A 115343-nucleotide genomic window follows, 5' to 3' on the forward strand; every position below is an offset into this window, starting at 1 on the left:
AAAGTCTGCTTATTTGATTGAGGGCTGGCACTTGTTTGAAGAAGCTGTTCAAGCAGGAGTGACGATTGAAAAGGTCTTTGCCCTAGAAAGTTACCGAGATCAGCTAGCGGCTTTTCCTCAAACTATCTGGGTTTCAGAGGAGATTTTGCGGGACTTGGCAGATACGCAAACTCCTCAAGGGATTGTTGCAGTGATTCAAAAAGAAGAAGAGGGGCTGCCTGATTTTCGTCAGGGCAAGTATCTATTTTTAGAGGATGTTCAAGATCCTGGTAATGTGGGCACCATGATTCGGACGGCGGATGCGGCAGGTTTTACAGGGGTTATTATTTCAGATAAGTCAGCGGATATCTACAGTTTCAAGACCCTGCGTTCCATGCAAGGAAGTCATTTTCATTTGCCTATCTATCGTATGCCTCTTACCAGCTTTGTAGAAGAGGCAAAGAAGAGCGATTTGCCCATTCTGGCAACGACCTTATCGAGAGAGTCAAAGGATTATCGTGAGCTTTCTTCACTAGAGAACTTTGCTTTAGTCATGGGAAATGAAGGACAGGGGATTAGTTCTGTTATGGCTGAGAGTGCTGATCAGCTGGTTCATATAGGCATGAAAGGCCGAGCAGAAAGTCTCAACGTGGCAGTTGCAGCAGGAATTTTGATGTTTTATTTCAGCTAATTTATAAAATCTTTGTTATAATCAAGACATATTTATAGAAAAAGGAGAATCAGAATGAATCAAACGATTATTCAAGAACGTTCAGGTCTCAATCAATTTTACGCTAAGGTTTATGCCTTTGTGGGACTTGGGATTGGTCTATCAGCTCTCGTGTCAGCTTTGATGTTGACAGTCTTTCAGTCCCAATTGGTCTACTTTTTAATGCATGGCCGTCTCTGGTTGATGATTGCAACTTTTGCAGAACTTGCTCTAGTCTTTGTTGCAAGTAGCATGGCTGCAAAAAATAGCCCAGCAGCTCTCCCAGTATTTTTAGTTTATTCTGTTTTAAATGGATTTACGCTTAGTTTTGTCGTAGCCTTCTATACACCTGGGACCGTCTTATCAGCCTTTGTATCCAGTGCCCTTCTCTTCTTTGTCATGGCGGCAATCGGAATTTTCACTAAGAAAGATTTGAGTGGAATGGGCCGAGCTTTGATGGCGGCGCTTGTTGGTCTCATTATTGCCATGGTTGTAAATCTATTTTTAGCCAATAGTTTCTTTGACTACATGATTAGTATTGCCATGGTCTTGGTTTTCTCAGGTTTGATTGCTTGGGACAACCAAAAGATTCGCTATGTTTATGAGCAGTCACGAGGACAAGTCGCGACAGGCTGGGTCATCTCGATGGCGCTCAGCATCTATCTAGACTTTATCAACCTCTTCCTTAGCATTTTACGAATCTTTGGTCGAAACGATTAATGAATGACAGAGTCAGTGTTCAAAAGAGCACTGACTTTTTCTTATTTACTCTTTTCTTTTCTTGGAAATAGGTGTATAATGCTTTTAACTAATTTTTGAGGAGCTGTTTATGAAGAAAAGTTTTATTCATCAACAAGAAGAAATTTCCTTTGTCAAAAACACTTTTACCCAGTATTTGAAAGATAAGTTAGAAGTTGTTGAAGTTCAAGGTCCTATCTTGAGCAAGGTCGGGGATGGGATGCAGGACAACCTGTCAGGTGTCGAAAATCCAGTATCTGTCAAGGTTTTGCAGATTCCAGATGAAACCTATGAAGTCGTTCACTCACTTGCCAAATGGAAACGCCACACCTTGGCTCGTTTTGGTTTCGGTGAAGGTGAGGGTCTGTTTGTTCACATGAAGGCCCTTCGTCCAGACGAAGATTCGCTCGACGCGACCCACTCAGTTTATGTGGACCAGTGGGACTGGGAGAAGGTTATCCCAAATGGTCAACGCAATATCGCCTATCTCAAAGAAACCGTTGAGAAGATTTACAAGGCTATTCGTCTAACAGAGCTAGCCGTAGAAGCCCGCTATGATATCGAATCCATCTTGCCAAAACAAATCACCTTTATCCATACAGAAGAGTTGGTGGAACGCTATCCAGACTTAACACCGAAAGAGCGTGAAAATGCGATCTGTAAAGAGTTTGGTGCAGTCTTCTTGATTGGTATTGGTGGCGAGTTGCCTGACGGAAAACCTCATGACGGCCGCGCACCTGACTATGATGACTGGACAACAGAGTCTGAAAATGGCTACAAGGGGTTGAATGGCGATATTCTCGTTTGGAACGAATCTCTTGGTTGTGCCTTTGAACTTTCATCAATGGGGATTCGGGTAGATGAGGATACCCTTCGTCGCCAAGTGGCTCTTACAGGAGACGAAGATCGTCTTGAGCTGGAATGGCATAAAGCCTTGCTTAACGGCCTTTTCCCACTGACAATCGGTGGGGGTATCGGACAGTCTCGGATGGCCATGTTCCTTCTTCGTAAGAAACACATCGGAGAGGTTCAGACCAGTGTCTGGCCTCAAGAAGTCCGCGATACGTACGAAAATATTTTGTAGAGAATCGAACCGCAAGGTTCGGTTTTCTTTCTCTTTTTGCCTATAATTTGGTATAATAAACGGTATGAAAATCGTATCAGGAATCTACGGAGGGCGTCCCCTCAAGACGCTAGAAGGCAAGACGACGAGGCCGACATCAGATAAGGTGCGTGGAGCTATCTTTAACATGATAGGTCCCTATTTTGAGGGCGGTCGTGTCTTGGATCTCTATGCTGGCAGTGGTGGTTTATCCATTGAGGCAGTCTCGCGTGGGATGTCCCATGCTGTCTTAGTGGAACGGGATCGAAAGGCACAAGCTATCGTCGCTGCAAATATCCAAATGACCAAGGAAGTTTCCAAATTTCAGCTCTTAAAGATGGAGGCTGAACGGGCCTTGGAGCAAGTGAATGGTCCCTTTGACCTGGTTTTTTTAGACCCTCCCTATGCCAAGGAACAAATCGTTGCAGATATCGAAAAAATGGCAGAAAGAAACCTTTTCTCCGAAGAGGTCATGGTTGTCTGTGAAACCGATAAGTCTGTAGAACTTCCAGAAGAAATCGCCTGCTTAGGCATCTGGAAGGAAAAAATATATGGGATTAGTAAGGTGACAGTCTATGTCAGATAAAATTGGATTATTTACAGGTTCATTTGATCCGATGACAAATGGACATCTGGATATCATTGAACGTGCCAGCAAACTTTTTGATAAGCTCTATGTCGGGGTGTTCTACAATCCCCACAAACAAGGTTTTCTCCCTGTTGAAAACCGCAAACGGGCAGTCGAAAAAGCGGTGGCGCATTTAGATAATGTAGAGGTGCTGGCTTCTCATGACCAACTAGTTATCGATGTTGCAAGAAGACTGGGTGCTAAGACCCTTGTCCGTGGCTTGCGGAATGCCACCGACTTGCAATACGAGTCTAGTTTTGATTACTACAATCATCAACTGGCTCCAGAAATCGAAACCATTTACCTATATAGCCGCCCAGAGCATCTTTATATTAGCTCTTCGGCCGTGAGAGAACTTCTGAAGTTTGGTCAGGAGATTCAGCAATATGTCCCAAACAGTGTTGTGGAGGAATTAGAACATGAAGAAAAAAACTAGATGGCCCTTATATGTCATCCTAGCACTAGTATTGACTTTTTTAGCCTTTGTAGTACCTTTACCTTACTACATAGAAGTTCCGGGTGGAGCGGAGGATATCCGTCGCGTTTTGAAAGTCAATGAAACAGAAGACACAGAAGCAGGAGCTTACCAGTTTGTGACAGTTGGGATTCGACACGCAACCCTATCGCATCTTGTCTATGCTTGGTTAACACCTTTCACAGATATTAGAAGCGCCAAGGAGACTACGGGTGGCTCTACTGATGCAGAGTTTATGCGGATCAATCAGTTCTACATGCAAACTTCTCAAAACATGGCCAAGTATCAAGGATTGAAGACCGCTGGTAAGGATATTGAACTCAAGTATCTGGGAGTTTATGTCTTGACCGTGACGGACAATTCAACTTTTAAGGGCATTCTGAACATTGCAGACACCGTGACGGCTGTTAATGACAAAACATTTGACAGTTCAAAAGACTTGGTCGACTATGTCAATTCTCAACAATTAGGGGATACGGTCAAGGTAACCTATGAAGAAGACGGAAAAGTCAAGTCTGCTGAAGGTAAAATTATCACTCTCGAAAACGGGAAAAACGGGATTGGGATTGGTCTGATTGACCGTACGGAAGTGACCAGTGATGTTCCGATTCGTTTTTCAACAGCTGGTATCGGCGGGCCAAGCGCCGGTCTCATGTTTAGCCTAGCTATTTACACCCAGATAGCAGATCCAGGTCTTCGTAATGGCCGCATCGTTGCGGGAACGGGAACTATTGATCGCGATGGAAATGTTGGCGACATCGGTGGAATTGACAAAAAAGTAGTTGCAGCCTCTCGTCAGGGAGCCAACATCTTTTTTGCTCCTGACAATCCAGTCACCGAGGAAGCAAAAAAAGCAGATCCCAATGCGAAAAGCAACTATGAAACAGCCCTAGAAGCTGCCAAAACGATCAAGACAGAGATGAAAATCGTTCCGGTTAAGACCTTGCAGGATGCGATTGATTACCTTAAAAACAATCCCTAATTCGTAGAAAAATCGAAAACTAGCGCGTAAGCGGATAAGATGGTATAATAGTCAAATGGTTCAATTATTATTCACTCTAAGTAGTCATATACTCTTTATTTATTTGAGTTTTTACCTTTTGAAGGATCTTGTGAGATGGGAAAAGGTTTTAAAAGTGACCGCTACTAACACAAAAAAAGTTCGTTTGTTGGTAGGCTTCTTTAGTATTGTGATGGGCTATATCTTGAGTTCATTCTTTATCAGTTTATACCAACTGTGGCAAGAAGCACTTAGAGGACTATTATAAAATCAAAAGTAAAGGAAACAACTATGGAAAAAATTGTGGTTCAAGGCGGAGATAATCGTCTGGTCGGGAGTGTGACCATCGAGGGAGCAAAGAATGCAGTCTTGCCCTTGTTGGCAGCGACTATTCTAGCAAGCAAGGGTAAGACAGTCTTGCAGAACGTCCCAATCTTGTCAGATGTTTTCACCATGAATCAAGTGGTTCGAGGTCTGAATGCCAAGGTGGACTTTGATGAGGAAGCTCATGTTGTCGAGGTTGATGCGACTGGTGATATAACGGAGGAAGCTCCATACAAGTATGTCAGCAAGATGCGTGCATCGATCGTTGTCTTGGGCCCAATCCTTGCTCGTGTAGGACATGCCAAAGTTTCTATGCCAGGGGGATGTACCATCGGGAGTCGTCCCATCGACCTCCACCTCAAAGGTTTGGAAGCTATGGGGGCAAAGATTACCCAGACAGCTGGTTACATCGAAGCCAAGGCAGAACGCCTGCATGGCGCTCATATCTACATGGACTTCCCAAGTGTTGGCGCAACACAAAACCTCATGATGGCGGCAACTCTAGCTGATGGGGTGACGGTCATTGAAAATGCTGCGCGTGAGCCGGAAATTGTTGACCTCGCTATCCTTCTTAATGAAATGGGAGCCAAGGTCAAGGGAGCTGGTACCGAAACCATCACAGTGACTGGTGTTGAGGAACTCCATGGAACAACTCATAATGTGGTACAGGACCGTATCGAAGCCGGAACCTTTATGGTAGCGGCAGCTATGACCGGTGGCGATGTTCTCGTTCGTGATGCCGTCTGGGAACACAATCGCCCCTTGATTTCAAAACTACTTGAAATGGGTGTTGAAGTGACAGAGGAATCAGAAGGCATCCGTGTTCGTTCTCAACTTGAAAATCTCAAGGCTGTTCATGTAAAAACCTTACCGCACCCAGGATTTCCAACAGATATGCAGGCACAATTTACAGCCCTGATGACAGTCGCAAAAGGGGAATCCACCATGGTGGAAACGGTGTTTGAGAATCGCTTCCAACACTTGGAGGAAATGCGCCGTATGGGCTTGCATTCAGAGATTATCCGTGACACAGCTCGTATTGTTGGGGGACAGGCTTTACAGGGGGCAGAAGTTCTATCAACGGATCTTCGCGCTAGTGCTGCTTTGATTTTGACAGGTCTGGTGGCGCAAGGAGAAACAGTTGTCGGTAAGTTAGTCCACCTTGATAGAGGTTACTACCGTTTCCATGAGAAATTGGCTCAGCTAGGAGCGAAGATTCAGCGAATCGAGGCAAATGATGAAGAAGAATAAAAACTTACGCTATGTACTCCGTCGTTTACTGTTGATTTTTATCGTACTATTGCTAGGCTTCCTGGCTTTAGGAATCGGCTTGATGGTTGGTTATGGCATCCTAGGAAAGGGACAGGATCCATGGGCAATCTTGTCTCCAGCAAAGTGGCAGGAATTGATTAGCAAATTTACAGGAAATTAGACTGGGAGACCAGTCTTTTTCTAAAGAATAAGGAGAAAAATGGACAAAAAAACAAGACAAGCTCTGATAGGGTTACTTCTATTCTTACTCTTGGCTGCTGGAAGCTACTACATCAAGCAGATGCAGTCAGCACCAAATAGCCCTAGAACCAAGATTAGTCAGAAAAAACAAGCTTCAGAAGCTCCCAGTCAGGAGCTGGCTGAAAGTGTCTTAACTGAGTCAATCAAAAACCAAATCAAGGGTAATCTTGAGTGGAATGGAGCAGGGGCCTTCATTGTCAATGGCAATAAAACCAATCTAGATGCCAAGGTTTCTAGCAAACCCTATGCGGATAATAAGACAAAGACAGTGGGAAAAGAAACAGTCCCGACTGTTGCCAATGCCATCTTATCCAAAGCGACTCGGCAGTATAAGAATCGTGAAGAGACTGGAAATGGATCAACCTCTTGGACGCCACCAGGATGGCATCAGGTCAAGAATCTAAAGGGAGCCTACACACATGCAGTTGATAGAGGACACCTGCTGGGCTATGCCTTGATAGGTGGATTGGATGGTTTTGATGCCTCTACCAGCAATCCCAAGAACATTGCAGTTCAGACAGCTTGGGCAAACCAAGCACAGGCTGAGGATTCGACAGGCCAGAACTACTATGAGAGTCTAGTCAGAAAAGCCTTGGACCAAAATAAGAGGGTCCGTTATCGCGTGACACTCCACTATGCGACAAATGAGGATCTAGTTCCATCCGCTTCACAAATTGAAGCCAAATCTTCAGATGGCGAATTGGAGTTCAATGTCCTAATCCCCAATGTTCAAAAGGGAATCCAGCTTGACTATCGAACAGGTCAAGTGACAGTGACGGATTAGAAACAATGGATACTATATAAAACAGCTCCTTTGTCTCCTAGAGGCAGGGGAGTTGTTCTTTAAATGAAAAATAATGTGAATCCTGATCGATTTTATGATATAATGGAACACAAGATACTATTTTAGGAGAAGGACTATGGAAGACCCGAGCAGTCAGAATTTGTTGCTACAGTTTGTATTGTTATTTATCTTGACCCTGTTAAATGCTTTTTTCTCAGCCACTGAAATGGCGATGGTGTCACTAAACCGTTCCCGAGTGGAGCAAAAGGCAGAAGAGGGAGACAAACGTTACATTCGTTTGTTAAAGGTACTTGAAAATCCTAACCACTTTTTATCAACCATTCAAGTCGGTATCACCTTAATCACGATCTTATCAGGGGCAAAATTGGCAGATACACTTGGACAAGTAATTGCCTCTTGGATGGGGAATGGAGAAACAGCTTATGCCATTGCAAGTTTCCTCTCTTTGGCATTCTTGACCTACATCTCTATTGTTTTTGGTGAACTCTATCCTAAACGGGTTGCCCTTAATCTAAAAGATGCCTTAGCCATTCGCTCTGTTCCGATTATCATTGGGCTTGGGAAGATTGTCAGTCCCTTTGTCTGGTTGTTATCTGCTTCAACCAATCTCTTGAGTCGTTTAACGCCAATGACCTTTGATGATGCGGATGAAAAAATGACTCGAGATGAAATTGAGTACATGTTGACCAAAAGTGAGGAAACTTTGGATGCAGACGAAATCGAGATGTTACAAGGGATCTTCTCTTTAGATGAGCTGATGGCGAGAGAAGTCATGGTTCCTCGGACAGATGCCTTTATGGTGGATATTCAGGATGATAGTCAAACCATTATCCAAAGTATTCTAAAGCAAAATTTCTCACGTATCCCTGTTTATGATGGGGATAAGGACAATGTGATTGGTTTGATTCATACCAAGCGTTTGCTAAACGCTGCCTATGCAGATGGCTTTGAAAATATTGTCTGGAAGAAGATCTTACAAGATCCACTCTTTGTTCCTGAAACTATTTTTGTGGATGACTTGCTAAAAGAATTGCGAAATACCCAAAGACAAATGGCCATTTTGCTCGATGAATATGGTGGTATGGCTGGACTGGTCACACTGGAAGACCTGCTGGAGGAGATTGTCGGAGAAATTGACGATGAGACAGACCGAGCAGAAATCGAAGTCCATCAAATCGGTGAGGACACCTATATTGTACAGGGAACCATGAATCTTAACGACTTCAATAACTACTTTGGTGTCGAACTAGAAAGCGATGATGTGGATACCATCGCCGGTTATTATTTGACGGGTGTTGGTACGATTCCAACAACTGAAAAAATCAGTTATGAACTGGTCAGTCAAAACAAGCAAATCGTCCTGACCAACGATAAGGTGAAAAATGGACGTGTTACCAAGGTAAAAGTTCAAATCACAGAACTAGAACTTGAAGAAGAAACAGAATAAAGCAGTGACTTGAGTCACTGCTTTTTGTAAATCTAGATGGTAGGTTCAGTTATACCCCATTTATTAGGAATAATAAAAAAGCCCGGTTTTACGAGCTTTTCATTTGGTTAATTCCTGTTAATTCAGGTACTGAAAGGCGGTAGACGGATTTGAACCGACGATCAAGCTTTTGCAGAGCCGTGCCTTACCACTTGGCTATACCGCCTCAACGTTTATTATTATACCTTGAAAATCATTTCCCGTCAATAGTTTCTTATTCTAAAATCCAATTTAAGAAAACAGATGATGATTGAGGAAGTGAGAAAAATCTTGTAAAAATCCCGTTCTAAAGAGGGTCAGACTAGAAAATATTTCTTGCAGAAACAAACAAAGAATGTAGAAATTTTGACAAATAGAAGTTTTTTGAGGAAATGCGCCTAAATATTCTGAAAATTCGTTTACTTTTTAAAAAATATATGTTATAATTTCCAATAAGCCTAAATTTTTCAAGAGGAGTTAAAAACATGAAAAAAAGTAGAGTATTTGTTGCAGCAGGAGTTGCTTTATTAGCGGCAGGAGTACTAGCTGCTTGTGGTTCTTCAAAATCATCTGATTCAACAGCGCCAAAAAATTATGGCTATGTTTATTCAGCTGACCCAGAAACGTTGGATTACCTCATTTCAGGGAAACAAAGTACTAAGATTGCCACTTCAAATGGTATCGATGGTCTCTTCACAAACGACAAGTATGGGAATCTAGTCCCTGCAGTTGCAGAAGACTGGTCCGTTTCAAAAGACGGTTTGACTTATACCTACAAGATTCGTAAAGGTGTTAAATGGATGACATCAGATGGTGAAGAGTATGCTGAAGTAACAGCCAAAGACTTTGTAAATGGCTTGAAACACGCAGCTGATAAAAAATCAGAAGCAATTTACCTAGCAGAAAATTCTGTTAAAGGATTGTCTGATTATTTAGCAGGTAATACAAAAGACTTTTCTTCAGTAGGTGTGAAAGCAGTTGATGATTATACTCTTGAGTATACTTTGAACCAACCAGAACCATACTGGAACTCTAAGATGGCCTACGCAATCTTCTGGCCATTGAACGAAGAATTTGAAAAATCAAAAGGATCTGACTTTGCTAAAGCGACTGACCCTACATCATTGCTTTACAATGGTCCGTTCTTACTGAAAGGTTTGACTGCTAAGTCTTCTATTGAGTTCGCTAAGAATGAAAATTACTGGGACAAAGATAATGTTCACATTGATAAAGTAACCCTTGCTTACTATGATGGTTCAGACCAAGAGTCAATTGAACGTAACTTTACAAGTGGAGCTTATAGCTATGCCCGTCTTTATCCAACAAGTTCAAACTACTCTAAAGTAGAAGAAACCTACAAGGAAAATATCTTCTACACCCCATCAGGACCTGGTATTGGTGGTTTGGGTGTGAATATTGACCGCCAAGGTTACAAATACACTTCTAAGACAACTGACGAAGAGAAGACTTCTACTAAGAAAGCCCTTCTTAACAAGGACTTCCGTCAAGCCTTGAACTTTGCCTTTGACCGTACGTCTTATTCAGCTCAAGTAAATGGTAAAGAAGGTGCTCCTCGTGCCGTTCGTAACCTCTTTGTAAAACCTGACTTTGTCTCTGCAGGTGAAAAAACTTTTGGTGACTTGGTAACTGAAAAGATGGCTGCTTACGGTGATGAGTGGAAGAATGTAAACTTTGCGGATGGTCAAGATGGACTCTTCAACGCCGATAAAGCTAAAGCTGAATTTGCCAAAGCCAAAACAGCATTGGAAGCAGAAGGTGTAAAATTCCCTATCCATTTGGATGTTCCAGTAGACCAAACAGCTAAAAACTATATCGCACGTATTCAATCCTTCAAACAATCCGTTGAAACAGTGCTTGGAGAGGGCAATGTAGTCATCGATATCCAACAAGTTTCTAAAGATGAGTTTAATAATATTACCTACTATGCGGCGAATGCAGCAGCAGAAGACTGGGATCTCTCAGGTGCCGTTGGATGGAACCCTGACTATGAAGATCCATCAACTTACCTTGATATCTTGAAGACAACGAATGCTGAACAAACAAAAACATACATGGGTTACGAAGGTGCAGATAATGCTGCAGCAGCTCAAGTTGGTTTGAAAGAATACGATAAGCTAGTTGATGAAGCTGCTAAAGAAACCAACGACTTGAATGTTCGTTATGAAAAATACGCGGCTGCTCAAGCTTGGTTGACAGATAGCTCACTCATCTTGCCAGCTATGTCATCAACTGGTGCTGCACCATTCATTTCTCGTGTTGTACCATTCACAGCATCATACAGCCAATCTGGAGATAAGGGCTCAGACGTATACTTCAAGTATATTCAGTTACAAGACAAGGTTGTAACAAAAGCTGACTATGAACAAGCTCGTGAAAAATGGCTCAAAGAGAAAAAAGAATCAAACGAAAAAGTTCAAAAAGAATTGGCTAATCACGTTAAATAAATAACTCTCAAGAGAACTTTCTCTCCATGAGGAGAAGGTTCTTTTGGGATTTTAAAAGGAAACGATATGAAGAAATATATTTTTATGCGTGTATTACGTTCATTGTTGTCCATTTTCTTGGTGACAACCTTGACCTACACAATTATCTATACGATGGTTCCTCGAAAATTGATTTTCAAGCAGGATACCAACTATAACAAGATTGCAACGACGCCGGACAAGCGGGATAATTATGAAAATACCGTTTATGAACGGATGGGCTATATCGAGTACTACGATACCAAAGAGTTGCAAGAAAGAGCGAGCACAATGGACTCATCTGTAACAGTGGATGCCAATGATACCAATAAGGCAATCTACGAAAAATACATCAACCAACTAGGAAATGGTTGGACACTTGGTGTGTTCTCAGAAAGTGGTCAATTCTATGCTACGCGTGAAATTCCAATTTTTGAACGTGTTTTCAAATTCTATTCCAACTTGATTGATATTGATCATCCAAACAAGATTCAAGATCCTGAAAATCCAAACTTGCAACGTTATCTTCGTTTTGAAAATGACCCTGCTATCGGTTGGTCATTGGTTGGTTCAGGTACAAAACACAAATACCTTTTGTATTTCAACAATCAATTCCCATTTGTACACCAAAACTTTGTGAACATTAACTTGGGGGACTCTTACCCAACTTATGCAAACACACCAGTGCTTCAAGTTATCACACAAGGTCAGGGACAAACTAAGACATCAGAAGTTCAATTCCCTACAGGTAAAAAGACTTCGTCTGTAGATATTTACTCTCGTACCTACAAATCTCCAAGTCAAGCAGATGCGCGTGAAGTAGCCAACTATGGTAAAGATGATCCATATACAGCTACAGAAAGCAATTATCAATACCCATCAATGATCGCAAGCTCAGCGGTTGCTGGTTTGATTGGTTTGATTATTTCGTATGCGATTGCGATTCCACTTGGATCTGCTATGGCTCGCCACAAGAATACTTGGATTGATAGCTTCTCGACAGGTGCTCTAACCTTCTTGCTTGCCCTTCCAACGATTGCCTTGGTTTACATCGTGCGTTTGATTGGATCATCAATTGGTCTGCCTGACTCATTCCCTATCTTGGGGGCTGGAGATTGGCGTTCTTATGTCTTACCAGCAGTTATTCTAGGTTTGTTGGGTGCGCCAAGTACAGCTATCTGGATTCGTCGTTACATGATCGACTTGCAATCTCAGGACTTCGTTCGTTTTGCTCGTGCAAAAGGTTTGTCTGAAAAAGAAATTTCAAATAAACACATCTTTAAAAATGCCATGGTTCCTTTGGTTTCAGGTATTCCTGGTGCCGTAATCGGGGTTATCGGTGGTGCAACATTGACAGAAACAGTCTTCGCTTTCCCAGGTATGGGTAAAATGTTGATTGACTCTGTTAAGGCATCAAACAACTCAATGGTAGTTGGTCTTGTCTTCATCTTCACGTGTATTTCTATCTTCTCACTCTTTGTAGGAGATATCTGGATGACCATGCTTGACCCACGTATTAAATTGACAGAGAAAGGAGGCAAATAATGTCAACAATTGATAAAGAAAAATTTCAGTTCGTAAAACGTGACGATTTTGCCTCTGAAACAATTGATGCTCCTGCCTATTCATACTGGGGTTCTGTATTTAGACAATTTCTAAAGAAAAAATCAACCGTCTTTATGCTAGGAATTTTGGTTGCCATTATCTTGATGAGCTTTATTTACCCAATGTTCTCCGATTTTGATTTCAACGATGTAAGTAAGGTCAATGACTTTAGTGCTCGTTTTATCAAGCCCAATGCTGAACATTGGTTTGGTACAGATAGCAATGGTAAATCCTTGTTTGATGGGGTTTGGTTTGGTGCGCGTAATTCAATTCTTATCTCTGTAATTGCCACTTTTATCAACCTTGTAATTGGGGTTATTGTTGGTGGAATCTGGGGAATTTCAAAATCTGTAGACCGTGTCATGATGGAAGTTTATAACATTATTTCAAACATTCCATCTCTCTTGATTGTCATTGTCTTGACTTACTCAATCGGTGCTGGTTTTTGGAATCTGATTTTTGCCATGAGTGTGACAACTTGGATTGGGATTGCTTATATGATTCGTATCCAAATCATGCGTTACCGTGACTTGGAATACAACCTTGCTTCTCAAACACTTGGAACGCCAACCTTTAAAATCATCGTTAAAAACATCATGCCACAATTGGTATCTGTTATTGTTTCTACAATGACCTTGATGTTGCCAAGCTTCATCTCTTATGAAGCCTTCCTTTCCTTCTTTGGATTGGGATTGCCTGTAACAGTGCCAAGTTTGGGACGTTTGATCTCAGATTACTCACAAAACGTTACGACCAACGCTTACTTATTCTGGATTCCGTTGACAACCTTGATCTTGGTATCCCTATCTCTTTTCGTTGTTGGTCAAAACCTAGCGGATGCTAGTGATCCACGTACACATAGATAGGAGTAGACATGATAAAAGGAAAAGATGTAATTTTGACTGCTCGTGATATTGTCGTGGAATTTGACGTTCGTGACAAAGTTCTGACGGCTATCCGAGGAGTTTCTCTAGACTTGATTGAAGGAGAAGTTCTGGCCTTGGTAGGTGAGTCCGGTTCTGGTAAATCTGTTTTAACAAAAACCTTTACAGGGATGTTAGAAGACAATGGACGTATTGCCCAAGGAAGCATCGACTATCGTGGACAAGACTTGACCGCTCTAACTTCTAACAAGGAATGGGAGAAGATTCGTGGTGCTAAAATTGCGACTATCTTCCAAGACCCTATGACAAGTTTGGACCCAATCAATACAATCGGTAGCCAAATCACTGAAGTTATCATTAAACACCAAGGGAAAACAGCTAAGGAAGCCAAAGAGATGGCAATCGACTATATGAACAAGGTCGGAATCCCAGATGCTGAAAAACGTTTTGAAGAGTATCCTTTCCAATATTCTGGAGGGATGCGCCAACGTATCGTTATTGCGATTGCCCTTGCCTGTCGTCCAGATATCTTGATCTGTGACGAGCCAACAACGGCCCTTGACGTTACCATTCAAGCGCAAATCATTGATTTGCTTAAAACCTTGCAAAATGAGTACCACTTTACCATTATCTTTATCACCCATGACCTTGGTGTGGTAGCAAGTATTGCCGATAAGGTAGCGGTTATGTATGCTGGTGAAATTGTAGAATACGGAACTGTTGAGGAAGTCTTCTACGATCCACGTCATCCATATACTTGGAGTCTCTTGTCTAGCTTGCCTCAGCTTGCTGATGATAAAGGGGAATTGTACTCTATCCCAGGAACACCACCGTCTCTTTATACTGAGTTGAAAGGTGATGCCTTTGCCCTTCGGTCAGATTATGCGATGCAAATTGACTTTGAACAGAAAGCACCTCAGTTTTCAGTCACTGATACCCACTGGGCTAAGACTTGGTTGCTTCATGAGAATGCTCCTAAAGTTGAAAAACCTGGAGTCATTGCAGATTTGCATGACAAGATTCGTGATAAAATGGGCTTTGCTCATCTAGAAGACTAGGAGGAAGGAAATGTCTGAAAAATTAGTAGAAATTAAAGATTTAGAAATTTCCTTCGGTGAAGGAAGTAAGAAGTTTGTTGCGGTTAAAAACGCCAACTTCTTTATCAACAAGGGAGAAACCTTCTCTCTTGTTGGTGAGTCTGGTAGCGGGAAAACAACGATTGGTCGTGCCATTATTGGTCTAAATAATACTAGTAAAGGTGAGATCATCTTTGATGGTCATAAGATTAATGGGAAAAAATCTCATAAGGAATCATCAGACTTGATCCGTCGCATCCAGATGATTTTCCAGGACCCTGCAGCGAGCTTGAATGAGCGTGCAACAGTTGACTATATCATCTCTGAAGGTCTTTACAACTACCACTTGTTCAAAGACGAAGAAGATAGAAAAGAAAAAGTTCAAAAGATGATTCATGAAGTTGGACTTTTGAAAGAACACTTGACCCGTTATCCACACGAGTTTTCTGGTGGTCAACGCCAGCGTATCGGGATTGCCCGTGCCCTTGTGATGGAACCTGATTTCGTTATTGCGGATGAGCCAATTTCAGCCTTGGACGTATCAGTGCGTGCGCAAGTCTTGAACTTGCTCAAGAAGTTCCAAAAAGAGTTGGGCTTGACTTATCTCTTCATCGCGCATGACTTGTCAGTTGTTCGCTTTATCTCAGATCGTATCGCGGTTATCTATAAGGGAGTTATCGTCGAAGTGGCGGAGACAGAGGAGTTGTTTAACAATCCTGTCCACCCATACACTCAAGCGCTTCTATCTGCTGTACCGATTCCAGATCCAATCCTGGAACGCAAGAAGGTCTTGAAAGTTTACGATCCTGACCAACATGACTATGAGACAGATAAGCCATCTATGGTAGAAATTCGTCCAGGTCACTATGTTTGGGCCAATCAAGCAGAACTTGCTCGTTACAAGAAATCTCTTAAAGAATAAACAAATTAGGAGAGGACCGAAAGGTCTTCTCATTTTTTATAGAAAAATTTCCCCTTCTACTAGCTTGTAAAAGGGGAATTGTATTATCATTAGCGTTTAGACCAAGTGCGTTTCATAAAGAGTAGCAAAATTGGGTAAATCTCTAAGCGACCTGCAATCATTGCAAAGGAGAGGAGGATTTTAGAGATGGGACTAAAGATGGAAAAACTCGAGGTTGTACCTAGAATAGGTCCGATATTGTTAAAACAGCTGAAGACCGCACTGGTCACGACTAGAAAATCATTGCTATCAAGACTGACGATAAAGATGAGAGAGAGAATAATCATCATATAGATAGCAAAATATTTAAGAATCTTGTGCTGGGTATCCTTATCAATCACAGTTTTATTGACGTGTAGAGTCAAAACACGGTGAGGGGATAAAGTGGACAAAATCTGATTTTTTGCGATTTTAGAGAGGATAAGTCCTCTGATCACCTTAAGACCACCTGCAGTTGAGCCAGCTGATCCACCGATTCCCATGAGGAAGAGGAGGATAAATTGGGAGAAGAGGGGCCAGTTGGTAATATCTCCGTAACCAAAACCTGTTGTCGTGATGATATTGGAAACTTGGAAGAAGGCCATTTCAACACTTTTAGAGACCCCTTGGTAGAGGTGGAGTGTATTAAGAGTAATCAAGCCTGTAGAAACTAGGACAATGATGATATATGCTCGTAGTTCTTCATCTCCAAAGAAAGCCTTAACCCGACGGAGCATGAGGTAGTAGTAGAGATTGAAGTTAACCCCAAACACCAACACTCCGATACTAACTAGATAGGTGATGAGTGAGCTACCGTAGTGGGCAATTCCGTCGTTATAGACGGTAAAGCCCCCAGTTCCTGCTGTACCCATAGCGATGACAAAACTATCATAGAGAGGCATGCCTGCTAGATAGTAGATAACCACAAAAAGGGAGAAGAGAGCCAGATAAAGTAGATAGAGAATCTGGGCAGTGTTTTTTAGCTTGGATACGACCTTGCCAAAGACGGGTCCAGGGACCTCAGCCTTCATCACCTCCAAGTGACTATTCTTGGCATTGTCCATAATGGCAAGTGCAAAGACGAGTACCCCCATCCCTCCGATCAAGTGGGTGAAACTTCGCCAGAAGAGGAGGGAACGAGTGAGGACGGAAACATCATTCAGGATAGTTGCTCCTGTAGTCGTAAATCCGGAACTGATTTCAAAGAAGGCATCGATGACGCTGGGGATTTGTCCTGAAAAGACAAAGGGGAGGCCACCAAAGAAAGACCATAGAATCCAACAGAGAGCAACAATTAAGACCCCTTCCTTGGCATAAATCCGCTGATTTTTCGGTTTCCGTAAAACGCCTAGGCCACCGAGAAGGACTAAAATTCCAATCGTAGAAAAGAGAGCGATAAATACTTGACTGGATTCTTGGTAATAGATCGCTACACTAACAGGAACTAGGAGAAGAACAGCCTCAATCAAGAGAAGCTTTGAGAGGAGGTAACGAATCATACTTTTATTCATTTTTTACCTCTCAATCAAATCATAAATTTTGGTGATATTTGGCAATAAGGTCGTCACGAGTAACTTGTCTCCCACCTCAAGCATATCCTCTCCAGTAGGGAAGATTGTTTTTCCTTTTCGGATAATGGCTGCGATGAGAACCCCTTTTTTCAATTTCAACTGTGATAGAGGTTTGGCAGTCATTTTATTAGCTTCCTTGATTTGGAATTGGAGAGTTTCAATTTGACCGTTTGCGAGATGGTGCATGGCTTGAAGGTCTGAATACTGAGCGTTTACTCGACCACGGATAAAGTGCATAATGGTATCCACTGCGATGCTTTTTGGTGTGATGATACTCGAAAAATCAGGCGCGTGGATAATCTCTAAAAGGCTTGTTCGGTTGACCTTGGTGATATTCTTATGGACACCAACTCGGTCAAGAAACATTGAGGTGATGATATTTTCCTCATCAACCCCAGTCAAGGTTGCGACTGCATCATAGTGGGGAGCACTTTCTTCCAGCAAAATGTCTTTTGTAGTTCCATCTCCTTGGACAATATAGAGATTGGGAAACTTTTCACTGAAGAAACGAGCTCTTTCAGGATTGATCTCGATGACCTTGGTATCAATGCGACTGTCTTTTAAAATGCCGAGTAGATAATAAGCAATCTTTCCAGCTCCGACGATAAGCAAGCTTTTCACTGCACGAGATTTAAAATAGTTATGGAAAAGCATCATATCTACACGATTTCCCGTAACAAAAATCCTATCCTTGTCTTGGATAGTAACATCACCACTTGGAATCATCAGTTGATGATCTCTCTCCATAGCACAGACGATAACATTACCAAATTTTTTACGGAAATCTGAGATTGGCATTTGACAAAGACCGCTAGAATCCTTGACAACAAACTCCATGAGACTGACCCGGCCTCCAGCAAATCGTTCGACAGAGAGGGCATTAGGGAAATCAATGATATTTGAGATCGCACGCGCTGCCAGGAGTTCTGGGTTAACGATAAGTGAGAATCCAAGAATATTTTTCTCTTTAAAATAGGCATTAGAGTATTCAGGATTTCGTACCCGAACGATGGTTTCTTTAGCGCCCATTTTTTTAGCAAGTACCGCTGAAATCATATTCACTTCATCGTGTTCGGTTAGGGCGATAAAGATATCGCACTCTTGAACACCGGCTTGCTCCAAGATGGCGAAGTCAGCACCATTTCCAAGGAGACCTATGATATCATAGCGACTGACAATGTGATTGAGGACAGCCTCATCTTGTTCGATGAGGACAACGTCATGGTTTTCTGCAACCAGTGAACGACAGAGGGCGAAACCAACTTTCCCTCCACCAACAAGGACAATTTTCATATAAAAAACCTACTTTTTCATGATGTAACTATCATACCCTTTTTTAGCAAAAAATGCACTTGCTAAGCCGATTTTTAGGGGAAGAAAGGCCTTTTTCAAGTTTTTGAAGCTACATTTGTTTAACTTCTATGACAATGTCTCTGATTTGAAGTGATTTGGCTCTTTTACTATACCTTTTCAGAAAGGGAATGACCAAACATGAAAATATCATCAAAAAAAGTAAAAAAATCAAGTCGTTTCTATTGACAATGATTCTGAAAGTGTTATACTAAGAAAGTAGTTTCGCTGATTTACTTCAAACCTGTTGTGAGGTAAGTTAACGATGCCTTAACCACGCTGTTTGCTGAGCTTGACTCCGGGCAGTGTGGCTATTTTTTTGCAATGATAAAAGGAAACCCGTAATGACAAATCACATTGTATTATTTGAACCTCAGATTCCACAAAATACAGGTAACATTGCGCGTACTTGCGCTGCGACCAATTCTCCCCTTCACATCATCAAACCGATGGGATTTCCGATTGATGATCGCAAGATGAAGCGGGCTGGTTTGGACTACTGGGATAAGTTAGAGATTTATTTTTATGACAGTTTGGAAGATTTCATGTTTCGAATGAAGGGCAAAATCTATCTGATTTCAAAATTTGCGGAAAAGGTCTATTCTGAAGCAGATTTATCGACGGATGAGGACCATTATTTTCTCTTTGGACGTGAAGACAAGGGTTTGCCTGAGGACTTTATGAGAGAACATCCTGAGAAAGCACTCCGTATTCCTATGAATGATGAACATGTCCGCAGTCTCAATGTGTCTAATACCGTCTGCATGATTGTTTATGAAGCACTCCGTCAGCAAAATTTTGCAGGTCTTGAGCTTGTTCACACCTATGAAGCAGATAAATTGAAATAATCAAAATGCTTGCACTTGCAAGCGTTTTTTGTTATGATAAAGGGGTCTTCAGGGCTGGGTGAGATTCCCGACCGGCGGTAAATTTGACTAGCTATTTTAGCTTTCTCGTCGTTGTCTTGTCTCGATATACTTTAAGTATTATCTTCGACTGCGACGCCTAGATAAATCTAAAATATCTTGGCCAAATAAGTCCGCGAGCGCAAGCTGATGTGGTGCGATTCCACAACCGACAGTATAGTCTGGATGGGAGAAGACGAAAGAATAGCTTTGTCTGTTCTGATGAGTTTATAGATAAATTGCAACCGCTTGCTCAAAAGAGTGAGGGGGAACTTTTGGGATATAAAAAGTGAGAATAGATAGAGGGATCCTTTCCAACTTCTTCTGATTTTATAGAAAATTGGAGGAACCTGTTATGACAAACACACGTCGACTTTCGACCATTGCGATTTTATCAGCCATTTCATTTGTGCTGATGTACTTTGACTTTCCGCTCTTGCCAGCGGCGACCTTCCTCAAGATCGAGTTTAGTATCTTGCCAGTCCTTGTGGGCTTGGCGGTGATGGATTTGCCTGCTGCTCTAGGGATTCTCTTGCTGCGATCACTCTTGAAGTTGCTTCTCAATAGCCAGGGAGTGAATACTTACATTGGGTTGCCAATGAATATTGTAGCCTTGGGAGTTTTTGTTATCGCTTTTGGTTTGATTTGGAAAAAGGAACGCAGCACCCTTCGTTTCCTACTAGCATCTCTAGCGGGAACGGTCGGCTTGACTGCGGCTATGTTGATTCTCAACTATGTCTATGCTGTTCCTTTGTACGCGCAGTTTGCCAACTTTGATATTGGAAAAATTTTGGGACTTTCCAACTACCTAATGACCATGGTTTTACCTTTTAACTTGATTGAGGGTATCATCTTTGCCGTTTCATTCTGGTTGTTGTACGTCCTCTTGAAACCAACCTTAAAACATTATGAGAGATAAGCAAACATTTTTAATGAAGGGCAGTTTTGCCCTTTTACTTTTCGTCCTTCTTGGCTATATGGTCAAGTTTTACCCTGAAATGCTGGTCGGTTTTGACCAACCGCTTCAGACTACTATTCGTGGGGACTTGCCAGATTATTTGACAGTTTTGTTCCGAGCCCTCACACGCCTGATCGATATCCCAGTGATTATCACCTGGGTTGCCATTGCAGCCGTTATCTTTTATCGTAAGCAGTGGAAGATAGAAAGCTACTTCATGGCGGGCAATCTAGCCTTAGCCGGTCTTTTGATTGTGACCTTTAAAAATATTTACCAGCGCCCACGACCAGCTATCTTACACTTGGTAGAGGAGAAGGGATTTTCCTTCCCAAGCGGGCATTCTCTGGCAGTGACGCTGATGGTAGGGACTTTGATTGTCATTCTCAGTCAACGGATTAAAGATCCGGTTTGGAGAAAAATTGTGCAAATCGTCCTTGGGGTCTACCTAGTCAGTGTGCTGCTATCTCGGGTCTATCTGGGAGTTCACTATCCATCAGATGTTCTTGCCAGTTTCTGTGTGGGCTTGGGAGTCTTGTTTATCGAATTTCCTTTCTATGACAAGCTTCGCTTCCAATGGCGATTTAAAGGCAAGCAGAAGTGAGCATCAAATTCCTTTGAGGAAAAAGAAATGAAAGTCAATATAACAGATCTCCATCCGACTCAACTATACTTATCAGAAAAGAAGTTACAAGATATCCAGATGCTTTATCAGTCGGTAGAAATAATCAATGTTGCTCCAATCAGTGTTCTTGCATTCGGAGACTGCTTGTTGATTACAGACGGGCATCACAGGGCTTATCAGGCTTTATTGGCAGGTAGGGATACGATTTCTGCTGAGTGGGATAGAGATGGTGGCGATGAACTGTATTATCTCTATGCGCAAGCTTGTGAGGAAAGAAAGATTTACTCTGTTCTGGATTTAAAAAATCATATCGTATCTCAAGATGAGTATGAAGCAAAATGGTATAACTGGTGTGATGGTTTTAATCAAGCAGCAACTCTTTTATTGAAAAGGAAAGCAGGTGAAACAGATCCTACAAATAGGTAATGCATTGTGTCTTGTTCCTTTTTATATTGAAATTAGTCTAATCTAACTTGTTTTTTAACTAAAAATCTGATAAACTAAGTAGTAATTGAATAGAAATCCGCAAGACTAGTAACTCAAGGGAAGTATATCAGGGAGGAGAGCCGTGACTGCAAGCTCTCTATATGAAAGCTGGGTGAATTCACTTGCGCATGGATTTAGAAATGAAGGTCTGACTTGTCAGATGAAAACGGATGGTACCGCGTGTCAACGCTCCGAGTGGAGTTTTTGGCATGTGGTTTTCTTTTTATCTACGAGAGACTGATGGAGGAATTATGTCAACTATTGAAGAACAATTAAAAGCGCTTCGCGAAGAAACGCTGGCTAGCTTGAAGCAGATTACTGCTGAAAATGAAAAAGAGATGCAAGATTTGCGTGTCTCTGTCCTTGGTAAAAAAGGGTCGCTTACGGAAATCCTCAAAGGGATGAAAGATGTCTCTGCTGAGATGCGTCCAATCATCGGGAAACATGTTAATGAAGCGCGTGATGTCTTGACAGCGGCCTTTGAAGAAACAGCTAAGCTCTTGGAAGAAAAGAAAGTTGCAGCTCAACTAGCAAGCGAGAGCATTGATGTGACACTTCCAGGTCGCCCAGTTGCGACTGGTCACCGTCACGTTTTGACACAAACCAGTGAAGAAATCGAAGATATTTTCATTGGGATGGGTTACCAAGTCGTGGATGGTTTTGAAGTGGAGCAAGACTACTATAACTTCGAGCGTATGAACCTTCCAAAAGACCATCCAGCACGTGATATGCAGGACACTTTCTACATCACAGAAGAAATCTTACTCCGTACTCACACGTCTCCAGTTCAGGCCCGTGCGATGGATGCTCATGATTTTTCAAAAGGTCCTTTGAAGATGATCTCACCAGGACGTGTGTTCCGTCGTGATACGGACGATGCAACCCATAGTCACCAATTCCACCAAATCGAAGGATTGGTTGTTGGGAAAAACATCTCTATGGCAGACCTTCAAGGAACGCTTCAGTTGATCGTCCAAAAAATGTTTGGTGAAGAGCGTCAGATCCGTTTGCGTCCATCTTATTTCCCATTCACAGAGCCATCTGTTGAGGTGGATGTTTCTTGCTTCAAGTGTGGTGGAGAAGGATGTAACGTATGTAAGAAAACAGGTTGGATCGAGATTATGGGTGCCGGTATGGTTCACCCACGTGTCCTTGAAATGAGTGGAATCGATGCGACTGTTTACTCTGGATTTGCCTTTGGTCTTGGACAAGAACGTGTCGCTATGCTCCGTTACGGAATTAACGATATCCGTGGATTCTACCAAGGAGATGTCCGCTTCTCAGAACAGTTTAAATAAGATTGAAACCTGAAACACAGTCCTATACAGTCCTAGTCATTTTCTCTCGATGAGAATAGTAAGGACTGACTCGAAGAAAAAGAAAGGAATTGAAAAGGTCTTACTTGGTGGGATCTTACAATCAGAATTATGCTTGTATCTTATAAATGGTTAAAAGAATTGGTGGACATTGATATGCCATCACAAGAGTTGGCTGAGAAAATGTCAACTACAGGGATCGAGGTCGAAGGTGTCGAATCACCGGCTGCTGGTCTCTCAAAAATTGTCGTCGGTGAGGTTTTGTCTTGCGAAGATGTGCCAGAAACACACTTGCATGTCTGTCAGGTTAACGTTGGCGAAGAAGAAGCCCGTCAGATTGTTTGTGGTGCCCCAAATGTACGTGCTGGGATTAAGGTCATGGTGGCTCTTCCAGGAGCTCGTATTGCTGACAATTACAAGATTAAAAAAGGGAAAATCCGTGGCTTGGAGTCACTTGGAATGATTTGTTCCCTTGGTGAATTGGGAATTTCTGACTCGGTTGTACCGAAGGAATTCGCAGATGGTATTCAAATCTTGCCAGAAGATGCAGTACCAGGTGAGGAAGTCTTCTCATATCTAGACTTGGATGACGAAATCATCGAACTTTCTATCACGCCAAACCGTGCAGACGCTCTTTCTATGCGTGGAGTAGCGCACGAAGTAGCAGCCATCTATGACAAGGCCGTTAACTTTAAAGCATTTACCTTAACAGAAACAAATGAAGTTGCAGCAGACGCTCTTTCTGTAGGGATTGAAACAGACAAGGCACCATACTATGCAGCCCGTATCTTGGACAATGTGACCATCGCACCAAGTCCGCAATGGTTGCAAAACCTTCTTATGAACGAAGGGATTCGTCCGATTAACAATGTCGTAGACGTAACCAACTACATCTTGCTTTACTTTGGTCAACCGATGCATGCCTTTGACTTGGATACCTTTGAAGGGACTGAAATCCGTGTGCGTGAAGCGCGTGCTGGTGAAAAATTGGTGACCTTGGATGGTGAAGAGCGTGACTTGGAAACAAATGACTTAGTCATCACTGTCGCAGACAAGCCAGTAGCCCTTGCAGGTGTTATGGGTGGTCAAGCAACAGAAATCTCTGAAAATTCTAGTCGTGTTGTCCTTGAAGCTGCTGTCTTCAATGGCAAATCCATCCGCAAGACTAGTGGTCGCCTTAACCTACGCTCTGAATCCTCTTCTCGCTTTGAAAAAGGCATCAATGTGGCAACTGTTAACGAAGCCCTTGATGCGGCAGCTAGCCTGATTGCGGAACTTGCAGGTGCGACTGTGCGTAAGGGTATCGTTTCGGCAGGCCAGCTTGATACTTCTGATGTGGAAGTTTCTTCTACTCTTGCAGACGTTAACCGCGTCCTTGGTACGGAGCTTTCCTATGCTGATGTGGAAGATGTCTTCCGTCGTCTTGGCTTTGGCCTTTCTGGAAATGCAGATAGCTTTACAGTCAGCGTACCTCGTCGTCGTTGGGATATCACCATCGAAGCGGACCTCTTTGAAGAAATCGCTCGTATCTATGGTTATGATCGCTTGCCAACTAGTCTTCCAAAAGACGACGGTACAGCTGGTGAATTGACTGCGACACAAAAATTGCGCCGTCAAGTTCGTACGATCGCTGAAGGAGCTGGTTTGACAGAAATCATCACCTACGCTCTGACAACTCCTGAAAAAGCAGTTGAGTTTACAGCTCAACCAAGTAACCTTACAGAACTCATGTGGCCAATGACAGTGGACCGTTCTGTCCTCCGTCAAAATATGGTCTCAGGTATCCTTGATACGGTGGCCTATAACGTGGCTCGTAAGAACAAAAACTTGGCTCTTTACGAGATTGGAAAAGTCTTTGAACAAACAGGCAATCCAAAAGAAGAATTACCAAACGAAATCAACAGTTTTGCCTTTGCCTTGACAGGCTTGGTTGCAGAAAAAGATTTCCAAACGGCAGCAGTTCCAGTTGATTTCTTCTATGCTAAGGGAATCCTTGAAGCGCTCTTTGATCGTTTGGGACTTGAAGTGACTTATACAGCAACAGCTGAGATTGCAAGTCTCCACCCAGGACGTACGGCCGTGATTTCACTCGGCGACCAAGTTCTTGGTTTCCTTGGCCAAGTGCATCCGGTCACTGCCAAGGCTTACGATATTCCAGAAACGTATGTAGCGGAGCTCAACCTTTCAGCCATTGAAGCAGCGCTTCAGCCAGCTGCTCCATTTGTGGAAATCACCAAATTCCCAGCAGTCAGCCGTGACGTGGCTCTACTCCTCAAGGCAGAAGTCTCTCACCAAGAAGTTGTAGACGCTATCCAAGCTGCAGGCGTGAAACGTTTGACAGATATCAAACTCTTTGACGTCTTCTCAGGCGAAAAACTGGGAGTTGGCATGAAGTCAATGGCCTATAGCTTGACCTTCCAAAATCCAGAAGATAGCTTGACAGACGAAGAAGTCGCACGCTATATGGAAAAAATCCAAGCATCACTCGAAGAAAAAGTGAATGCAGAAGTACGTTAACTCATCAATCCATCCTTCGGGGTGGATTTTTAGTTTCAAAAGGACAGTTCAGAAGAGAAAAGCGATAGTTGAGGAGGAAGCCATCTCAGAAAGTCTTTAATGAGTTATACTAAAGATATCACTGAAGCACTTAAAATTTATTAGAGAAAGGATACTTTTGCCACTTATAATCCGATAAAATGGACATAAATCGTTGTAAAGGCTATCAAAAAGGAGTATAATAAGTGCAACATATCTCGGAGGTGGAAAATGTTAGAAGTAAGAAATCTAGAGAAAAGTTTCGGTCCCAAGCAAGTCTTGTTTGGTGTCGATTTTCAGGCAAGTCCAGGAAGGATTCTAGGCTTGGTCGGGAAGAATGGTGCTGGGAAAACAACGATTTTCCACAGTATGTTGAAATTTTTAGAGTATCAAGGAGAGATCAGTCTGGATGGGAAGGAGATTCGTCAGGAAACCTACGCTCGGATTGGCTATCTGCCTGAGGAACGCAGCCTCATGCCCAAGTTGACAGTCCTTGAGCAAGTTCGCTATTTGGCGACTCTAAAGGGCATGGATGCTAAGGAAGTCAAGGAAAAACTCCCTCAATGGATGGAGAAATTGGAAGTGAAGGGCAAATTGACCGACAAAATCAAGAGTCTCTCAAAAGGGAATCAGCAGAAAATTCAGCTGATTATCACCCTAATCCATGAGCCAGACTTGATTATTTTGGATGAGCCTTTTAGTGGTCTGGATCCAGTCAATACCGAGTTGCTCAAGCAGGTCATCTTAAAAGAAAAAGAGCGTGGTGCAACCATTATCTTTTCTGACCATGTCATGACCAACGTTGAGGAACTTTGCGATGATATTCTCATGATTCGTGATGGGCGTGTGGTCTTGCATGGACCAGTTCAGGATGTTCGCAATCAATACGGGAAAACACGTCTCTTTGTTTCAAGTGAACGAAGCAAGGAAGAACTGGAAAAACTTCCTCACGTCAAACAGGTGAGCTTGACCAAGCAAGGAAGTTGGAAATTGATCCTCGATGACGAGAGCGCTGGAAGGGAACTCTTCCCAATCCTCACTCAAGGTCAATATATTGCGACCTTTGACCAACAAGCTCCAACAATCGATGAAATCTTTAAACTAGAATCAGGGGTGGAAGTATGAGAAATATGTGGGTTGTAATGAAGGAAACCTATCTTCGACATGTCAAGTCGTGGAGTTTCTTCTTTATGGTGATTTCGCCGTTCCTCTTTTTAGCCTTATCTGTAGGAATCGGCTATCTCCAAGGGTCTTCTATGGCCAAGAATAGCAAGATAGCAGTAGTAACAACTGTGCCATCTGTGGAAGAAGGGCTCAAGGGTACCAATGGTATCAACTTTGATTATAAGGATGAAGCCAGTGCTCAAGCTGCTATCAAGGATGAGAAAATCAAGGGTTATCTAACCATTGACCAAGAGGACAGCGTCCTCAAGGCCGTCTATCACGGTGAAACTTCTCTTGAAACAGGCATCAAGCTAGCAGTAACCAATAAACTCAATGAGCTTCAATACCAACTCAATCGCTCGGCGGCTAATTTGTCTCAAGAACAGGAAAAACGTCTGAGTCAAACTGTTGATTTTACTGAGAAGATTGATGAATCTAAGGAAAACAAAAAAATTGTTCAAACCATTGCAGCCGCAGGGCTTGGTTTCTTCCTTTATATGATTTTGATTACTTATGCTAGTGTCACTGCTCAGGAAGTGGCTAGCGAGAAAGGAACCAAAATCATGGAGGTGGTCTTCTCTAGTATCCGAGCTAGTCATTATTTCTACGCTCGCATGCTGGCTCTGCTTCTTGTGATTTTGACTCATATTGGCATTTACGTCGTGGGTGGACTGGCTGCTATTCTGCTCTTTAAAGACATCCCTATCTTGGCACAATCTGGAATTTTAAATCATCTAGGAGAGGCCTTCTCGCTCAATACCTTATTGTTTGTCTTGGTTAGTCTCTTTATGTACGTTGTTTTAGCAGCCTTCCTAGGATCTATGGTTTCTCGCCCTGAGGATTCAGGAAAAGCCTTGTCGCCATTGATGATCTTGATTATAGCAGGATTTGTCGGTGTGACCTCTCTAGGTGCTGCTGGGGACAATTTAGTTCTGAAAATTGGGTCTTATATTCCTTTCATCTCGACCTTCTTTATGCCGTTTAGAGCTATAAATGGGTATGCAAGTGGTCTAGAAGCTTGGATTTCGCTTGCCATAACGGTTGTCTTTGCAGTCACTGCAACTGCCTTTATCGGACGCATGTATGCTAGTCTAGTCCTACAAACGGATGATTTGGGAATCTGGAAAACCTTTAAACGTGCCTTAGCTTATAAATAGGAGAGCCTCGCAAAAGCGAGGTTTTTCTAGATGTTAAACACTGAAATCGGCAAAAATATTTTTCATATCTATTGACTTTTAGTAGTAAAATTTGGTATGATAGTAGACGGTATTGTTTACCCCATTTGTAAGGCCCCGGAACCTTTCAAATACCCCGCGGACCGGAACATCCGCCCTGTAAACAAAAACGATATTCATATAGGAGAAATCATGAACAAAACTACATTCATGGCTAAACCAGGCCAAGTAGAACGCAAATGGTACGTTGTTGACGCAACTGATGTACCTCTTGGACGCCTTTCAGCAGTTGTTGCTAGCGTACTTCGCGGAAAAAACAAACCAACATTCACACCACACACTGATACAGGTGACTTCGTAATCGTTATCAATGCTGAAAAAGTTAAATTGACTGGTAAAAAAGCAACTGATAAGATCTACTACACTCACTCAAACCACCCAGGTGGATTGAAACAAATCTCTGCTGGTGAACTTCGTTCTAAAAATGCAGTACGTTTGATCGAAAAATCAGTTAAAGGTATGCTTCCACACAATACTCTTGGTCGCGCTCAAGGTATGAAATTGAAAGTATTCGTTGGAGCTGAGCACACTCACGCTGCACAACAACCAGAAGTTCTTGATATTTCAGGACTTATCTAAGGAAAGGAACAATAAAGTATGTCACAAGCACAATATGCAGGTACTGGACGTCGTAAAAACGCTGTTGCACGCGTTCGCCTTGTTCCAGGAACTGGTAAAATCACTGTTAACAAAAAAGATGTTGAAGAGTACATCCCACACGCTGACCTTCGTCTTGTTATCAACCAACCATTCGCAGTTACTTCAACTGTAGGTTCATACGACGTTTTCGTTAACGTTGTAGGTGGTGGATACGCTGGTCAATCAGGAGCTATCCGTCACGGTATCGCTCGTGCCCTTCTTCAAGTAGACCCAGACTTCCGTGATTCATTGAAACGCGCAGGACTTCTTACACGTGACTCACGTAAAGTTGAACGTAAGAAGCCAGGTCTTAAGAAAGCTCGTAAAGCATCACAATTTAGTAAACGTTAATTCGGAAGAATTACTATACTTACAGAGAGCACCTTTCGAGGTGTTCTTTTTTTATACTTTCTTACTAAATTGGTGCAATTGACACAGTTGTTGCGACTTTAGTCGCTTACAAATGTGGCTGCGATCTGACAAAGTCAGTTGCCTCAAAACGTTAATCAACACGATACTATCAACGTTTCAAAGCACTCGCAGATTTGCCTTATGGGTGCTTTTTCGTGTTTTTTGAAATAGCTCTTCATATCGTTATTGAAATCCTTTAAATCATTAGGAATCTTAATAAGAACAGACAGATTACGATTTCCTGAATTTATTTTTAGTGGATTTTTTGCAAAAAATATTTTCCTTAATGTACTTTTATGTATTGCTTCAAAAGTTGGAAATAATCATTGAAAGTTCTAATTCTGTACTGAACAGCATTAAATCCTTTTTCATTTGATTTTAAATAGTTAGAAAATATGATAAAATAAAATGAGAATATTTTTAAAGTGTTACCCGACTTTATTCGAAGGATCATACTATCCCTTCTTATTTGATGAATTCGTGGTATGCTTTCGCTTGTTTTAATGCAGAATGTTTTAGAAGGAGGCTACTCAGTATGTCATTATGGGACGCGTTGTTTGGAACAGACACAGAAAAGAAAAGGGAACAATATAAAGCATTGTATAACGACTTGAACAGTCAATTAAAAAGCTTTGAGGAAAAATTAAAAGAGATGGAAGGAAAAGTTGATAGCTATAATAACTCTCGACCTTCAATGAGTACAAGTTTTATTCCAGAGGATGTTTTTAGTGATAGCGAAGGTCGAGTAAAAGGAAAAGTTGATACTGTACGAACTAATCAGTCTAGTGATGCAAAAAGCTTATCGAGTGCTGTTGATGCAGCCTATGAACGATATAAATACTATGACCGATTAGCTGAGGAAGAGCGTAAAGAGCGAGAAGCTGAAGCAAGACGTCAAGCTGAGGAACGTAAAAATAGAAATAAAAGACGGAGGTAAGATTTATGGCGGACTTAAAAATCAAATATAAGGATTTGGAGACAGCTATTAAGCTTTCAAAGGAGATCAATCAAGAATTGACGAACTCTTATCAAACGGTTACCCGATTAAAAACTTATCTCCAATCTGCCAAGTGGTCAGGAAAAACTAAGGTAGCTTTTGAATCCTATTTAGACATTATCCATAAATACCATAAGGATCTAAGGTCTATCATGCAAGAACATGAAAAAGCAGTCTCTGGTCTGAAAAAATCAATTGATAATTACAATAACTCATCAGAAGTTGCATCAATAAAGGGGTTGTAAATATGTCACATAAAGAAACGTTTTCTATTCATGAACTCCATTATCTGATCGGTGCCTTTGATGGGGAATTGATGCCCGGGTTGCCCACGCTAGATGATATTGTCACTGCTTCTGAACTCATATGGACGATAGCCAAAGAAGATCTTGAGAAAAAAGGTTTGGTGAATGAGGATGGTTCACTAACAAAAGCAGGGTTTGTCATAGTTGAGACTCTAAGAGAATATTGCTTGGGTAGATCTTTGGTCATTCTAAATAATTTCTATTTCATGCAATGCCGAGACAGTAACTTTTCTATCCTAATCGTGGATACTGGTCAGGGATATCAACTTGTCAAGATTAGTCCTATGAGTCGCTTATTGCTGCTGCAAGACAAGCTCCCATTGGTGACAAGGATTCCTCTGGAAGATGAGGTTGATTTTCTAACTGAAAGAAAGCAACTAACTCCTGATATCGAAACGGCTTTAGCATCAGATCAAGCACTGATGGTACAGCATTATCCTTTGGAACAAATGTGCGAGACCAGACACGCAGCATTATTAACAGCTTCGTATCTATTCGTTGAAGAAGAGGGCCAACTATTGGGATTTGATGTGAATCAAGAAGAGTTATACCGCTTTAGCCAATACTATTTCCTTGAGAGATTGTATAGCTGGCTTGCCATTCCGTTTAGGGAGGAGGATTTTGAAAATGGTAGTGACTGAAACGACTGTAATGGGTGGTGGTGGATCTAACGAAATCACCATGAATCCTGATGAAATGCATACAATCATGTCTTACATCACCAATATTGAAATTTCATTTCAAAATAACTTAGCTCCCAAATTAAAGAGCCTATCTGAAACGAAATATTATGAGGGTGGAGAAGCTTCAAAAGCAATGGACCACTATGCTGATATGCTTAATAAAGTGAATGAAGTCGGAGACCTATACCGACGTGCTAATAGTGAGATTTTAATCATGATGGATCAAATGATCGAACAAGATACCAAGCTTAGAGATGATTTTATAAATGGTCTTGTTGCTGATCCCGCTCTCGTACAAAACTTAAAAACTCTGGGAATCATTCCGCGAGGTGACCAATGACCAAAGACGTAGAACTTCATTCATCGACCTGGAAGACGATGAAACAAGCCATAACGGGCATCACTGAAAATGCCACAGTCTCTAGCAGTGGCTATGGAAATTACACAAATGCTCAAGCAGGGAGCTATAGTACTGGAACAACTTCGACCGGATTTGCCAAACGGGTGGAGGATCTGGTCAAGATTTCTGCGGGTGGAGGATCTGGTCAAGATTTCTGAGAAGGTCCAGAGCTTACTATCTGAAAAATAAATGGAGGGAATAGACTTCTGCATTGATTAGTATGATTTTTCGTTTCATACGTATTGAGTAGGACGTTGATTTTTTGATACTTTATATCATCAAACTAATTATTGCTAAAATATTATTTTTTTAAATTATTTGATGTAATACTTGCGTTAGCATTTGAATAATGTTAAAATAAGATAAAAAAAAGAACATAGGAGTAAGAATATGTCAGACCAAATTCGTGTATCCACAGAAACCCTTCAATCACGTGCGCGTGAATATGGAAAAGCTGCTAATGATATCAGAGTTATCTTGAACAATCTTCAACGCCTACAAGACACTCTTCGTACAGAGTGGGAAGGTGCTGCCTTCCAAGGTTTCGAGAGACAATTCCTTGAATTGAAACCGAAGGTTGTAAATTTTGCGGATTTGATGCAACAAATCAATACACAACTTGATAAGACTGCTGAAGCAATGAAACAAAATGACCAAGCTTTATCTAAGAACTTTGGCATTCAAAATAGTTAAGGATAAAGTTGAGGATTTCTCCTCAACTTTTTTACTACATTTATTTAAGGAGATCATGTGAACAAGAAAGTTTTATTTAGCTTAGGGATAGCACTGTTATTAGTTACAATGATAGTATCCTTCTTTGCAGTTGTAAAACCAACACCTATCAGCCGAACGAACTCAGATTCCTCGGTGCAACAAGCCCCTATTAAAGTGGCTGTTGTTAACGAAGATACAGGTAAGGTATATAATGGACAACCGATTAACATTGCGAATACATTAGTAAACTCGTTCATAGCTAAAAATAATTACAAAGTAGAAGTCGTTTCTCGGTCAATCGCTGAAAACGGTCTAAAAAATGAGACTTATCAGTTGATGATAATCTTGCCAAGTAAATTTTCAGAAGAAGCTTTAGCGATCGAATCAACTTCACCTGTTCAGGCGAAGTTTCAATATCAAATTCAATCAAGTGATCAACTGACTGTTAAACAGGCTGAACAAGCAGTAGTAGCTTTCAAAGAGCTTTTTAATAAGGACTTGATTAATATTTATTTCACTAGTATTATTGGGAATTTGAAAACAGCACAAGGCCAAGTTGCTGATGTGGTTACAAATGAACATGAGTCACTAACGTCCTTTAATAATAAGTTAGTGGATCCTCTTGCTCAATATAGTCAACAGTTTAATGGTTTAGGTTCATCACCGAATAATCTTTTATCATCGTATTTGTCATTTAACAAGACCCTGTTAAATACAAATGATGCCTTTAAATCAATTGATTCTGTCAATAAGACATATGAGGGACCAATAAAAGAAATAGATGAGCAACAAAAAAAATGGGATAATTCCTTGGGAAAAAGAGAAAAGTCTTTGGCCAACTATGATACAGAATTTTCTAAATTATCAGTTAAGGAACAATTAACTCGATTAACTGCTATAAACACTCAAGTTACTGAGAAGTTATCAGAGCCAGCTATTTGGAAAGAAACCACTAATACGGCTTCTTCCTATAATCAAGATATCACAAAACTTCTTGAAAGCTTGAAGAAGAATAACAAGGAAATTGATGATACCTTATCAAATTATGATAAAAAGATTAGAGAAGCAGTAGAGTCTTCCTTGGCTAAAAACTCCTCAGCGGTAGATGGAGCAAATAAAACTCTTGGAAGTTATATCCAGTCGTTAAATGCTAGTATGGAAAATCAAATTACTAGTAAATGGCCAGGTGTATACTACGATGATGCAGCTATAAATAATCTTTCTTTGTCAGATACTGATAAACAACATTTGAAAAATATAAGTGCTTTTATACAGTGGTATAGTAAGAAGGCAGGGAAAGATTTGCCAACTTTGCAAGCTACAACACTTGAAAATGAAGAATTTTCTCAGTTAAAGAATGATATTAAATCTAAGAGCACAACAAAACGTGAGCTAAAATTGCCTTCGTTTGAAGGAAAAATTTCAAAATTAACCTTAACAGTACCAAATGGATACTATCTTAAAGAATCAAACTATGGATTTTCTGATCTTGGAGGAGATAGCTATCAGGTATCCATCCCTAGTGAAGCATCTCCAGGTATGACTATTTCATACACACTAGGAATCAAGAATGAAAATGATATCAGTGTCTTGTCGCCTGTCTTTGTTAAGTATCAATTAGATACGACAGAAGATGTAAAAGTTATAAAGGAAGATGCCCCTGATCTAGAAAAAGGGAGAACAGAGAATGATACGCCTGTTAGTCCAGCTACTTCTGTAACGTCAAGCTCCTCTACGTCTGATGGGAAGAAACCAACAGAAATTGTTACAGTCACCAAGACCATTACGATTACAAAGATAAATCAAACAGAAAAGAAAGTTTTGAATCGTCATTATGAGATGCAAGACATTATTTCTAACTGGGAGTACAATCCTACCAAGCTAACTCAAGCGGTTTATAAAGATGTTGAGGCGTATCTACAGTTATCAGGACTAGTTACTGCGTATTACGGCTTAGATTTATCTAAAAATACGTACACAGACACTACGTTTGTTCCGGCAGAAGGTTCTCTTGCTGCCTTAGCAAATAATGATGACCTCAAGACTATTGTGACCAATCTAATCAAAGCGACCACAGTAGAAGCTCTAAAATCAGATTTGAAGATTTCGGATAAAAAATTGACGGATATTCAGTCTCGATTGGCTAATGCTGAGAAATTGACAACTAATATTGAACAGCTGAGAGAAACAACCAAAGATTTAATGACCCAGTTAAGTCAGTTAATTGAACAAACCAAATTAGTGGATAAAACGATTGAAAGTAAACCTAGCTTTGTTGAAACAGAAAAAGTAGATAATACTAATATGGTTACAGTTAGTATGGATATGAACAGGGACCTAGGTACACTGATGTCAGCTAGTAAAACCTTGATGGACAATACAAAAGCAAACCAAGCTGTTTCTGAGACAATTGAAGCTACTATGACTCAGTTGACAAATGATGTTAATACATTGGAAAAAGATGGAAAATCATTAACTGAACGCGTTTCTGAGTTGAAGAAAATCATGTCTAGTGAATATGGTTCAAATGAAGAATTCCTTAAAAACTTTTCTACTGTTTTGAGCAATACTAAAACAGGTAACACCAAAAATGAAGCTGTCTATGAATATTTGTCGAATCCTGTTGATGCTTCGAAAATTGGGAATGTCGTATCAGCTGCGACCAATTCACCGTCACAGACTAATCGTCAAGACGAAAGATCAGGACTTCTTATTATCTTAGTCAGCTATCTTGTTAGCTTGGTTGTTGCTTATCTTTTCCAACATGCAGATAAAGAAGAATTGCAAAGATTAATCAGTTTGAAGGATCGTTTGTCATGGAGAAATTCTTCTGGACCAATGTTCTTCCTAAGCGTGATTTCAGTAGCAGCAGGTTCTATAATTGCGATTGTTTCTGGAGTTAAACTTTCTTTCTCTGTAAGTCAGTTGAGTTGGTTTGTAGTACTTCTTGTCTTGGTAAGTCTAATGATGACATATGGTCTGAATATCCTTATGGATAAACTAAAAAGTCTTGGATTTTTGATAAGTATAAGTCTACTACTGCTTTATATCATTTCAGCAACTCAATTGTTTGATGAATATTATGTGAATTCGGCTCCGATTTTAACAGCTCTTTCTCCATTGACATATCTTGAAAGTGCAGTGAAATTATTCATTAATCAGCAAAATGGAGTTGTTCAGTCAGTAATGGTAATTGTTGTTCTCACAATTGCTTTGGGACTTGGAAATACTTTCTTGTATCGTCAAGTTAAGGATAGCAAGTAATATGAAAAAAACCATTGTCTTTATCTTTCTATTGTTTTTAATTTTTACAAGAGGAAGTGTTGTCTTTGCAAATGATGGATCTTTGCAAATAGATACATCTTTAGATAAAAATACCAAGAAAACGGAGATTCAGTACTTTGAACAGGAGAGTAATTTGACAAAGTTATTTCATCCTGAGACCTATAAATTAGTTGATACAACTAAAAAATTGGATAACGAAAAGTATCAATTAGTTAAAACAAACTTATTTATCACTAAAGTGGAAACGGAGAATATCGTTAATGAGTATCAGTCTGCTTTATTTACCAGTCAGATTCAAATCAATCACAGTGATAAAAAGACTGTTTCACTTAAAAACGTAAAGTCTCCTGTTTCTTGGACCGCAATTTTATTGTTTATACTAGGGATGATTGTCACAATTTACTCGCTCTTTTATAAAAAGTTACATCCAGCTAAACAATAAAATCGATAGAAAAATACATAGAGGGAGATACAAATGTATCTCCCTTTTTATAAACAAAAAGTTCTTCAATATTCATGTTCTGCGTGATATAATAGGCATAACACAATAGATTTAGGAGGGTTCTATGGAAGAGTACATTAATATTAGTCTGGATTGTTCGCCTTTTTTATCTAAAATATTAGATTTAAGAGTTCCTACTGAGTTAACGATTAAAGAATTACTACAAATCGTCTCAGATACTTATGGTATAGGGGTTAAGGTAATGAATCCAAGTGTAAGAAATCAACAGTCTGGAGAAATTCTTGCTAGTACGAGCAGTCTAGCATTAGTGAAAGACGGAGTTTTATTAAAATTGGAAAGAATATAGTAAGGGAGTCAGGTATGGACGTTCAAAAAATGGAATTAGTAGTTGGAGATATCAAGGGAAATCGAGAAATAGCTTATGCTCTATTAACAGCAACACAACCTTATTTTGTGAATCAAAATGTCATTGAGGAAGAAGGTAAATTAACGATTGAAAGTCTTTTGACAGATGAATATTATTCTTGGGATAAGCTGACTACGATGATTGATGAAGAAAAGTTACGTCATCTGATCAATGTTGGTCAATTATTTAACTTGCTGAAGGATTCAATTTATACTTATGAGTTATCACCTAGTAATCTAGTATTTTCACGAAATGGGAATCCCCTATTCATTTTTCGTGGTGTTAAAGGGCAAGTGCCTCCCTATGATGCATTAAACCTAGAAGCGTTTACAGTTAACTTTAAAGCCATGATAGTATCTCTACTAGATAAAAAGGTAAGTTATGAAAAATTAGTGGAGGGGCAGTCGCCATTCTATAAGGGAAAACTGTTTTGTGAGACCATCATGAAGGCTGAAGATTTGGATGCAATCTTAGCCTTACTACTAGAAAAATACCTAGAAGAACAGGAACAAAATAAAGAAAAATTTTCACGTGTTCCTAACAAACTTGTTTCGCGATTGAAGTGGACTACTATTATTGCATCACTTATTGGAGTGCTGTCAATTGTTGGAGTGCTTTACTTTGCATTGTTCGCTATGCCTAATCAACAAATGATTTCGGATTTACGTTTGGCTTTTGTACACCAAGATTATTCATCGGTTGTATCTACTGTTAAAAATACAGACTCTAAATCACTTAGTCAAGATGATGCTTATATGGTAGCTTTTTCGGTCATTAAAACAGAACCTTTAACTGAAGCGCAAAAGACAGAACTATCCAAAATATCAACTCAATCAAGTACAGACTATCTTCGTTACTGGGTCTTAATTGGCCAGTCGAAAATTGATGAAGCTATAGATATTGCGAGTTACTTAGATGATCCACAATTATTAATGTACGGTCTGACTAAAAAGGTTGATGAAGTTCAGAGAAATCCTAACCTCACATCAGAACAACGTACGGAGCAACTAAATAATTATAAGAGTAAATTGGAAGAGTTGAAGAAAAACTACCTAACACCTGAGACGAACAAGTCGAATACGACTTCGACATCAACTTCAGCTTCAACTTCAACTTCAACTTCAGCAGAGTCAAGATAGGAGTGGTCTATGAATTATTTATTTTTTGAAGGCAATGTTTATCCACTCTATGCAGGAAAAACCTATCAAATGGGGTCTTTTGTAGATTCTAATATCTATCTTCCTATTTTTGAGAATGTGGTGCTGGAAGTCAAGGAAAATGAAGTTGAACTACTCGGGGAGACTTATTCTTATGGGTATCATTTGGTTTCTATAGCTGAAAGTATAAATGTTTCCTTATTGATTATTGAAAATACAGAGCATTACCTTCTTCCTGAGAAAATACTTTATTTATCAGATAAGAAAGAAGCGTCTATTCGCTTAGTTGATTTTCCTATAGAAATCATTTTGACCTTTGATGGGACAAATAAGACGATTTACAGTGTTAGTCCATTTTACATTAACGGTGAAAGAAAAACAGGAAAGCAAAACATTCAAGATATGGATCAAATTGTTTTTGAACAAGGTCTAGGTTTATCCGTTCAAAAACAAATCTTATCGATTCATTCACTATTTTCTATTGAGACAAGCTTACTGCCTTTTTCTGAAGTAATGGTCGAAGACCGTTCAAAAGAATTTCATCGCTCTCCACGGATTATTCTAAGAGAACCTGAGGATAAAGTAACGATTGCTTCGGCACCAACAGATGATGAAGGTCACAAACAATCGTTACTGAGATTGATTATTACCCCTTTGGCGATGATTGTCTTTACGATACTGACCGTTTACTTTACACGTAGTGGTGGAATGATGTTTATGATGATGGGGATGTCTGTCATTACTATTGGGACTTCCATTCATACTTATTTTTCTGATAAAAAATCACATAAGGAACTTCAAGAACAGAAAATTGTTGATTATATGGAATATTTGGAAACCAAATATTCTCAGTTAGCTGACTTACGTGACGAACAAGTTGAGGCTCTGGTTTATCATTTTCCTGATACAGTTCGTATTTTGGAAATGGTAGAAAAAATAGATCGACGAATTTATGAGAAAACGCTCTATCACTTCGATTTCTTGTCTTATCGCTTAGGATTGGGGGAAGTTAATTCTAGTTTCTCTATTGAGTATTCAGATTCTGAGTTGACAAAATACAATGCGGCTGCTAATCAAAAAATTCAAGAACTACTTTCTTACTATCGTGTGACTAAACAGGTACCAATTACTCATACATTAACAAATCCTATGGGTTATATCGGAACACGACAAATAGTGATTGAACAAGTTCAACAGATGATGATGCAATTAGCGACTTTCCAAAGTTATCATGATTTACAGTTTATTCCAATTTTTCGAGAGGAAGAGTTGGAGTTGTGGGATTGGAGTCGTTGGTTACCTCATACGAAAATTAAAGCACTAAATAGCCGTGGTTTTGTTTACAATCAACGTACTCGAGATCAACTATTGACGTCACTCTATCAAATTATTAAAGACAGAAAATTAGATAGTGAGCAGGACAAAGGAAAGGAAAAGCAATATAGCCCTCATTATATTCTCTTTATTACAGATTTAAGTTTGATGTTGGATCACAACATTATGGAGTACATCAATGAAGATTTATCCCATTTAGGGATTCATTACGTTTTCGTAGAAGAAGTACTTGAAAGTTTACCAGAACACGTTAAGACAGTTGTTGACTATCGAGGAGATAAAAAAGGTACCGTATTACTTCAGGATGGCAATTATACAAATAAAGAGATCACGCCTCTTCCTCCTGTAAGTTTATCGGAAAAGGAAAATTTTGCGAGAAATCTCGCGGGTATTCATCATGTTCAGACTTTGCGTAATTCGATTCCGAATAGCATTACCTTCTTGGAGATGTATGGAGTCAATAAGGTAGAGGAACTGGATCTTTTAAAACGATGGCAGGACAATGAGACTTTCCAAACAATGGCTGTTCCTCTAGGAGTTCGAGGTAGGGACGATATTCTTTATCTAAACATTCATGAGAAGGCTCATGGACCTCACGGATTGATTGCTGGTACTACGGGATCAGGGAAGTCTGAGCTTATTCAGTCCTACATTCTATCTTTAGCTGTGAACTACCATCCGTATGAGGTTGCTTTCCTCTTGATTGACTATAAAGGTGGAGGGATGGCCAATCTCTTTGCAGATCTCCCTCACGTCGTTGGTACGATTACAAACTTGGATGGCAACCAGGCAAATCGGGCTCTGGTATCTATCAAGGCTGAACTGAAGAAACGTCAGCGTATCTTTGCAGAAAATGACGTTAATCATATCAACCAGTACATGAAACTCTTCAAAGAAGGGAAGGTTAAAGAACCATTACCACATCTATTAATCATTAGTGATGAGTTTGCAGAGTTGAAGGCGAATCAACCTGATTTCATGGATGAATTGGTCTCTACAGCTCGTATTGGTCGTTCATTGGGAGTTAAATTAATTTTAGCAACCCAAAAACCTAGTGGGGTGGTTAATGATCAAATTTGGTCGAACTCGAAGTTTAAAATAGCTCTTAAAGTACAGGATGTTGCGGATTCTAGAGAAGTAATCAAAACACCTGATGCTGCAGAAATCACCCAGACAGGTAGAGCCTATCTTCAAGTCGGAAACAATGAAATCTATGAGCTATTCCAAAGCGCGTGGTCGGGTGCGGATTATAATCCAGAAGGACGAAACCATGTTCAAAAAAATACAACTGTGTATGAGATTACAAGTAATGGTCAATACAATGCCATTAATAAAGATTTGAGTGGTTTAGTCAATCGAAAAGAAGCAAAGGCTGTTCCAACAGAATTGGACGCCATTGTAGAAAAAGCTCGTGAAGTCTTTGACGGTCTTCATATTCATCAGGTGGCCAGTCCTTGGTTGCCACCACTCGAAGAAAAGATATATGCTAAAGATACACAATCGACTAACTTCAAGGATTATTGGGGACGTTCAGAGGCCTTACAACCTATTTTAGTTGGGTATCAAGATATTCCTGAAAGACAGGAACAATCTCCACTTTATTTCAATATGGAACAAAGAGGCCATATTCTATTAGTTTCTAGTCCAGGATTCGGGAAGTCCACTTTTCTACAGAACTTTGCGATGGACGTGATTCGTAAGCACACACCAGAACAAGTCCATTTCTACCTCTATGACTTTGGTACTAGTGGCTTGATCTCTATTTCTGATTTTCCTCATGTTGCAGATTATTTCACCTTGGATGAAACTGAGAAAATCATGAAATCTCTTCGATTCTTGAATAGAGAGATTAAAACTCGGAAACGGGCTCTTTCGCGAGCAAGAGCGACAAACCTAACGCAGTACAATCAGTTGTCAGATGAGAGTTTTCCAACTATTTTCATCGAGATAGATGGTTTTGATAGTGTGATGGATGCCCCATTTGTAGATGCCTTTTATGATACTTTAAATGTCATCGCTCGAGATGGTGCTTCTCTAGGAATCTATCTAGTCGTGACACTTTCTCGTCTCAATGCGATGCGATTACAGTTGCAATCCAACTTTAAGACTAAGATTTCGCTCTTCTTATTTGATAACAGTGACTTGTCAGGTGTAGTAGGACGTTCAAACATTCCACTCGATGAAATCAAAGGCCGTGCGATAGCTAAATTTGATGATATCGTCCAATTCCAAGTGATGTTGCCATACAGTAGTGAATACTATACGGACTACATAAAAGAAGTTCGTGCAGAACAAGAAGCCATGGCTGTGGCATACGATGGACCGCTTCCTGCAGGTATCCCAATGTTGCCAGAAAAGGTAACCAAAGAAGGATTGTCAGAAATCTTAGAAAGCAGCCAAGACTTTATCTTGGGACTCGAAAGAGAGGCTGTTGTTCCAGCATCCTTTAGTTTCGAGCGACCTATTCTTATAGCCTCAGACAGCCCTGCTTTTGTAACGAATTACTATAAATTATTAGAGTATCATTTGGAACGTATGTCAGGTAAGTATAATACGCTTATCTTAGATCCTAGTCAGCGTATCAGCAACCAACTTTTTGATGGTATCCAACGTTTCGATACTTCTTTAGAAGTCGATAATGTAATGAAGACGATATTAGAAGACTTTAAGAAACGAGTGGCTACACCAAGTCAGGACTATCCTAAATGGTTAATTCTGATCCCTGATATTGCGGCGACAGCTATGGCAGCAGGGATGAACGAAGTAGACTTCAAAGAACTTCTTACGGAAGGTTCTCGCTATGGCGTGACTTTAGTATTTGCTGGTGCTTATCAGGATCTAGTAACCAATCAATACGATAATTTTGTCAAACTAGTTAATCAGTTAGTAGAACAAGTCTTCCTTGGTGTACGCATTAGCGATCAAGATCATACTCGCTATCCTTATATCATGAATGAACCGGCACTGAAGCCTAACCAAGGATACATTCTTTACCCAGATCGTTATGAATTTGTTCAATTATTAGAAATTTAGAAAGGGATACGATGAAAGAAACGACTATGTTGCCACTCGGCAGTATCATTATATTAAAAGGAAATACAAAGAAGATGATGATCATTGCACGGGTCATCGCAGCGCCTGTCAAAGGGAATATCTATCGCTTTGACTACGGGGCTTGCCTCTATCCTGAAGGGCTAGTAGGCGATAGCCTTATCTACTTCAATGATGAAGATATTTTTAAGGTTGTTCAAGAGGGCTATAGTGATGAGGATAATGACCTCATGTTGGAAAATATTGCTGCGGTTATAGACCAGACAGAGATTCCTAAAGGAAATGTAGCCGAATTGAATGACGTAAATGGATTGGGAGGTTAAGAGATGGGAGAAGTTGATTATATGCAAATCGATTCTCTGCAAAGACAGGTGAATGCCCACTCTGCCAGCATCTCCTCTGCCCAATCACGGATTACGACTATCGATGAACAGTTGGAACGCCTTCGTACGGCCAAGAAGTCTGTAGGGGAAATTCAAAAAAAGGTTCGTGACACTAAAAAAAAGATTATTAAGAAAAACTATCAACCTACTTGGAAAGGCAAACAAAAAGATGCCTTTACCAAGCAGTGGGAAACTTTCTCTAGTGACTACACGAGTTTCCAAACAGAGATGAATACATTCTACCAAGCCATCTGTGATGAAATCACTAGGTTGGAAAACCAAAAGAATGAAGAAAACGGCATTATTGGCTGGTGTCAGAGTCAGATGAATAATCTGGGAAATATCATCGAGAAGCTACTACATACGAAGGAGGGGTAAGGTCATGTATGGAACGATTCAATTATCGCAGAGATTGAATTACGTATTCCCGATGAGTTCTTAAAAGCTAAGGGTTGGTTGTAAAACCTGTTTAAACTATGACTTTACAAGGAAATCAGTATTTTCTTTTATGAGAATAAATGAAGCAAGAGTTTACCGATAAACCATTGGTAAACTCTTACTGTACAAGGACGGTTACTACCCGATTGATAGTCACCTGGGGTCTGCGACTCCCTTGATTGTTGGAGTTGGCTTAACCTGAGGGATATCAAGTATGAAGTGGTGAAGGATATTACTAAAGAGAATATCAGGAGAGCATTTAAAGAGGCTTCCCATAATACTCAAATTGATATTATGAATACTTTGACTGAGTATAATTTAAACCTTGATGATATTGTGGATATTCGCCAAGGACAAATTGCTAAAATGTTCGGTCAAGGTGGAGGTACACAAATACAATTTGGTATAAGTGTTGTTTGGTACGAAAAAATGGGACTCATAAAGGAGGTTGTTAAGTAATGGTTAGCTTAGAAAAAGAGCGATTGGAACTTTTATCAGATATTCACAAATTGGGATATGAAAGTTTGAGATATTCCATTTTCAACGATCATGGACCAAGGGAATGGGAAACAAGAATAGAATATAATCCTGAATTAGAAGTATATGAAGTATATTCGACAATGGACAGAGCAAGTACGAATGGTAAAGATTCATACCAAACCTTTCAAGAAGCACGGATTCGTTTCATAGAAATTCTTAAAAACGTTGTTTTCATAAATAGATATTATGTTGACGAAGGTATAGGTGCAGAATATTCCTCTCCATTATGGGATAAAATCGAGGCTGACATTGAGAATATAAAATGTATAGTTGAACAAGAAATTAAAAAACGCCATTTTTAGAGCTTACATTATGTATTATTTGATGAAAATAAAAATCTTCCCTGGGCATTTCACTTATTCTATAGAGATGGTAAATTTATGATTAATGGTCGAGATGATAGATCATATGTGATGGGGAATACGATAGAGTTTACTAGTTTTGAAGATGCAAAAATAGCTTTTTTGGAAAGATTAGAACATTTTGTAAAATCTAATCAATTCAAAGTGAAGATAGGGAAAAAAACATATTATCCTTCTCCCCTCTGGGATGATACCACAGAATAACAAATAGTTCCTTCCTAAAAAAGGAAATGAAGGGTATTCAACCTTCTTCCCTGACCATATGAGCCCTCAGGAGGTTGTGGATTCTATTAATGAGGCATATTCAAATATGGAATTGATAGAAGGTAGTCGTTATTCAGGAACAAGTCGAAATGGAATAGACATTGAAATAATTTTAAATTCTGAGGGGAAAATTATTACTGCTTATCCACAAAAAATAGAATAAATTTAAAGGTGCTTATAAATGAAACGAAACTATATTGTAAAAGTAACTAAAAATAGTCGGAAATTTTTGCTAGTAGAATTCGATAGCTCTAGTTGTCAATCTCTGTCAAACTTTTTAAATTCTGAGGTTCATAATTTTTATCTGGATGTTCGAGAAGCTTTGGAGAGTGTAATTTCTGGGAATATGGAAGAATATGCTTTTGATGGTAATATGTTAGGGATTGAAATTGGAAAAGAAATAACAGAAGTTTACTTCCAATTTGAGGAAGAAATATTAGGTGAACCATGTTTTATTTCAACTGATGAACTGTATAAATTAGTTATTGAGTGGAAAGAAATGGAAGATAAAATGTACAGGGGGGAAGATATTTTTCCGCTTACCCTAGAGGATTGAAGATGTATTAGAAAGCTTCTATCAGAGATACGCTTATGGGAAATGACAAGCTGTATCATCAGGTTGGAAAGAATAATAATAGATTAAAGATTGGAATATATATAAGAAAATCTGATGGAAAAATTATTACAGCTGATTCAACTGTTTCAGAGTAGAAAGGTTTGTAGATGTTAAGAAGAGAATATAAATTATATAAAAGTGTTGAGAACAGAAATGCACTTACGGTATTGTATGATAGAGAAGATTATGATATTATAACAACCTTTATGATTACAGAAGTCACGGATTTTTATCTGTATGTCAGAGAAGCTTTGGAGAGTGTAATTTTTGGGAATATGGAAGAATATGCTTTTGCTGGTAATTTGTTAGGGATTGAAATTGGAAAAGAAATAACAGAAGTATACTTCCAATTTGAGGAAGAAATATTAGGTGAACCATGCTTTATTCCTACAAATGAGCTTTATAAATTGGTTTTAGAGTGGAAAGAAATGCAAGAAAAAATGCACAGAGGGGAAGATATTTTTCCGCTGATGGTAGAGGATTAAGATGTATTAGAGGGCTCCTATCAGAGATATGCTTTTAGGTAGAGCTGATGGAAGTATATATAAACATGGATTTTTGAATGGCAAATACAAAGAATCTGTTATATTGCCTGGAACTCGAATAAACAGAATTGGTTCTAAAATTGAAATAGGAATAATTAAATGCTAATAAAATTAAAAAACAAAATTGAATCCGAAGTTTCAAAAATTGGAAACATAAAATTAGGTGAATTTGGAATTCATTTTTCTGAACAACCTCCCTACTTTCCAGAGGGAATTTCTATAATAGAGGTTAGAAATGGAAGATATAATCTAGTTTTTACCGAGAGAGGAAAAATAACATCCGAGATTTCTGAATTAGATGATGATGAGGTGACTTATCAAATTTTAAAGATAATCATTAAGAATATTTCCTCGCAAAAGATTGATGAAAAGGATGTAGATTTAATTGACAAATTGATTAAAAATAATGAATTTGAGAAAGTTAGTCAATTAGTTGAGAAAGTACAAGAAAATAGATATCAATACGAAAAGGAATTATTTGAGAAAATCAGTCCGCTATACGCTTTATGGTTTGAAAAAGAGCATTAATGATTCGTATAAATCCGTTGTTGTTTCAGTTCAAAACACAAGAATTCCAAGCGGAAATGAAGAAGCTGCTTTTGAAGGATTTTGGAAACCAGGAGGACAAACTTTCCCAGGAAATATGCCAGAAGTAGTCATGGACGAAGTGCCGTGGGGAGAATTTATAATTAGAAAATTAGGAGGCAATTAAAATGAGTTTAACTAAAATAACATGGGAAGAGTTTGATACCTTTGAAAAGGTTGAATCACCAAAAGGATATGATTTTCGAACACATGAAGGGAAATACTATACTTTTGGAGAGTTTGGAGTAGCTTCCATTCGTCGTATCTTTGAGATTAATCCTTCTGATTTTAACGAATATTTATTAGGTAGGAGGACGGCACGTGAAATTGATTTTAAAGCGGAGAATGATTGCTGGCCTCTAACGGAAGAAGAAAAGAAAGCTAGTGAGAAACGATTTATATTAAAAGGCTTAACTCCTTTAATAGCTAGTTCTAAGAGTTGGGAATTATTTACTCAGGAAGAGCTTGAAAGATTAATTCCGCTTGCTGAACAGAAATGGATTGACTGGAGAGGCAAACTTCCAGATGATTATGTATCACCATTGAAATAGCTTGTAAGGAGCTTGTTTATTCACTTTTAGTTGTAGGCAAGTTTCTGTTACAATGCAGCATTTACAACACTTCATGGTTCACACCATGGGGTGTTTTTTGTTTTTCTCATCTTCTCACGGCATTGCCCATGTGGTATAATGGGACAAGGATTGTTCCTCGTTTCAGACGAGTTTATGGATTTCAGGATAAGTTAGCAGGTGAGAAGAGTATTTCTGTCAGCCTCCTATACACCTGTTAACAGCTATCCACGATAAAAGGAGATTGTAGATTGGTTTTATTAGTATTAGGGATTTTGGTTTTGCTCATTCTAATTTTTAAAAGGAAACAGAAAACTGCTAAAAAATCTGAAGGAAACGCCAAGAAAAGAAATTGGCTATTAATAGGTTGCTTATCCATAGCGATTCCAATGGTAATCTTCACAGTGTTCAGTCCGATTTTTTCTCTAATGGATATGTGGGGGCTATTTGCCCATGCAAGTCGAACTGAGATTGAGCAAGCTGTGCATCGTTCTTATCAAAATTACGGTCTTACAGGACAGTTTGAGTTAGAAAAATACGAGAAAAACTATACAAGTGTGGGAGGATTTATAATCCATGGTACCTATAGTGAAAATATAGCTGGAAAAACCTATCAGGTTAAAACTCGATTTAAATACTATACTCGCTTTTCGAAAAGTGAAACATATGGAAAGACAGATGCAGAGGTCGATTACAAAAATGGTAAAAAAATTTATGATGTTTTCCCAGAATTAGCCTATTTAGGGATTGAAGTTAGTCCAGGAACCAGTGAATTTTTAAAAACACTGGACAGTTCAATCAAAGATCCTAAACTGCCTGATTTGAAGTATCAAGGTATTGATTTTGAATTTAATAACCAATCTGATAATATCTATCTTTATAATGAAATATTAGAGGAAAATCAAAGCAAGGGCCAAGCTCTGCAAGGAATGTATCCAATGGATGCTCAATATCTTTTCCAAAAAGAGATTTTTATACCAACATTTGAATTTCAGTATTTCGTTCCAAAAGAAAAAAGAGATCTCTTGTATGATGACTATCTAAAAGAGCTTGAAGCGCTCATGAAGGAATTTTTTGCCAACCAACCCCTACCACGAGGTCTTTATGCTGTCAAAATTGCTAAATATAAAGAGGATAAACTTGTCAATGATAGTGGTGTATACTATGTGAGGATTGAAAATCGTCAAGTTGTAAAGCTGTTGCAAAAATTAGAGTAGGAGTCGCTAGGGCTAGGTCAGTCTAACAATATTTTTACTAAGAAGAGAAGGGGAGATTTGTTAGCTTATCCAAGATTTTAGCTGGTATCAATATGCGAAAATTTGAGTGTGGATAATGATGGGAGAGGATTTGAAATGATCAGTTTAGAGTTGCTGTCTGAAGCAAATAGTCTAGATGTCTATTCTTTTGAAAAAGAAAATCGGGAGTATTTTGAGCGGAATTTACCTCCTAGACCAGCTAACTATTTTGATTTAGAAGGTTTTAAAGAAATCACGAGGGAATTGTTAACAGAACAAACCAATCGGGCTGTCTACATGCATCTTATTAGAGATTCGCAAGGTGTTATGGTCGGAAGAATCAATTTAAGTGTCTTAGATGGTGATCGGAAAACAGCAGAACTTGGGTATAGAATTGGGGAAAATGTTAGCAATTTAGGCTATGCCAGCGAAGCGGTTAAACTTGTTTTAGACAAAGCCTTTACTACTTATGGTTTTAATAGAATCATTGCAGGAACGGCAAGAGATAATCTAGCTTCTCAGAGAGTGCTTTTAAAAAATGGTTTTATCTTTAGTAAAATGATAGAAAATGACTTACAAATTCATAATGAGTGGGTTCATACAGCAGTATTTGAGATAAGGAGACCATAATATCATCAATTCCGGTCTATTAACAAGGTTAATGGAGTTATAATCTGTCCAGACATTCAAGAATATTTTCTTGGATGTTTTTTGATTTATTCTACTTTAAAAAATTTTATCTGAAAAATTTGATTATAGAACAAACGTTGAGGAGAAGTATCTATTTTTATAATCTTCTTTACAAAAGATTTCTTATAAAGTTTAATTTTAGTTTTTTAACTTGTAAAGATAACAAATTGTTTTGAAGTGATTCTTAAAATAATGTGAGATTAATAGTTCTAAAATGACTTGATTATCGGGATGAGAGTTGGTTTCAATTAATAAGGTTATCTCTAGTTAAAAATGGAGTAGATTAAATTGTTCTATTTAAAGAGTCTAGGAGTTATTTGTGTTTTTTAAGTTGTAATCTTCCTCAAATCTAGCTAGTATAGTTCAAGAAAAAATATCAATATTAGTATATTGAGAGGTATTATGCATCAAAAATATGCCATAAATTAAAATTTTAGAACAGATTGTATAATAAGAATGTATTAAAGAGAAAAAATAAAATTTAAAATGAGGACTACTTCCTTAGTAAGTGTTAAGGTGTGTGATCTAGAGTTGACGAGTTATTTAGGAAATTATATAATGATGTTAACTACTTGATCCCACATATTAATTTTATTTAAATGTGTATATATAAGGAGGATAAATGGCAAGTTCAAATGTTGATCAGAACAGGAATGCAACATCTAGTTGGAGCGGTTATATCCATCAAGGGAAAGTTGGTTTTTTAGTTGCGCTAAGACAATTACGATGGTGCATTGAAAATGAAATAGAAAATTTTGAAGATTATGCTATAAGATATGAGAATGCTGAGGATTTTGATATTGTTGATAAAGGGAGGAGTGTAATATCAAGGCATCAAGTGAAAGCGTATATTAATGGAAATGAAAGAGAAGATTACTCAGATTTATTTAATATACAAAAGAGGAAGTTTGAAGATGAAAAAGAAAAAATAGACACAAAGGGATTTCAGATTCATGAATTTGATGGTAAAGGAAATGCAGTACGAGTGATGGTTCCTTGTGACGCCAGGTTTTTACATGTGATTGTAGACGTGCCAGATTTTAGACTATCAAAGGATGATTATTTAAAAAAATATTCTGGGCGAACAAAATATACAGATAATGATTCTTGTGTCAAACTTTATGAGTATAATCAATCTGAAAAACTGTTTTATTGTCCACTTTCTCAGGATGATAAAAATGATACAATTAGAGATTATTGTAAAGCTGAAATTAAAGAAATTTTAAAGATAGAAAAAAATCCTTTAGAAGAGAATAGTTCTCATCTTGAACAAGTATATCATAGATATATTGGATCGTTATTGGATCATAGTATCGGAAAAGCACACAGTGAATCTGGTTTTCCAGAAATATCCTTTGGAGAGATAATTGCTATTATTAAAAATGCATTCCCTAAAGATAAAATATTTGAATTAAAAAATAAGTTAATTTATAGCTGGGAGCAGTATCACCAAGGTTATGCAGATGATATATGTGAAGATGATTTCATTCAAATGGATAAGATAATAAAAAAATTACTATCTATGTCTAAAGATGAATTTTATAAGTTTGTAAAGATGATTTTACCTGATAAAACATCAGACGAAAATATTCTGGAGTTATTTCCTATTCCTTCTTTAGAAAATATATTTTATCTGTTACTAGAAAAAACTAGAAATTTTTCATTTGAAGGTTATAATTATTTAGATAGTAATAATAAAAGTTACAGAGTTTCTTTGATAGATATTCAGGATAGACCTGGGATAATTGCAAAAAAAATTCAAGAAATAATTGATAATTCAGAGTTTTTAAAAGCAACTTTCAATCATGATTTTTTGATTAATAGATCAATAAATGATATTTCTATTGATTCGAGGATTGATGAATTATCAGATGTACCTGAGAATATTCGATATAAAGAAGAATGGGATACTGGTATAAAAAATAGTATTTTTAATGTTAATATGGAGTTTATTAAAATTGATACAGCTCTTGAAAAAGAGTTAAGAATTTCAGAGGAGTAGTATGAAAAACATCATTGTAAATTTGTTAAAACATAATCATTTTGATTGTGTAGACACAGATTTTAATTTATATACTAATCAATTAAAATCTGAGTATTTTATAGTTAGTCAATATAGTCAAGAAGAGCTGCATAATTTTTTTGATGATGATAAGACTTCACAAGTAATAAAAGAGTTTGAAAGATTATCTTTGAAATCAGAACACGAGAATATTAAGAAAAATACCTCTCTGTTTATTTTAGTAGAAGTTGATAATTTAAAAGAAGCATTTGAAGATGAAAAATTCCAACGCTCAATATTGTTAATTGAAGAGGACTATTACTATTTTAGAAAGTTCATTTTATTATATACTCAAGATGGGTTGTCGGATTTACGAGATAAAGAGACTAATGAAACGCTCTATACTTACTTAGATTCTAATATTGATGCTTTTGAAGAGGATATGTTTTTTAGCGAGTCGTATTTTATGGCGATGGAAATTGGAGTAAAACTACCATTTTTTACACTCCCTAAAAGAAATGATATTTATCAAAGTATAGAAAATCAGTATCAGGATGATAATGATGAATTAGATAATAGATTATTGGATTTTTATACTAAGGTCACTGATGAGATTCTATTAGAATCACTAAAAGATATTTCTACCGATGATGAAAATATTTCTGATTTACTACAAATAGGAGAATTATTACCATGAAAATCAAAAAAATTTTAATAAAGAACTTTAAAAATATAAAGGGAACTCGAATTATTGATTTTCAAGAGAATGTAACTTTGTTTGTTGGACCAAATGGATTTGGAAAAACTACAATTTTTGATGCACTTGAGTTATCATTAACTGGGAGAATCCGTCGAATTGAAGAGTCCGATTATAGCGATGGTAGAAGTAGTTTTAGCACTCCTTATTTTCAAAATAATCCTGAGGAAGATACATTCATTGAGCTAATGTTAATAAATGATGAAGGTAGTTCTCTGATAGTATCTAGTCTCTATAAGAGTAGTTTGAATACTGAGGGAAGCAATGTCCCAAAGTTTTCATTTTTTAAATTTAAAAGAACAGTTCGAGTTGGACTAGGAATTTCATTTCAACCTATTGAAGATTTTGATGGTTTGAGTGAGGACGATATACAAAAGGTCATTAGTCAGTTTTTAGGATATGAATCAGAAAATTACAGCTTAGGTGATACTTTTGATTTATTTCATTACATTCAACAGGATGAAACTGCTTATTATTTGAAGCAAAAGGAGAAAGATAGAAAGGAACAACTGAATTTTCTATTAAATATTGGGAACTATGTTAATAGAAAAAACCGATTAGCTGAACTAAGAAAAACGTTACTGTCTAGTAAAACCGAGCTGGAAAAGAAAAAAAACGTGTTAAAAAATCTTCCTATAGGAAGTGAGGTTGCTTATAATGAGTTACCCCTTAGAGCAGATACTGACTTTACTTTTAACAATAAATTGATTGTTTTTGATGACGAATTATCAAATGAAAGTTTAAATATATATCTATCAGAAATTGATAAGTTACAAGAATTTCGAAATTCATTTTCTCCAAAGGATTACTTCCTCAGAAAACAAAGTGAGCAGTTTGAGCGAGAGATTCTGGATGATAAAGACTTTATTTTCTACTTAATAGTTAGAGAAATTTTTAAAAATCAGAATAATATAGAGTATATTGAACAAAACCATACTATAATTTCAAATGATAAAAATTATTCCTATTTTTTACTTAAAAATTATATCGGACAACTAGAGTCATTGGAAAATGACAGTAGAATGTTTAAACGTGGAAAAATTCTAGAGGATCTACTTGATGTCGAAATTGATAAACTTAATATAGAGACAATTAAGAATTCTTTAAATGATTTTCCAGATTGGGAATTTGGTCAAGTATGGCTTGAAACGTTTGATTCCAAGTTAACAAATTACAAGATTAAAAAAGAGCAACTGGATAATGGTACAAATTCGATTAACAAGTTACTCGAGATAAGAAGCCGTCTAAAAGAACATAGTGATGAAAAAAAATCAGAATGTGTGTTTTGTGGTTATGATTGGATTGAAAGCGAGAATTTACTGGTAGCCTATGAAGAAACAACGAATCAACTGCGTAAAAATTTGACTAATTTTGAAATGGAAGTTTCAAATTTAGTTGAAGAATTAAATCAATTAAAAATGGAGTTGCAAAATCAGATTCAAATTGAGCAAGAGAAACTCTTTGTTCTTCCTGAAGATTTTTTGGCGCTGATACGCTCTATAGGTAAGTATAATTTTCCTGAGTCTTTTAGCAACTTAGTTGCAATGAACTCAGAGATGACGCCTATGTTAGTTGATAAGAATGCTTCGCTACAAAAGTTTGAGATTTTGAAAAAAGAGTTAATAAGTTCATTGCAAGAAAAACTGTTGATTCCAAATGAAGTCTATGATAATTTCCTTAGAGTTGTAAATAAGAGAGTAGATTTTGAAAAACTTTTAGAAAAATATTCTATTCTAGCTAGAGAATCAATAAGGGAATTTGGAATTTCTTTTGGACACTTACCCATTTCCTTGCATAAATTTGAAGAGAACAAAGATGGGTTATTAGTATTCTTAGAGGAGGCTAGATCACAAATAGTATTTGATAATTCTAAAAGTTTAGATTTACAAAATATGTTTGATAAGTACTTTGCATCTAATGAGAAAACTTTTGAGAACTGTACTATAGAAAGTATCAATCAAAAACGAGAGTATATTATTAACCAGTTTGAATTACAAAGTTTAACAATGTCTAACCAAATTGAGAAACGTCTTCAAATAATTGAACAAACGATTACCTATCTTCAGGATCGTGTTAGGAAATTAAATGATAATATAAAATCTTACCAAGAACAGATGATTCGAAAGTTGAAGCTTCCCTTCTATATGTATACTGCTAAAATTTTACAAAATTACCAACAAGGAATGGGAGTTCTACTAACTACTCAAAATAATTCTAATATCAGGTTTATAGCAAATAGCAATAGTGAGCAGGATGTGATGTATCAATTGAGTTCTGGACAAATAGCTGTTATTTCATTTGCCTTCACTTTGGCACTAAATACTACATTTAAGATTTCCAAAGAGTTCAAATTTTTATCAATTGATGATCCGATTCAAGATATGGATTCTATGAATGTATATGCTTTAATTGATTTAATAAGACATTCATTATCAGACTATCAAATTATTATGTCCACACATAATGATGGTAGTGCTATGTTTATAAAATATAAATTTGAACTATTTTCAGATTCTGAAATATCAAATGTAGGGCTAAAAAATATAAAGAACATATTATTGGAGGGTTATGAAGTATAAATAAAATACGTGGTAAGAAGAATTGATATAGTTTGATTCTATTCTTTGATAAAAAAAGTAAAAAAACAGTGGATAATGCTATAAAGTTATTATAAAACTATTTTAAATGAATTGTTTCCAACAAGGTCTTAAGAAAGCTCGTAAAGCATCATAATTTAGTAAACGTTAATTCGAGAGAATTACTATACTTACAGAGAGCACCTTTCGAGGTGTTCTTTTTTTGTTCAGAATCTCCAGGTATGTCTGTTAAAATTTGATTTTCCCAGTGGACAATCGTCCACTTTTTTTATATAATAAAACTAAACCGGATTGGTTGAGCTTTAGAAATGTAAGCTCAACCGTCGATTTGTTTTTCTAAGAGAGATATTCTCAATAAAACATCACACTAGGGGGTGAATCATGTACCAACCAGAAAAACTCAAGGCTCGGAGAAAAGAGTTAAAATTGACACAGAAGGAAATTGCAGAGGAATTAGGGATTAGTTTTCAGGCTTACTCGGCTTGGGAACGTGGAATTAAGGAACCATCCAAGGAGAAGGTTGCCCAGCTAGAGAAGATTTTAAAAGTTGCAAAAGGCTATTTTACTCAGATCGAGATTGTCCGTCTCTACAATAGCCTCTCCAAGCAAGGGAAGGACAAGGTTGTGCTCTATGCTCGCAACCTGGCTCAAGAAGAACAAACACAGAAGGTGACGACCATGCCAGAGCGCCTCTACGAGTACCGTGTCTATGAACGCATGTCAGCAGGGATTGGGGCTTCGGTCTACGGTGACCAGAATTTTGATACGGTCTACTTTAACGAGGAGTTGGCCCATGATTTTGCATCTTGGGTATCTGGGGACTCTATGGAACCTAAATATCAAAATGGTTCAGTGGCTCTGATTCGGGAAACAGGATTTGACTATGATGGGGCAGTTTATGCAGTAGTCTGCAACAACCAGACCTATATCAAACGGGTCTATCGGGAGGAAGATGGTTTGCGTCTGGTTTCTATAAATCCTAAATACAAGGACATTTTCATCTCCTATGAGGAAGATCCTCGGATTGTAGGGATTATCGTTGGGAACTTTGTGCCGATGGAGGGTTAGCCTATGGGCTACTTTGATTATTCCAGAGAGCCCAAAAGTGACATTGCCTTTGTCGATATGAAATCTTTTTATGCCAGTGTTGAGTGTGTGAAAAGAGGCTTGCATCCGCTGAAGACCTCGCTTTGTGTCATGAGTCGCGCGGATAATTCAACTGGTCTTATCCTAGCCTCCTCTCCCATGTTTAAGAAGATTTTTGGCAAGTCCAATGTTGGCCGGGCCTATGATCTGCCTTTTGATTTCAAAACGCGCAAATTTTCCTATTACAATGCTCAAAAGCAAGGCTTGCCGACTGACTCAAACTATGTTCGCTACATCGAAGATTGGGCTCAAGTGACTTTGATTGTGCCACCTAGGATGGATGAGTACATCGCGGTCAATATGGAAATCCAGCGAATCTTCCAAAATTATGGCAGTCCAGATGATATTTATCCCTACTCTATCGATGAGGGCTTTATCGATCTGACTAGTTCGCTCAACTATTTCATCCCAGACAAGAGTCTCTCTCGCAAAGACAAGCTGGATCTGCTTTCTGCTCGCATCCAGAGGGATATTTGGAGGCAGACAGGGATCTACTCTACAGTGGGTATGTCCAATGCCAATCCCTTACTGGCCAAGTTGGCTCTGGATAATGAGGCCAAACACACCCCGACCATGAGGGCCAACTGGTCTTACCAGGATGTGGAAGAGAAGGTCTGGGCTATTCCCAAGATGACGGATTTTTGGGGGATTGGCAGGCGGATGGAGAAACGCTTGCATGCTCTGGGGATTTTTTCCATCAGAGAATTGGCCACCAGTAATCCAGACCAGCTACAGAAGGCTCTGGGTCAGGCTGGCCTGCGTTTGTGGTTTCATGCTAACGGGATTGATGAGAGCAATGTTCACAGGCCCTATAAAGCCAAGTCCAAAGGGTTGGGGAATTCTCAAATCTTGCCGAGAGACTACGTAAAGCTACGGGATATCGAAATTATTCTCCGAGAAATGGCGGAGCAGGTGGCTATTAGACTGAGAAGGGCGGGCAAGAAAACAACCCTTGTCTCTCTCTATGTTGGTTTCTCTAAGCAGGAGGTTAGGCCGTCTATTCACACACAAATGAAGGTCGAACCGACTAATAATACTGCTGTTTTAACAGACCACGTTTTGAAGCTATTTCATAATAAATACACTTCTGGAGCGGTCAGAAGTGTCGGAGTCAACTATTCAGGATTTGTGGACGAGTCCTTTGGCCTGATCTCCCTCTTTGATGATGTTGACAAGTTAGAAAAAGAAGAAAGGCTCCAGACAGCCATTGACTCCATTCGGGAACAATTTGGTTTTACCTCCCTCTTAAAGGCCAATGCACTGGAAGAAGCCTCTAGGAGTCTTGCCAGAAGCAAGCTGATTGGGGGGCATTCTGCTGGAGGATTAGATGGACTAAAATGATTGATCGTTCTTATTTACCCTTTCCATCTGCGCGTGACTATCAAGATCCAGGGATGCAGAAGTGGATGGGCTTTTTCCTCTCAGAGCATACTAGTTCACTCGGTGAAGAAAGAAATCGAGTTGCTTTTTCGACGAGTTTGAATTCCGTTGAGAAGCTACTCTTGCTTTCGCAGCTTTATGTTGGGCAACTGAAGGGATGCTTTGTGGTCAAGGAAAGAAGGCATAAAACCACGATCATTGGTGAGGTAAGCGAATTATCACCTCAAACTCTATCTATTAGGACCAATGAGGGCTATAGGCTGGTAGAGGTAGCAGATGTTCTCGAAATTCGACTGTGGGAGGAGGGAGTGTATGACTAGAAAAGACTTGTATGAAAACAAACTGCAGATGGATTATTTTTCAGAAGCCTATATTCGTTTTGAAGAGGATTTTCAAAAATACTCTGCTATGAATGTGCCTTTGACTTTTTTGATCGATGACATCCTACGCACCATGGCGATGAATCAGAAAAACTACTTTGTCTTAAACAAGGAAAACGCCAAGGATGGGCGGGAGCATCGCTTTTATTTTAGGGTGGTGACGGAAAAAGAGTGTCCCAGAAATCGAACCTATGCATACGCTGGACTCAAAAATAGTAGTCAGTGACTAGGTGTAGAAGAGGGAAGTTTGATTTAGGAAAGATGGCTTGTGAACGTCAGAAGATCTCATGGTATTGGAATTCGAAACACCATCTTTTATCTGTGGAGTTCTTGCAGAACTTATGATGGTAGTTCGGATGAGATAAGACAAGGGGCACTCTCTTTTTAGATGAGCGTTTATTTGAAAACGTGGTTGGATTTGAGAATAGCTATCTTCAATGATCATCTTACTTTATAGAGTCATACCAAAACATCCATGTATATTTGTGGATGTTTTTTAATTTTACAGATAGAAAAAGAGAAGACCAAATGGTCTTCTCAACGGGGGAACTGAATCATTAGAAAGAATCAATCAAAGAGGGTTATTAGTCTTTGAAATTCTTTTGGAAGATGAGGAGAGACAAGATAGAAGTAATGGCTGCCAAGAAGAGGAAGGCACTTGCTTCTTGTTCCCCAGTTGCAGGGAGTCGTCTTTCCTTGTCTTCTTTGATTGTAGCTGTAACAGGAGCTTTTTCATCTTTTGATGATGAATTATTTGTTACGACTGGAGCAGGTTTTTCAGTCTCTCTTGGGGAAACATACTCAGGAAGAGTCACAACCGGTGGCGCCTCTGTTCCAACTGAGCTTTGTTTGCTACCTACCTCAATCACTCGATCTTGAGCTGGAGTTGCTTCTGTTTGGAGAACCTTGCGATTGTCACCGTCCACTTCAACATACTCGACTAAGAGACCGTCTTTCCCTTCTGATAGAACTTGCTCTTTTCCTTTGTCTAATTGTGGGTTTTCGCGACGAATCGTCTTGAACGGTACGACCTTATTGACGATTTCTAAGCTTGGAAGTGTAAAGACAAGGTCTTTAACCCCTTCCTCAGGACTTGAAGAAGTAATTGGTTTCTCAGGTTGCGCTGGAGTTTCCGGTTGAGCAGGTTTTTCAGGCTGAGCCGGTTTTTCAGGCTGAGCCGGTTTTTCAGGCTGAGCTGGCTTTTCAGGCTGAGCCGGAGTTTCCGGTTGAGTTGGTTTTGGATCCAAGCTCAGCGACTTTTTTCTCGATAGCTTTTGTCAAGCTGTCCATAGCCTTATCATACTCAATTTCCGGTTGTTTTGGCTCAGCTGGTTGATCAGGTTTAGAAGGTTCTTCAGGCTGTTCCGGTTGCTCTGGACTAGGTTCCTCTTGGCCTTTTTGATAGTTCTCATCCTTGGATAGGATATCTTGTAGGGCACTGACTGTCAACATGACATCCTGAACATCCACTGCATCAGCACTGAGTTGGTTTCTCAATTTTTCTAGATTTGCTTGGAAAGCTTGGCGTGCAGTAGCCGTATTCTTCAAGCCTGCTGGATCAAAGTTGGACAGATCGTCTTTCCATTTTGAGATAGACTGGATGATATCTGCCTTGCTGTAGAGTTCGCTACCTTCGCCACGAGTGATAAATTGGTCTACCTGAATACCAATATTTTGAGACAAATCGTTTCGATCAGGATCGAGTTGAAGGGTGACTGCGTGCAAGTTTTCGTCCAGACCTTTTAAGCTAACCAGAGTTTGATTGCCTTGGCGTTGGGCTGCACGACCGCTAAAGTATTTCTTACCGTCAATAGTTGAAGCATTTCCCATGCCATCTTGGTAAGGAACTTCTTTGCCATCTAGGAAGACTTTGTAGATACCATGATTTGGATCAACATAGCCCTTGATATCAAGTCCAGTACCGTAGAAGTAGGCTGTGACAGTTGTCTTTTTCTTTTGCTCGTCAGTTAAGCGTCCAAAAGATGCCCAAGACTCCGTTTTTTGGTACTTGTCTGCCGAATTGGTTTCATGGTGCCAGCCAGGACTATAATCCAACTGACTAGCTTGATCATCATAACTTGTTTGGTCCTTGATCAGCAATTCAGCTTTCATCACTTGGATGGTTGCATCTGTAGCAAAACCGAGCAGGGCACCATCAGTGACAGAAGTGAGCTTGGCTTTGAAGTCAAAGACAGAGTCGGCTTGTTCTGTAAAGTCAATCGTTGGGATGGTAACAGTCTTTTCTGTTTCTCCGTCTTTAAAGGTCACATCTTGAGTTGTATCTTGGTAAACTTTACCGTGAACCCCAGTTCCAGGTTCTGTGATGAAGCGAACAGTAGCAGCCCCCTTGCTTCCACCAACACGTTTAATCTTAACAGTGACTGGTTTTCCTTTTTCGACTTCGTAGTTAGTAGACTCGAGTTCAAACATTCCCTTGCTATCATTGTTTAGGGTGTAGATCCCTTCTGTAGCAATTGGTTCGCCTGTTTTGTTCACGAGGGTAATAGTGTGTTGGCCAGGTGCTAAATCGCCTGTCTCAAAGACTTTTTGGCTACGTTTACGGCTAGCGTTCTTAGTTTGCACATCGGCAACCTTTTGACCATCAACGTAGACGGACATTTCTCCATGACCTGGGTCGACTGTAGATACGACATAGGCCTTGGTTCCTGTGAAGGTATAGCTGACTTTGGCATCTTTTTGATTGGTCCACATAGAAGTGCCACGAACACCTTCAGATTCATTGTACCAAGTTGTTCCGGCTGTATCTGCCGTTGTGTTTGAGTGGTATTCAAGTCCAAGAGGGTAGCCATCAGTCTTTTCAATGCTGCTTGGTGTCTTGTAGACTGAGAAGTTGGTTAAGATTGGGGTTGCTTGAGCACCGGTGATGGTTACACGGATTTTTTGTGCTTCAACAGGCTTGCCTTGAACCAAGCGACGGTAACCAACGGTCGAACCTTCGCCGTATGTCACCCAACGTCCGTTGATTTCGACTTCAATCTTGAAACCTGAGATACGTTGACCTTTGGCGATGTCTTCCTTGAGTTCAACGACGTCAAAGCGTCTCTTTTGCCCCAAATCGACTGTAAAGCTACCGGTTGTGGCATCATTTGAGAGGGCCCAGCTGGTGTCATCTTTACCGTCTGTGAGGTGGCTTTCTTTGTAGAGGTGGTTTTGACGAGTAGAACTTGCTGTTACAGTTGCACCTTTGGCAAAGTCAGTCGCATACATTTGGTCTAGGGTTGCCTTGAACTCTTTCAAGCGAGCCACATCAGCATCTGCGAATTTTCCTTCTTTATTTGGTGGAATATTGAGAAGGAGTGGCGTTCCACGACCAACAGACTTGAAGTAGATGTCCATCAACTCTTTGAGTGATTTCGGTTGTTGATTGTCATGATAGAACCAGCCTGAACGGATCGAAACATCAGCTTCCCCTACAGAGTACATATCACCATCAGGGTCACCATGGTTGAGGTATTCGTTTTTCACATCGTCTGTGATGTTGGCTCTTTTAACTTTATGCCAAACAGGGTCACCTGCGATACCTCGTTCATTTCCGATCCAGCGAACGCTCGTTGGCTGAGCAGAGAAGATAGCGATATCTCCTTCGGCTTCTTTGATGTATTTGAACCATTCATCGAAGGTATAGGTTACTTTTTGGGCACCGCTACCACGTGCACCGTCCATCCAAACCTCGATAAATTTCCCTTTGTTACCGTATTTCGGATTACCAAGGATTTCTTTCAGCTGGTTGAGATAGTATTGGTTGTATTCTTTTTCGGTTGCAACATGGTATTTAGGATGGTTGGCATCCCATGGTGATAGGTAAACCCCCATATTCATGTCATACTTGCTAGCAGACTTGGAAACTTCTTCGAGAAGGTCACCCTTTCCATCTTTCCATGGACTAGCAGCTACGGTATGGTTGGTGTACTTAGATGGGTAAGCAACGAATCCGTCGTGGTGTTTAACAACCATAATAGTTCGTTTGAAGCCCGTTTCCTTCAGAGTGCGAATCCACTGGTCAGTATCCAAGTTGGTTGGATTGAAGTATCGAGGGTCTTCTTTCCCATTTCCCCATTCAGAATTGGTATAGGTGTTCATTCCGTAGTGGATGAAGGCAGCCAATTCTTCCTTGTGGTAATCGAGTTGAGCCTTGCTTGGAAGAGGTCCATGATTGCCAATTTCGGTTTCTTTATCTTCTGGATGAGCCACTGGTGGAGTCGGTGTCGTTGGATTAGCTGTATCAGCGACTGGCTCGTATTCAAAGACGACCTCATTCACACCTTTGTGCTGGATGGTTGCTTCCAGGCTAGTCTTGACTGGACGGTAGCCAGCAATGTCTTTTGCATGGAAGGTGTTGACAAAGGAAACCTCATATTCTTGGCCTTCATTGTTATCAACTGTTGCCTCAGCTAGTTCAGTACTTGTTCCCTTTTGACGGTAGTAAACTTTAAAAGAGCCTTTGTTGGCTTTATAGACAACCTTGATGATACGAGTACCGGCAGGCGCTTTGCTGACAACATTGTGATCTTCAGCCCAAGTATCTTTTAGCTGTTTATTAACTGCTACGCCATCAATGGATACAATTTCGTATTTGTCTTTATTCTTCTGGTAGAAGTCCGTTTTCTCGATTTCTTTTTTGAAATTATAGTCAAATGGCGAATCAACAGCTGTCTGTTCGATAAAGGTGTCATTATCTTTGACAGGATTTCCTTCTTCGTCTTCGTGTTGGATAACCACACGGCCGTATTCAACTCCCTTGGTCAAGGTAGCAATCCCATCTTGGTTGAAGGAATATTCGTTGCTTCCGATAACAGCTTTCTCATTTCGAAGCATACGCCCCTCATCGGTAAAGTAGTAACGATTTCCATTATCTCCTTGGTACCACCCTTTCACACCATATTTAGCAATCATGTCCTTCACCCATTTCAGTTGTTCAGGTGAAAGGACGAGTCCGCCACCAAAGCGATCCTTTTCAGCCACACCATTGTCAACGGTTCCGTGTTGGTGGACCCCCAGAACTTTTCCTTGGCTATCCACAATGCCACCACCAGACAAACCAGATACAGAAGTGGTTTGGTAGGTGATACCGGTCGTTCCCTTATCATCATAGGACTCAACAGATCGGATGGTCCCGTCAGCCTTGTAAAGTTGGCCAGCTAGGATAGGCTGTTTCAGTTCTTTTGAGCTTGAGTCAGTTGGGTAGCCAATCGTACTGATAGCTTCTCCCGGCTGATGCGTCTTGTGCTCCGCTAAAGGCGCAAAGGTTGCTGCTTTGTTTGGACTAGCAATCGGAAGAGGAATAGGAGCTTCTACAAGAGCAAGGTCGTTCTTATAGCCTTTTCCAAACTCTTTCTTATTCCAGAAATGGATATCCTTTTCTCTAAATAAAACCGTAGTTCCAGAAGACGGAAGTGAATTTTTCTTTTCGCTGTTTGAACCAACGTTATAGTAGAACTGGGCAGATTTTCCACCACGAATGTGACCTTCGCCAGTTTCTTTATTGGCCTCTAGGAAGTTATGAGCAACGGTAAGAATCAAATTAGGTGCAACAAAGATACCAGATCCGGAAACGAGGTAGCGTTGCTCCCCTGCATTGTAAGTGCTGTAAACCATAGTAGCAGCAGTAGCAGGTTGTCCCTCGTAGTTGATATGTTTGAGGTCTTGTCCACCGTTAATGATGGCACGGTTTCCGTTCTCAGTTTCTTTTGGAGCTTCTTCCTTGTCCTTTAGAATGCTCTTAGTTTCTACTTTTGGACTAGCTTTCTGATCAACGATAGTAGTCGTATCGAGTTCTTTGACAGGTGTGTCTGGATAGGCACGGTCCTGAATATCTTCAGGGAGCAAGTCAGCACTGTTGGTATCTGCAACAGGTGTTTCTTGTTTTTCAGCTTCTACACGGTCTTCTTCTTTGACTGGTTCAGCCTTGGTCTCTTCTATATCTGCGACTTGTTTCATTTGCTGATCTAAATTGGATGTTGTGGCAGGAGATGTTTCGTCTGCACGCACGGTTCCAGAAGCAAAAAATGCCAGTCCGACGATAACAGATGCCACACCTACAGTCAACTTCCGAATGCTAAAAGTTTGCCCTTTTTCAAAAAGGTATCGATTCATAATATACTCCTAGTTTTTAGAAAGGCAGTCAGCTACTGCCCAAGCCCAAGTCTGACTTGGTTACAACTTGATTTAATGAAAAACTCTCTGATAATTTGTAAGCCACCTTACCTCCTGTTTATAAAGCGCTTTCATTTTAAGATAAAAAATTTAAAAGGTCATTTCTCCCTTAAAATGACTGAAAACTTTTAATATAACAAATATACTAAATTAATGAAAGAATTGCAATAGCAAAAGGCAAAAAAATAAATATAAATTAAAGAAAATCAGTTACTTTTTAAAGAAAAAACGCATCCTTTCATGACTCAAACTAAATGAAAGGATACGTTTTAAAAAGAAATTAGAGTATTTTTTGGAGAGAATCTTGGATGGTTTGGGGGTCTGTTTTAGAAGAGAAGCGCTCAAGGACCTGCCCATCTCGACCAATGAGAAACTTAGCAAAATTCCATTCGATTCGTTTTCCTAGCGGGCCAGACTTCTGGTCTTTTAGCCAAACATAAAGAGGATCTGCCTCCTTGCCGTTGACCTTGATCTTGGCAAAGCGAGGGAAAGTGGTCTGATAGTGTAGGCTACAGAAACTATTGATTTCTTCTGCGCTGCCGGGTGCTTGTCCCATGAACTGATTGCAAGGGAAATCTAATATTTCGAAGCCCTGATCTTGATAGCGTTCATAGAGTTCTTGAAGTCCCTGGTACTGGGGCGTTAACCCACATCCAGTAGCAGTGTTGACAATCAAGAGAACCTTGCCACGATAGCCCTCTAGGGGAGTTGTTTGGTTATTTTGGTTTAAAACGGAAAAATCATATACACTGGTCATTTTTCTATATTCTCCTTATGCATTCCTGATTCAGAGTGTTTCATCTCGTGTTCCGATAAAAAGGCGTAGGTCATGGTTCCAAAGATGGCACCAATACCCAATCCCAACACTAGTAAAGGGAGCATTTTATCGAACTGGGAGAGATTGTCCCAAAAGGTATCGAGGGGAAGATGCTGAACAAAGAGTTTGTGAAAGATTAGTAAGAGGAAGAGACCAAGCTGAATGCTGATGAATACACCCCAACTACGAAGGTTGATTTGACTTTTGCTGTAGCTTTTGTGATGGATTTCGGACGGGTCATCCTTGTCCAAATGCAAGTTGCGAACTGCTAGTCTAGCCCTAGATGAGAGGACGAAGATAAGTCCAAAATAGAGGTAGGGCATGGCATCTCGAACCAACTCTATGAAGCGTCCAAATAGGAGATAGAACAAGAAGAGTAGGAGGGAGGAGTAAACGATTTGGATCAAGGCACGGGCACAAGCCTTGTAAATCATCTCTTGACGGCATTCATCAAAAGGCCCTTGTATGTGAAAGAATAGTTTGAGTAAGCGAGTGGTGAAATCTTCTTTTTTCATGGGAGTAACCTTCTAAATGAGCGATTTTTGATTGACTTCTTTAAAGAGTTGATAGAGAGTATAGAAGTAAACCAAACTAAAAATGATACAGATTATTAGAAATACCAGGTATCTCCAATCCATAGGATTTGTTAAAAGTTGTGGAAAGGATACGAGGATAAAACAGAGAGATGCGTTTAGAAGACGTATTTTTTTTGATTGGATTTTCTGGGATCTCTGTCCCTTGTTCAATACAGGAAGGAATAAAAGAAAGATAATCAAGAAAGGATGCTCAATATGTCCAGAAAGTAGGAAAAAGGTAACAAAGATACTGATAAAAACATGACTGATCAGTAGTCTAGCTAGTGATTTCATAAGACACCTCCTAGTCGTCTTCTTGGTCTTTCTTGGCTTTTCGAATGCGAAGAGAGACGATAATTTGTATGGTAAATCCGAAGAAGAGGGTAGCTAGGATAGTTGATACAAAATGCCCTGTATTTAAAAGAGAACCAAGATAATCCTTGCTATCATCGGTTAGGACATTCAGAAGCGGTATTCCAAAGAACATGCCCATGCCATAGATCAGACCGGCCTTTAGACCAGGAAAATGTAGCTGTTTACTTTCTTTTTGACTCAGCATTTCGGGGTCAATAGCTGTGATGCCTGTTTTTTTGGTTTGGGAGACCACATAGAGGGCAGCCATCATCGAAATGCCAAACACCACGAGAGGATAGCCGATAGCGACAATTTGTGGGTATTTATAAGCAAGGATAAAGGGGATGAGGTTGCCAAATATCATGAGATAAAAGAGAACGATAAAGACCTGATTCCCGATACGATCGGCCTCGCGCCGTTTGTGTTCGTCAAGGGGACCAGAAATACCGTATGTGCGTTTGATGAGTTTTTCAGTGAGAGTTTCTTTTTTCATTTGTTTGCTCCTTTTTTAAAAATCGTCTTCCCAAAAGAGGCTATTGAGGTCAGTTTGGAGGCTGCGGGCGAGGTTGAGACAGAGTTCCAGGGTTGGATTGTACTTGTCGTTTTCAATCATGTTGATGGTCTGTCTCGAGACACCGATATCTTTGGCGAGCTCGAGCTGGGAAATGCCCAGTTCCTTGCGGAATTCTTTCACACGATTCATAGGGTCTCCTTTTTGATATGTCGTATATATTTGACTATATTATATTCTTTCGGGGATGAGATGTCAAGTATATATGACATATTTTTGAGAATTTTTTTCGAAGAAACTTAGCCTTGTCTGACAAGTGCAAGCTGGTCAGATTTGTGGTAAAATAGATAAGATATGACAAAAGAATTTCATCATGTAACGGTCTTGCTTCATGAAACGATTGATATGCTGGACGTAAAACCTGACGGTATCTACGTTGATGCGACTTTGGGCGGAGCAGGCCATAGCGAATATTTATTAAGTAAATTGAGCGAAAAAGGGCATCTCTATGCCTTTGACCAGGACCAGAATGCCATTGACAATGCGCAAAAACGGTTGGCACCCTATATCGAAAAGGGGATGGTAACCTTTATCAAGGATAACTTCCGTCATTTGCAGGCACGTTTGCAGGAGGCTGGTGTCCAGGAAATTGATGGAATTTGTTATGACTTGGGAGTGTCCAGTCCTCAGCTAGATCAGCGTGAGCGTGGCTTTTCTTATAAAAAGGATGCGCCACTGGATATGCGGATGAATCAGGAAGCTAGTCTGACGGCCTATGAGGTGGTCAATCATTATGACTATCATGACTTGGTTCGGATCTTTTTCAAGTATGGTGAGGATAAGTTTTCTAAACAGATTGCCCGCAAGATTGAGCAAGCGCGTGAGGTGAAACCGATTGAGACAACGACAGAGTTGGCAGAGATTATCAAGTCGGCCAAGCCTGCCAAGGAGCTCAAGAAAAAGGGGCACCCTGCCAAGCAGATTTTCCAGGCTATCCGGATCGAGGTCAATGATGAGCTGGGCGCTGCAGATGAATCTATCCAGCAGGCCATGGACATGCTGGCTTTGGATGGTAGAATCTCGGTCATTACCTTCCATTCGCTGGAAGATCGTTTGACCAAGCAATTATTCAAAGAAGCTTCAACAGTGGAAGTTCCCAAAGGCTTGCCCTTCATTCCAGATGACCTTAAGCCCAAGATGGAATTGGTATCCCGCAAACCAATCTTGCCAAGTGCCGAAGAGCTAGAAGCCAACAATCGTTCGCATTCAGCCAAGTTGCGCGTGGCTAGAAAAATTCACAAGTAAGAGGAAAAACATGGCAGAAAGAATCGAAAAAACAAGTCAGTTATTGCAAACGAAGTTTAAAGGTTTTTCACGTGTGGAAAAGGCCTTCTATGTTTCGATTGCTGCAACAATGATTATCCTGGCAATTAGCGTTGTGTTTATGCAAACCAAGCTATTACAAGTTCAGAATGAATTGACCAAGGTCAATGCTCAAATCGAAGAAAAGAAAACCGAGCTAGACGATGCCAAGCAAGAGGTCAATGAATTGATTCGTTCAGAACGTTTGAAAGAGATTGCAAACTCCAAGGATTTGCAGCTGAATAACGAAAATATCCGAGCAGCGGAGTAAGAAATGAAACAGTGGAAAGAAAAAATCATCCGTTATGCCGTTCGTAACCGTAAATCTCCAGAAGAAAATCGCCGAAGAGTAGGGAAAAGCCTGAGTTTATTGGCTGTCATACTCTTCGCGGTCTTTTTGGTCAACTTTGCGGTCATTATCGGAACGGGTAAAAAATTTGGTAAGGACTTGGTTCAAGAAGCCAACAAGGTCCATCAAACAACCAAGACGATTCCTGCAAAACGGGGAACCATCTACGATCGTAATGGAACGCCTATTGCAGAAGATGCGACTTCGTATAATATCTATGCCGTTATTGACAAGACCTACAAGTCAGCAACAGGCAAAATTCTCTATGTAGAGGATTCTCAATTTAATAAGGTAGCTGAGATTTTCCATAAATACCTAGATATGGAAGAGTCTTATGTCAAAGAACAGCTTTCTCAACCAGATCTAAAACAGGTATCCTTTGGTACCAAGGGAAATGGGATCACCTATGCCAATATGATGGCTATTAAAAATGACCTAAAAACTGCTGGCGTTGAGGGGATTGACTTTACAACTAGCCCTAACCGCAGTTATCCCAATGGACAGTTTGCTTCTTCCTTTATCGGTTTAGCGCAACTCCATGAAAATGAGGATGGCACCAAACGTTTGATTGGGACATCTGGATTGGAGAGTTCTTTAAATAACATTCTGGCGGGTACAGATGGGATCATCACCTATGAGAAAGATCGTCTGGGAAATATTGTTCCGGGTACAGATCAAGCTTCTCAACAAACGGTAGATGGAAAGGATGTGTACACAACCCTTTCTAGTCCCTTGCAATCCTTTATGGAAACCCAGATGGATGCCTTTCAGGAAAAGGTAAAAGGCAAGTATATGACGGCTACCTTGGTCAGCGCTAAAACAGGGGAAATCCTGGCTACGACCCAACGGCCTACCTTTAATGCAGATACCAAGGATGGCATCACAAAAGACTTTGTCTGGCGTGATATCCTCTATCAAAGTAACTATGAGCCAGGATCGACCATGAAGGTAATGATGTTGGCCTCAGCTATTGATAACAATACCTTCCCTGGTGGCGAATACTTTAACAGCAGTGAATTGAAAATAGCAGATGCGACCATTCGAGACTGGGACGTCAATGAAGGATTGACTAGTGGTGGCACCATGACCTTCTCTCAAGGATTTGCCCACTCAAGTAACATCGGGATGACCTTGCTTGAGCAAAAGATGGGGGATGCAACCTGGCTGGACTACCTTAACCGCTTTAAGTTTGGGGTGCCGACCCGTTTTGGTCTGGCGGATGAGTACACAGGTCAATTGCCTGCTGATAACATTGTCAATATCGCCATGAGTTCATTTGGACAAGGGATTTCTGTTACCCAGACCCAGATGCTTCGTGCCTTTACAGCTATTGCTAACGATGGGGTTATGTTGGAACCGAAATTTATCAGTGCCCTCTATGATCCAAATGACCAGTCTGTTCGTAAGTCTCAGAAGGAAATTGTTGGAAATCCTGTGTCAAAAGTAGCAGCTTCCTCTACTCGGGAGCACATGGTCATGGTCGGAACAGATCCTGTCTACGGTACCATGTACAACCACAGCACAGGAAAACCAAATGTCAATGTTCCGGGACAGAATGTCGCCCTGAAATCAGGGACTGCTCAGATTGCCGATGAGAAGAATGGGGGCTATCTGACAGGTGAAACCAACTATATCTTCTCCGTTGTGTCGATGCATCCTGCAGAAAATCCTGACTTTATCCTCTATGTGACGGTGCAACAGCCAGAGCATTATTCAGGCGTTCAGCTAGGAGAGTTTGCCAACCCAATCCTTGAGCGAGCTTCTGCTATGAAAGAATCCCTCAATCTTCAGTCAACTGCTAAGAGCTTGGATCAGGTCAGCAAGACGACAAGCTATGCCATGCCAGCTAACAAGGACTTTACTCCGGGAGACCTAGCAGAGGAATTGCGTCGTAACCTTGTCCAACCAATCGTTATCGGAACAGGAACCAAGATCAAGGAACTCTCGGTTTCTGAAGGAGATAATTTGGAAGCCAATCAGCAGATCTTGATCCTGTCTGATAAGGTCGAAGAAATGCCTGATATGTACGGCTGGACAGATGAAAATGTGCAAACATTGGCCAAATGGCTCAATATAGAAGTCGAGTGGGAAGGTAGTGGCAAAACGGTCAAGAAACAAAGTGTCCGTGCCAATACAGCCCTCAAAGACATTAAAAAAATGAAAATAACTTTAGGAGATTAAGATGATTAGTTCCATTAGTGCTGGAGTTCTAGCCTTTCTATTGACCTTGATAGGTATTCCAGCCTTTATCCGATTTTATCGAAAAGCACAGATTACAGGTCAGCAGATGCACGAGGATGTCAAGCAACACCAAGCTAAAGCTGGAACTCCAACCATGGGAGGTCTTGTCTTCCTGATCGTTGCAGTTGTTGTGAGCTTCCTTGTCGCTCTCTTTACCCAACAATTGACCAACAATGTAGGCATGATTTTGTTTATCTTGGTTTTGTATGGTTTGGTAGGTTTTTTGGATGATTTCCTCAAGGTCTTTCGTAAGATTAACGAAGGCTTAAATCCCAAGCAAAAACTTGCTCTCCAGCTCCTTGGAGGAGTGATTTTCTACCTCTTTTATGAGCGTGGTGGCGATATGCTTTCGGTTTTTGGTTACCAAGTTCATCTGGGAATTTTCTATATTTTCTTTGCCCTTTTCTGGCTAGTTGGCTTTTCAAATGCGGTGAATCTGACGGATGGGATTGACGGCTTAGCAAGTATTTCCGTAGTGATTAGCTTATCGGCCTACGGTGTGATTGCTTATATGCAAAATCAACTGGATATCCTTCTTGTGATTCTTGCTATGATTGGTGGTTTGCTAGGTTTCTTCGTCTTTAACCACAAGCCTGCCAAGGTCTTCATGGGAGATGTGGGAAGTTTGGCTCTTGGTGGGATGCTGGCAGCTATTTCTATGGCCCTCCACCAAGAATGGACCCTTTTGTTGATTGGGATTATCTATGTCTTTGAGACAAGCTCTGTTATGATGCAGGTCACCTACTTCAAACTTAGTGGTGGGAAGCGTATTTTCCGTATGACACCTGTCCACCACCATTTTGAACTTGGAGGATTCTCAGGCAAGGGCAATCCTTGGAGCGAGTGGAAGGTTGACTTCTTCTTTTGGGGAGTTGGGCTTCTAGCAAGTCTCTTGACCTTAGTCTTTTTATACCTACTGTAAAATAATTTCTGATTACAAAATAAAACAGGATGAAGGTGATCTTCATCCTGTTTTTGTGTGCTTAAAGGTTAGTTGGAGTTATCCTTTCTTCCTTTTAACATAAAAGTGGCTGTGAGGGCTAGGCTGAGGCCTGCTAAGAATAGGAGTGGGTTGGACGCTTCTCCTGTTGCTGGAAGTTCTTCTTTAGGAGAATGATTTCCAGTTTTCGCAGGGATCAGACTAGCTGAAAGTTGTTCAGCCTCGTGTGCCAAGGTTTCTGTATCTGAAGCACTTGGTTTTTCATCTGTACTAGGGGTTGTTCCAGCAACTTGATAGACGACAGCATAGGTACTGAAATGATTAGTGATGAATTCTACCTTTCCGTCTCGAACGGTGAAATCAAGGGCTTGCAACTCCTTGGTCGGAGTAATATAGTAGACCTTTTCTACGTTAGTTGAAATAGGCAAGCGAACCAAGACAGAGCCTTTTGGCTGCAAGCTATGATCTGTTGGATTTTTCAGTTGTAGGTCGTAAGCATCATAGGTCTTGCCAAAGAGTTCCTGAGCTAGGACACGTCGGCTAGAGATGTGAGAAATTCCTTCTAAGTCACTGATTCCACCAATGATTTCCACTCCAGTTTTCTTATCTTTTAAGACTCGAACTGGATAATCAGGAAGGCTAAGGGTTGGAGCAGCCTGATCCCCACTAGTTCCGATAGGGTCAGTGTACTCAGGTTTTTCAACAGTAGGAGCTTCCTCTTGCCCTGCCGTTCCGATAGGCTCGGTGTACTCAGGTTTTTCAACAGTAGGTGCTTCCTCTTGACCTGCTGTTCCGATAGGTTCGGTGTATTCAGGCTTTTCTACAGTAGGAGACTCTTCTTGCCCCGCCGTTCCGATAGGCTCAGTGTATTCAGGCTTTTCAACTGTAGGTGGCTCTTCTTGTCCTGCCGTTCCGATAGGGTTGGTGTATTCCGGAATTTCAACAGTAGGAGCTGGTTCGTCTCCCTTACTTGTAGTTGGCTGGCTCTCGTCAACCTTCTTCTCATCCTTTTTAGTAAAGACGGCCACGATAGGGCTGCCTGTGGTAGTTCCTTGAATGGTATAAGCTTCAATGGCATTTCCAGCTTTGCGATTGGTTTCGTCAGGGATTGGGATTTGAACTTGATTGTCTTGGATTGATAGGATAGTCTGATCCCCACTGGTAACCAGATGCGTTTCATCCACCTTACGCAAAACTAGAGGATCTTTGACACCTGGGAAGGTCACTGCGATGGCTTCCCAATCTCCAGCTGGTAGACTTAAGGAAATGGTTTTGTCATTTTCCTTAAGAGGTGCGATACTTGGGCTATCTAAACCAACAGCTGGGGCTTTGATGATATCAAAGGAGTCTAGAGAGATTTTCTTGCGACCTTCTGGCGAATCTGGGTCAACTTGTAATGTCAGGGTGTGCGGGCCGTTAGTAAGATTTGTAAATTCGCCAATAAAGGCCCTCTTTTCAGTTGCACCTGAAGTGTAGAAGTCAAGACTTGGCATTTCTTTGCCATCTAGTGTAACACGTGCTCGTCCAAGGGCAAGGCTCTTCAAGCCATAAATACGAATGCCCGTCCCTGTAAAGGAAATAGTTGCCTGAGCTTCTGAAGCTGTACTAGAGTCGCTGTTGTTAATATCAGCGTATTTTTCCGTACCTCCGTAGAGTTCAGGGTCAGACCAGTCCTTAAACTGGGAACCATACTGGATGCGCGAATCGCGATCATCTATTTTTTCAATCGTATTGCCTGTTCCTGCTAGGATCTTGAAGTAGTCTAATGAAATTTTCGAGCGCTCACTACCACGCCCTTTGTGCTCACGTTTAACACTAAGAGTCAATGTGTGAGGTCCGTCTGACAATCCTGTGAAGCGACCGATGAGACGACCTTTTTCAGTTGCTCCAGCAGTATGGAAGTCAAGCTCTCCGACCTCTTTGCCATCAATTTTAGCAGTGGCAAGACCTAGTTCAGATGATTTCAGTCCATAGATTTCGATACCAACGCCAGTGAAAGGAATGGTAGCAGTGATGTCTTCGTCTGTGTAGTCTCCTTTTGAAAGGTCAGCAAATTTCTCTGTTCCTCCAAATAATTCTGAGTCTGCCCAGTTTCCGAAGGCAGCTCCGTACTGGATGCGGCTATCTCGGTCGTCCATCAACTCGCTATAGGTTTCAACAGTGGCCTGTTCAGACACTTGTGTAGAAACTTCGCCCAGCATAGCTTTGACAGTATAGGTGTAGGCATGTTGAGGATTGAGTGATCGGTCAATAAAATGGGTTTGATTGGTTACAAATTCTTTGGTCGCAGAGGTTTGGCCAGTTTCGTCTTTCACTTGTCTTTGGATGACATAGTGGGTAGCGCCTTCTACTTGGTTAAAGGTGAGTTCGGCAGTGACTTCATTTTGTCGAACGGCTGTCAGACTGGTTACACGGCCAGGGAAATGTTCAAAGGTAATGACATCACCTTTTTGTGTTGCTAGTTGGATGCGGCCATCTTTGAGGGTAGTTGCCTTGACTGCTTTGCCATTGACCTTAACTTGACTGGCTTCGATATTTGGATAGTCTACAACTAGATCTCCACCGACATTTGACAGGAAGGACAAGCTTTGAAGGTTTTTATCTTTCCACTTCATGCTGACTTCAAAGTTACCACGGGCAATCAAGCCAGAAACCTGACCGTCTTTCCAAGCATCTGGAAGGGCTGGCAATGGAGCAATATAACCAGTATGAGATTGGAGGAGCATTTCTGCCATCCCACTGGTTGCCCCAAAGTTTCCATCGATTTGGAAAGGCGCGTGGGTATCCCAAAGGTTTTCTAGGGTTGAATACTTGAGCTGTTCAGCGAGCAAGCGATGGGCACGGTTACCGTCCAGCAGACGAGCCCAGAGGTTGATTTTATTGGCCTTAGACCAACCAGTACCACCATCTCCACGGTGATTGAGGGTTGCACGCGCAGCTTCTAGGTATTCAGCCTGGTCCTTGCTAAAGAGCGTACCTGGGAAGAGACCAACTAGATGGGAAACGTGGCGGTGGTGATTTTCAACCCCTTCATTGGTGAATTGGGGACTGTCCTCTTCGTACCATTCCTTGATGCGTCCTTCTTTATTGATGTGAAGTGGTTTTAGTTTGTCAAATTTAGCCTTGACCTCTGTGACTAAGTCTTGGTCGACATTCAGATGGTTGGCGACTTCCATGTAGTCGTGGAATAACTGCCAGACTAGCGATTGGTCAAAGGTATTTCCGATGGTGATGGTTCCGTGTTCTGGTGAGTAGGATGGAGAAGACACCCAACGGTCGCTGGTCTTGTCATAGTGCAAGAAGGAGTTCCAGAACTTAGCGGTTTCCTTCAACATAGGATAGATCTTTTCTTTGAGATAGGTCTCATCCTTGGTGAATTTGTAGTAGTCATAAACGTTCTGCATCATCCAGGCATTAGCAGCTGGCGACCAACCCCAATAGTAATTCCAGCCTGGAGTAGTCCAGCCAAATGGAGTTGCTTGGGTGTGGACCAGCCAACCATTTTCTTGTCCGTCTTTGGATTCGATACCAGCGTATTCCTTGGCAGCGATACGGCCATAGTAACGCATGTCGTCAATGTAATTAATCATGGGCTTGGCTGTTTCAGCAAGGTTGCTCATGTAGGCTGGCCAATAGTTCATTTGCAAATTGACATTGAGGTGGTAGTCAGCGTTCCAAGGTGGATTGTCTACAGCATTCCAGACTCCTTGTAGGTTGGCAGGCAGGGCATCTGTCCGATCACGAGACGAACTAATCAAAAGATAACGTCCGTATTGGAAGAAGAGTTCTTCCAGTTTTTGTCCTTTTTCTGGGTTATAGCCTTGAAGGGCCTCTTTTGTCGTTTGAGCAGTCTTGTTTCCACCTAGGTTTAGTTTAACGCGGTTAAAGAGACTTTGATAGTCCTTGATATGGGCCTTTTTAAGTGTCTCGTAGTCTTTGTCCTTAGCTGCTTCGACAATCCCTTTAACTGTTTTTTCGAGGTCAATGTCTTTTCGATAGTTGGTTTTTGGATTCTGAGCAAAGTTAGTCTTGGCACTGAGATAGAGGGTCGCATAACTTGCGCCTGTAACGGTCAAAGTTTCGTCCTGAACAGTCACCTTTCCGTCCGTTTTAATTCCTAGATAGGATGCAAATTGGAGGCCGTTATCTTTGACAGTTCCCTTTAGAAGGATTCCGTTTGCATCTGTAGTGACATGACCATTCTTATAGTTGGAATATTCCCAAGAGTAGTTGCCATTAGCAAGCAAGTCTTCTGTCAAGCTGTTCCAAAGGGTAAAGTCAAGTGTCTTGTTTCCTTTTTTGGTCAGGTGGGTCACAGTAACATCATCAGGATAGCTGGAGAAAGTTTCGCGTTTGAAGGTCGTCCCATCTTGGGTGTAAGAAGTGGTCGTAGTGGCTTCAGTGATATCCAAACCACGATGATAATCTGTTACAGTATCTAACCCTTTCTTCTGGTTATTAAAGACCATGAAGATATCTCCAAAGGCTAGGTAACGTCCATACTGGGCGTTGTTTGGTCCAACTAGATTTTGTTCGGCGAGCTGTTTTGCTTTTTGGCGGTCACCAGCTTCGAGGGCTTTACGTATCTCTGCTAAAACCTTGTAGCGGTTCTTGTAGTTTCCACCGTTATAGTCGGTGCTATCGGGTTGTGGTCCTCCTGACCAGAGGGTCTTTTCGTTGTACTGGATTCTCTCTTCCCCAATCAGACCAAAGACCTTAGCTCCCATTTCTCCATTTCCGACAGGGAGGGCTTGCTTTTCCCATCCGTCATAGGAGGGAGCTGTTGGCTGATTGTAGCTGAGTTGATAGTTTTCTTGTTTTGTCACAGGTTGGTCTGCTTTTTCAGGTTCCTTATTTTCTTTAGCTTCTACAATGGCTTCTTCACTAGCTTGACTATTTGTCGTCTGAGTCTCCTCAGCTGGCTTGTTTTCGGAAACTACTGGACTCTCGGCTAGAGACGGTTTTGTAGTTTCAGTAGCTTCAGCAGCTTTGGGTTCACTATCAGGCTTAGTGATAGCTTCGACAGAGGTTGGTTCAGTTTGCTTGACCTCAACACTGTCTGCAGCTACAGTATGGTTGACTAGAAAAACAGCCCCCAGTAAAACAGAAGCAGTCCCAACCGTCAGCTTGCGGATGCTATAGCGACAGGATTTCTCCCAAAAGTGTTTTTTCATAAAACCCTCCTTTGTTTGTTCGAAACCGCTTACATTTTATAAAGCAGTTTCGTTTATTTTGTTTCTTTTTATCTCCTTACCTCCCATTCTAATGGTCGCTTAGCATTTGTCAAGAGGTTTTTAGCAAGATACATATTTGCTGTTGTTTTTTCTTAAAATAGTAGAATAAGTAGCAAGTAGTGCCTCTTTTCCAACTATCACCTCCTTTATTTACTACTAAAAAACAGTTGAGAGTATTCCCAACTGTAGGTATTTATTTCGGATGTCTTTTGGCAAAGTCAACAAAGTGAAATTTTTCTAATTTATGGCGACTTTCGGTGAACTGAAACTGGCGCCCGCCTTGGAGATAGACTTTTGACTTGATTGAAACGACATAAGGGTCTTTGCCAATGTCCATGAGAATCTTGTCTCGATCGCTAGTGTGGTCAATGGTGATTTCCTTCTGAGCATAATCAATAAGGAGTTTGAGTTCGTCCTCTATATACGAGTAGATAGACTGCTCAGCGATTTGGCGAGTGAGATTTGGGATCAGTTCCATATCCAGATAGTCCGTATCCAGAACCGATACCAGGTCATCCACCACACGTTGGCGAACCACCTTCCACACCATCCGAAACTCTGGAAAGCCGGTTATCAGTGAGGATTTTTTATCGATAATGATCTTATCCAGACTGACGACGTTGGTTTTAGAGCGCAGTCCAAGTTCTTGAACCAGTTCTTGGTAGCTAGTTAGATTAGAGACAGGGAAATTGACCGTTTCTTCTTTGACGACCTGGGAACCTTGCCCCCTTATCTTTTTGATCAATCCTTCCTCTTGGAGGAGAGACAGAGCTTTTCGGACGGTGTCACGGCTCACCTGATACTGATCCATGAGTTCGTGCTCACTGGGGAGGAAATCTCCGACAGCGTAAGTCTCGTTTTGAATGGTTTTTTGGATTTGCTTAAATAATTGTTGGTATTTCTTCATATTGCTTCCTTAAATGAGTTTTGAGTCTTATTCCATACATACTTGTATCTATTTTACCATACAAGTGCTAGAAAATATCCAAAAATATCCTCTTTTCATCACAAACAAGTTGCATACAAGTTTGGTATCGTTTACAATAGAGCTATCAAGTCAAGCTTGCTTTGACAAATATAAGGAGAATCAAATGGGAAAATTTGAACAAGAAGCCAAAGATCTGCTTCAGGCGATCGGAGGCAAGGAGAATGTCACTGCTGTCACCCACTGTGCGACACGGATGCGCTTTGTTCTCGGAGACGAAAAGAAGGCCAATGTCAAGATCATCGAGTCGATTCCAGCCGTCAAAGGGACCTTTACAAATGCGGGTCAATTTCAGGTGATTATTGGAAATGACGTGCCGATTTTTTACAATGATTTTACAGCTGTTTCAGGCATTGAGGGTGTTTCCAAAGAAGCAGCCAAATCTGCAGCTAAGAGTAATCAAAATGTACTTCAACGTGTCATGACCACTCTAGCGGAGATTTTTACACCGATTATTCCAGCTCTGATTGTTGGTGGACTAATCCTCGGTTTCCGTAATGTCTTGGAAGGTGTGCATTGGTCAATGTTGGATGGTAAGACCATCACAGAATCCTCTCAGTTTTGGGCAGGGGTTAATCACTTCCTCTGGTTGCCTGGTGAAGCGATCTTCCAGTTCTTACCAGTAGGGATTACCTGGTCTGTTTCTCGTAAGATGGGAACCAGCCAAATTTTGGGAATTGTTCTCGGAATCTGTTTGGTTTCACCACAGTTGCTCAACGCCTACGCAGTAGCGTCTACTTCAACAGAAGAAATCGCAGCCAACTGGGTATGGAATTTTGGCTACTTTACTGTTAATCGTATTGGTTATCAGGCTCAAGTTATTCCAGCCTTGCTTGCAGGTTTGAGTCTGTCTTATCTTGAAATTTTCTGGCGTAAGCATATCCCAGAAGTCATTTCCATGATTTTTGTGCCTTTCTTGTCATTGATTCCAGCCTTGATTTTGGCTCATACTGTCTTGGGACCAATCGGTTGGACAATTGGGCAAGGACTCTCAGCAGTTGTCTTGGCAGGCTTGACTGGTCCTGTTAAGTGGCTCTTCGGTGCAATTTTTGGTGCTCTCTATGCTCCATTTGTCATCACTGGTTTGCATCATATGACCAATGCCATCGATACACAATTGATTGCGGATGCTGGCGGAACTGCCCTCTGGCCAATGATTGCTCTTTCTAATATTGCTCAAGGTTCTGCCGTATTTGCCTATTATTTCATGCATCGTCATGATGAGCGTGAGGCTCAGATTTCACTTCCTGCAACCATTTCAGCCTATCTCGGTGTTACAGAACCAGCCCTCTTTGGGGTCAATGTCAAATACATCTATCCATTTGTAGCTGGGATGATTGGTTCAGCCCTTGCAGGGATGTTGTCCGTTACTTTCAATGTAACTGCGGCTTCTATTGGTATCGGTGGTTTGCCAGGTATCCTCTCTATTCAACCTCAATACATGCTGCCATTTGCAGGAACCATGCTAGTTGCTATTGTTGTACCAATGCTCTTGACTTTCTTCTTCCGCAAGGTCGGTCTCTTTACAAAGACAGAGGATGATACAGCCTTGCAGGCAGAATTCGTTGCCCAAGAAGAGGCAGAATTTGTCAGTCATGAACCAGTAACCCTTGCTCCAGTAGAAATTTTCAGCCCACTGACTGGTCAAGTGAAAGAATTGAGTCAAGCGACGGACCCTGTTTTTGCATCAGGTGTCATGGGACAAGGTTTGGTTATTGAACCAAGCCAAGGTGAGTTAACTTCTCCTGTCAATGGGACAGTGACGGTTCTTTTCCCTACCAAGCATGCCATCGGTATTGTCTCTGATGAGGGAGTGGAATTACTCATCCACATCGGTATGGATACAGTAGGTCTTGATGGCAAAGGATTTGAAAGTCATGTAGCCCAAGGAGCCCACGTCACAGTTGGTCAGAGACTAATTAGCTTTGATATAGATGCTATCACGGCTGCGGGTCTCGTAACAGAAACTCCTGTTATCATCACCAACCAAGATGCTTATACAGCGACTATCACTGGAACTTATCCGACGATCATTCAAGCTGGTCAACCGCTCATGTTTGCAACACGGATTTAATTAAAATAGCACAAATAGGGAAGGAACATCAGTTCCTCCCTTTTATCAGAAAAGGAGAAACAGATGACACTTGATAAAGGAAAAGTAGTCTATCAAATCTATCCAAAATCATACAAAGACACCACTGGAAATGGTATTGGGGATTTCCGTGGGATTATCGAAAAAATTCCCTATCTAGCCAAACTGGGCGTGGATATGGTCTGGCTCAATCCGTTCTATCCAAGCCCTCAACGGGATAATGGTTACGATATTTCAGATTATATGGCAGTGGATCCTCTTTTTGGTAATATGGCTGATTTTGAGGAGATGGTGCGTGTCGGTAAGGAGCACAAGATTGACTTTATGTTAGATATGGTGCTCAATCATTGTTCGACAGAACACGAATGGTTTCAGAAAGCCCTAGCTGGCGACCAGTACTACCAAGACTTTTTCTTCATCCAAGACCAACCGACAGACTGGCAGTCTAAGTTTGGTGGCTCTGCTTGGGCGCCTTTCGGGGATACGGGGAAATATTACCTCCACCTCTTTGATGAGACCCAAGCTGACCTTAACTGGCGCAATCCCAATGTCCGCAAGGAGCTTTTCAAGGTTGTTAATTTCTGGCGAGACAAGGGAGTCAAAGGTTTCCGATTTGATGTGATCAATTTGATCGGTAAGGATGAGGTCTTAGTGGATTGCCCTGACAATGAAGGAAAGCCAGCTTACACAGACAAGCCCATCGTTCATGACTATTTGCGCATGATGAACCAAGCCACTTTTGGATCAGATGATAGTTTTATGACAGTTGGGGAAATGTCTTCAACCACCATGGAAAACTGTGTCCTCTATTCGTCACCTGACCGTCAAGAATTATCCATGACCTTTAATTTCCATCATCTCAAGGTGGACTACAAGGATGGGCAGAAGTGGACTTTAGCTCCCTTTGATTTCGAAGAGTTGAAAAGTCTTTACCATAGCTGGGGCAAGGAAATGAGTGACAAAAACGGCTGGAGCGCCCTCTTTTGGAACAATCACGACCAACCACGAGCCTTAAATCGTTTTGTCGATATTCAACATTTCCGCAAGGAAGGGGCGACTATGCTGGCTGCCAGCATTCACCTGTCACGTGGGACACCTTATATCTACATGGGTGAGGAAATTGGCATGGTTGACCCAGGCTATGATTCCATGGCTGACTATGTGGATGTCGAGTCTATCAATGCTTATCAGACGCTCTTAAAAGAAGGGAAAAGTGAGCAAGAAGCCTTCCAGATTATTCAGGCCAAGTCACGAGATAATTCACGCATTCCCATGCAGTGGGATGCTTCAGAAAATGCTGGTTTCACAAGAGGAACTCCATGGCTGAAGGTAGGGAAATCCTACCCACACATTAACGTAGAAAATGAAATCCAAGGCCCAATTTTCACCTTCTACCAAAACTTGATTCGACTTCGTAAGGAAATGCCGATCATTTCAGAAGGAAGCTACAAACCAGCCTTTGAAGATAGTAAGCAAGTCTATGCCTTTGAACGTCAGTATGAGGATGAAAAGTTACTGGTCCTCAATAACTTTTATGCCACAGAAGTGGAAATCGACTTGCCAGTGGTCTACCAAAATGGACAGATTCTGATTTCAAACTATGAAGATGTAGAAGTATCAGAAAAAATTCTGCTCAAACCGTATCAAACACTGGCTATTTATGTAAATTAAACGCAGCAAGGAGCTCTCTTTCATTGAAATGCAGGGCTCCTTTTTTGTCGTCTATTGCCCTTTTTGAAAGCGTAAAACAAACTAGTCAGGAAAGTCACTTTATGGTATAATATAGAAGACTCAAAAAGAAACAGGAGAAAAAGAATGGATTTACTTTTAGCAATTATCTTGATTGTGTTAGCTTTTCTAGGAGGAGCTCTTGGAGGGATGTACTTGGTTCGTAAGCAAATCGAAAAAGAATTTGCAGACAACCCACGTTTGAACGCTGAGGCGGTTCGTGCTCTCTTGAGCGCAAATGGTCAAAAACCAAGCGAGGCCAAGGTACAACAAGTTTACCACCAAATCATCCGCCAACAAAAAGCAGCCCTTGCTAACAATAAAAAGAAAAAATAAATAGGAAAAGTCTGGGATGAAAGTTCCAGACTTCTCACTATGTTCGATAGTTCTCAAGGATAAGACTTTTTCCTTGCATTCTATTGATATTTGATTATGATTAAGAGAGAGGCAGTTGACATTTTATCAAGCTGTCTATCCGTTCATTTAGGACGAGTAATTATGATGAACTATCAATCAGAAAAAAGACTAGAAAGAAGACTGTATGGATAATCGACCAATTGGTTTTTTGGATTCGGGTGTCGGGGGCTTGACTGTTGTTCGTGAGCTCATGCGCCAGCTTCCCCATGAAGAAATCGTCTATATTGGAGATTCGGCACGGGCACCCTATGGTCCCCGTCCTGCTGAGCAAATCCGTGAATATACTTGGCAGTTGGTCAACTTTCTCTTGACCAAGGATGTCAAGATGATTGTCATTGCTTGTAACACTGCGACTGCAGTCGTTTGGGAAGAAATCAAGGCCCAACTAGATATTCCTGTCTTAGGCGTGATTTTGCCAGGAGCTTCGGCAGCCATCAAGTCCAGTCAAGGTGGGAAAATCGGAGTCATTGGAACGCCCATGACGGTCCAATCAGACATCTATCGTCAAAAAATCCATGATCTGGATCCGGATTTACAGGTGGAGAGTTTGGCCTGTCCCAAGTTTGCTCCCTTGGTGGAGTCTGGTGCCCTGTCAACCAGTGTCACCAAGAAAGTGGTCTATGAAACCCTGCGCCCCTTGGTCGGAAAGGTAGATAGCCTGATTTTGGGTTGTACCCATTACCCACTCCTTCGCCCTATCATCCAAAATGTCATGGGACCAAAGGTTCAGCTCATCGATAGTGGGGCAGAGTGTGTACGGGATATCTCGGTTTTGCTGAACTATTTTGAAATCAATCGTAGCCGAGATGCGGGACCTCTTCAACATCGTTTTTACACAACAGCCAATAGCCAAAGTTTTGCCCAAATTGGAGCAGAATGGCTGGAAAAAGAAATTCATGTGGAGCATGTAACTTTATGACAAACAAAATTTATGAATACAAAGACGATCAGGACTGGTATGTCGGTGTCTGGGATGTCTATGGAGGCATCTATAGCCTTATCAAAGATCCTCTCGAGCTTGATTTTATGGATTTAGCGCGGATTTTTCGTGATGAAGAAAATGGCTTTCCGATTACGATAACGGTGATGCGCTGGTCTTCTAACTTCCGTCTGCTCTCCTTTATCGTTGAGATTTTAAATGCTGAAGCAGGTCGCAATCTGGAAGTCATCCAACGTCAGGGAGCCCTGCTCTTGGTTGAAAATGGACAGCTTTTGCATGTCGAATTGCCTAAAGAAGGAGTCGATGTAGAAGCCTTCTTTGAAACTAACAAGGTCAGAGAAACTCTGCTCATTGCGACTCGTAACGAAGGCAAGACCAAGGAATTCCGAGCTATCTTTGACAAGTTAGGCTATGATGTGGAAAATCTCAATGACTATCCAGATCTGCCTGAAGTAGCTGAAACAGGTATGACCTTTGAAGAAAATGCTCGACTTAAAGCAGAAACTATTTCCCAATTAACAGGAAAGATGGTTTTGGCAGATGACTCAGGTCTCAAAGTCGATGTCCTTGGCGGTTTGCCAGGAGTCTGGTCAGCGCGATTCGCTGGTGTAGGAGCAACTGACCGAGAAAACAATGCCAAACTCTTGCACGAATTGGCCATGGTCTTTGATCTCAAGGACCGTTCGGCTCAATTCCACACAACCCTAGTCGTAGCTAGTCCAAACAAGGAAAGCTTGGTGGTCGAAGCTGACTGGCCAGGTTATATCAACTTTGAACCCAAGGGGGAGAATGGTTTTGGTTATGATCCCCTCTTCCTTGTGGGAGAGACAGGTAAGTCAGCAGCCGAATTAACCCTTGAAGAAAAAAATAGCCAATCCCACCGTGCCTTAGCCGTTAAGAAACTTTTGGAGGTATTTCCATCATGGCAAAGCAAACCATCATTGTAATGAGTGACTCCCATGGCGATAGCTTGATTGTGGAAGAAATTCGTGACCGCTATCTGGGTAAAGTTGATGCCATTTTTCACGATGGTGACTCAGAACTCCGTCCAGACTCTCCGCTCTGGGAAGGCATCCATGTCGTCAAAGGCAACATGGACTTTTATGCTGGCTACCCAGAACGTTTGGTAACTCAACTTGGTCCGACCAAGATCATCCAGACGCATGGACACTTGTTTGACATCAATTTCAATTTTCAAAAGTTGGACTACTGGGCTCAGGAAGAAGATGCCGATATCTGTCTCTATGGTCACTTGCATGTGCCAAATGCTTGGATGGAAGGCAAAACACTCTTTTTAAATCCAGGCTCCATCAGCCAACCACGAGGGACTATCAGAGAATGTCTCTATGCTCGAGTGGAGATTGATGACAGCTATTTTAAAGTAGACTTTTTGACACGTGACCATGAGGTTTATCCAGGCTTGTCCAAGGAGTTTGCTCGATGATTGCCAAGGAATTTGAAGCATTTTTATTGGAGCAGGAAGAGACTTTTCTTACCCCTGCTGAGAATCTAGCAGCCTTGATTGATACCCACAATGCCGACCATGCAATTTTGGTGCTGAGCCAAATCACCTATACCCGTATCCCTGTCGTGACCTTTGACAAACGCTTTGTCGGAACCATTGGTCTGAGAGATATTTTGGCTTATCAAATGGAGCAAGGTTTGACGGATGAACAGATGGCAACGACAGATATCGTTAATATGACCAAGACAGATGTGGCAGTCGTCGCTCCAGACTATAACATCACCGAGGTTCTCCATAAACTGGTGGATGAACCCTTCTTGCCAGTGGTAGATGATGAAGGAATTTTCCAAGGAATCATCACGCGCAAGTCCATCCTCAAGGCCGTTAATGCCCTCTTGCATGACTTTAGTAAGGAATATGAGATTCGATGCAAATGAGAGATAGGATTTCAGACTTTTTAGAGGGAAAGCAGGGTTTGTCTGCCAATTCCAAGCAGTCCTATAGATATGATCTGGAGCAGTTTTTAGACATGGTAGGGGAACGGATCTCTGAGACCAGTCTTAAGATTTACCAAGCCCAGCTAGCCAATCTAAAAATCAGCGCCCAGAAGCGAAAACTTTCGGCCTGTAACCAATTTCTCTACTTTCTCTATCGAAACGGAGAAGTGGACAGCTTTTACCGTCTGGAATTAGCCAAACAAGCTGAAAAGAAGACCGAAAAGCCAGAGATTCTAAATTTAGACTCTTTTTGGCAGGAAAGTAATTATCCAGAAGGACGCTTGCTGGCGCTTCTTATCTTGGAAATAGGTCTCTTGCCAAGTGAGATTTTAGCCCTTAAGGTTGCAGATATCAATCTGGATTTTCAAGTGCTGCGAATCAACAAGGCTTCCCAACAGAGGATTGTAGCCATTCCCACGACCTTGATTCCAGAGCTAGAACCCTTGATGGGGCAGACCTATCTCTTTGAAAGGGGAGGAAAAGCCTATTCTCGTCAGTGGGCCTTTCGTCAGCTAGAGTCCTTTGTCAAGGAGGAAGGTTTCCCAACCTTATCCGCTCAAGCCTTGCGGGAACAGTTCATTCTAAGACAGATAGAAAAGAAGGTTGATTTGTACGAAATTGCAAAAAAACTAGGATTAAAAACAGTCCTGACCTTAGAAAAATATAGATAATGGATATTAAATTAAAAGATTTTGAAGGGCCCCTGGACCTGCTCTTGCACTTGGTTTCCAAGTATCAGATGGATATTTACGATGTGCCCATCACAGAAGTCATCGAACAGTATCTAGCCTATGTCTCAACCCTGCAGGCCATGCGTCTGGAAGTGACGGGTGAGTACATGGTCATGGCTAGTCAGTTGATGCTGATCAAGAGTCGCAAGCTCTTGCCAAAGGTAGCAGAAGTGACAGACTTAGAGGATGACCTAGAGCAGGACCTTCTCTCCCAAATCGAAGAATACCGCAAGTTCAAGCTCTTGGGTGAGCACTTGGAGGCTAAGCACCAAGATCGGGCCCAGTACTATTCCAAAGCGCCAACAGAGTTGATTTACGAGGATGCGGAGCTTGTACATGACAAGACGACCATTGACCTCTTTTTGGCTTTTTCAAATATTCTAGCCAAGAAAAAAGAGGAGTTCGCACAGAACCACACGACCATCTTGCGGGATGAGTATAAGATTGAGGATATGATGGGCATTGTAAAAGAGTCCTTGACTGGACGAGACCAGTTGCGTTTGCAGGATTTGTTCAAGGAAGCCCAGAATGTTCAAGAGGTTATTACCCTCTTTTTGGCAACCCTAGAGTTAATCAAAACCCAGGAACTGATCCTCGTGCAAGAGGAGAGTTTCGGAGATATCTATCTCATGGAAAAAAATGAAGAAAGTCAAGAGGCACAAAGCTAGACTTGATAGAGAGGAAAGATGAGTACTTTAGCAGAAATAGAAGCGCTCTTGTTTGTAGCAGGTGAAGATGGGATTCGGGTCCGTCAGTTGGCTGAACTCCTCTCTCTGCCACCGACAGGCATCCAACAGAGTTTAGAAAAATTAGCCCAGAAGTATGAAAAAGACCAAGATTCGAGCTTGTCCCTGATCGAGACAGGTGGTGCATACAGATTGGTCACCAAGCCTCAATTTGCAGCGATTTTGAAGGAATACTCCAAAGCGCCCATCAACCAGAGTTTATCTCGGGCGGCCCTTGAGACCTTGTCCATCATTGCCTACAAGCAGCCGATTACGCGGATAGAAATCGATGCTATCCGTGGGGTTAACTCGAGCGGGGCCTTGGCAAAGTTGCAGGTCTTTGACTTGATACGAGAAGACGGGAAAAAAGAAGTGTTGGGTCGTCCCAACCTCTATGTGACTACGGATTATTTCCTAGATTACATGGGAATTAACCATTTGGAAGAATTGCCAGTGATTGATGAGCTTGAGATTCAAGCCCAAGAAAGCCAATTATTTGGTGAAAGGATAGAAGAAGATGAGAATCAATAAGTATATTGCCCACGCAGGTGTGGCCAGTAGGAGAAAAGCAGAAGAGCTGATCAAGCAAGGCTTGGTGACGGTCAACGGCCAAGTGGTGCGTGAACTAGCAACGACCATCAAGTCAGGCGACAAGGTTGAAGTAGAAGGCCAACCTATCTACAACGAAGAAAAGGTCTACTATCTGCTTAATAAACCACGTGGAGTGATTTCCAGTGTGACAGACGACAAGGGCCGCAAGACTGTTGTGGATCTCTTGCCCAATGTAAAAGAACGTATTTATCCTGTTGGACGTTTGGACTGGGATACATCCGGTGTTTTAATTTTGACCAATGATGGGGACTTTACGGATGAAATGATTCACCCCCGTAATGAGATTGACAAAGTCTATGTCGCGCGTGTTAAAGGTGTGGCCAATAAGGATAATCTCCGCCCCTTGACCCGTGGTCTTGAGATTGATGGCAAGAAAACCAAGCCAGCTGTATATGAGATTCTCAAAGTGGATCCAGTTAAAAATCGCTCAGTAGTGCAGTTGACTATCCATGAAGGACGTAACCATCAGGTTAAAAAGATGTTTGAAGCCGTCGGTCTTCAAGTGGATAAGTTGTCTCGGACACGTTTTGGACACTTAGACTTGACAGGTCTTCGTCCAGGTGAAGCCCGTCGCCTCAATAAAAAAGAAATCAGCCAACTACACACCATGGCTGTAACCAAGAAATGATGAAACGAATCTTAATAGCGCCAGTACGCTTTTACCAACGCTTTATCTCGCCAACCTTTCCACCCTCTTGTCGCTTTGAGCCTACTTGTTCCAACTACATGATCCAGGCTATTGAAAAACATGGCTTCAAGGGTGTCTTGATGGGCTTGGCTCGGATTTTACGTTGCCATCCCTGGTCGCCAATAGGAAAAGATCCTGTCCCAGATCACTTTTCCCTCAGACGAAATCAAGAAAAAAAATAACCCAACATCACCTGATGTTGGGTTTTCTTGCTTATTTCAAAGCTTTTTGAGCGTCTTCAATCATGAGTTTAGTTGATTCAAGTCCGCCACCACTTAGATACCATAGGTCTGGTGTTAGTTGGATGATTTTACCGTTTTTAGCGGCAGGAGTTTCAGCGATGAGGGCATTTTCTAGGACGCCATCGTTGCTAGAGTTATCCCCACCAATGGCAAGGGTACGGTTGATGACAAAGAGGATGTCAGGATTGATTTCTTTCACACTTTCAAAGCTGACTTCTTGTCCGTGTCGAGAGTCTTCAAATTGAGTATCAGTTGGTTTGAATTTCAAGGTTTGGTACAAGAAAGAGAAACGAGATTGGGCACCAAAGGCAGCCATTTTTCCTTCATTGAGGAGGATAGCAAGGGCTTTTTTGTCAGAACTTTCGTTTTTAGTAGCGACTTCTTGGATGCTCTTGTCCAGGTTAGCCAATTCTTCTTTGGCTTTCTGTGTACCTGTTTCGCCGAAGGCGCTTGCTAGGGATTCGATGTTGGCCTTGGTTGAAGTCCAGTAGTCGTCCTTGCTTGCTTGGAAGAGAACAGTTGGAGCAATTTCTTTGAACTTGTCTACGAATTTTTGGGTACGTGGTGAAGCGATAATCAAATCCGGTTCAAGAGCAGCAATGGCTTCTAGGTCTGGCTCAACCATGGAACCCACATTGTTGACATTTCCTGCAAGATCTTTTAGGTAAGTCGGAACAGTTTTTGTAGGCATTCCGACGATATTCTTTTCAAATCCTAAAGCGCGAATAGTATCTGCAGCACCGAGATCAAAGGTTACAATCTTTTCAGGAACCTTTGAAAGTTTGACCTCGTCTAGTGAACTTTTAATGGTTACCTCTGTTGGAGCAGAGCTACTTGACTCCGTCTTACTAGTGCTTGAGTTTGTATTTGTACTACATGCACCAAGTAGGAGCAAGAAGCTAGCCGCTAGGGCAGTGAGATAAAGTTTAAGGGATGTTTTCATGATTTCTCCTTTTTAAAATGTGATAACGATGTAGGGGGTCTCTTAAATAGGTTTGTTAGCTAAGAGACAGAGGGTTCTCTAACATGAGTTCAGAATAGTTAGCTATAGATACAGATTTTTTTGCCATTGATATCCGCGAGCGTGATGGGAATCTCATAGAGTTGACTGAGCAGGTCAGCCTGCATGATTTGAGCAGTCGTTCCCTTGCAAAAGACTTGACCGTCTTTAAAAGCAACAATTTCATCCGCATACTGGCTAGCCATATTGATATCGTGGAGGACGATGATAATGGTTTTGCCAAGTTCCTCCACCAGTCGCCGAAGGATCTGCATCATGCTGACACTTTGCTTGATATCGAGATTATTGAGCGGTTCGTCTAGCAAGATAAAGTCTGTATCCTGGGCCAGTACCATGGCGATAAAGACACGTTGGAGCTGTCCACCAGACAGACTATCGATGTAGCGATCTTTTAAGTTGGTCAGTTCCAGATAGTCCAGAGTTTCTCGGATTTTTCCCCAGTCTTCTTCCTTCAGTCGACCACGGCTGTAGGGAAAACGTCCAAAACTGACCAATTCTTCTACAGTCAATTTGGCTTGGTAATTGATCTTCTGCTTTAGGATGGTGAGCTCTTTGGCCAGTTCTTGCGAATTCCAACTCTCGATTTCACGCCCTTTGATACTGAGGATTCCCTGATCTTTCTTGGTCAGTCTGCTCATGATGGAGAGAAGAGTTGATTTTCCAGCACCATTTGGACCAATGAAGGCTGTCAGTTTCTGAGGACTGACTTCAAGGGAAATGTCTTGCAAAATATCCTGTTTTTGAATGGATTTGTCAATGTTTTCCAGTTTCACCGACGGGCCCTCCTGTATAGTAAGATAAAGAATAAGAGACCTCCAACGCTCTCAATAATCATGCTGATGCGAATTTCCAGTGCAAAGACTCGTTCGATGAGGGCTTGCCCCAAGGTCAAACTAATAAATCCAATTAGAATGGCTACGATAAAGAGCAACTTGTGCCGATAATCTTTGACGATTAGGTAGGTAAGATTGGCCAGCATAAATCCGAAGAAGGCCATAGGCCCTACCAAGGCAGTGGCTGTTGAGGTCAAGAGCACGATGCCCCAGAGGAGTTCTCTCTGTTCTTTTTCAACATCGAGTCCAAGTATCTGAGCAGTTTCTCTTTGCAGGTGCAAGACATCCAGCACGACTGCTTTTCGAAAGAAAAAGATTGTCAAAGCGAGGATGATTAGAGAACCGATGGCTAGGATGGAAGTGTTGAGATGCTGAAAGGAGGCAAAGAGACTGTTCTGCAGTTTATCGTATTCATTTGGATCCATCAGGACTTGGAGGAAGGTGCTGATATTTCGAAAGAGACTTCCCAGGGCTAGACAGATTAGCAGAATGAAGACCAGATCTTGCTTCATCAGCGTCTTCAAGTAGCCTTGTAAGGCGAGAAAAAAGAGGGATTGAAGCAGAAGCAAGACTAGAAATTCTAAGATAGGAGACTTCCCAAGCTGTAGAAATTTGCTTTCAAATATCAGTAGTAGGGTCTGTAGCAGGACATAGAAGGATTCGATTCCCAAAATACTTGGCGTCAGAAAGCGATTTTCCGTCAGGGTTTGAAAACCAATGGTCGAAATCCCTGTCGCGATGGCTACCAAGAGATAAACGATGATTTTTTGGGAACGCAGCTTCCAGGCAAAGGCAGACAGGTTAGTGATGGGCCAAAAGTAGAGGAGACAAGCTCCGATGGCCAGAATAATGAGAAGGCAGAAGAGCTTGGTATGTTTGCTTTTAAACTGCATCTTTTTGTCCCCCTCTCCAGAGAAGTAGGATAAAGACGAGGCTACCGATGATTCCTAGTAGGAGACTGACAGACAGCTCATAGGGCCGAATCAAGACTCGAGAGAGGATATCGCAGGCCAAAACCAGATTGGCACCGACCAGAGCAACCATGAGTTTGGTTTGACTCAGATTATCTCCATAGCGCTTGCGGACAAGATTGGGAACGATGACCCCGAGAAATGGCAAGGCACCCACGGTAATCATGGTGACACTTGTCGTTAGTGCCACTAGAAAAAGGGCCAGTTTTTCAAGTAGAGAGTAAGAAATCCCCAAACTTTCACTAGTTTCCTTGCCCAGATTCATGATGGTGAAGGTTTGGGATAATTTCCAAACGGCTATCAGGATAATGAGGCCTAAGAAGAGCCACTCATACTGATGGGTCTGAATCATGGAGAAGGAGCCCTGGGTCCAGGCCGTCATACTCTGAACCAGATTGAAACGATAGGCGATAACTTCTGTGACAGAACCGATAATCCCACTATAGATGATCCCGATCAAGGGCAACATCCACCTTTCCTTTATAGAAAAAATAGTCATAAAGGCCAGGAAGAAGAGGGTAAATAAAATGGATGAGCCAAAAGCAAAGAGCATCTTTTGGGTCAGACTCGCAGACGGAAAGACAAAGAGGCTCAACACCATTCCCAGTTTAGCGGCTTCAGTCGTTCCGACTGTACTAGGAGCAGCAAATTGATTTTGGGTAATGGTCTGCATGAGGAGTCCTGCCATGCTCATACTGGAGGCTGCAAGGAGAATGCTGATGGTTCTTGGAAGACGCGACTCTTGAAAGAGAAGCCAAGTCTGTTGGTCAAAAGCAAAGAATTTTTCCCAAGAAAAATCACTGGTTCCAATACTAATGGAGAGAAAGACCAGGAGTAGAAGTAATCCTGTTAAAATATGAGAGAGTTTCATGCCCCGTCCTTTCATGTAGATTTGGTATAAAAATACCCTTGGAGATAATGTAACACGATTTTTTTAATCTGTCAATAAATTTTCTGACAATTTAATGTAAAAAGAAAGAAAAATTCCTGAAATAATATCTGACACTCTCTTTTATTGGAAAACTGAGTCAAAACCAATCCACCTTCCCACTATCCTTCTCCTATAAAAAGTGGTAAAATGGAGGACAGAAAGAAGGAACTGATATGACAACATTATTTTCAAAAATCAAAGAAGTAACAGAGCTTGCTGCGATCTCAGGCCACGAAGCGCCTGTCCGTGCTTATCTTCGTGAAAAGTTGACACCGCATGTGGATGAAATAGTGACAGATGGCTTAGGTGGTATTTTCGGTATCAAGCATTCAGAAGCTGTCGATGCACCGCGCGTCTTGGTCGCTTCTCACATGGATGAAGTTGGTTTTATGGTCAGCGAGATTAAGCCGGACGGGACCTTCCGTGTGGTTGAAATCGGTGGTTGGAATCCTATGGTGGTCAGCAGCCAACGCTTTAAACTCTTTACTCGTGATGGTCGTGAAATTCCTGTGATCTCAGGTTCTGTCCCTCCACATTTGACACGTGGAACAGGTGGCCCAACTATGCCAGCAATTTCAGATATCATTTTTGATGGTGGGTTTGCAGACAAGGCTGAGGCAGAAAGCTTTGGTATCCGACCTGGTGACACCATTGTCCCTGATAGTTCCGCTATCTTGACAGCCAATGAAAAAAATATCATCTCAAAAGCTTGGGACAATCGCTACGGTGTCCTCATGGTGAGCGAGCTAGCAGAAGCCTTGTCAGGTCAAAAACTGGGAAATGAACTCTATCTTGGTTCTAATGTCCAAGAAGAAGTTGGTCTGCGTGGTGCTCATACTTCCACAACCAAGTTTGACCCAGAAGTCTTTCTGGCAGTTGACTGTTCACCTGCTGGTGATGTTTATGGTGGTCAAGGCAAGATTGGGGATGGAACTTTGATTCGTTTCTATGATCCAGGTCACTTGCTCCTCCCAGGTATGAAAGATTTCCTTTTGACAACGGCTGAAGAAGCAGGTATCAAGTACCAATACTACTGTGGAAAAGGTGGAACAGACGCTGGAGCAGCTCATCTGAAAAATGGTGGTGTCCCATCAACAACCATCGGTGTCTGCGCTCGTTATATCCACTCTCACCAAACTCTCTACGCGATGGATGACTTCCTAGAAGCTCAAGCTTTCTTGCAAGCCTTGGTGAAAAAATTGGATCGTTCAACGGTTGATTTGATTAAACATTATTAAGCATAAGGGAGGTGGTCGGGATGGCAGAACCAAACCTAGAAAGCCTTATAAGAGATCTCTACAACCATGCTCGTCAGGGCTTGAGTGAAGATTTAGTTGCTGCTCTCCTAGAGACTGCTAAAAAACTACCCACTACAAATGAGCAATTACTAGCAGTCCGACTTTCAGGACTGGTCACCCGTGAATTGCTCATCAATCCCAAACACCCAGCACCTGAGTTGATCAACTTGGCGCGCTTTATCAAAAGAGAAGAAGCCAAGTATAGGGGCACTGCAGTTTCTGCTATCATGTTTGGAGAACTCTTTAAAATGCTTTGATTCCATTGTGAATCAAAGTATTTTTTATATGTTTCAAAAGAAATTCTTAATTAGGAGACGAAAAAAGCCATCCCATTCAGGATAGCTTTTAGGTTATTAGATTTGTTCAGCAATGACCTTTTCGGCTAGGTTCATAGCATGGTCAGACACACGAGTGTAGTGGGAAATGATGTCGATAAAGTTGACTCCAGCTTGTGTAGAACACTCACCCTTGTTAAGGCGTTTGATGTGGGTCTTTCTGAGAACGCGTTCCATATTGTTGATTTCTTTATGACGTTCAATCAGACTCTGAGCTTTTTCAATATCATTGTTTTCCACACTATCAAGGGCATCCTTGATAAATGCAGTTGTTGCTTGATAAATTTCAGCTAATTCCTCTAAAGCAGCATCAGAAAACTGAACATTCTTACGTTGAAGGTAGTCGGTTAGGTTGAGCAAGCCTTCTGCGTGGTCCCCAATCCGTTCCAAATCACGAGACGAATCCAGGATGTTAGTCAAGACTTCGCTTTCCTTTTGACTCAAGGATTCGCTTGAGAGTCTGATGAGGTAACGAGTGAGTTTTTCATCGATGGTGTTGATGGCTTCCTCTGTCTTGTGCCCTTTTTCAGCTACCTTTTCATCCAAACCGATGATATAGGTATAAGAAAGGTCAAAAGCTTTGGCTGCATAGTTTCCTAAGTGCAAGAGTTCTTTTTTGGCATTTCCTAGGGCAATAGAAGGAGATTGCTGGATAAGTTGTTCGTCGAGATAAAGAGGCTCGTACTTAACAACTTCGTCTTCACCAGGGATAATCTTGGTTACAAAGTAGGCCAAGGCTCCGATGAATGGAAATTGTACAATGGTGTTACTTACGTTAAAGGCACCGTGAGAGAAGGCGATGGTCATCTCAGGTGAGAGGTGAAGGAGTGCCTGGAAGTACTCGATCATAGCAGTAAAGGGGCCTAATAAGATTAAGCAAAGAATAGTTCCTAAAACGTTAAAGGTAACGTGGGTTGCTGCAACGCGTTTCGCTGAGACATTGGCTCCAGCTGCTGCGATGATAACTGTTAGGGTTGTCCCGATATTATCCCCGAAGAGAACTGGTAGTGAACCTTTAAGGTCGAGGAAGCCACCTGCATAGAGGCCTTGCAAAATCCCGATTGTAGCCGAGGAAGCCTGGATGAGGACGGTAATCACTGCACCGGCCACCACTCCTAAAATGGGGTTTTGTCCCAAAGTGACCATATACTCCTTGAATTGTGGTAAATCTTTAAGTGGGCTCATACCGGCACTGATGAGGTTAAGGGCGTAGAAGATTCCCCCAACACCAAACAGGATGCGACCGATATTGTTTGCTGTTCTGTTTTTTGTAAAGAAGAGGAACATGGTTCCAAGGAAAATCAAGGGCAAAGCATACTCACCAAGCTTGAAACCGATGATAAAGGAAGTAACGGTGGTTCCGATGTTAGCTCCCATGATAATTCCGATAGCCTGTCTAAGGGTTAGAAGACTAGCGCTGACTAGCCCAACCGTGATAACTGTAACCCCTGTACTTGACTGAATCAGGGCAGTCACGACAATCCCGACTAGAACACCTAAAAAGGGATTGCTAGTGTACTTGTCAATGTAAAAACGAAGGCGATCTCCAGCAGCTTGTTGCAAACCGTCTCCCATGGTCTTGATACTGTATAAAAACAGTCCTAGACCTCCTAAAAAGTGAAATAAAATTTCCTGCCAATTAATGGACATTTCTTTTTCCTCCGAAAAATAATAACGGAATTTCTCCTATTCTATTTTAAAGGATAAAAGTAAATCTCACAAGTGTTTAGCTGAAATTTTCATAAGAAACAAGAACTTTCTTTTAAAATGAGAGATAGATTTCCTTTAAGATAGATGATTTATAGGATTGTGTCCAAATTTTACTGATTATTATCCTAGTTATAGTTTTTATGTTAAATAGATTGACATCGCTTTCATATAGGATAAAATGAAGATGATCCTGTTCTGGTGGTGTGCACTGAGAACAGTTACTTTTTATCAAAAAGTAAAGCGCTTACTTTATATTTTATTAGGAGGATAAGATGAAAGATCTATTTTTTGAAAAACGTTGCCGTTACAGTATTCGTAAGCTGTCAATCGGGGCTTGTTCCTTGATGATTGGTTCAGCTCTATTCGCGAGCCCAGCTCTTGCCGAACAAGTCACAGTCCCTGAAACAGCTGCAAATACGAGCGTCCAAGCTACAAGTACAAGTGAGACAACTAATCCAGATACTGCAGCCCTTGAAAAACAATTAGAGGAAACAGAGAACAAAGTAGCTGAGCAACCAATTTCAGAAAACACTCCAGCAATAGCTGATTTGGTCAATGAAAAAGAAGAGGCAAAACCCGCTCTGACAGATAAAGTTGAAAAACCTGCTCAACCAACTGATAAAGAAGAAGTTAAACCAGAGGAAACGCCTCAAGTGGCTGAGAAGAAAGCCGACAAACCGACTCTAGCAGACGTTCCCAAAAATGAAGAAAAGAGTCTCCGACCAAAAGAAATCAAGTTTGATACTTGGGAAGATTTGTTAAAATGGGAACCGGGTGCGCGTGAGGATGATCCTATTAACCGTTCCTCAGTTGAACTCGCCAAGCGCCACAGAGGGCAGTTGGTCAATGAAAAAGCAAGCAGAAGAGCCAAGGTCCAGGCGCTGGCAAATACCAACTCAAAGGCCAAAGACCACGATTCTGTTGGTGGAGAAGAATTCAAGGCCTACGCTTTTGACTACTGGCAATACTTGGATTCAATGGTCTTCTGGGAAGGCCTAGTTCCAACTCCAGATGTCATTGATGCAGGCCACCGCAACGGAGTTCCCGTTTATGGAACACTCTTTTTCAACTGGTCAAACAGTATTGCTGACCAAGAGAAATTTGCCGCTGCCTTGAAACAAGATGAGGATGGCACATTCCCAATTGCACGCAAACTCGTTGATCTCGCTAAGTACTATGGCTTTGATGGCTATTTCATCAATCAGGAAACAACGGGGGAATTGGTAGCACCTCTTGGTGAAAAAATGCGCCAATTCATGCTCTATACAAAAGAATACGCAGCCAAAGTCAACCACCCGATCAAGTATGCTTGGTACGATGCCATGACCTACAAATACGGTCGTTACCACGAAGATGGTCTAGGTGATTACAACTACCAGTTCATGCAAAAAGAAGGTGACAAAGTCCCTGCAGATCAATTCTTTGCCAATTTCAACTGGAACAAGGAAAAGAATGACCACTCCGTAGAGATGGCCAAATGGCTAGAGCGTAGTCAATATGATGTCTTTGCAGGCTTGGAATTGCAACAAGGTGGTTCTTATAAGACCAAAGTCAAATGGGATGCCCTCTTAGATGAAAAGGGTAAGTTGCGTTTGTCGTTAGGACTTTTTGCACCAGATACGATTACCAGTCTAGGAAAAACAGGCGAAGACTACCACAAGAACGAAGACATCTTCTTTACAGGTTACCAAGGTGATCCAACGGCTCAAAAACCAGCAGATAAAGAGTGGTATGGAATTGCCAATTTAGTTGCTGACCGTACACCAGCAGTAGGACGTACCTTCACCACCTCTTTTAATACAGGTCATGGTAGAAAATGGTTTGTTGACGGTAAAGTTTCTAAGGATTCTGAGTGGAACTACCGTTCTGTTTCAGGTGTTTTGCCAACATGGCGCTGGTGGCAGACTTCGACAGGTGAAAAACTTCGTGCAGAATATGATTTTACAGATGCCTATAATGGTGGGAACTCTCTTAAATTCTCAGGTGATGTAGTTGGTAAGACGGACCAGGATGTGAATTTGTATTCTACCAAACTAGAAGTAACAGAGAAAACCAAACTTCGTGTTGCCCACAAGGGAGGAAAAGGCTCTAAAGTTTATATGGCCTTCTCTACGACTCCAGACTACAAATTTGAGGATGCAGCTGCATGGAAAGAACTGACTCTCTCTGATGACTGGAAGAATGAAGAATTTGACCTCAGCTCACTAGCAGGTAAAACCATCTATGCAGTCAAACTCTTCTTCGAGCATGAAGGAGCTGTAAAAGATTATCAGTTTAACCTAGGACAATTAACAATTTCAGACAGTCACCAAGCACCGCAAGCGCCTACAGGTCTCTCTGTGGTGAAGCAATCTCTTAAGAATGCCCAAGAAGCTGAAGCAGTGGTTCAATTTTCGGGTAACCAAGATGCAGATTTCTATGAAGTCTACGAAAAAGATGGAGATAACTGGCGTTTGTTGACAGGATCATCTGCTTCAACCATCTACTTGCCAAAAGTTAGCCGTTCTGCTAATGCGACTGGTACGACTCAAGAATTGAAGGTCGTTGCAGTTGGTAAAAATGGCCTTCGTTCCGAAGCTGCGACGGCATCCTTTAACTGGGGGATGACAGTTCAGGATACGACTCTTCCAAGACCTTTAGCTGAAAATATCGTTCTAGGTGCAAAGGTTATTGGTAGCACTTTCCCGAATACTGAAGGCGGGGAAGGCATCGAAGGTATGTTGAATGGTACCATTACTAGCTTGTCAGATAAGTGGTCTTCAGCTCAGCTGAGCGGTAGTGTGGATATTCGCTTGACCAAGCCACGTACCGTTGTTAGATGGGTAATGGATCATGCAGGAGCTGGTGGTGAGTCTGTTAACGATGGTCTGATGAATACCAAGGACTTTGATCTTTATTACAAGGATACAGATGGCGAGTGGAAACTAGCTAAGGAAGTCCGTGGCAACAAAGCGCACGTTACAGATATCACTCTTGACAAACCAATCACTGCCCAAGACTGGCGCCTAAAAGTTATCACTTCAGATAACGGAACACCTTGGAAAGCCATTCGTATCTATAACTGGAAGATGTACGAAACCTTGGACACAGAAAGTCAAAATATTCCAATGGCTAAGGTAGCTGCCCGTTCACTTGGAAACCATCAAGTTCAACTAGGCTTCTCTGATGTTCCAGCGGGTGCAACCATCACCGTTTACGACAAGGCAGATTCACAAACACCAATTGCAACCTTGAAGACTGAAACTGGAGGCGACTTGGCAACAGCACCATTGGGCTTTAACAAGCAACCAACTCTCCTCTACTATCGTACCCAACTACCTGGCAAAGAAATCAGTAACACCTTGGCAGTAGCGATTCCACAGGATGAGAGAAAAATTGCTGCAGTGAGTCTTGAAAAAGGGCCTAAGAAGACAGTTTATAAAGAGGGAGAAAATCTCGACCTCAGAGGCGGAACCCTCCGTGTTCAATACGAAGGGGGACAAGCCGATGAACTAATCAACCTTACTCACTCAGGTGTGACAGTATCTGGCTACAACGCTCATCAAAAAGGGGAACAAAAGCTCACAGTCAGCTACCTTGGACTTCCAGTTACTGGTGACTTGAAGGTACAAGTGACTGGTCAAGATGAAGGAAAACCAAAGGAAGTAGCAGGCTTGTACATTACTCAGAAACCAAAAACAGACTATCTAGTAGGAGATCAACTGGATCTCTCTGAAGGTCGCTTCGGTGTTCTCTATGATGATGAGACGGAAGAAAGTCATGCTTTTACGGACCAAGGTGTTGAAATCACGGGCTATGATGCTCAGAAGACTGGACGACAAACCTTGACCTTGCATTACAAGGGACACACTGCTGAGTTCGATGTCTTGGTTTCTCCAAAAGCAGCTGTCAACGATGAGTACCTCAAACAAGAAATCACTGCTGCCCAAGGTCGCCAGTCAACCCTTGCCTATACCTTCTCAAGTGAGAACAAACAAGCTGTACTAGTAGAGAAACTTAATGCAGCGAAAGCTGTTGCAGAAAACCATGATGCCAGTCAAGAAGAAGTCAACAAAGCCTTGAATGAATTGAAACAAGCTGGAGCGGACTTGGATGGAAATCAACGTTATCAAACTGCTAGAGAAGAATTGGAAGGCTTGCTCGAATCCGTCCGTGCAAAAGATTCTCAAAATGAGTTGATTGCCCAAGCAGAAACCTTGTTGGCTTCAGAAATGCCAACTCCACAAGCTTTTGCGGAAATGAAAGAAAAGCTAAATAAGAAACTAGCCCCTGCAGAAGAAAGTCATCATGTTGGAAGCGTGGATCCAAATGAAGTGGCCCCAACGGTTGAGGCCCTCCCTGAACTAGTTATTGAAACTGAAACAACAGCCTTTGAAGGTCAGGAGCGACCAAACGAAACCCTTCTCAAAGGACAACGCCAGCTAGTTCAAGCAGGAGTAAGCAGGAGTTGAAGGCCAAGTTCGTCGCTTTGTAGAAGTAGATAACCAAGGCAAACGCACTCTTCGTTCGACTGAGGTAGTTAAGGAAGCAATCCCAGAAATCACCGAAGTTGGTATAAAAGTTCTATCTAGCAACCAACCAGCTGAGGGTGTGAAAGATTTAGTTCTAGAAACTCCGAAACTGGAAGTTGAAGAGGGGACAGTTTCCTTCGAACATCAAGAACGACCAAATGCAGCCCTTCTCAAAGGACAACGCCAGCTAGTTCAAGCAGGAGTAAGCAGGAGTTGAAGGCCAAGTTCGTCGCTTTGTAGAAGTTGATGCCCAGGGCAAACGCACTCTTCATTCTACTGAGGTTCTCAAGGAAGCTATCCCAGAAATTGTCGAAGTAGGAACGAAAGAAGAGCAAGTCTCACAAACAAGGGATCAAGCGCTTTTAGCAACGCCAGCAAAAATTGAAGAAGTAAGTAAAGAGCTTCCAAATACGGGAGCGACAAGAGATGCTAGTCTAGTAGCGCTGGGACTCCTCGGAGTAATGAGTGGCTACGGCTTGCTTGCTAGAAAGAAGAAAGAAGACTAATCGATTTAGAATTCTTGGAATTTCTCATAACAACTAAAAAACAAGGTTTGACTGTAGATTAGTCAGGCCTTGTTTTTAGTTTTGAAATTGAAGAGTAAATTTGAAGCTAGATTTTTGTTATTCAATTCCTTGGATAAATTTTTGGAAACGATAGGTGTCGAAATAAATATTGGATGCAACTAATTTATCAAATTCATCAAATTTCAGAAATTCTGCGACATCCAGCTCTAGTTCTTTTCCTTGAGGAGAATGTAGACGGTAGCGATTTAAAGCTGAGACTGCTCGACCATCAACAAGTAATTGCTTCACTTCAAGATGCTGGCTCAAAGCATAGAATTGGCCTGCGCCTTGCAAATAAACATCACGTCCTTGTCGAATTTCTATACTATCGCACATGCCATAGTCAAAGTTTTCAGCTACGAAATCTTCCCAGCCTCCCTCATTTACTGCCGTAAAATAGCTTTCTGCAAGTGTTTTTGTATCCATTTGGAACCTCCTGTAAAATAATTGGGCTATGATGAATATCACGAAATATTTTGCCCACTTAAGAGTATACAAAAGGAAATATGACTACAGGTTGTCATATTGCTGAAGATTTTTTTTGAGAGTACTGACCAGTAGATTTTGTAAGTGACTTGGAGATACGACCTTTACTTGATAACCAAAACTTAATAGTAAATCAAAAAACGAAGGAGTTAAAGCTCTAAATGCCTGAACTTTTATTATTTCGTCCTCGACTCTGATTTCTTCTTCCGTGAAGTAATCGTAGATTTTTGGAAGTGCAAATCTTGTAAAAACTAGTTCGATTTCTTCTCTTTGCCCCTCCACTTTATGTTTTGGGGGATTTAAAAAAAGCTCTAACTTTTCTTGAGATAAACGTGGATAATCGAATGGTTTATCTTCTATCTCCACTAGTTCTAGTTCACGAATTCGAGTTAATTTAAAAATACGAAAATCTAATTTTTCTAAGCAGTAACCGATAACATACCAAGCATTCAGTTTATAGATCAATCTGTATGGAATAACTGTTCGCTGACTTTTCTCTTGTTTTTTCGAATAGTAAGAAAAAGAAATCATCTGTTCAGTTTGTATCGCTTCCTCAATTTCTAGTAAATAATTTGTATTAAGAGTCCAGGAACTGAGATCAAAGTAAAAAGGACTGTTTGCTCTTGTAATTTCTTGAGAAGACAGCTTGTGTTCGATACTGTCAAGACTTGAATGACCAACGATTTTACTAACATTTTGGCTCATATTAATGATAAACTGTCTCTCTTCCTCAGTGAAAAAGTTTCTGTCTATCTTATAGTCGCTCGGTATATAGAAACCTCCCTTATCTCCACGTTCCGAATAGATTGGGATCCCCGCTAAACTGAGTGTATCCATGTCTCTATATACAGTTCGAGTAGATATTTCAAACCTCTCTGCGATCTCTTTAGCTGTTATTCTCTTCTTATTCAAAAGAGACAGTAAAATATAGATTAGTCTTTCTAATTTCATGGTAGCAATTCCCCTTCTTTTAATCTCAAATAGCACAAACTGAAGAAATTATTTTAGTTATATTGTATAATAAGAAACCCAGCAATTCAAAAAGAAGGACTGTAGAGTTTAGAATATTAAGGATTAAAATCTTAGAAAAAGGATAGTGTAGAAGTAATTAGGCAGATCAATCAAGAAATTCGCCTAAAATATTCCAACCGAATTATGTGAAGATTACTATTTCCCGCACTGCAATCCTAGGTTTTTAGGTTAATAGATAGAAGAATGAACAAGAAAAGTTTAGGGTTTTTCTATCTCTTTTGCTGATTTTGTGATATAATTAACACGTATAAAAAAAGAAGGAGTCATATCTAATGGCAAAATTGACTGTTAAAGACGTTGACTTGAAAGGGAAAAAAGTTCTCGTTCGTGTTGACTTCAACGTACCTGTTAAAGATGGCGTGATTACCAATGATAACCGTATCACTGCAGCTCTTCCAACTATCAAGTACATCCTTGAACAAGGTGGACGTGCAATCCTCTTCTCTCACCTTGGACGTGTAAAAGAAGAAGCAGACAAAGAAGGTAAATCACTTGCTCCTGTAGCTGCTGACTTGGCTGCTAAATTGGGACAAGAAGTTAAATTTATCCCAGGTGTTACACGTGGTGCTGAATTGGAAGCCGCTGTTAACGCTCTTGAAGATGGACAAGTTCTCTTGGTTGAAAACACTCGTTTCGAAGATGTTGACGGCAAGAAAGAATCTAAAAACGATTCTGAACTTGGTAAATACTGGGCTTCACTTGGAGATGGTATCTTCGTAAACGATGCATTCGGTACTGCTCACCGTGCACACGCATCTAACGTTGGTATCTCAGCAAACGTTGAAAAAGCAGTTGCTGGTTTCCTTCTTGAAAACGAAATTGCCTACATCCAAGAAGCAGTTGAAGCTCCAGAACGTCCATTCGTAGCGATCCTTGGTGGTTCAAAAGTATCTGACAAGATTGGTGTTATCGAAAACTTGCTTGAAAAAGCTGATAAAGTGCTTATCGGTGGTGGGATGACTTACACATTCTACAAAGCTCAAGGTATCGAAATCGGTAACTCACTTGTAGAAGAAGATAAATTGGATGTTGCGAAAGCTCTTCTTGAAAAAGCAAACGGCAAATTGATCTTGCCAGTTGACTCAAAAGAAGCAAACGCATTTGCTGACTACACTGAAGTGAAAGACACTGAAGGTGAAGCAGTAGACCCAGGCTTCCTTGGTTTGGATATCGGTCCTAAATCTATCGCTAAATTTGACGAAGCTTTGACTGGTGCAAAAACAGTTGTATGGAACGGACCTATGGGTGTATTTGAAAACCCTGACTTCCAAGCTGGTACAATCGGTGTCATGGACGCTATCGTGAAACAACCAGGTGTGAAATCAATCATCGGTGGTGGTGACTCAGCTGCTGCAGCCATCAACCTTGGTCGTGCAGACAAGTTCTCATGGATCTCTACTGGTGGTGGAGCATCAATGGAACTCCTTGAAGGTAAAGTTCTTCCAGGATTGGCAGCTTTGACTGAAAAATAAATAGTTAACTAAAAGAAGATGGTGTGACCATCTTCTTTTTAATTTAATTTATAAATAGGTGGAATTTTTCTATAAATAAAAAAAAAGAGTAAATATTTGCATCCTGCCTTGTAAAGTGCTAGTATAAGAAGTAACGACTAAATTTAGGTAAGGAAAGGGATTAAAATGAAAAATAAAAAAGAAGTCTATGGATTTCGTAAAAGCAAAGTTGCGAAAACTTTGTGTGGTGCTGTTTTAGGAACTGCTTTGATTGCTTTTGCAGACAAAGCAGTATTTGCTGATGAAGTTACAGAGACAACTAGTACAAGTACAGTTGAGGTAGCTACTACAGGAAATCCAGCTACAAATCTACCTGAAGCTCAGGGTGAAATGAGTCAAGTTGCCAAAGAAAGCCAAGCTAAGGCTGGTTCTAAAGACTCAGCTTTGCCAGTAGAAGTATCATCAGCTGATTTGGATAAAGCAGTTGCTGATGCAAAATCTGCAGGAGTTAAGGTAATTCAAGATGAAACAAAAGACAAAGGAACAGCCACAACTGCTACAGAGAATGCTCAAAAACAAGATGAGATTAAAAGCGACTATGCTAAACAGGCTGAAGAAGTAAAGACAACAACTGAAGCATATAAAAAAGAAGTCGCAGCTCATCAGGCTGAAACAGATAAAGTCAATGCTGAAAACAAAGCAGCGGATGACAAGTACCAAAAAGATCTAAAAAGTCATCAAGAAGAAGTTGAAAAAATCAACACTGCTAATGCAACAGCTAAAGCAGAATATGAGGCTAAGCTAGCACAATATCAAAAAGATTTAGCAACTGTCAAAAAAGCAAATGAAGATAGTCAACAGGACTATCAAAATAAACTTTCAGCTTACCAGACAGAATTAGCTCGAGTACAAAAAGCTAATGCTGAAACTAAAGAGGCTTATGATAAAGCAGTAAAAGAAAACACAGCTAAAAACGAAGCGCTTAAAGCTGAAAATGAAGCGATTAAACAGCGTAATGAAACTGCAAAAGCGAATTATGAAGCAGCGATGAAGCAGTATGAAGCAGACCTTGCAGCTATTAAGAAAGCTAAAGAGGATAATGATGCTGATTATCAAGCTAAATTAGCAGCTTACCAGACAGAATTAGCTCGAGTACAAAAGGCTAATGCTGAAGCTAAAGAAGCTTATGATAAAGCAGTGAAAGAAAACACAGCTAAAAACACAGCCATTCAAGCTGAAAATGAAGCGATTAAGCAACGTAACGCCACTGCAAAATCGACTTATGACGCAGCGATGAAGAAATACGAAGCAGATTTGACGGCAGTTAAGCAAGCGAATGCTACCAATGAAGCAGACTACCAAGCTAAGCTAGCTGAATACCAGACGGAATTAGCTCGCGTTCAAAAAGCTAATGCTGATGCAAAAGCAACTTACGAGAAGGCAGTTGAAGACAACAAGGCAAAAAATGCAGCGCTTCAAGCTGAAAACGAAGAAATCAAGCAACGCAATGCTACGGCTAAGACTGACTATGAAGCAAAATTAGCTAAATATGAAGCTGATCTTGCCAAATATAAGAAAGAGTTGGCTGAGTATCCAGCTAAGTTGCAGGCTTATAAAGATGAGCAGGCTAAAATTAAGGCGGCCCTTGTAGAACTTGAAAATAATAAAGATCAAGATGGTTACTTGTCTAAGCCATCTGCTCAGAGCTTGGTTTACGATTTAGAACCGAATGCTCAACTGGATCTCAAAACTGAAGGAAAACTTCTCACTGCAGCAGCAGTTGATGAAGCTTTTAAGAAAGACACAGTCCAATATGGCAAGAAAAATCTTCAGTTAGACAATCTAAATGTCAAGAACTTGGAAAACGGTGCTACCGCTTCTTCGGTGGAATTGTATGGTAATATTGGAGACAAATCTGACTGGACCACCAATGTAGGGAATAAAACAGAAGTTAAATGGGGCTCTGTTCTTCTAGAACGTGGGCAAAGCGTAACAGCGACTTATACCAACCTTCAAAATTCATACTACAATGGTAAAAAGATTTCCAAGATTGTTTACAAATATACTGTAGATCCTTCTTCTCAATTTAAAAATCCTAGTGGAAAAGTTTGGTTGGGAATCTTTAGTGACCCAACTTTGGGTGTCTTTGCTTCTGCTTACACTGGTGATGTTGAAAAAGGGACTTCAATTTTCATTAAAAATGAATTTACCTTCTATGATGAAAATGACCAACCAATTAATTTTGACAATGCCCTTCTTTCTGTAGCATCTCTAAATAGAGAAAATAATTCTATTGAGATGGCCAAGGATTACACTGGTAACTTTATTAAAATTTCCGGTTCATCTGTTGGAGAAAAAGACGGAAAGATTTATGCCACAGAAACCTTGAACTTTAAAAAAGACCAAGGTGGATCTCGTTGGACTATGTATCCAAATGGTCAACCTGGTTCAGGTTGGGATTCATCAGATGCACCAAACTCTTGGTACGGTGCTGGAGCTATTAGTATGTCTGGCCCTACGAATCATGTTACTGTTGGTGCTATTTCTGCGACCCTAGTAGTTCCTTCTGATCCAGTTATGGCGGTTGATACAGGTAAAAGACCAAACATCTGGTACTCACTCAATGGTAAGATTCGTGCCGTCAACGTTCCGAAAATTACTAAGGAAAAACCAACTCCGCCAGTAGAACCAACTGCACCACAAGCTCCAACTTATGAAGTAGAGAAACCACTGGAACCAGCTCCAGTAGTACCAAACTACGAAAATGAGCCAACTCCACCGGTAAAAACTAAAATGAGCCAACTCCACCGGTAAAAACTCCAGATCAACCAGAGCCATCAAAACCGGAAGAGCCAAATTATGATCCATTGCCAACTCCGCCGGTAGCACCAACTCCTAAGCAGTTGCCAACACCACCAGCGGTGCCAACAGTTCACTTCCATTACAATCGTCTATTTGCACAACCTCAGATTAATAAAGAAATTAAAAATGAGGATGGAGTAGATATCGACCGTACTCTCGTTGCTAAGCAGTCTGTAGTGAAGTTTGAGTTGAAAACGGAAGCTTTAACTGCAGGGCGTCCAAAAACAACTTCGTTTGTATTGGTAGATCCACTTCCAACGGGCTATCAGTTTGATTTGGAGGCGACCAAGGCTGCAAGCAAAGGTTTTGAAACAAGCTATGATAAAGCTAGTCACACTGTAACCTTTAAGGCTACTGAGGAGACCTTGGCTGCTTTCAATGCAGATTTGACAAAATCCTTTGAGACTCTATATCCAACTGTTGTTGGTCGTGTCTTGAATGATGGGGCGACTTATACAAATAACTTTACATTGACAGTCAACGATGCCTACGGTGTTAAGTCAAATATTGTTCGTGTAACGACTCCAGGTAAACCAAATGATCCTGACAATCCAAATAACAACTACATCAAGCCTTTGAAAGTTAACAAGAACAAGCAAGGTGTGAATATTGATGGCAAAGAAGTTCTAGCTGGTTCAACGAACTACTATGAACTCACATGGGATTTGGACCAATACAAGGGAGATAAATCTTCTAAAGAAGCGATTCAAAATGGTTTCTACTATGTGGATGATTATCCAGAAGAAGCCTTAACCCTTCAACCAGAATTGGTTAAGATCCGTGATCTAGAGGGCAACCTTGTATCAGGTATCAGTGTTCAACAATTTGATAGTTTAGAAGCTGCTCCTAAGAAAGTTCAGGACTTGTTGAAGAAAGCAAACATCACTGTTAAAGGTGCTTTCCAACTCTTCTCAGCTGATAATCCAGCCGAATTCTACAAGAACTATGTAGCAGCAGGAAAATCATTGCTCATCACAGATCCGATGACAGTTAAACCTGAATTTGGTCAAACGGGTGGTAAGTATGAAAACAAAGCCTACCAAATTGATTTTGGAAATGGCTATGCTACAGAAGTAGTTGTCAACAATGTACCAAAAATCACACCTAAAAAAGATGTGACAATCAGTATGGATCCAAGCAGTGACAATATCGATGGCCAAACAATTCCGTTGAACCAGTACTTCAATTATCGTTTAATTGGTGGTTTGATTCCACAAAATCATTCTGAGGACTTGAATGACTATAGTTTTGTAGATGATTATGACCAAAAAGGTGATCAATACACTGGAAACTATAAAGTTCTTGCCAAAGTTGATATCCGATTGAAAGACGGTCGTGTTATCAAGGCAGGGACAGACTTAACAGCTGAAACACAGGTTGAACATGATCAAGATAAGGGAATGATTACCATTCGCTTCAAGGAAGAATTCCTTCAAGAGATTCAGTTGGATTCTCCATTCCAGGCTGAGACTTATATTCAAATGAAACGAATTGCAGTCGGAACCTTTGAAAATACCTATGTAAATACTGTGAACAAAGTTGCTTACGCTTCAAATACAGTTCGCACGACAACACCAGAACCTAAGAAACCAGAGGAGCCAACAACTCCTACTCCAAATCCAAAAGGTAACCCTACTCTACCTCAAACAGGTACAAATGATTCAAGCTACATGCCATATCTTGGTCTAGCAGCTTTAGTAGGAGTTTTAGGACTTGGTCAGTTGAAACGAAAAGAAGACGAAAGCAAGTAAGCTCTAAAAGTTAAATAGAAAAGAGGAACTTTGTTTCCTCTTTTTCTTGTTGTTTGAATTAAAAACGTTTCCTATCGATTTTGGCTCATAAAATCAACTAATTTATGATAAAATGGAAATAGAAAGTTGAGATTATGAGTTATTTTAAAAAATATAAATTTGATAAGTCACAGTTCAAGCTTGGTATGCGAACCTTCAAAACGGGGATTGCCGTATTTATAGTTCTCTTGATTTTTGGTTTTTTTGGCTGGAAGGGACTTCAAATCGGAGCATTAACAGCGGTCTTCAGTCTACGAGAAAGCTTTGATAAGAGTGTCCATTTTGGAACTTCGCGTATCTTAGGAAATAGCATCGGAGGTTTTTACGCCCTTGTCTTTTTCCTCTTAAACACTTTATTTCATGGAGCCTTTTGGGTAACCTTACTAGTTGTTCCGATTTGCACCATGTTAACCATTATGACAAATGTTGCCATGAACAACAAGGCAGGAGTTATCGGTGGTGTAGCGGCTATGTTGATTATTACCCTATCAATACCGAGCGGAGAAACATTTTTGTACGTGTTTGCGCGCGTATTTGAAACATTTATGGGAGTTTTTGTCGCAATCCTTGTTAATTATGATATTGAGCAACTGAAACTCTTTTGGGAGAAAAAAAGAAAATAATGTTACATTTTATGACATTATTCGTTGACGTTTATCTTTTTTTAGACTATAATAGACAGGAAGAAGGAAATTGTAAATGAAGGAAAGAGAATTTCGCCGAAATATGGCTGTTTTTCCTATCGGCAGTGTTATGAAATTGACCGATCTCTCGGCGCGTCAGATTCGTTATTATGAAGATCAAGAGTTGATCAAACCTGATCGAAACGAAGGAAACCGTCGCATGTATTCGTTGAATGACATGGATCGTCTACTTGAAATCAAAGATTATATCTCTGAAGGTCATAATATTGCTGCGATTAAGAAAAAATATGCTGAACGCGAGGCGAAGTCCAAGAAAGCCGTGAGTCAGACGGAAGTGCGTCGCGCACTCCACAATGAACTCCTCCAGCAGGGGCGCTTTGCTTCAGTACGGTCACCCTTTGGTCGCGGTTAGGCAATCGCAAGTAGTCATATATATTAAGGAGAAAACCCATGCCAATCACAGCTGCAGATATTCGTCGTGAAGTCAAGGAAAAAAATGTTACCTTTATCCGTCTCATGTTTTCAGATATTCTGGGAACCATGAAAAACGTCGAAATTCCTGCTACAGATGAACAGTTAGATAAGGTCTTGTCAAACAAAGCCATGTTTGATGGCTCTTCTATTGAAGGTTTTGTACGTATCAATGAGTCAGATATGTACTTGTACCCAGACTTGGATACATGGACAGTCTTCCCTTGGGGAGATGAAAATGGAAGTGTTGCAGGTTTGATCTGTGATGTCTATACAACAGAAGGCGAACCCTTTGCAGGTGACCCACGTGGTAATCTGAAGCGTGCACTTAGTCATATGGAAGAAGTAGGATTCAAATCCTTCAACCTTGGTCCAGAACCAGAATTCTTCCTATTTAAGTTGGATGAAAATGGGGATCCAACTCTTGAGGTAAATGACAAGGGTGGCTACTTCGACTTGGCCCCTACTGACCTTGCAGACAATACGCGTCGTGAAATCGTGAATGTCTTGACCAAAATGGGATTTGAAGTAGAAGCGAGTCACCACGAGGTTGCGGTTGGACAACATGAAATTGACTTCAAGTATGATGAAGTCCTCCGTGCCTGTGACAAGATTCAAATCTTTAAACTCGTTGTTAAAACCATTGCTCGCAAACATGGCCTTTACGCAACCTTTATGGCTAAACCGAAATTTGGTATTGCTGGATCAGGTATGCACTGTAATATGTCCTTGTTTGATGCAGAAGGAAATAATGCCTTCTTTGATCCAAATGATCCAAAAGGAATGCAGTTGTCTGAAACGGCCTACCATTTCCTTGGCGGTTTGATTAAGCATGCTTACAACTATACTGCTATCATGAACCCAACAGTTAACTCATACAAACGTTTGGTTCCAGGTTATGAAGCGCCTGTTTACATTGCTTGGGCTGGTCGTAACCGTTCGCCACTTGTGCGCGTACCAGCTTCACGTGGTATGGGAACTCGTCTTGAGTTGCGTTCAGTGGACCCGATGGCAAACCCATACATCGCTATGGCAGTTCTATTGGAAGTTGGTTTGCATGGTATTGAAAACAAAATCGAAGCACCAGCTCCTATCGAAGAAAATATCTATATCATGACAGCGGAAGAGCGTAAGGAAGCTGGAATTACTGACCTTCCATCAACGCTTCACAACGCCTTGAAAGCCTTGACTGAGGATGAAGTGGTCAAGGCAGCCCTAGGTGAACACATCTACACGAGCTTCCTTGAAGCTAAACGTATCGAGTGGGCTAGCTATGCAACCTTTGTGTCACAATGGGAAGTTGATAATTATCTTGATTTGTATTAAGAACATAAAAAAGATTGTCTGATTGGGCAATCTTTTTTATTATTGCAAATTTTTAAATGTATTTCGTTGCTGTTTTTAGTATAGTTATTATATAGAAAAACAGAAAACAAGAAAGAGTGAATTATGCATTAAAAAGAAATAATATTCTGAAAATAATTAGAAAATAACGTCCAATCATTTTCATTATACCTATTTAATGCAGTAGTGTGGCGGGTTTAGCGTGGGAAAGAAAAAAGTTTACAATTTGACAACATATTTCTTGAAATACGAATTAGTAAATGATAAAATGTTTTTTGGAATGGATGAGTTTCGGAGAGTTTATAAAATATTTACTATATTATTTACTCAAGTTCTACTCGCCATATTTCATTAAAAAGGAAAGGAGATTCTATGCAAAAAGATAAGTGGTGGCTTCCGTTTTTAGCAGTGGGAGTCATCATCGGATTGTCGGTGGGTTTGATTTATTATACTAGACCCGCTAAGGACGGAGAAGTAGGGACTTCATCAGTTTCGCAATCAACTTCAAGTGCTGAGAACAATACTGCCTTGAGTCTAAAAGGTCAACAACTTCCAGAATTTAAAATGACTTCTCAAGACGGTAAATTGGTTGCTAGTTCAGAACTGTATGATAAACCTATGTTAATTGTCGAATGGGCTAGTTGGTGTCCTCATTGTCAGAAACAACTACCCATTGTTCAGCAGATGTATGAAAAGTATGGTGAACAGATCAATTTTGTTTTACTAAATATGAACGAACCTGGTAAAGAAACAAAAGAGAGTGCTGATCGATACATTAAGGAAAAAGGATACACTTTCCCTTATTACTATGACGAAGATCAATCAGCTGCAGATCTATTACAGGTTCAGACCATACCAAGTATGTATTTTGTAACCAAAAAGCAAGAAGTAAAAAATGTATTGGTTAACCATTCCGATGCGGAAAGCTTTTCTAAAGAGTTGCAAACACTACTCAACTAACATATATCTACTATAGAAAAGGGGGAAGAAGAAATCACAATAGGATTTCAGAAATAGCAATGAGAGATTTCATTAAAAAGGTCTCCATATTGTTTATCATTTTATTCTTATCTGTTCCATTAGCCTTAATGGGACAGCTACTTGGTAGCGCTGCAGCAAATGAAGGCGGTAGTACTATTGAAGTAGGTGGAAATACAAAGATAACACAAAATGGATGTTCCCGTAAAATTGAAAAAACGGAAAAAATTAGCTGGCGCCTGCCTAGAAAACCAGTGGATTTGGTAATCTTGCAGGATGCGAGTGGATCATTTAAGAACACCATTCCAAATGTCCAGAATGCTTTAAAAACTCTGACGACATTTGTGAAGGAAGAAGAGTATGATGAAAATAACCCACGTTTGGTTAAGACTGATAATCCAGATACATCAGACCGGGTTATGATGGCGACCTTCCAAGGTGCAGATGGATACAACTACTACTACAATAACGATTTTACAGGCCGTAAAGATGTTTATGGTAGTTGGGGACCTGACTATGATTACAAATACAAGGCAAGTAACTTGTCTTCTGACCAAAATGATATCCATCAATTCATTAATAATATTAAAGTAGCGGGAGGAACACCAACTGTTCCAGCTATTGACGATGTCATTGCTCAATATAATGAAAGAAAAGGGAATATGGCTAATGGTCGTAAAACTATCTTTCTTTTGATTACGGATGGTGTTGCCAATGGGAAACGTGACCCTGATGGTAAGGTTCGTCTAGAGTACAGTGACTATCGGAACAATATTCTTACACGTGCATGGAATTTTAATGAACTAACAGAGGCGTCTCAAAACGTTTTAGGGCGTGTGAAAGAGGTTAAGGAAGCATCTACAAGACTTAAAAATGTTGTTGGTTCTGAAGGAACAGTAGTAGTTGGTTTCTGGGAAGACGTAACAATCTTTGCGAATTCCAAAGCTCAGTACTATGACACATATAAAGAAGGTTATTCAAAATATTTTGATATAGGGGATAACCGAAGTGTCCAAGAGATTTTCCATGAAGCATTAGAGGGGATGGCTTCTCCAGCTAAAAATATCAATGGAAAAGATGTTTCCTTCTATGTTAATGAACAAAGCGATATCAATAAATTCTCAAGTCGAGTTCTAGAATCTGTTGGTGCTGCTCTGGTTAAAGAAGATATCAAAGGTGAGTTTGAAGTTACTCCAGGATATAAGGTAGATGCAGTTCGAATTAATGGTAAGAAGATTGTATCAAAGGTTACCGATTCGAAGAAAGAAATTCGTGGTAAGATTGTTCAAGAAGGAGACAAGGTTACAATCTCTGTTCCAGAGAGTGTCTTTAATCCAGGAAACAACAAGTTTGACTATGATTTGAGTAAGGAAGCACATGCTGAACAAGTTGATGAGGATGATGAGCAAGACCCTCCTGCAGACTACAAACCAGTTAAGGAGACAGTTCCAGTTCCTGAGTTGACTGGTAAATTTAAAGTTGGTGATTTTGCGACTGAAACAATCGGTGGTTCGAAAGAAACTGTAGAAGTTCAAAAACTTGAATACTGTTACCCAAGTGCCACCAAGAAAATTGCAGACCAAGATCAAAGCAATGATACTGGTACTATTGAAGATCCGCTTCAATTAAGCAAAAAACCATCCTATGCAGCGAACTTGTCTGCCAAAGATGAAACATTTACTTATACAGTAGATTACAACTTCAACAACGCTCCATATGAGTTCAAGAAAAATGTTATGCTGACTGACCCTCTTGACTATCGTTTAGAAGTTGTAGGTCATCATGCTTCTGGACCACAAGGTCAAATCTTGACTCGTGTAGTGAAACAAAATGACGATCTCGGAAACGAACGTGATGTTGTTGTTGCTGATGTACCAAGTGTGAATGGTTATGAATACTTAGTGCTTCAAAAAGCTAAAATGACCATTACCGTTCGCTTGAAGGAGCAATATCGCAATAATCAAGCGAGCAAAGAATTTATGGCCCTTCTTCAGGATAATGATGGCTTCGGTTTGCTGAATCAGGGTAATATCATGTGGAATGGTGAGGATAATAATCCTGATCCAAGTAAACATGCTAAAACAGCTGACAAACCAAGTACAATTCGTCGCTCAAACCCAGTCTATGTGAAACCACCAGTTGATACCGAAATTACGAAGAAGGTTAATGACAAAGAACATGAGGATTTGAAGGCAGAAGAGGAACTCTTTGAGTACAAGGTGACTGCTCCATGGCCAGGTATTGCGGACAACTTTACGCTGACAGATACAGTTGTTTCAGAGTTGGAAGTTCAGGCAGATAGCTTGAATATAAAACTTGGTGAAAAAGATAATACTGAGTTGAAAACTGCTACAAAAGTTGAAGGTCAGACTGTTTCACTGACTCTTGATAAAACTCAACTTGAAAAAATCTCACGTAAGGTAACGCGTCGTAAAACTAAAGATGTTCAATACCTTGAATTGACCTTCAAGGCTAAGATTCGTCCGGGTGCTGACCTTTCTAAATATAAGGAAGATGGTCAAATTAAAGTACCTAACACGGCAGATGTTGCCTTGAATGATATCAAGAAAACATCGAATAAAGTAACGGTTACACCACCAAAACCACAAGAACCTTCTATTGATAAGAAGATTAATGAGAACTTGGATAGCTTCCAAACGTTTGATGGGCAACCATACAACTACAACATTACAACAGCAGTACCAAGTGATGTTGCTAATTACAAGAAATTTGTGATTCGTGATACACTGGATGCTAATTTGGAACTTGCAGGAGACGTAAGTATTAAAGGTTCCGCAGCGGCCCTCTTTGATATCCACACCAATGGCCAAGAGATTACGGCAACGGTGAAGGATGGTCAGTTTGGTGAACTTGCAAAATACTCAACTGTTGAATTAGTCATTCCTGCAAAAGTTAAAAATGGTGTGACAGGTACAACCATTGAAAACAAGGCTTCTATTTCCTTTACAAATGAGAATAATGTAGAGAAAGAAGTTGAATCGAAACCTGTAACCGTAACGCCACCTCCTGTAACGAAGAAGATCAATGAAACTCTTGATCACTTAGATATCGCGACAGGTCAAGCGTATAACTACAACATTAAGACAAAACTTCCAACCGATATTACAGATTACAAGAAATTTGTGATTACAGATACACTTGAAGGAGATTTGTCAGTTATCAATGAAACTTCAAGCAAACCGGTTATCAAAGGAGCGGCTGCCGCCTTCTTCGATGTAACAGTTGAGGGTCAAACCGTGACTGCAACGATGAAGGACTTTGCGAAGGCTACAGACCTTGCTGGTCAAGAAGTGGAATTGATTATTCCGGCTAAGATCAATGATGGAGTGACTCGTATCAACATTCCAAATACTGCGAAGTTTAGTTTCACAGATAAGAATGATCACAGCGGAGAAAAAGAAACCAAACCGGTAACGGTAACGCCTCCATCAGAACCAGGCGTTGATAAGAAAATCAACGAAACATTGACAGAGGCAACCATCGGTGCAGAAACGGACTTCACGTATAATATCAAAGCAAAATTGCCAAATGATATTACAACATACAAGTCCTTCGTTGTAACGGATACCTTGGATGAGAACTTGACTCCAGGTCAAGCTGAAATCAAGGGAGCTGCAGCGAAATTCTTCGATGTAACAGTTCAAGGTCAAACCGTGACTGCAACGATGAAAGATTTTGCGAATGCGGGTGACTACGGTAACCAAGAAGTAGAGCTCGTGATTCATGCCAAAGTGAAGAAAGACTCAAAAGTTCCATCTATTGAGAACAAAGCTAAGATTACTTATACCAACAAGAATGACCAACAAGGTGAGAAAGAAACCAAACCGGTTACTGTCACTCCACCGCCAATCACTAAGAAGGTGAATGGTCAGGAACATGCAGATCTTGGTAAGTTATCAGAAGTCTTCACGTATACGATTGACTCAACGGTTCCACATGTGGCAGATAGCTTCACCATTTCAGATGATATCGTCAAAGAATTGGCATTTGAAGGGGAAGCAACGGTCACTGTTGACGGTCAAGCTGTTCAAGATTTGACTGTGAAAACAGAAGGTCAAACCTTGACAGTCACATTTGGAAAAGATCAAGTGAAACAATATGCTGGTAAAGCAGTCCAAGTTTCATTCAATGCCAAGATTAAAGACGGCATCACTTTCGATGCTCTCTTGACTGCTTATCCAAATGAAGCAAAAGACAAGCCAGTAGTACCAAATACTGCTAGCTACATCATTAATGACAATCCTGATTCTAAGAAAGAATCAAAACCAGTCACTGTCACTCCACCGCCAACAACAACTCCAGAGCTTAAGAAGGAAGTAAACGGAGCAGAACGTTACGATCTTGCAAAACGTAATGAAGAATTTACTTATACTTTGAAGACAACAATGCCTGCCAATGCAACTGTGTTTGAGATGACAGACGAGTTGAAAGAAGTTCTAGAATTTGTTGGTGAGAATGCTTCAGCTACTGTTAAACTTGATGGTGAGGATGCAGGATCTAAGGCGACAGTGACACTTTCTGGTCAAGTCATCAAAGTTGCCTTTACAGAAGCTTCTGTCAAAGCAGATGCCGGTAAGTCAATTGAAGTGAATTTCAAGGCTAAGATTAGAGATAATGCCAACTTGTCAGCTTATGTGAATAAAGATGGTAAGACAGAGATTCCGAATAAGGCTTCTTATGATATTGATCATAATCCAAAATATCACAAGGACTCTAACGAAGTCCCAGTAACGCCACCAACACCAGAAGAGCCAGAGATCAAGAAAGATGTGAATGGCAAAGAATCAGCAACACTTGCTAGCCAAATCAAGGTAGAAGGTCAAACCATTACCTTGACTCTTACAGAAGAACAAGTGAAAGCCAATGGCGGTCAAGCTGTGGAATTGAGCTTCACTGCGAAGATTAAAGCGGGAGCTGATTTGACTCCATATCTAACAGATCGTGGATTCACTGTTCCAAATACAGCTTCTTATGATGCGAAGTTCCCACACAAACCAGGGCTACACAAAGATTCGAATAAAGTTCCGGTTATCGTTCCAAAAGAACCAGAACCAGAAATTACGAAGAAAATCAATCGTACCTTGGACCACTTGGATGTGGAATACGATGCACCTTACATGTACAATGTCAATACAGCTTTACCAAAAGATATTGATAAGTATAAAGAGTTCACCGTAACTGATACTCTGGAATCTGTTTTAGCAATCGCTGATACGCCAGTAGCCTATGTGGATGGTCGTGATGCAAATGGAGCTCTTGAAACAAGTGTTAAGGGAAATACTGTCACTGTAAAAGTGAAAGATTTCGCTCGACTAAAAGGCTTCAAAGAGATTCAATTGTACATCCCAGCTAAACTCAAAGCGAATAGCGATTTGAAAGCTTATAAGGACCAATTGGTACCAAACAAAGCAACTGTCAACTTCAAGGATGCCAATGGTCAATCTGGCAGCAAGGAATCAAAACCGGTAACGGTGAAACCACGCGACCCAGAAAAACCAACAGATCCGACACCAGGTGAACCTGCTAAGACAGTTGGACCAGAAAATGGATCAACACCAGGGACTTCATACAACTTGCCAAATGCAACAGATACTTTCCGCTTCGATATCACTACTCCGGTTCCAACGGATCCAGTGGATGAAAATGGAAATGCCAAGAAAGATCAATATGGTCGTCTTGTCAAGACAGATTTGACGAAATTCACGATCAGTGATGAAATCCATTCAGTTTTGAAAGTCAATAAAGACCGAATCGCTCTTAAAGTTGAAAACGCTCAGTTTGACAAGCTCAAAGCAGCTCTTCAAGCCCAAGTTGAACAGGCAGAGAAGGAACTGAAAGCTTTGACAGGTAAGTCAACTGATGAGACCTCAACAGAGAATAACAAGAAGGAAGACCTAAAAGCGGCGGAAGCGAAAGTGGCTGAATTGAAAGCGAAGTTGGAAGCAGCTAAGGCAGCGCAACCAGCTAAACCAGCTGAAACTACAACACCAGCTACTCCAGCAACAGCTGCTGAAGAAACAACACCAGCTACATCTGATTCTTCTGCAACAGAAGATAAGAAACCTGCAACTAGCGAGCCAAGTCAAGGTCTTGCAAGCCTAGAGGCAGAGTTGAAAGCAGCTGAAGAAACCTTGGCTAAGCTTCAAGCACCAGCGGAGAAAGAAGCAGAATTAGCACCAGCTGATAAGAAACAACAACAAGAGAAAC

At 40.7% G+C, this 115343-nt stretch carries 92 protein-coding genes, 1 tRNA gene, 5 pseudogenes and 1 other annotated feature (2 of these 99 running past the window's edge); of the genes and pseudogenes, 80 read left to right on the forward strand and 18 right to left on the reverse strand.

Annotated elements, in window-relative coordinates; genetic code table 11:
- The 10 genes from V470_01190 to V470_01235 all read left to right on the forward strand — a co-directional run.
- Positions 1-670: the 3' portion of an RNA methyltransferase gene (locus V470_01190; GenBank protein AHZ47068.1), read on the forward strand. The gene continues 71 nt to the left of window position 1, outside the view; the window shows 670 of its 741 coding nt (coding positions 72-741); its start codon lies beyond the left edge, outside the window; the stop codon is at positions 668-670.
- Between the two features lie 54 nt (positions 671-724).
- On the forward strand, positions 725-1408 hold the full coding sequence (locus V470_01195; protein ID AHZ47069.1) for a membrane protein: 684 nt from the start codon (positions 725-727) through the stop codon (positions 1406-1408).
- Between the two features lie 109 nt (positions 1409-1517).
- Entirely contained in the window at positions 1518-2510 is a 993-nt protein-coding gene (locus tag V470_01200) for an asparagine synthetase AsnA (GenBank protein ID AHZ47070.1), read from the forward strand.
- Positions 2511-2574: 64 nt separating this feature from the next.
- Positions 2575-3114 carry an rRNA methyltransferase gene (locus V470_01205; protein ID AHZ47071.1) on the forward strand — a complete coding sequence of 180 codons (540 nt, stop codon included), beginning with the start codon at positions 2575-2577 and terminating at the stop codon, positions 3112-3114.
- Positions 3104-3592 carry a phosphopantetheine adenylyltransferase gene (locus V470_01210; GenBank protein ID AHZ47072.1) on the forward strand — a complete coding sequence of 163 codons (489 nt, stop codon included), beginning with the start codon at positions 3104-3106 and terminating at the stop codon, positions 3590-3592. Before V470_01205 ends, V470_01210 begins: the two co-directional genes overlap by 11 nt.
- Positions 3576-4613, forward strand: coding sequence for a peptidase S16 (locus V470_01215; protein AHZ47073.1), 1038 nt, complete (start codon positions 3576-3578; stop codon positions 4611-4613). Before V470_01210 ends, V470_01215 begins: the two co-directional genes overlap by 17 nt.
- A gap of 309 nt (positions 4614-4922) precedes the next feature.
- On the forward strand, positions 4923-6206 hold the full coding sequence (locus V470_01220) for a UDP-N-acetylglucosamine 1-carboxyvinyltransferase (GenBank protein AHZ47074.1): 1284 nt from the start codon (positions 4923-4925) through the stop codon (positions 6204-6206).
- Positions 6193-6387 (forward strand): DNA-directed RNA polymerase subunit beta, encoded by a 195-nt coding sequence (locus V470_01225; protein ID AHZ47075.1) that lies wholly within the window; start codon positions 6193-6195, stop codon positions 6385-6387. The genes V470_01220 and V470_01225 overlap by 14 nt, the downstream gene beginning before the upstream one ends.
- Before the next feature lie 39 nt (positions 6388-6426).
- Entirely contained in the window at positions 6427-7251 is an 825-nt protein-coding gene (locus tag V470_01230) for a DNA-entry nuclease (GenBank protein ID AHZ47076.1), read from the forward strand.
- A 136-nt stretch (positions 7252-7387) separates the two neighbouring features.
- On the forward strand, positions 7388-8719 hold the full coding sequence (locus V470_01235) for a hemolysin (protein AHZ47077.1): 1332 nt from the start codon (positions 7388-7390) through the stop codon (positions 8717-8719).
- Between the two features lie 134 nt (positions 8720-8853).
- Here the strand turns inward: V470_01235 and V470_01240 are convergent.
- Positions 8854-8924, reverse strand: a tRNA-Cys gene (locus V470_01240).
- 298 nt (positions 8925-9222) lie between these two features.
- Between V470_01240 and V470_01245 the strand changes: the two genes are divergently transcribed.
- The 5 genes from V470_01245 to V470_01265 all read left to right on the forward strand — a co-directional run bounded on the left by V470_01245 (position 9223) and on the right by V470_01265 (position 15707).
- On the forward strand, positions 9223-11202 hold the full coding sequence (locus V470_01245) for a peptide ABC transporter ATP-binding protein (protein AHZ47078.1): 1980 nt from the start codon (positions 9223-9225) through the stop codon (positions 11200-11202).
- Between the two features lie 66 nt (positions 11203-11268).
- Positions 11269-12765, forward strand: a complete 1497-nt coding sequence (locus V470_01250) for a peptide ABC transporter permease (protein AHZ47079.1) — start codon at positions 11269-11271, stop codon at positions 12763-12765.
- Positions 12765-13691, forward strand: coding sequence for a peptide ABC transporter permease (locus V470_01255; protein ID AHZ47080.1), 927 nt, complete (start codon positions 12765-12767; stop codon positions 13689-13691). The genes V470_01250 and V470_01255 overlap by 1 nt, the downstream gene beginning before the upstream one ends.
- Positions 13692-13699: 8 nt before the next feature.
- The gene (locus V470_01260; protein ID AHZ47081.1) at positions 13700-14767 is read left to right on the forward strand and encodes an oligopeptide transport ATP-binding protein AmiE; all 1068 of its coding nucleotides are present in this window, start codon (positions 13700-13702) and stop codon (positions 14765-14767) included.
- 10 nt (positions 14768-14777) lie between these two features.
- Positions 14778-15707, forward strand: a complete 930-nt coding sequence (locus tag V470_01265) for a peptide ABC transporter ATP-binding protein (GenBank protein ID AHZ47082.1) — start codon at positions 14778-14780, stop codon at positions 15705-15707.
- Between the two features lie 89 nt (positions 15708-15796).
- On the opposite strand, the gene V470_01270 is transcribed toward V470_01265, so the two are convergent.
- Both V470_01270 and V470_01275 read right to left on the reverse strand, forming a co-directional pair.
- Positions 15797-17236, reverse strand: a complete 1440-nt coding sequence (locus tag V470_01270; GenBank protein ID AHZ47083.1) for a Trk system potassium transporter TrkH — start codon at positions 17234-17236, stop codon at positions 15797-15799.
- 3 nt (positions 17237-17239) lie between these two features.
- A complete protein-coding gene (locus V470_01275) occupies positions 17240-18589 on the reverse strand; it encodes a potassium transporter TrkA (GenBank protein AHZ47084.1) in 1350 nt (449 codons plus the stop codon).
- Positions 18590-18990: 401 nt separating this feature from the next.
- On the opposite strand from V470_01275, the gene V470_01280 reads away from it, so the two are divergent.
- The 39 genes and pseudogenes from V470_01280 (at position 18991) to V470_01455 (ending at position 56428) form a co-directional block, all read left to right on the forward strand.
- Positions 18991-19494: an RNA methyltransferase gene (locus tag V470_01280; GenBank protein ID AHZ47085.1), complete on the forward strand. Its 504-nt coding sequence runs from the start codon at positions 18991-18993 to the stop codon at positions 19492-19494.
- A gap of 46 nt (positions 19495-19540) precedes the next feature.
- Positions 19541-19747, forward strand: a binding site (FMN riboswitch).
- A 159-nt stretch (positions 19748-19906) separates the two neighbouring features.
- Entirely contained in the window at positions 19907-20470 is a 564-nt protein-coding gene (locus V470_01285; GenBank protein ID AHZ47086.1) for a membrane protein, read from the forward strand.
- Positions 20460-21110 carry a phosphatase gene (locus V470_01290; protein AHZ47087.2) on the forward strand — a complete coding sequence of 217 codons (651 nt, stop codon included), beginning with the start codon at positions 20460-20462 and terminating at the stop codon, positions 21108-21110. Before V470_01285 ends, V470_01290 begins: the two co-directional genes overlap by 11 nt.
- A 27-nt stretch (positions 21111-21137) precedes the next feature.
- On the forward strand, positions 21138-21557 hold the full coding sequence (locus tag V470_01295; protein ID AHZ47088.1) for a chromosome partitioning protein ParB: 420 nt from the start codon (positions 21138-21140) through the stop codon (positions 21555-21557).
- A 311-nt stretch (positions 21558-21868) separates the two neighbouring features.
- Positions 21869-22915: a phenylalanine--tRNA ligase gene (pheS, locus tag V470_01305; protein ID AHZ47089.1), complete on the forward strand. Its 1047-nt coding sequence runs from the start codon at positions 21869-21871 to the stop codon at positions 22913-22915.
- A 129-nt stretch (positions 22916-23044) separates the two neighbouring features.
- Positions 23045-25450: a phenylalanyl-tRNA synthase subunit beta gene (locus tag V470_01310; protein ID AHZ47090.1), complete on the forward strand. Its 2406-nt coding sequence runs from the start codon at positions 23045-23047 to the stop codon at positions 25448-25450.
- 249 nt (positions 25451-25699) lie between these two features.
- Positions 25700-26593 (forward strand): sodium ABC transporter ATP-binding protein, encoded by an 894-nt coding sequence (locus V470_01315; protein ID AHZ47091.1) that lies wholly within the window; start codon positions 25700-25702, stop codon positions 26591-26593.
- On the forward strand, positions 26590-27789 hold the full coding sequence (locus tag V470_01320) for a sodium ABC transporter permease (GenBank protein AHZ47092.1): 1200 nt from the start codon (positions 26590-26592) through the stop codon (positions 27787-27789). The genes V470_01315 and V470_01320 overlap by 4 nt, the downstream gene beginning before the upstream one ends.
- Before the next feature lie 210 nt (positions 27790-27999).
- A complete protein-coding gene (locus V470_01325) occupies positions 28000-28446 on the forward strand; it encodes a 50S ribosomal protein L13 (protein AHZ47093.1) in 447 nt (148 codons plus the stop codon).
- An 18-nt stretch (positions 28447-28464) separates the two neighbouring features.
- Positions 28465-28857 carry a 30S ribosomal protein S9 gene (locus V470_01330; protein AHZ47094.1) on the forward strand — a complete coding sequence of 131 codons (393 nt, stop codon included), beginning with the start codon at positions 28465-28467 and terminating at the stop codon, positions 28855-28857.
- A 595-nt stretch (positions 28858-29452) separates the two neighbouring features.
- On the forward strand, positions 29453-29854 hold the full coding sequence (locus V470_01335; GenBank protein AHZ47095.1) for a hypothetical protein: 402 nt from the start codon (positions 29453-29455) through the stop codon (positions 29852-29854).
- Between the two features lie 5 nt (positions 29855-29859).
- Positions 29860-30159: a hypothetical protein gene (locus V470_01340; GenBank protein AHZ47096.1), complete on the forward strand. Its 300-nt coding sequence runs from the start codon at positions 29860-29862 to the stop codon at positions 30157-30159.
- 2 nt (positions 30160-30161) lie between these two features.
- Positions 30162-30860: a hypothetical protein gene (locus V470_01345; protein ID AHZ47097.1), complete on the forward strand. Its 699-nt coding sequence runs from the start codon at positions 30162-30164 to the stop codon at positions 30858-30860.
- Complete coding sequence (locus V470_01350) at positions 30847-31242, forward strand: hypothetical protein (GenBank protein ID AHZ47098.1); 396 nt, start codon at positions 30847-30849, stop codon at positions 31240-31242. The genes V470_01345 and V470_01350 overlap by 14 nt, the downstream gene beginning before the upstream one ends.
- Positions 31239-31460 (forward strand): hypothetical protein, encoded by a 222-nt coding sequence (locus tag V470_01355; protein AHZ47099.2) that lies wholly within the window; start codon positions 31239-31241, stop codon positions 31458-31460. Before V470_01350 ends, V470_01355 begins: the two co-directional genes overlap by 4 nt.
- Positions 31461-31692: 232 nt before the next feature.
- A complete protein-coding gene (locus V470_01360; GenBank protein ID AHZ47100.1) occupies positions 31693-31995 on the forward strand; it encodes a type VII secretion protein EsxA in 303 nt (100 codons plus the stop codon).
- Between the two features lie 57 nt (positions 31996-32052).
- Positions 32053-35280 (forward strand): secretion accessory protein EsaA/YueB, encoded by a 3228-nt coding sequence (locus tag V470_01365; protein AHZ47101.1) that lies wholly within the window; start codon positions 32053-32055, stop codon positions 35278-35280.
- A gap of 1 nt (position 35281) precedes the next feature.
- Positions 35282-35743 (forward strand): type VII secretion protein, encoded by a 462-nt coding sequence (locus V470_01370; protein ID AHZ47102.1) that lies wholly within the window; start codon positions 35282-35284, stop codon positions 35741-35743.
- A gap of 124 nt (positions 35744-35867) precedes the next feature.
- Positions 35868-36110 carry a type VII secretion protein gene (locus V470_01375; protein AHZ47103.1) on the forward strand — a complete coding sequence of 81 codons (243 nt, stop codon included), beginning with the start codon at positions 35868-35870 and terminating at the stop codon, positions 36108-36110.
- Positions 36111-36124: 14 nt separating this feature from the next.
- On the forward strand, positions 36125-37309 hold the full coding sequence (locus V470_01380) for a secretion protein (protein AHZ47104.1): 1185 nt from the start codon (positions 36125-36127) through the stop codon (positions 37307-37309).
- Positions 37310-37318: 9 nt separating this feature from the next.
- Complete coding sequence (locus V470_01385) at positions 37319-41695, forward strand: cell division protein FtsK (protein ID AHZ47105.1); 4377 nt, start codon at positions 37319-37321, stop codon at positions 41693-41695.
- 11 nt (positions 41696-41706) lie between these two features.
- Complete coding sequence (locus tag V470_01390; protein AHZ47106.1) at positions 41707-42036, forward strand: transposase; 330 nt, start codon at positions 41707-41709, stop codon at positions 42034-42036.
- 3 nt (positions 42037-42039) lie between these two features.
- The gene (locus V470_01395) at positions 42040-42474 is read left to right on the forward strand and encodes a hypothetical protein (protein ID AHZ47107.1); all 435 of its coding nucleotides are present in this window, start codon (positions 42040-42042) and stop codon (positions 42472-42474) included.
- Positions 42475-42756: 282 nt separating this feature from the next.
- Positions 42757-42993 (forward strand): annotated as a pseudogene (locus V470_10480) (hypothetical protein).
- Positions 42993-43376, forward strand: coding sequence for a hypothetical protein (locus V470_10485; protein AJZ74435.1), 384 nt, complete (start codon positions 42993-42995; stop codon positions 43374-43376). The pseudogene V470_10480 and the gene V470_10485 overlap by 1 nt, the downstream one beginning before the upstream one ends.
- Before the next feature lie 78 nt (positions 43377-43454).
- Positions 43455-43640 (forward strand): hypothetical protein, encoded by a 186-nt coding sequence (locus V470_10490; protein AJZ74436.1) that lies wholly within the window; start codon positions 43455-43457, stop codon positions 43638-43640.
- Positions 43641-43881: 241 nt separating this feature from the next.
- Positions 43882-44256, forward strand: a complete 375-nt coding sequence (locus tag V470_10495; GenBank protein ID AJZ74437.1) for a hypothetical protein — start codon at positions 43882-43884, stop codon at positions 44254-44256.
- A 167-nt stretch (positions 44257-44423) separates the two neighbouring features.
- The gene (locus V470_10500) at positions 44424-44801 is read left to right on the forward strand and encodes a hypothetical protein (protein ID AJZ74438.1); all 378 of its coding nucleotides are present in this window, start codon (positions 44424-44426) and stop codon (positions 44799-44801) included.
- Between the two features lie 159 nt (positions 44802-44960).
- Complete coding sequence (locus tag V470_01400) at positions 44961-45389, forward strand: hypothetical protein (GenBank protein ID AHZ47108.1); 429 nt, start codon at positions 44961-44963, stop codon at positions 45387-45389.
- Positions 45390-45574: 185 nt separating this feature from the next.
- The gene (locus V470_01410) at positions 45575-45997 is read left to right on the forward strand and encodes a hypothetical protein (protein ID AHZ47109.1); all 423 of its coding nucleotides are present in this window, start codon (positions 45575-45577) and stop codon (positions 45995-45997) included.
- A gap of 269 nt (positions 45998-46266) precedes the next feature.
- Positions 46267-47232, forward strand: coding sequence for a hypothetical protein (locus V470_01415; protein AHZ47110.1), 966 nt, complete (start codon positions 46267-46269; stop codon positions 47230-47232).
- 135 nt (positions 47233-47367) lie between these two features.
- Positions 47368-47880: a GCN5 family acetyltransferase gene (locus V470_01420; protein AHZ47111.1), complete on the forward strand. Its 513-nt coding sequence runs from the start codon at positions 47368-47370 to the stop codon at positions 47878-47880.
- A 682-nt stretch (positions 47881-48562) separates the two neighbouring features.
- Positions 48563-49942 carry a hypothetical protein gene (locus tag V470_01425; GenBank protein AHZ47112.1) on the forward strand — a complete coding sequence of 460 codons (1380 nt, stop codon included), beginning with the start codon at positions 48563-48565 and terminating at the stop codon, positions 49940-49942.
- Between the two features lies 1 nt (position 49943).
- The gene (locus V470_01430) at positions 49944-50639 is read left to right on the forward strand and encodes a hypothetical protein (GenBank protein AHZ47113.1); all 696 of its coding nucleotides are present in this window, start codon (positions 49944-49946) and stop codon (positions 50637-50639) included.
- Positions 50636-53278: a recombinase RecF gene (locus V470_01435; GenBank protein AHZ47114.1), complete on the forward strand. Its 2643-nt coding sequence runs from the start codon at positions 50636-50638 to the stop codon at positions 53276-53278. Before V470_01430 ends, V470_01435 begins: the two co-directional genes overlap by 4 nt.
- Before the next feature lie 399 nt (positions 53279-53677).
- Entirely contained in the window at positions 53678-54364 is a 687-nt protein-coding gene (locus V470_01440) for a DNA-binding protein (GenBank protein AHZ47115.1), read from the forward strand.
- Positions 54365-54367: 3 nt separating this feature from the next.
- On the forward strand, positions 54368-55783 hold the full coding sequence (locus V470_01445) for a DNA polymerase (protein AHZ47116.1): 1416 nt from the start codon (positions 54368-54370) through the stop codon (positions 55781-55783).
- Positions 55780-56142 carry a hypothetical protein gene (locus V470_01450; protein AHZ47117.1) on the forward strand — a complete coding sequence of 121 codons (363 nt, stop codon included), beginning with the start codon at positions 55780-55782 and terminating at the stop codon, positions 56140-56142. The genes V470_01445 and V470_01450 overlap by 4 nt, the downstream gene beginning before the upstream one ends.
- A complete protein-coding gene (locus tag V470_01455; GenBank protein ID AHZ47118.1) occupies positions 56135-56428 on the forward strand; it encodes a hypothetical protein in 294 nt (97 codons plus the stop codon). Before V470_01450 ends, V470_01455 begins: the two co-directional genes overlap by 8 nt.
- A 358-nt stretch (positions 56429-56786) precedes the next feature.
- Here V470_01455 and V470_10505 read toward each other — a convergent pair.
- The 6 genes and pseudogenes from V470_10505 to V470_01485 form a co-directional block, all read right to left on the reverse strand.
- Positions 56787-62316, reverse strand: a pseudogene (locus tag V470_10505) (alpha-L-fucosidase).
- A gap of 340 nt (positions 62317-62656) precedes the next feature.
- Positions 62657-63133 (reverse strand): glutathione peroxidase, encoded by a 477-nt coding sequence (locus V470_01465; protein AHZ47119.1) that lies wholly within the window; start codon positions 63131-63133, stop codon positions 62657-62659.
- Positions 63130-63708, reverse strand: a complete 579-nt coding sequence (locus V470_01470) for a hypothetical protein (GenBank protein AHZ47120.1) — start codon at positions 63706-63708, stop codon at positions 63130-63132. The genes V470_01465 and V470_01470 overlap by 4 nt, the downstream gene beginning before the upstream one ends.
- Positions 63709-63720: 12 nt before the next feature.
- Positions 63721-64062, reverse strand: coding sequence for a membrane protein (locus tag V470_01475; protein ID AHZ47121.1), 342 nt, complete (start codon positions 64060-64062; stop codon positions 63721-63723).
- 10 nt (positions 64063-64072) lie between these two features.
- Positions 64073-64615, reverse strand: a complete 543-nt coding sequence (locus V470_01480; GenBank protein ID AHZ47122.1) for a membrane protein — start codon at positions 64613-64615, stop codon at positions 64073-64075.
- A 15-nt stretch (positions 64616-64630) separates the two neighbouring features.
- A complete protein-coding gene (locus V470_01485; protein AHZ47123.1) occupies positions 64631-64825 on the reverse strand; it encodes a DNA-binding protein in 195 nt (64 codons plus the stop codon).
- A 162-nt stretch (positions 64826-64987) separates the two neighbouring features.
- Between V470_01485 and V470_01490 the strand changes: the two genes are divergently transcribed.
- The 4 genes from V470_01490 to V470_01505 are packed head-to-tail and all read left to right on the forward strand — an operon-like array spanning position 64988 to position 69507.
- A complete protein-coding gene (locus V470_01490; GenBank protein AHZ47124.1) occupies positions 64988-65938 on the forward strand; it encodes a 16S rRNA methyltransferase in 951 nt (316 codons plus the stop codon).
- Positions 65939-65948: 10 nt separating this feature from the next.
- Positions 65949-66266: a cell division protein FtsL gene (locus tag V470_01495; protein ID AHZ47125.1), complete on the forward strand. Its 318-nt coding sequence runs from the start codon at positions 65949-65951 to the stop codon at positions 66264-66266.
- Between the two features lie 3 nt (positions 66267-66269).
- Positions 66270-68525 (forward strand): penicillin-binding protein, encoded by a 2256-nt coding sequence (locus tag V470_01500; protein ID AHZ47126.1) that lies wholly within the window; start codon positions 66270-66272, stop codon positions 68523-68525.
- Position 68526: 1 nt separating this feature from the next.
- Complete coding sequence (locus V470_01505; GenBank protein ID AHZ47127.1) at positions 68527-69507, forward strand: phospho-N-acetylmuramoyl-pentapeptide-transferase; 981 nt, start codon at positions 68527-68529, stop codon at positions 69505-69507.
- A gap of 2438 nt (positions 69508-71945) precedes the next feature.
- Here V470_01505 and V470_10510 read toward each other — a convergent pair.
- Positions 71946-74351, reverse strand: a pseudogene (locus V470_10510) (alpha-L-fucosidase).
- A gap of 601 nt (positions 74352-74952) precedes the next feature.
- Entirely contained in the window at positions 74953-75666 is a 714-nt protein-coding gene (locus tag V470_01515; GenBank protein AHZ47129.1) for a GntR family transcriptional regulator, read from the reverse strand.
- Between the two features lie 184 nt (positions 75667-75850).
- Between V470_01515 and V470_01520 the strand changes: the two genes are divergently transcribed.
- The 12 genes from V470_01520 (at position 75851) to V470_01575 (ending at position 85821) form a co-directional block, all read left to right on the forward strand.
- On the forward strand, positions 75851-77818 hold the full coding sequence (locus V470_01520; GenBank protein AHZ47130.1) for a PTS system trehalose-specific transporter subunits IIBCA: 1968 nt from the start codon (positions 75851-75853) through the stop codon (positions 77816-77818).
- A gap of 63 nt (positions 77819-77881) precedes the next feature.
- A complete protein-coding gene (locus tag V470_01525) occupies positions 77882-79507 on the forward strand; it encodes an alpha-amylase (GenBank protein ID AHZ47131.1) in 1626 nt (541 codons plus the stop codon).
- 144 nt (positions 79508-79651) lie between these two features.
- Positions 79652-79900, forward strand: coding sequence for a hypothetical protein (locus V470_01530; protein ID AHZ47132.1), 249 nt, complete (start codon positions 79652-79654; stop codon positions 79898-79900).
- 205 nt (positions 79901-80105) lie between these two features.
- Positions 80106-80900, forward strand: a complete 795-nt coding sequence (locus V470_01535) for a glutamate racemase (GenBank protein AHZ47133.1) — start codon at positions 80106-80108, stop codon at positions 80898-80900.
- A complete protein-coding gene (locus tag V470_01540) occupies positions 80897-81868 on the forward strand; it encodes a deoxyribonucleotide triphosphate pyrophosphatase (protein AHZ47134.1) in 972 nt (323 codons plus the stop codon). The genes V470_01535 and V470_01540 overlap by 4 nt, the downstream gene beginning before the upstream one ends.
- Positions 81844-82365, forward strand: a complete 522-nt coding sequence (locus V470_01545; protein AHZ47135.1) for a metallophosphoesterase — start codon at positions 81844-81846, stop codon at positions 82363-82365. The genes V470_01540 and V470_01545 overlap by 25 nt, the downstream gene beginning before the upstream one ends.
- Entirely contained in the window at positions 82362-82823 is a 462-nt protein-coding gene (locus tag V470_01550) for a hypothetical protein (GenBank protein AHZ47136.1), read from the forward strand. The genes V470_01545 and V470_01550 overlap by 4 nt, the downstream gene beginning before the upstream one ends.
- A complete protein-coding gene (gene xerD, locus V470_01555; GenBank protein ID AHZ47137.1) occupies positions 82814-83554 on the forward strand; it encodes a site-specific tyrosine recombinase XerD-like protein in 741 nt (246 codons plus the stop codon). Before V470_01550 ends, xerD begins: the two co-directional genes overlap by 10 nt.
- Complete coding sequence (gene scpA, locus V470_01560) at positions 83554-84282, forward strand: segregation and condensation protein A (GenBank protein AHZ47138.1); 729 nt, start codon at positions 83554-83556, stop codon at positions 84280-84282. Before xerD ends, scpA begins: the two co-directional genes overlap by 1 nt.
- Before the next feature lie 18 nt (positions 84283-84300).
- Positions 84301-84870: a segregation and condensation protein B gene (gene scpB / locus V470_01565; protein ID AHZ47139.1), complete on the forward strand. Its 570-nt coding sequence runs from the start codon at positions 84301-84303 to the stop codon at positions 84868-84870.
- Complete coding sequence (locus V470_01570) at positions 84857-85579, forward strand: pseudouridine synthase (protein ID AHZ47140.1); 723 nt, start codon at positions 84857-84859, stop codon at positions 85577-85579. Before scpB ends, V470_01570 begins: the two co-directional genes overlap by 14 nt.
- The gene (locus V470_01575; protein AHZ47141.1) at positions 85579-85821 is read left to right on the forward strand and encodes a membrane protein; all 243 of its coding nucleotides are present in this window, start codon (positions 85579-85581) and stop codon (positions 85819-85821) included. The genes V470_01570 and V470_01575 overlap by 1 nt, the downstream gene beginning before the upstream one ends.
- A 31-nt stretch (positions 85822-85852) precedes the next feature.
- Here the strand turns inward: V470_01575 and V470_01580 are convergent, their stop codons facing one another.
- From V470_01580 to V470_01595, 4 genes are all read right to left on the reverse strand, one after another.
- The gene (locus V470_01580) at positions 85853-86824 is read right to left on the reverse strand and encodes an iron ABC transporter substrate-binding protein (GenBank protein AHZ47142.1); all 972 of its coding nucleotides are present in this window, start codon (positions 86822-86824) and stop codon (positions 85853-85855) included.
- A gap of 98 nt (positions 86825-86922) precedes the next feature.
- A complete protein-coding gene (locus V470_01585) occupies positions 86923-87675 on the reverse strand; it encodes an iron ABC transporter ATP-binding protein (GenBank protein ID AHZ47143.1) in 753 nt (250 codons plus the stop codon).
- Complete coding sequence (locus tag V470_01590; protein ID AHZ47144.1) at positions 87672-88628, reverse strand: ferrichrome ABC transporter permease; 957 nt, start codon at positions 88626-88628, stop codon at positions 87672-87674. Before V470_01590 ends, V470_01585 begins: the two co-directional genes overlap by 4 nt.
- The gene (locus V470_01595) at positions 88618-89577 is read right to left on the reverse strand and encodes a ferrichrome ABC transporter permease (GenBank protein AHZ47145.1); all 960 of its coding nucleotides are present in this window, start codon (positions 89575-89577) and stop codon (positions 88618-88620) included. The genes V470_01590 and V470_01595 overlap by 11 nt, the downstream gene beginning before the upstream one ends.
- 233 nt (positions 89578-89810) lie before the next feature.
- On the opposite strand from V470_01595, the gene V470_01600 reads away from it, so the two are divergent.
- Positions 89811-90875, forward strand: coding sequence for a glutamyl aminopeptidase (locus V470_01600; protein AHZ47146.1), 1065 nt, complete (start codon positions 89811-89813; stop codon positions 90873-90875).
- A 20-nt stretch (positions 90876-90895) separates the two neighbouring features.
- Positions 90896-91192: an enterocin immunity protein gene (locus V470_01605; protein AHZ47147.1), complete on the forward strand. Its 297-nt coding sequence runs from the start codon at positions 90896-90898 to the stop codon at positions 91190-91192.
- A 96-nt stretch (positions 91193-91288) separates the two neighbouring features.
- Here the strand turns inward: V470_01605 and V470_01610 are convergent, their stop codons facing one another.
- A complete protein-coding gene (locus V470_01610; protein ID AHZ47148.1) occupies positions 91289-92920 on the reverse strand; it encodes a sodium-dependent phosphate transporter in 1632 nt (543 codons plus the stop codon).
- 332 nt (positions 92921-93252) lie between these two features.
- On the opposite strand from V470_01610, the pseudogene V470_10515 reads away from it, so the two are divergent.
- A pseudogene (locus V470_10515) lies at positions 93253-97997 on the forward strand (endo-beta-N-acetylglucosaminidase).
- 117 nt (positions 97998-98114) lie between these two features.
- On the opposite strand, the gene V470_01620 reads toward V470_10515, so the two are convergent.
- Together V470_01620 and V470_01625 are read right to left on the reverse strand one after the other, a co-directional pair.
- Positions 98115-98483 carry a hypothetical protein gene (locus V470_01620; protein ID AHZ47149.1) on the reverse strand — a complete coding sequence of 123 codons (369 nt, stop codon included), beginning with the start codon at positions 98481-98483 and terminating at the stop codon, positions 98115-98117.
- Between the two features lie 84 nt (positions 98484-98567).
- Complete coding sequence (locus V470_01625; protein AHZ47150.1) at positions 98568-99494, reverse strand: transcriptional regulator; 927 nt, start codon at positions 99492-99494, stop codon at positions 98568-98570.
- 353 nt (positions 99495-99847) lie between these two features.
- On the opposite strand from V470_01625, the gene V470_01630 reads away from it, so the two are divergent.
- The 7 genes and pseudogenes from V470_01630 to V470_10520 form a co-directional block, all read left to right on the forward strand.
- On the forward strand, positions 99848-101047 hold the full coding sequence (locus V470_01630) for a phosphoglycerate kinase (protein ID AHZ47151.1): 1200 nt from the start codon (positions 99848-99850) through the stop codon (positions 101045-101047).
- Positions 101048-101212: 165 nt separating this feature from the next.
- Positions 101213-105639: pseudogene (locus V470_01635) on the forward strand (agglutinin receptor).
- A 134-nt stretch (positions 105640-105773) separates the two neighbouring features.
- Positions 105774-106301, forward strand: coding sequence for a membrane protein (locus V470_01640; GenBank protein ID AHZ47153.1), 528 nt, complete (start codon positions 105774-105776; stop codon positions 106299-106301).
- Positions 106302-106377: 76 nt separating this feature from the next.
- Complete coding sequence (locus V470_01645) at positions 106378-106734, forward strand: MerR family transcriptional regulator (GenBank protein ID AHZ47154.1); 357 nt, start codon at positions 106378-106380, stop codon at positions 106732-106734.
- A gap of 38 nt (positions 106735-106772) precedes the next feature.
- Positions 106773-108119 carry a glutamine synthetase gene (locus tag V470_01650; GenBank protein AHZ47155.1) on the forward strand — a complete coding sequence of 449 codons (1347 nt, stop codon included), beginning with the start codon at positions 106773-106775 and terminating at the stop codon, positions 108117-108119.
- 390 nt (positions 108120-108509) lie between these two features.
- Positions 108510-109097: a thioredoxin signature protein gene (locus V470_01655; protein ID AHZ47156.1), complete on the forward strand. Its 588-nt coding sequence runs from the start codon at positions 108510-108512 to the stop codon at positions 109095-109097.
- 59 nt (positions 109098-109156) lie between these two features.
- Positions 109157-115343, forward strand: the 5' portion of a protein-coding gene (locus tag V470_10520; protein ID AJZ74439.1) for a cell surface protein. Its footprint extends 527 nt past the window's final position; the window shows 6187 of its 6714 coding nt (coding positions 1-6187); it begins with the start codon at positions 109157-109159; its stop codon lies beyond the right edge, outside the window.

The organism is Streptococcus sp. VT 162, assembly GCA_000688775.2.
GTDB lineage: Bacteria > Bacillota > Bacilli > Lactobacillales > Streptococcaceae > Streptococcus.

Excerpts from the sequence above, each read along its gene's own strand:
- V470_01195 (AHZ47069.1), top strand. The coding sequence starts at position 725 with ATGAATCAAACGATTATTCAAGAACGTTCAGGTCTCAATCAATTTTAC.
- V470_01200 (AHZ47070.1), top strand. The coding sequence starts at position 1,518 with ATGAAGAAAAGTTTTATTCATCAACAAGAAGAAATTTCCTTTGTCAAA.
- V470_01205 (AHZ47071.1), top strand. The coding sequence starts at position 2,575 with ATGAAAATCGTATCAGGAATCTACGGAGGGCGTCCCCTCAAGACGCTA.
- V470_01210 (AHZ47072.1), top strand. The coding sequence starts at position 3,104 with ATGTCAGATAAAATTGGATTATTTACAGGTTCATTTGATCCGATGACA.
- V470_01215 (AHZ47073.1), top strand. The coding sequence starts at position 3,576 with ATGAAGAAAAAAACTAGATGGCCCTTATATGTCATCCTAGCACTAGTA.
- V470_01220 (AHZ47074.1), top strand. The coding sequence starts at position 4,923 with ATGGAAAAAATTGTGGTTCAAGGCGGAGATAATCGTCTGGTCGGGAGT.
- V470_01225 (AHZ47075.1), top strand. The coding sequence starts at position 6,193 with ATGAAGAAGAATAAAAACTTACGCTATGTACTCCGTCGTTTACTGTTG.
- V470_01230 (AHZ47076.1), top strand. The coding sequence starts at position 6,427 with ATGGACAAAAAAACAAGACAAGCTCTGATAGGGTTACTTCTATTCTTA.
- V470_01235 (AHZ47077.1), top strand. The coding sequence starts at position 7,388 with ATGGAAGACCCGAGCAGTCAGAATTTGTTGCTACAGTTTGTATTGTTA.
- V470_01245 (AHZ47078.1), top strand. The coding sequence starts at position 9,223 with ATGAAAAAAAGTAGAGTATTTGTTGCAGCAGGAGTTGCTTTATTAGCG.
- V470_01250 (AHZ47079.1), top strand. The coding sequence starts at position 11,269 with ATGAAGAAATATATTTTTATGCGTGTATTACGTTCATTGTTGTCCATT.
- V470_01255 (AHZ47080.1), top strand. The coding sequence starts at position 12,765 with ATGTCAACAATTGATAAAGAAAAATTTCAGTTCGTAAAACGTGACGAT.
- V470_01260 (AHZ47081.1), top strand. The coding sequence starts at position 13,700 with ATGATAAAAGGAAAAGATGTAATTTTGACTGCTCGTGATATTGTCGTG.
- V470_01265 (AHZ47082.1), top strand. The coding sequence starts at position 14,778 with ATGTCTGAAAAATTAGTAGAAATTAAAGATTTAGAAATTTCCTTCGGT.
- V470_01270 (AHZ47083.1), bottom strand. The coding sequence starts at position 17,236 with ATGAATAAAAGTATGATTCGTTACCTCCTCTCAAAGCTTCTCTTGATT.
- V470_01275 (AHZ47084.1), bottom strand. The coding sequence starts at position 18,589 with ATGAAAATTGTCCTTGTTGGTGGAGGGAAAGTTGGTTTCGCCCTCTGT.
- V470_01280 (AHZ47085.1), top strand. The coding sequence starts at position 18,991 with ATGACAAATCACATTGTATTATTTGAACCTCAGATTCCACAAAATACA.
- V470_01285 (AHZ47086.1), top strand. The coding sequence starts at position 19,907 with ATGACAAACACACGTCGACTTTCGACCATTGCGATTTTATCAGCCATT.
- V470_01290 (AHZ47087.2), top strand. The coding sequence starts at position 20,460 with ATGAGAGATAAGCAAACATTTTTAATGAAGGGCAGTTTTGCCCTTTTA.
- V470_01295 (AHZ47088.1), top strand. The coding sequence starts at position 21,138 with ATGAAAGTCAATATAACAGATCTCCATCCGACTCAACTATACTTATCA.
- pheS (AHZ47089.1), top strand. The coding sequence starts at position 21,869 with ATGTCAACTATTGAAGAACAATTAAAAGCGCTTCGCGAAGAAACGCTG.
- V470_01310 (AHZ47090.1), top strand. The coding sequence starts at position 23,045 with ATGCTTGTATCTTATAAATGGTTAAAAGAATTGGTGGACATTGATATG.
- V470_01315 (AHZ47091.1), top strand. The coding sequence starts at position 25,700 with ATGTTAGAAGTAAGAAATCTAGAGAAAAGTTTCGGTCCCAAGCAAGTC.
- V470_01320 (AHZ47092.1), top strand. The coding sequence starts at position 26,590 with ATGAGAAATATGTGGGTTGTAATGAAGGAAACCTATCTTCGACATGTC.
- V470_01325 (AHZ47093.1), top strand. The coding sequence starts at position 28,000 with ATGAACAAAACTACATTCATGGCTAAACCAGGCCAAGTAGAACGCAAA.
- V470_01330 (AHZ47094.1), top strand. The coding sequence starts at position 28,465 with ATGTCACAAGCACAATATGCAGGTACTGGACGTCGTAAAAACGCTGTT.
- V470_01335 (AHZ47095.1), top strand. The coding sequence starts at position 29,453 with ATGTCATTATGGGACGCGTTGTTTGGAACAGACACAGAAAAGAAAAGG.
- V470_01340 (AHZ47096.1), top strand. The coding sequence starts at position 29,860 with ATGGCGGACTTAAAAATCAAATATAAGGATTTGGAGACAGCTATTAAG.
- V470_01345 (AHZ47097.1), top strand. The coding sequence starts at position 30,162 with ATGTCACATAAAGAAACGTTTTCTATTCATGAACTCCATTATCTGATC.
- V470_01350 (AHZ47098.1), top strand. The coding sequence starts at position 30,847 with ATGGTAGTGACTGAAACGACTGTAATGGGTGGTGGTGGATCTAACGAA.
- V470_01355 (AHZ47099.2), top strand. The coding sequence starts at position 31,239 with ATGACCAAAGACGTAGAACTTCATTCATCGACCTGGAAGACGATGAAA.
- V470_01360 (AHZ47100.1), top strand. The coding sequence starts at position 31,693 with ATGTCAGACCAAATTCGTGTATCCACAGAAACCCTTCAATCACGTGCG.
- V470_01370 (AHZ47102.1), top strand. The coding sequence starts at position 35,282 with ATGAAAAAAACCATTGTCTTTATCTTTCTATTGTTTTTAATTTTTACA.
- V470_01375 (AHZ47103.1), top strand. The coding sequence starts at position 35,868 with ATGGAAGAGTACATTAATATTAGTCTGGATTGTTCGCCTTTTTTATCT.
- V470_01380 (AHZ47104.1), top strand. The coding sequence starts at position 36,125 with ATGGACGTTCAAAAAATGGAATTAGTAGTTGGAGATATCAAGGGAAAT.
- V470_01385 (AHZ47105.1), top strand. The coding sequence starts at position 37,319 with ATGAATTATTTATTTTTTGAAGGCAATGTTTATCCACTCTATGCAGGA.
- V470_01390 (AHZ47106.1), top strand. The coding sequence starts at position 41,707 with ATGAAAGAAACGACTATGTTGCCACTCGGCAGTATCATTATATTAAAA.
- V470_01395 (AHZ47107.1), top strand. The coding sequence starts at position 42,040 with ATGGGAGAAGTTGATTATATGCAAATCGATTCTCTGCAAAGACAGGTG.
- V470_10485 (AJZ74435.1), top strand. The coding sequence starts at position 42,993 with ATGGTTAGCTTAGAAAAAGAGCGATTGGAACTTTTATCAGATATTCAC.
- V470_10490 (AJZ74436.1), top strand. The coding sequence starts at position 43,455 with ATGATTAATGGTCGAGATGATAGATCATATGTGATGGGGAATACGATA.
- V470_10495 (AJZ74437.1), top strand. The coding sequence starts at position 43,882 with ATGAAACGAAACTATATTGTAAAAGTAACTAAAAATAGTCGGAAATTT.
- V470_10500 (AJZ74438.1), top strand. The coding sequence starts at position 44,424 with ATGTTAAGAAGAGAATATAAATTATATAAAAGTGTTGAGAACAGAAAT.
- V470_01400 (AHZ47108.1), top strand. The coding sequence starts at position 44,961 with ATGCTAATAAAATTAAAAAACAAAATTGAATCCGAAGTTTCAAAAATT.
- V470_01410 (AHZ47109.1), top strand. The coding sequence starts at position 45,575 with ATGAGTTTAACTAAAATAACATGGGAAGAGTTTGATACCTTTGAAAAG.
- V470_01420 (AHZ47111.1), top strand. The coding sequence starts at position 47,368 with ATGATCAGTTTAGAGTTGCTGTCTGAAGCAAATAGTCTAGATGTCTAT.
- V470_01425 (AHZ47112.1), top strand. The coding sequence starts at position 48,563 with ATGGCAAGTTCAAATGTTGATCAGAACAGGAATGCAACATCTAGTTGG.
- V470_01430 (AHZ47113.1), top strand. The coding sequence starts at position 49,944 with ATGAAAAACATCATTGTAAATTTGTTAAAACATAATCATTTTGATTGT.
- V470_01435 (AHZ47114.1), top strand. The coding sequence starts at position 50,636 with ATGAAAATCAAAAAAATTTTAATAAAGAACTTTAAAAATATAAAGGGA.
- V470_01440 (AHZ47115.1), top strand. The coding sequence starts at position 53,678 with ATGTACCAACCAGAAAAACTCAAGGCTCGGAGAAAAGAGTTAAAATTG.
- V470_01445 (AHZ47116.1), top strand. The coding sequence starts at position 54,368 with ATGGGCTACTTTGATTATTCCAGAGAGCCCAAAAGTGACATTGCCTTT.
- V470_01450 (AHZ47117.1), top strand. The coding sequence starts at position 55,780 with ATGATTGATCGTTCTTATTTACCCTTTCCATCTGCGCGTGACTATCAA.
- V470_01455 (AHZ47118.1), top strand. The coding sequence starts at position 56,135 with ATGACTAGAAAAGACTTGTATGAAAACAAACTGCAGATGGATTATTTT.
- V470_01465 (AHZ47119.1), bottom strand. The coding sequence starts at position 63,133 with ATGACCAGTGTATATGATTTTTCCGTTTTAAACCAAAATAACCAAACA.
- V470_01470 (AHZ47120.1), bottom strand. The coding sequence starts at position 63,708 with ATGAAAAAAGAAGATTTCACCACTCGCTTACTCAAACTATTCTTTCAC.
- V470_01475 (AHZ47121.1), bottom strand. The coding sequence starts at position 64,062 with ATGAAATCACTAGCTAGACTACTGATCAGTCATGTTTTTATCAGTATC.
- V470_01480 (AHZ47122.1), bottom strand. The coding sequence starts at position 64,615 with ATGAAAAAAGAAACTCTCACTGAAAAACTCATCAAACGCACATACGGT.
- V470_01485 (AHZ47123.1), bottom strand. The coding sequence starts at position 64,825 with ATGAATCGTGTGAAAGAATTCCGCAAGGAACTGGGCATTTCCCAGCTC.
- V470_01490 (AHZ47124.1), top strand. The coding sequence starts at position 64,988 with ATGACAAAAGAATTTCATCATGTAACGGTCTTGCTTCATGAAACGATT.
- V470_01495 (AHZ47125.1), top strand. The coding sequence starts at position 65,949 with ATGGCAGAAAGAATCGAAAAAACAAGTCAGTTATTGCAAACGAAGTTT.
- V470_01500 (AHZ47126.1), top strand. The coding sequence starts at position 66,270 with ATGAAACAGTGGAAAGAAAAAATCATCCGTTATGCCGTTCGTAACCGT.
- V470_01505 (AHZ47127.1), top strand. The coding sequence starts at position 68,527 with ATGATTAGTTCCATTAGTGCTGGAGTTCTAGCCTTTCTATTGACCTTG.
- V470_01515 (AHZ47129.1), bottom strand. The coding sequence starts at position 75,666 with ATGAAGAAATACCAACAATTATTTAAGCAAATCCAAAAAACCATTCAA.
- V470_01520 (AHZ47130.1), top strand. The coding sequence starts at position 75,851 with ATGGGAAAATTTGAACAAGAAGCCAAAGATCTGCTTCAGGCGATCGGA.
- V470_01525 (AHZ47131.1), top strand. The coding sequence starts at position 77,882 with ATGACACTTGATAAAGGAAAAGTAGTCTATCAAATCTATCCAAAATCA.
- V470_01530 (AHZ47132.1), top strand. The coding sequence starts at position 79,652 with ATGGATTTACTTTTAGCAATTATCTTGATTGTGTTAGCTTTTCTAGGA.
- V470_01535 (AHZ47133.1), top strand. The coding sequence starts at position 80,106 with ATGGATAATCGACCAATTGGTTTTTTGGATTCGGGTGTCGGGGGCTTG.
- V470_01540 (AHZ47134.1), top strand. The coding sequence starts at position 80,897 with ATGACAAACAAAATTTATGAATACAAAGACGATCAGGACTGGTATGTC.
- V470_01545 (AHZ47135.1), top strand. The coding sequence starts at position 81,844 with ATGGCAAAGCAAACCATCATTGTAATGAGTGACTCCCATGGCGATAGC.
- V470_01550 (AHZ47136.1), top strand. The coding sequence starts at position 82,362 with ATGATTGCCAAGGAATTTGAAGCATTTTTATTGGAGCAGGAAGAGACT.
- xerD (AHZ47137.1), top strand. The coding sequence starts at position 82,814 with ATGCAAATGAGAGATAGGATTTCAGACTTTTTAGAGGGAAAGCAGGGT.
- scpA (AHZ47138.1), top strand. The coding sequence starts at position 83,554 with ATGGATATTAAATTAAAAGATTTTGAAGGGCCCCTGGACCTGCTCTTG.
- scpB (AHZ47139.1), top strand. The coding sequence starts at position 84,301 with ATGAGTACTTTAGCAGAAATAGAAGCGCTCTTGTTTGTAGCAGGTGAA.
- V470_01570 (AHZ47140.1), top strand. The coding sequence starts at position 84,857 with ATGAGAATCAATAAGTATATTGCCCACGCAGGTGTGGCCAGTAGGAGA.
- V470_01575 (AHZ47141.1), top strand. The coding sequence starts at position 85,579 with ATGAAACGAATCTTAATAGCGCCAGTACGCTTTTACCAACGCTTTATC.
- V470_01580 (AHZ47142.1), bottom strand. The coding sequence starts at position 86,824 with ATGAAAACATCCCTTAAACTTTATCTCACTGCCCTAGCGGCTAGCTTC.
- V470_01590 (AHZ47144.1), bottom strand. The coding sequence starts at position 88,628 with ATGCAGTTTAAAAGCAAACATACCAAGCTCTTCTGCCTTCTCATTATT.
- V470_01595 (AHZ47145.1), bottom strand. The coding sequence starts at position 89,577 with ATGAAACTCTCTCATATTTTAACAGGATTACTTCTACTCCTGGTCTTT.
- V470_01600 (AHZ47146.1), top strand. The coding sequence starts at position 89,811 with ATGACAACATTATTTTCAAAAATCAAAGAAGTAACAGAGCTTGCTGCG.
- V470_01605 (AHZ47147.1), top strand. The coding sequence starts at position 90,896 with ATGGCAGAACCAAACCTAGAAAGCCTTATAAGAGATCTCTACAACCAT.
- V470_01610 (AHZ47148.1), bottom strand. The coding sequence starts at position 92,920 with ATGTCCATTAATTGGCAGGAAATTTTATTTCACTTTTTAGGAGGTCTA.
- V470_01620 (AHZ47149.1), bottom strand. The coding sequence starts at position 98,483 with ATGGATACAAAAACACTTGCAGAAAGCTATTTTACGGCAGTAAATGAG.
- V470_01625 (AHZ47150.1), bottom strand. The coding sequence starts at position 99,494 with ATGAAATTAGAAAGACTAATCTATATTTTACTGTCTCTTTTGAATAAG.
- V470_01630 (AHZ47151.1), top strand. The coding sequence starts at position 99,848 with ATGGCAAAATTGACTGTTAAAGACGTTGACTTGAAAGGGAAAAAAGTT.
- V470_01640 (AHZ47153.1), top strand. The coding sequence starts at position 105,774 with ATGAGTTATTTTAAAAAATATAAATTTGATAAGTCACAGTTCAAGCTT.
- V470_01645 (AHZ47154.1), top strand. The coding sequence starts at position 106,378 with ATGAAGGAAAGAGAATTTCGCCGAAATATGGCTGTTTTTCCTATCGGC.
- V470_01650 (AHZ47155.1), top strand. The coding sequence starts at position 106,773 with ATGCCAATCACAGCTGCAGATATTCGTCGTGAAGTCAAGGAAAAAAAT.
- V470_01655 (AHZ47156.1), top strand. The coding sequence starts at position 108,510 with ATGCAAAAAGATAAGTGGTGGCTTCCGTTTTTAGCAGTGGGAGTCATC.